The sequence below is a fragment of the Streptomyces sp. TOM-9 genome (genome assembly GCF_056858595.1).
The window spans coordinates 8,479,000-8,594,342 of the sequence record NZ_JBXEQB010000001.1 but is presented as its reverse complement, the minus strand read 5'-3'; the positions used below and the strand labels follow the sequence as shown (position 1 = coordinate 8,594,342).

General features: G+C 73.0%; 90 protein-coding genes (2 of these 90 only partly in view). 32 read left to right on the top strand and 58 right to left on the bottom strand.

The window, feature by feature from the left end; genetic code table 11:
• Positions 1-463 carry the 3' portion of a TetR/AcrR family transcriptional regulator gene (locus tag AC1VWI_RS39495; protein WP_499515854.1) on the top strand. 242 nt of this gene lie to the left of the window's left edge, so the window shows 463 of its 705 coding nt (coding positions 243-705); its start codon lies beyond the left edge, outside the window; it ends in the stop codon at positions 461-463.
• A 118-nt stretch (positions 464-581) separates the two neighbouring features.
• On the opposite strand, the gene AC1VWI_RS39490 is transcribed toward AC1VWI_RS39495, so the two are convergent.
• The 20 genes from AC1VWI_RS39490 to AC1VWI_RS39395 all read right to left on the bottom strand — a co-directional run bounded on the left by AC1VWI_RS39490 (position 582) and on the right by AC1VWI_RS39395 (position 25,145).
• Positions 582-917, bottom strand: a complete 336-nt coding sequence (locus AC1VWI_RS39490) for a nuclear transport factor 2 family protein (protein ID WP_499515853.1) — start codon at positions 915-917, stop codon at positions 582-584.
• Between the two features lie 104 nt (positions 918-1,021).
• On the bottom strand, positions 1,022-1,927 hold the full coding sequence (locus tag AC1VWI_RS39485) for an SDR family oxidoreductase (RefSeq protein WP_499515852.1): 906 nt from the start codon (positions 1,925-1,927) through the stop codon (positions 1,022-1,024).
• A 222-nt stretch (positions 1,928-2,149) separates the two neighbouring features.
• Positions 2,150-2,893 carry an SDR family oxidoreductase gene (locus tag AC1VWI_RS39480; protein ID WP_499515851.1) on the bottom strand — a complete coding sequence of 248 codons (744 nt, stop codon included), beginning with the start codon at positions 2,891-2,893 and terminating at the stop codon, positions 2,150-2,152.
• A gap of 237 nt (positions 2,894-3,130) precedes the next feature.
• Positions 3,131-3,367 (bottom strand): hypothetical protein, encoded by a 237-nt coding sequence (locus AC1VWI_RS39475; RefSeq protein ID WP_499515850.1) that lies wholly within the window; start codon positions 3,365-3,367, stop codon positions 3,131-3,133.
• A gap of 558 nt (positions 3,368-3,925) precedes the next feature.
• Positions 3,926-4,975, bottom strand: a complete 1,050-nt coding sequence (locus tag AC1VWI_RS39470) for a sugar phosphate isomerase/epimerase family protein (protein WP_499515849.1) — start codon at positions 4,973-4,975, stop codon at positions 3,926-3,928.
• A 34-nt stretch (positions 4,976-5,009) separates the two neighbouring features.
• Positions 5,010-6,398 (bottom strand): alkaline phosphatase family protein, encoded by a 1,389-nt coding sequence (locus AC1VWI_RS39465; protein ID WP_499515848.1) that lies wholly within the window; start codon positions 6,396-6,398, stop codon positions 5,010-5,012.
• Positions 6,395-7,564 (bottom strand): metabolite traffic protein EboE, encoded by a 1,170-nt coding sequence (gene eboE, locus AC1VWI_RS39460; RefSeq protein ID WP_499515847.1) that lies wholly within the window; start codon positions 7,562-7,564, stop codon positions 6,395-6,397. The genes AC1VWI_RS39465 and eboE overlap by 4 nt, the downstream gene beginning before the upstream one ends.
• Positions 7,565-7,577: 13 nt before the next feature.
• On the bottom strand, positions 7,578-8,426 hold the full coding sequence (locus tag AC1VWI_RS39455) for a TatD family hydrolase (protein ID WP_499515846.1): 849 nt from the start codon (positions 8,424-8,426) through the stop codon (positions 7,578-7,580).
• Positions 8,426-9,061, bottom strand: a complete 636-nt coding sequence (locus AC1VWI_RS39450; protein WP_499515845.1) for an EboA domain-containing protein — start codon at positions 9,059-9,061, stop codon at positions 8,426-8,428. Before AC1VWI_RS39450 ends, AC1VWI_RS39455 begins: the two co-directional genes overlap by 1 nt.
• Entirely contained in the window at positions 9,058-9,915 is an 858-nt protein-coding gene (locus AC1VWI_RS39445) for a sugar phosphate isomerase/epimerase family protein (protein WP_499515844.1), read from the bottom strand. Before AC1VWI_RS39445 ends, AC1VWI_RS39450 begins: the two co-directional genes overlap by 4 nt.
• Entirely contained in the window at positions 9,912-11,129 is a 1,218-nt protein-coding gene (locus AC1VWI_RS39440; protein ID WP_499515843.1) for an SCO3242 family prenyltransferase, read from the bottom strand. Before AC1VWI_RS39440 ends, AC1VWI_RS39445 begins: the two co-directional genes overlap by 4 nt.
• A complete protein-coding gene (locus tag AC1VWI_RS39435; RefSeq protein ID WP_499515842.1) occupies positions 11,126-12,280 on the bottom strand; it encodes an inositol-3-phosphate synthase in 1,155 nt (384 codons plus the stop codon). Before AC1VWI_RS39435 ends, AC1VWI_RS39440 begins: the two co-directional genes overlap by 4 nt.
• A gap of 94 nt (positions 12,281-12,374) precedes the next feature.
• On the bottom strand, positions 12,375-15,962 hold the full coding sequence (locus tag AC1VWI_RS39430; protein WP_499515841.1) for a ThuA domain-containing protein: 3,588 nt from the start codon (positions 15,960-15,962) through the stop codon (positions 12,375-12,377).
• A gap of 426 nt (positions 15,963-16,388) precedes the next feature.
• Complete coding sequence (locus AC1VWI_RS39425; RefSeq protein WP_499515840.1) at positions 16,389-17,393, bottom strand: sugar phosphate isomerase/epimerase family protein; 1,005 nt, start codon at positions 17,391-17,393, stop codon at positions 16,389-16,391.
• A gap of 28 nt (positions 17,394-17,421) precedes the next feature.
• The gene (locus tag AC1VWI_RS39420; protein ID WP_499515839.1) at positions 17,422-18,636 is read right to left on the bottom strand and encodes a Gfo/Idh/MocA family protein; all 1,215 of its coding nucleotides are present in this window, start codon (positions 18,634-18,636) and stop codon (positions 17,422-17,424) included.
• A gap of 49 nt (positions 18,637-18,685) precedes the next feature.
• Positions 18,686-19,723, bottom strand: a complete 1,038-nt coding sequence (locus AC1VWI_RS39415) for a substrate-binding domain-containing protein (protein ID WP_499517023.1) — start codon at positions 19,721-19,723, stop codon at positions 18,686-18,688.
• An 85-nt stretch (positions 19,724-19,808) separates the two neighbouring features.
• Positions 19,809-20,846, bottom strand: a complete 1,038-nt coding sequence (locus AC1VWI_RS39410; protein WP_499515838.1) for an ABC transporter permease — start codon at positions 20,844-20,846, stop codon at positions 19,809-19,811.
• A complete protein-coding gene (locus AC1VWI_RS39405; RefSeq protein WP_499515837.1) occupies positions 20,846-22,387 on the bottom strand; it encodes a sugar ABC transporter ATP-binding protein in 1,542 nt (513 codons plus the stop codon). The genes AC1VWI_RS39410 and AC1VWI_RS39405 overlap by 1 nt, the downstream gene beginning before the upstream one ends.
• A gap of 101 nt (positions 22,388-22,488) precedes the next feature.
• Positions 22,489-23,670, bottom strand: coding sequence for an ROK family protein (locus AC1VWI_RS39400; RefSeq protein WP_499515836.1), 1,182 nt, complete (start codon positions 23,668-23,670; stop codon positions 22,489-22,491).
• A gap of 293 nt (positions 23,671-23,963) precedes the next feature.
• Positions 23,964-25,145 carry an ROK family protein gene (locus tag AC1VWI_RS39395; RefSeq protein WP_499517022.1) on the bottom strand — a complete coding sequence of 394 codons (1,182 nt, stop codon included), beginning with the start codon at positions 25,143-25,145 and terminating at the stop codon, positions 23,964-23,966.
• A gap of 253 nt (positions 25,146-25,398) precedes the next feature.
• Between AC1VWI_RS39395 and AC1VWI_RS39390 the strand changes: the two genes are divergently transcribed.
• The 4 genes from AC1VWI_RS39390 to AC1VWI_RS39375 all read left to right on the top strand — a co-directional run bounded on the left by AC1VWI_RS39390 (position 25,399) and on the right by AC1VWI_RS39375 (position 29,034).
• On the top strand, positions 25,399-26,199 hold the full coding sequence (locus AC1VWI_RS39390) for an alpha/beta fold hydrolase (RefSeq protein ID WP_499515835.1): 801 nt from the start codon (positions 25,399-25,401) through the stop codon (positions 26,197-26,199).
• A 156-nt stretch (positions 26,200-26,355) separates the two neighbouring features.
• Positions 26,356-27,552 carry a globin domain-containing protein gene (locus tag AC1VWI_RS39385; RefSeq protein ID WP_499515834.1) on the top strand — a complete coding sequence of 399 codons (1,197 nt, stop codon included), beginning with the start codon at positions 26,356-26,358 and terminating at the stop codon, positions 27,550-27,552.
• Positions 27,553-27,692: 140 nt separating this feature from the next.
• Complete coding sequence (locus AC1VWI_RS39380; RefSeq protein ID WP_499515833.1) at positions 27,693-28,487, top strand: oxidoreductase; 795 nt, start codon at positions 27,693-27,695, stop codon at positions 28,485-28,487.
• Between the two features lie 121 nt (positions 28,488-28,608).
• Positions 28,609-29,034 (top strand): nuclear transport factor 2 family protein, encoded by a 426-nt coding sequence (locus AC1VWI_RS39375; protein ID WP_499515832.1) that lies wholly within the window; start codon positions 28,609-28,611, stop codon positions 29,032-29,034.
• A 69-nt stretch (positions 29,035-29,103) separates the two neighbouring features.
• Here AC1VWI_RS39375 and AC1VWI_RS39370 read toward each other — a convergent pair whose 3' ends face one another.
• The 8 genes from AC1VWI_RS39370 to AC1VWI_RS39335 all read right to left on the bottom strand — a co-directional run bounded on the left by AC1VWI_RS39370 (position 29,104) and on the right by AC1VWI_RS39335 (position 36,918).
• Positions 29,104-29,457 carry a WhiB family transcriptional regulator gene (locus AC1VWI_RS39370; protein ID WP_499515831.1) on the bottom strand — a complete coding sequence of 118 codons (354 nt, stop codon included), beginning with the start codon at positions 29,455-29,457 and terminating at the stop codon, positions 29,104-29,106.
• 103 nt (positions 29,458-29,560) lie between these two features.
• Entirely contained in the window at positions 29,561-30,436 is an 876-nt protein-coding gene (locus AC1VWI_RS39365; protein ID WP_499515830.1) for a LysR family transcriptional regulator, read from the bottom strand.
• A 77-nt stretch (positions 30,437-30,513) separates the two neighbouring features.
• Positions 30,514-31,380: an NAD-dependent epimerase/dehydratase family protein gene (locus tag AC1VWI_RS39360; RefSeq protein WP_499515829.1), complete on the bottom strand. Its 867-nt coding sequence runs from the start codon at positions 31,378-31,380 to the stop codon at positions 30,514-30,516.
• Positions 31,381-31,483: 103 nt separating this feature from the next.
• A complete protein-coding gene (locus AC1VWI_RS39355; RefSeq protein WP_499517021.1) occupies positions 31,484-32,296 on the bottom strand; it encodes a Gfo/Idh/MocA family protein in 813 nt (270 codons plus the stop codon).
• A gap of 75 nt (positions 32,297-32,371) precedes the next feature.
• Positions 32,372-33,568, bottom strand: coding sequence for an ROK family transcriptional regulator (locus AC1VWI_RS39350; protein ID WP_499515828.1), 1,197 nt, complete (start codon positions 33,566-33,568; stop codon positions 32,372-32,374).
• A gap of 35 nt (positions 33,569-33,603) precedes the next feature.
• Positions 33,604-34,473, bottom strand: a complete 870-nt coding sequence (locus tag AC1VWI_RS39345; RefSeq protein WP_499515827.1) for a carbohydrate ABC transporter permease — start codon at positions 34,471-34,473, stop codon at positions 33,604-33,606.
• Positions 34,473-35,483, bottom strand: a complete 1,011-nt coding sequence (locus tag AC1VWI_RS39340; protein ID WP_499515826.1) for a carbohydrate ABC transporter permease — start codon at positions 35,481-35,483, stop codon at positions 34,473-34,475. The genes AC1VWI_RS39345 and AC1VWI_RS39340 overlap by 1 nt, the downstream gene beginning before the upstream one ends.
• A 34-nt stretch (positions 35,484-35,517) precedes the next feature.
• Positions 35,518-36,918, bottom strand: a complete 1,401-nt coding sequence (locus AC1VWI_RS39335; protein WP_499515825.1) for an ABC transporter substrate-binding protein — start codon at positions 36,916-36,918, stop codon at positions 35,518-35,520.
• 152 nt (positions 36,919-37,070) lie between these two features.
• Here AC1VWI_RS39335 and AC1VWI_RS39330 point away from each other — a divergent pair, with 152 nt between their 5' ends.
• From AC1VWI_RS39330 to AC1VWI_RS39315, 4 genes are read left to right on the top strand one after another with little or no spacing between them, the layout of a single operon-like run.
• Positions 37,071-38,117, top strand: a complete 1,047-nt coding sequence (locus AC1VWI_RS39330) for a zinc-dependent alcohol dehydrogenase (RefSeq protein ID WP_499515824.1) — start codon at positions 37,071-37,073, stop codon at positions 38,115-38,117.
• 14 nt (positions 38,118-38,131) lie between these two features.
• Entirely contained in the window at positions 38,132-38,932 is an 801-nt protein-coding gene (locus AC1VWI_RS39325; RefSeq protein ID WP_499515823.1) for a sugar phosphate isomerase/epimerase family protein, read from the top strand.
• A complete protein-coding gene (locus AC1VWI_RS39320) occupies positions 38,929-40,299 on the top strand; it encodes an MGH1-like glycoside hydrolase domain-containing protein (protein ID WP_499515822.1) in 1,371 nt (456 codons plus the stop codon). The genes AC1VWI_RS39325 and AC1VWI_RS39320 overlap by 4 nt, the downstream gene beginning before the upstream one ends.
• Positions 40,296-42,251 (top strand): amylo-alpha-1,6-glucosidase, encoded by a 1,956-nt coding sequence (locus tag AC1VWI_RS39315; protein WP_499515821.1) that lies wholly within the window; start codon positions 40,296-40,298, stop codon positions 42,249-42,251. The genes AC1VWI_RS39320 and AC1VWI_RS39315 overlap by 4 nt, the downstream gene beginning before the upstream one ends.
• Before the next feature lie 28 nt (positions 42,252-42,279).
• Here AC1VWI_RS39315 and AC1VWI_RS39310 read toward each other — a convergent pair whose 3' ends face one another.
• From AC1VWI_RS39310 to AC1VWI_RS39285, 6 genes are all read right to left on the bottom strand, one after another.
• The gene (locus tag AC1VWI_RS39310) at positions 42,280-43,113 is read right to left on the bottom strand and encodes an oxidoreductase (protein WP_499515820.1); all 834 of its coding nucleotides are present in this window, start codon (positions 43,111-43,113) and stop codon (positions 42,280-42,282) included.
• Positions 43,114-43,249: 136 nt separating this feature from the next.
• Entirely contained in the window at positions 43,250-44,110 is an 861-nt protein-coding gene (locus AC1VWI_RS39305) for a helix-turn-helix transcriptional regulator (protein ID WP_499515819.1), read from the bottom strand.
• Positions 44,111-44,334: 224 nt separating this feature from the next.
• The gene (locus tag AC1VWI_RS39300; protein ID WP_499515818.1) at positions 44,335-46,596 is read right to left on the bottom strand and encodes a M4 family metallopeptidase; all 2,262 of its coding nucleotides are present in this window, start codon (positions 46,594-46,596) and stop codon (positions 44,335-44,337) included.
• A 534-nt stretch (positions 46,597-47,130) separates the two neighbouring features.
• Positions 47,131-47,508, bottom strand: coding sequence for a cupin domain-containing protein (locus tag AC1VWI_RS39295; RefSeq protein ID WP_499515817.1), 378 nt, complete (start codon positions 47,506-47,508; stop codon positions 47,131-47,133).
• Between the two features lie 57 nt (positions 47,509-47,565).
• The gene (locus AC1VWI_RS39290; protein ID WP_499515816.1) at positions 47,566-48,126 is read right to left on the bottom strand and encodes a GNAT family N-acetyltransferase; all 561 of its coding nucleotides are present in this window, start codon (positions 48,124-48,126) and stop codon (positions 47,566-47,568) included.
• Positions 48,127-48,290: 164 nt separating this feature from the next.
• Positions 48,291-48,887 carry an MBL fold metallo-hydrolase gene (locus AC1VWI_RS39285; RefSeq protein WP_499515815.1) on the bottom strand — a complete coding sequence of 199 codons (597 nt, stop codon included), beginning with the start codon at positions 48,885-48,887 and terminating at the stop codon, positions 48,291-48,293.
• Between the two features lie 80 nt (positions 48,888-48,967).
• On the opposite strand from AC1VWI_RS39285, the gene AC1VWI_RS39280 reads away from it, so the two are divergent.
• Entirely contained in the window at positions 48,968-49,459 is a 492-nt protein-coding gene (locus AC1VWI_RS39280; protein ID WP_499515814.1) for a YfbM family protein, read from the top strand.
• Here the strand turns inward: AC1VWI_RS39280 and AC1VWI_RS39275 are convergent.
• Entirely contained in the window at positions 49,443-50,711 is a 1,269-nt protein-coding gene (locus AC1VWI_RS39275) for a glycosyltransferase (RefSeq protein ID WP_499515813.1), read from the bottom strand. The two genes, AC1VWI_RS39280 and AC1VWI_RS39275, sit on opposite strands and share 17 nt — an antisense overlap.
• 490 nt (positions 50,712-51,201) lie before the next feature.
• On the opposite strand from AC1VWI_RS39275, the gene AC1VWI_RS39270 reads away from it, so the two are divergent.
• Both AC1VWI_RS39270 and AC1VWI_RS39265 read left to right on the top strand, forming a co-directional pair.
• Positions 51,202-54,222, top strand: coding sequence for a glycosyl hydrolase (locus AC1VWI_RS39270; RefSeq protein ID WP_499515812.1), 3,021 nt, complete (start codon positions 51,202-51,204; stop codon positions 54,220-54,222).
• Positions 54,223-54,319: 97 nt separating this feature from the next.
• A complete protein-coding gene (locus tag AC1VWI_RS39265) occupies positions 54,320-54,964 on the top strand; it encodes a LysE family translocator (RefSeq protein WP_499515811.1) in 645 nt (214 codons plus the stop codon).
• Between the two features lie 20 nt (positions 54,965-54,984).
• On the opposite strand, the gene AC1VWI_RS39260 is transcribed toward AC1VWI_RS39265, so the two are convergent.
• Positions 54,985-55,452: a hypothetical protein gene (locus AC1VWI_RS39260; RefSeq protein ID WP_499515810.1), complete on the bottom strand. Its 468-nt coding sequence runs from the start codon at positions 55,450-55,452 to the stop codon at positions 54,985-54,987.
• Positions 55,453-55,570: 118 nt separating this feature from the next.
• Here AC1VWI_RS39260 and AC1VWI_RS39255 point away from each other — a divergent pair, with 118 nt between their 5' ends.
• Both AC1VWI_RS39255 and fxlM read left to right on the top strand, forming a co-directional pair.
• Positions 55,571-55,948 carry a VOC family protein gene (locus AC1VWI_RS39255; protein ID WP_499515809.1) on the top strand — a complete coding sequence of 126 codons (378 nt, stop codon included), beginning with the start codon at positions 55,571-55,573 and terminating at the stop codon, positions 55,946-55,948.
• Positions 55,949-56,154: 206 nt separating this feature from the next.
• Positions 56,155-58,455, top strand: a complete 2,301-nt coding sequence (gene fxlM / locus AC1VWI_RS39250; protein ID WP_499515808.1) for a methyltransferase, FxLD system — start codon at positions 56,155-56,157, stop codon at positions 58,453-58,455.
• A gap of 10 nt (positions 58,456-58,465) precedes the next feature.
• On the opposite strand, the gene AC1VWI_RS39245 is transcribed toward fxlM, so the two are convergent.
• The 3 genes from AC1VWI_RS39245 to AC1VWI_RS39235 form a co-directional block, all read right to left on the bottom strand.
• Entirely contained in the window at positions 58,466-59,392 is a 927-nt protein-coding gene (locus tag AC1VWI_RS39245) for an aminoglycoside phosphotransferase family protein (RefSeq protein WP_499515807.1), read from the bottom strand.
• Positions 59,393-59,506: 114 nt separating this feature from the next.
• Positions 59,507-61,774, bottom strand: coding sequence for a M4 family metallopeptidase (locus AC1VWI_RS39240; protein ID WP_499515806.1), 2,268 nt, complete (start codon positions 61,772-61,774; stop codon positions 59,507-59,509).
• A 266-nt stretch (positions 61,775-62,040) separates the two neighbouring features.
• Positions 62,041-63,828 carry an FAD-binding dehydrogenase gene (locus tag AC1VWI_RS39235; protein WP_499515805.1) on the bottom strand — a complete coding sequence of 596 codons (1,788 nt, stop codon included), beginning with the start codon at positions 63,826-63,828 and terminating at the stop codon, positions 62,041-62,043.
• A gap of 183 nt (positions 63,829-64,011) precedes the next feature.
• Between AC1VWI_RS39235 and AC1VWI_RS39230 the strand changes: the two genes are divergently transcribed.
• On the top strand, positions 64,012-65,187 hold the full coding sequence (locus AC1VWI_RS39230) for a helix-turn-helix domain-containing protein (RefSeq protein ID WP_499515804.1): 1,176 nt from the start codon (positions 64,012-64,014) through the stop codon (positions 65,185-65,187).
• Here AC1VWI_RS39230 and AC1VWI_RS39225 read toward each other — a convergent pair.
• Both AC1VWI_RS39225 and AC1VWI_RS39220 read right to left on the bottom strand, forming a co-directional pair.
• Positions 65,177-65,398 carry a DUF1427 family protein gene (locus AC1VWI_RS39225; RefSeq protein ID WP_499515803.1) on the bottom strand — a complete coding sequence of 74 codons (222 nt, stop codon included), beginning with the start codon at positions 65,396-65,398 and terminating at the stop codon, positions 65,177-65,179. The genes AC1VWI_RS39230 and AC1VWI_RS39225 overlap by 11 nt on opposite strands.
• The gene (locus AC1VWI_RS39220; protein WP_499515802.1) at positions 65,395-65,544 is read right to left on the bottom strand and encodes a DUF1427 family protein; all 150 of its coding nucleotides are present in this window, start codon (positions 65,542-65,544) and stop codon (positions 65,395-65,397) included. The genes AC1VWI_RS39225 and AC1VWI_RS39220 overlap by 4 nt, the downstream gene beginning before the upstream one ends.
• Before the next feature lie 376 nt (positions 65,545-65,920).
• Between AC1VWI_RS39220 and AC1VWI_RS39215 the strand changes: the two genes are divergently transcribed.
• A complete protein-coding gene (locus tag AC1VWI_RS39215; RefSeq protein ID WP_499515801.1) occupies positions 65,921-69,652 on the top strand; it encodes a S8 family serine peptidase in 3,732 nt (1,243 codons plus the stop codon).
• Positions 69,653-69,712: 60 nt separating this feature from the next.
• Here the strand turns inward: AC1VWI_RS39215 and AC1VWI_RS39210 are convergent, their stop codons facing one another.
• Entirely contained in the window at positions 69,713-70,273 is a 561-nt protein-coding gene (locus AC1VWI_RS39210; RefSeq protein WP_499515800.1) for an NAD(P)H-dependent oxidoreductase, read from the bottom strand.
• Positions 70,274-70,378: 105 nt separating this feature from the next.
• Here AC1VWI_RS39210 and AC1VWI_RS39205 point away from each other — a divergent pair, with 105 nt between their 5' ends.
• Positions 70,379-71,029, top strand: a complete 651-nt coding sequence (locus tag AC1VWI_RS39205; protein WP_499515799.1) for a TetR/AcrR family transcriptional regulator — start codon at positions 70,379-70,381, stop codon at positions 71,027-71,029.
• A 94-nt stretch (positions 71,030-71,123) separates the two neighbouring features.
• On the opposite strand, the gene AC1VWI_RS39200 is transcribed toward AC1VWI_RS39205, so the two are convergent.
• Positions 71,124-71,453 (bottom strand): calcium-binding protein, encoded by a 330-nt coding sequence (locus AC1VWI_RS39200; RefSeq protein WP_499515798.1) that lies wholly within the window; start codon positions 71,451-71,453, stop codon positions 71,124-71,126.
• 376 nt (positions 71,454-71,829) lie between these two features.
• Here AC1VWI_RS39200 and AC1VWI_RS39195 point away from each other — a divergent pair, with 376 nt between their 5' ends.
• The 4 genes from AC1VWI_RS39195 to AC1VWI_RS39180 all read left to right on the top strand — a co-directional run bounded on the left by AC1VWI_RS39195 (position 71,830) and on the right by AC1VWI_RS39180 (position 78,104).
• Complete coding sequence (locus AC1VWI_RS39195; RefSeq protein WP_499515797.1) at positions 71,830-75,597, top strand: S8 family serine peptidase; 3,768 nt, start codon at positions 71,830-71,832, stop codon at positions 75,595-75,597.
• Positions 75,598-75,790: 193 nt separating this feature from the next.
• Positions 75,791-76,564, top strand: coding sequence for a hypothetical protein (locus tag AC1VWI_RS39190; RefSeq protein ID WP_499515796.1), 774 nt, complete (start codon positions 75,791-75,793; stop codon positions 76,562-76,564).
• Positions 76,565-76,759: 195 nt separating this feature from the next.
• A complete protein-coding gene (locus AC1VWI_RS39185) occupies positions 76,760-77,389 on the top strand; it encodes a hypothetical protein (RefSeq protein ID WP_499515795.1) in 630 nt (209 codons plus the stop codon).
• A gap of 79 nt (positions 77,390-77,468) precedes the next feature.
• Positions 77,469-78,104, top strand: coding sequence for a DUF7003 family protein (locus tag AC1VWI_RS39180; RefSeq protein ID WP_499515794.1), 636 nt, complete (start codon positions 77,469-77,471; stop codon positions 78,102-78,104).
• Between the two features lie 48 nt (positions 78,105-78,152).
• On the opposite strand, the gene AC1VWI_RS39175 is transcribed toward AC1VWI_RS39180, so the two are convergent.
• The 7 genes from AC1VWI_RS39175 to AC1VWI_RS39145 all read right to left on the bottom strand — a co-directional run bounded on the left by AC1VWI_RS39175 (position 78,153) and on the right by AC1VWI_RS39145 (position 89,374).
• Positions 78,153-80,333 carry an alpha-galactosidase gene (locus AC1VWI_RS39175; RefSeq protein WP_499515793.1) on the bottom strand — a complete coding sequence of 727 codons (2,181 nt, stop codon included), beginning with the start codon at positions 80,331-80,333 and terminating at the stop codon, positions 78,153-78,155.
• Between the two features lie 90 nt (positions 80,334-80,423).
• Complete coding sequence (locus tag AC1VWI_RS39170; RefSeq protein WP_499515792.1) at positions 80,424-81,776, bottom strand: ABC transporter substrate-binding protein; 1,353 nt, start codon at positions 81,774-81,776, stop codon at positions 80,424-80,426.
• Positions 81,773-82,786, bottom strand: coding sequence for an acetylxylan esterase (locus AC1VWI_RS39165; protein ID WP_499515791.1), 1,014 nt, complete (start codon positions 82,784-82,786; stop codon positions 81,773-81,775). The genes AC1VWI_RS39170 and AC1VWI_RS39165 overlap by 4 nt, the downstream gene beginning before the upstream one ends.
• The gene (locus tag AC1VWI_RS39160; RefSeq protein WP_499515790.1) at positions 82,780-85,203 is read right to left on the bottom strand and encodes a glycoside hydrolase family 95 protein; all 2,424 of its coding nucleotides are present in this window, start codon (positions 85,201-85,203) and stop codon (positions 82,780-82,782) included. Before AC1VWI_RS39160 ends, AC1VWI_RS39165 begins: the two co-directional genes overlap by 7 nt.
• Before the next feature lie 28 nt (positions 85,204-85,231).
• Positions 85,232-86,158 (bottom strand): carbohydrate ABC transporter permease, encoded by a 927-nt coding sequence (locus AC1VWI_RS39155; protein WP_499515789.1) that lies wholly within the window; start codon positions 86,156-86,158, stop codon positions 85,232-85,234.
• Positions 86,159-86,169: 11 nt separating this feature from the next.
• Positions 86,170-87,213 (bottom strand): carbohydrate ABC transporter permease, encoded by a 1,044-nt coding sequence (locus AC1VWI_RS39150; protein ID WP_499515788.1) that lies wholly within the window; start codon positions 87,211-87,213, stop codon positions 86,170-86,172.
• Between the two features lie 76 nt (positions 87,214-87,289).
• Positions 87,290-89,374 carry an alpha-galactosidase D gene (locus tag AC1VWI_RS39145; RefSeq protein ID WP_499517020.1) on the bottom strand — a complete coding sequence of 695 codons (2,085 nt, stop codon included), beginning with the start codon at positions 89,372-89,374 and terminating at the stop codon, positions 87,290-87,292.
• Between the two features lie 424 nt (positions 89,375-89,798).
• Here AC1VWI_RS39145 and AC1VWI_RS39140 point away from each other — a divergent pair, with 424 nt between their 5' ends.
• Positions 89,799-90,953 carry an ROK family protein gene (locus tag AC1VWI_RS39140; RefSeq protein ID WP_499515787.1) on the top strand — a complete coding sequence of 385 codons (1,155 nt, stop codon included), beginning with the start codon at positions 89,799-89,801 and terminating at the stop codon, positions 90,951-90,953.
• A gap of 46 nt (positions 90,954-90,999) precedes the next feature.
• The gene (locus AC1VWI_RS39135) at positions 91,000-92,088 is read left to right on the top strand and encodes a mandelate racemase/muconate lactonizing enzyme family protein (RefSeq protein ID WP_499515786.1); all 1,089 of its coding nucleotides are present in this window, start codon (positions 91,000-91,002) and stop codon (positions 92,086-92,088) included.
• An 840-nt stretch (positions 92,089-92,928) separates the two neighbouring features.
• On the opposite strand, the gene AC1VWI_RS39130 is transcribed toward AC1VWI_RS39135, so the two are convergent.
• Entirely contained in the window at positions 92,929-94,059 is a 1,131-nt protein-coding gene (locus AC1VWI_RS39130; RefSeq protein ID WP_499515785.1) for a DMT family transporter, read from the bottom strand.
• A 102-nt stretch (positions 94,060-94,161) separates the two neighbouring features.
• On the opposite strand from AC1VWI_RS39130, the gene AC1VWI_RS39125 reads away from it, so the two are divergent.
• Entirely contained in the window at positions 94,162-95,070 is a 909-nt protein-coding gene (locus AC1VWI_RS39125; RefSeq protein WP_499515784.1) for a LysR family transcriptional regulator, read from the top strand.
• A gap of 22 nt (positions 95,071-95,092) precedes the next feature.
• Here AC1VWI_RS39125 and AC1VWI_RS39120 read toward each other — a convergent pair whose 3' ends face one another.
• Positions 95,093-95,785 (bottom strand): hypothetical protein, encoded by a 693-nt coding sequence (locus tag AC1VWI_RS39120; RefSeq protein ID WP_499515783.1) that lies wholly within the window; start codon positions 95,783-95,785, stop codon positions 95,093-95,095.
• Between the two features lie 109 nt (positions 95,786-95,894).
• Between AC1VWI_RS39120 and AC1VWI_RS39115 the strand changes: the two genes are divergently transcribed.
• The 4 genes from AC1VWI_RS39115 (at position 95,895) to AC1VWI_RS39100 (ending at position 99,233) form a co-directional block, all read left to right on the top strand.
• The gene (locus AC1VWI_RS39115) at positions 95,895-96,788 is read left to right on the top strand and encodes an aminoglycoside phosphotransferase family protein (RefSeq protein ID WP_499515782.1); all 894 of its coding nucleotides are present in this window, start codon (positions 95,895-95,897) and stop codon (positions 96,786-96,788) included.
• 164 nt (positions 96,789-96,952) lie between these two features.
• On the top strand, positions 96,953-97,327 hold the full coding sequence (locus tag AC1VWI_RS39110) for a roadblock/LC7 domain-containing protein (RefSeq protein WP_499515781.1): 375 nt from the start codon (positions 96,953-96,955) through the stop codon (positions 97,325-97,327).
• 199 nt (positions 97,328-97,526) lie between these two features.
• Positions 97,527-97,901 carry an ArsR/SmtB family transcription factor gene (locus tag AC1VWI_RS39105; protein WP_499515780.1) on the top strand — a complete coding sequence of 125 codons (375 nt, stop codon included), beginning with the start codon at positions 97,527-97,529 and terminating at the stop codon, positions 97,899-97,901.
• Positions 97,902-97,946: 45 nt separating this feature from the next.
• Entirely contained in the window at positions 97,947-99,233 is a 1,287-nt protein-coding gene (locus tag AC1VWI_RS39100; protein WP_499515779.1) for an ATP-binding protein, read from the top strand.
• A 211-nt stretch (positions 99,234-99,444) separates the two neighbouring features.
• Here the strand turns inward: AC1VWI_RS39100 and AC1VWI_RS39095 are convergent, their stop codons facing one another.
• The 5 genes from AC1VWI_RS39095 to AC1VWI_RS39075 form a co-directional block, all read right to left on the bottom strand.
• On the bottom strand, positions 99,445-101,271 hold the full coding sequence (locus AC1VWI_RS39095; protein ID WP_499515778.1) for an alpha-galactosidase D: 1,827 nt from the start codon (positions 101,269-101,271) through the stop codon (positions 99,445-99,447).
• A gap of 65 nt (positions 101,272-101,336) precedes the next feature.
• Entirely contained in the window at positions 101,337-102,263 is a 927-nt protein-coding gene (locus AC1VWI_RS39090; protein WP_499515777.1) for a carbohydrate ABC transporter permease, read from the bottom strand.
• Complete coding sequence (locus AC1VWI_RS39085; RefSeq protein WP_499515776.1) at positions 102,260-103,228, bottom strand: carbohydrate ABC transporter permease; 969 nt, start codon at positions 103,226-103,228, stop codon at positions 102,260-102,262. Before AC1VWI_RS39085 ends, AC1VWI_RS39090 begins: the two co-directional genes overlap by 4 nt.
• A gap of 20 nt (positions 103,229-103,248) precedes the next feature.
• Positions 103,249-104,562, bottom strand: a complete 1,314-nt coding sequence (locus AC1VWI_RS39080) for an ABC transporter substrate-binding protein (RefSeq protein ID WP_499515775.1) — start codon at positions 104,560-104,562, stop codon at positions 103,249-103,251.
• A gap of 8 nt (positions 104,563-104,570) precedes the next feature.
• Positions 104,571-105,746 carry an ROK family transcriptional regulator gene (locus AC1VWI_RS39075; RefSeq protein ID WP_499515774.1) on the bottom strand — a complete coding sequence of 392 codons (1,176 nt, stop codon included), beginning with the start codon at positions 105,744-105,746 and terminating at the stop codon, positions 104,571-104,573.
• Between the two features lie 179 nt (positions 105,747-105,925).
• Here AC1VWI_RS39075 and AC1VWI_RS39070 point away from each other — a divergent pair, with 179 nt between their 5' ends.
• The 3 genes from AC1VWI_RS39070 (at position 105,926) to AC1VWI_RS39060 (ending at position 112,644) form a co-directional block, all read left to right on the top strand.
• Positions 105,926-108,064: an alpha-galactosidase gene (locus AC1VWI_RS39070; protein WP_499515773.1), complete on the top strand. Its 2,139-nt coding sequence runs from the start codon at positions 105,926-105,928 to the stop codon at positions 108,062-108,064.
• A gap of 197 nt (positions 108,065-108,261) precedes the next feature.
• Complete coding sequence (locus tag AC1VWI_RS39065; protein WP_499515772.1) at positions 108,262-112,200, top strand: S8 family serine peptidase; 3,939 nt, start codon at positions 108,262-108,264, stop codon at positions 112,198-112,200.
• 240 nt (positions 112,201-112,440) lie between these two features.
• The gene (locus AC1VWI_RS39060; protein WP_326570877.1) at positions 112,441-112,644 is read left to right on the top strand and encodes a cold-shock protein; all 204 of its coding nucleotides are present in this window, start codon (positions 112,441-112,443) and stop codon (positions 112,642-112,644) included.
• 78 nt (positions 112,645-112,722) lie between these two features.
• On the opposite strand, the gene AC1VWI_RS39055 is transcribed toward AC1VWI_RS39060, so the two are convergent.
• Positions 112,723-114,720 carry an AfsR/SARP family transcriptional regulator gene (locus tag AC1VWI_RS39055; RefSeq protein ID WP_499515771.1) on the bottom strand — a complete coding sequence of 666 codons (1,998 nt, stop codon included), beginning with the start codon at positions 114,718-114,720 and terminating at the stop codon, positions 112,723-112,725.
• 136 nt (positions 114,721-114,856) lie between these two features.
• Here AC1VWI_RS39055 and AC1VWI_RS39050 point away from each other — a divergent pair, with 136 nt between their 5' ends.
• Positions 114,857-115,343, top strand: the 5' portion of a protein-coding gene (locus AC1VWI_RS39050) for an alpha/beta fold hydrolase (RefSeq protein WP_499515770.1). The gene runs 392 nt beyond the window's last position; the window shows 487 of its 879 coding nt (coding positions 1-487); the start codon lies at positions 114,857-114,859; its stop codon lies beyond the right edge, outside the window.

Here is a 115,343-nt window from a genome sequence, read left to right as displayed (position 1 = left end):
CCTGCGTTGGGGCTGGGACCTGCACATCGAGTTCGGTGTGGCCAACCCGGAGATATATCAGCTGATGTTCGGTCAGCCCAGGCCCGGGGCCGAACCGGCCGCCGTGAAGGAGTCCTTCAACGTCCTCCGCAGCCTGGTGACCCGGGTCGCCGAGGCGGGCCGGCTGAGCGTCGACGTGGAACGCGCCATGCTGATGATCCACTCGGCCGGCTGCGGGGTCGTCCTGACGCTGATCGCCACGGTGCCCGAGGCTCGCGACCCGGAGCTGTCGCCCCGGACGCGGGAGGCCATACTCGCCGCCATCACCACCGCGGAGCCCGAGGAGGCCACCGAGGAGGAGCGCCGGTCGATCGCCCGTACCGTCGCCTTCAAGGCCGTGCTCCCCGAGATCGGGGAGATCCTCACGCCCGGTGAACGCATCCTGCTGAACGAGCTGCTGGACCGCATCACGCACTCCGCCTGAGCCGCCACGCGCGGCGGCTCAGGCCGCCGCGGCTGGTCCCGCTGTAGGGGAACGCCCGGTGGGGAACCGTCACGTGACGGTTCCCCACCGGGCGTTCGCGTGTCCCGGCGCCTGCCGGTCAGCCGGTGATCCTCATCAGGGCGACCCTGTCGCCCTCGACGGTGAAGGCGAAGTCCGACGGGCCGTTGAACCCGTCGCCGCCGACCTGGGCGGAGACGATCACCTGGTCCCCCCGCCGGGTCACCGCGGTGACCTTCAGGGAGGCCTTGACGCCGATGAACTCGCGGTCGCTCCATCCCTGGACCGCATCACGGCCCTCGAAGCGGCGGCCCCAGTCGTCCACCGCGCCGTGCTCGGTGAACTGGTCGAGGAAGGCCTCGGTGTCATGGGCGTTCGCCGCGGCGACGGCGCGCCGTACGGGCTCGGGAAGCTCGGGAAACTCGGAGGTGGTCATGACGGTTCTCCTTCTCGGTGCCTCCCGGTGCACCGGCCCCCGAAGGGTCCGGTGCACCGGGATGCCGCGGCGGGTGGCTGCGGAGTCGGTCGGCTGTGGGGCCGTCAGGCTTCGGCGCGGGGGCTGAGCAGGTCGTCCAGGCCGATCCGGTGGTAGAAGTCCTGGCGGATGCGGTCGGCGACCTCCGAGACGGCCTCCGAGCCGTCGTCGGCGGGGTCGATGTGGGTGCGGAACGGCCGCTTGCCTGCGGGGAGCCCGACGACGCGGACGATCTCGCGGGCCACCTCCGCCACGTCGGCGTCGGCCGGGGTGATGGCGGCCAGGGCGCGGCCGACCTGCTCGGTCAGGCCCTCGTAGCGGGTCTCGTAGGCCGCGACGGTGCCGCTGTCGGCGGGGTGGCCCGCGTTGGCGAAGTGGTTCGTGCCGGAGGTGAAGGCGCCGGGGACGACGATGGAGGTGTCGATGCCGAAGCGGGCGACCTCGGCTGCGTAGCTGACGGCGACGGCGTCCATGGCGGCCTTCGTGGCGAAGTACGGCGCCAGGTAGGGCGGGGTGCCCCCGCGGGTGCTGCTGGACCCGACCCAGAGCAGCAGACCGTGTCCTTGCGCCCGCAGGTGGGGCAGTGCGGCGCGGTTCACCCGCTGGGTGCCCAGCACATTGGTGTCGTAGACCGCGGCCATCTCCTCCGGGGTGAAGGCCTCGGTGGGGCCGAGCACCATGTGGCCCGCGTTGTGGACCAGGACGTCCAGCCGGCCGGCCTCGCTCAGCACGGTGGCGACGGCGTGGTCCGCGCTGTCCTGGGACAGCACGTCGAGTTCGACGACCCGCAGGTCGATGCCCTCGCGGGCGGCCCGTTCACGTACCTCCGCCGCACGCTCGGCGTTGCGGCCGGATATGTCGCGCATGCTCGCGTAGACCGTGTGGCCCGCGGAGGCCAGGGCGTGGGCGGCCAGTGCGCCGAATCCGGAGCTCGCACCGGTGACCAGGACGACGGAGGACACGGGGGACATGACGGATCTCCTTGGGCTGATGGGGACCGGTCCCGGCGGCTGTGGTGTCCGGGTCCCGGGTCGGGGTGGGGTGGAGCGAGGTGGAGGACCTGCCGGGGGCAGGAGGCGGTCGAGGCGCGGGGTGCCGGGCGGGTCGAGGACCCGGCGTCGGCGGACGGACCCGCGGTGCGGTGCCCGGAGGGGCCGCGTGCTGGGGCCGCGCGGAGGCGTACGGCCGGCGGGTCAGGCCGCTCCGCCGTTGGCGAAGATCGTCTGACCGTTGATCCAGCGACCGGGGCCGGCCAGGAAGGAGACGATCTCGGCGACGTCCTGAGGGGAGCCGAGGCGCTCAAGGGGGTTCAGCTTCGCGAACCGGTCTATGGTCGCCTCGTCCTTGCCGTTGAGGAACAGGTCGGTGGCGACCGGGCCGGGCGCGACGGCGTTCACGGTGATGTCGCGGCCGCGCAGCTCCCGGGCCAGGATCAGGCTGATGGCCTCGACCGCACCCTTCGACGCGGCGTACGCCGCGTAGGTCGGCGTGGCGATCCGGGTCTGGGACGAGGACACGTTGATCACGGCGCCGCCCTCGCGGAGCCTGCGGGCGGCCTGCTGGTTGACCACGAAGGTGCCGCGGATGTTGGTGCGGTGCATGCGGTCCAGGGCGTCGAGGTCGAAGTCCGCCACGGTGTTCAGGACCATGAGGCCGGCCGAGTTGACCACCACGTCCACACCGCCGAACTCCCGCTCCGCGGCGTCGAAGAGCTCCTGGACCGCCTTCTCGTCGGCGACGTCGGCCCGTACCGCGAGGCCGGAACCGCCGATGGCCGAGATCTGGGTGACGGTCGCGTCGGCGTCGGCCTGGTTGCCGGCGTAGGCGACGACGACCGCCTGGCCGTCGGCGGCCAGGCGCAGCGCGACCTCGCGGCCGATGCCGCGGGAGCCGCCCGTGACGATCGCGACGCGGCGAGTGGTGGTGGTCTCGGTCATGGCGGTCTCCTGATCGCGCGAGGGGGGCGACTCCTTCCGTCGCCCCGCTTCCGTTGATAACAGTGCCACGTTATCGCCGGAAACGCAAGCGGCGATAACGTCGACTTGTTATCGCTGTTCACGTAGGAGTCCGCGGCGCGCACCGCCCCCGAACACGCGCGGGCCGCCACCCCCACGCGGGGGCGGCGGCCCGGAATGTGACGGCCGTCATGCCTGGTCGTTCAGGCCGGCCGCAGATCAGCGGTAGCGACCGCCGAAGAAGAAGGGGTCGAAGAGGTAGGGCCCGAAGAGGTACGAGCCGAAGAAGCCGCGGTCGAAGCGGAAGGAGTCACGGTGGTGGCCGCGGCCGCCGTGACCACGGTCGTAGCCGCCGCGACCGTGGTCGCCCGTGACGTGGGTTCCCTTGGTGCTGGCGAGGTCCGGGGTGGCGGCGCCGGCAGCAGTGGCACCACCCAGCAGAACGACAGAGGCCACGCCGACAGCGGCCACAAAACGGGAAACGCGCATACTGACTCTCCTGTCTCGGCGGGCACCGGGGCGGTGTCCGCAGGGTTCCGACATGGATGAGCCTGCGTCGAGGACATCCGCGCCGCACGACGGAATTCCGTCACGCTCCGTCACGCGACGCCGCGTCAGGTGCGGCGAACGGTGGACTGCGGACGGCGTGCACAGCGCAGAATTCCTGATGATCACGGGTCCGACGGGGCCTCAATCACTCCACCACGCACCGTAATCACGAACCGTCACGTCCGGACCTCCCGACGGGTGAATCCTCGTCACCGACAACGTACGCCAACGCGGCCACCCAGCACCCGGGACGACCGAGCCGAGCGCGGGCCCGGAGCGGATGGGAACCGCTCCGTCCCTGGTCATGGGCTCGCGCGTCGCTGCGGCCGCGGGACTGCCCGAAGTCACGGCGACGCGCAAGCCCGGCCTCTCCCGGGAAGACGAAGGGCCCCGGCCCGCCCGAGCGGCGGGCACGGGGCCCCTACGGCACGCCGGACGGCGCGTCAGATCGTCACCGACACGACGTCAGCAGTCCTTCTCGCGCAGCGAGTGCAGGTACGCGCTCGACCTGCGGGCGAAGCTGAAGGAATCGGGCGGCGTGTCGTGCTCGGTCTGCCAGTGGTGGTCGAGACGGCCGCCGTGCGTGCGCGTCACGGCCGAGATGAACCGCTGGTAGTCGATGTCCCCGTCCCCGACGTCGACCATGCGGTAACCGTCGGGGTTGGTGTCGTCGTGCTCACCGTCCTTGACGTGGAAGAGCGGGTAGCGGTCGGGCTGCTTCAGGACGTAGCGCAGCGGGTCGAAGGGGGCGGGGGTGCCGTCCGCACGCTTGGAGAACCGGAACTGACCCGCGTAGGCCCAGTAGATGTCCATCTCCAGGTAGACCAGGTCGGGGTCGGTCTCGGCGAGGAGGACGTCGTACAGCCGCACTCCCGGGCGGTCGGTGGCGAAGGAGAACTCCTCCGCGTGGTTGTGCTGGTAGAACTTCATGCCGCGGGCCTTGGCGGCCGCGCCGTACTCGTTGAACTCCTCGGCGCAGCGCTTCCAGCCGTCGACGGTGCTGCCGTACCGCCAGGGACCGGACGCCGTTCCGATGTGCTTCAGCCCGAGGGCCTGGGCGTCGTCGAGGACCTTCGTGAGGTTCTGGGCGAAGGTGTAGGCGTTCGGGTCGCCGTCGTTGTAGTAGCCGACGTGGCTGCCGATGGCGCGCAGTCCGTGGTCGCGGGCGAGCCGGCGGAGCTGGGCGAGGGTGATGGCGCCGGCGGAGCCCTGCGTGTAGCCGGCGTACTCGATCTCGTCGTAGCCGTACTTCTGGAGTTCCGCGAAGACGGGGGCGAAGCCGAGTGTGGAGACCTTGTCGCGCAGCGAGTACAGCTGGATGCCGAGGCGGCCGGGAGGCAGGACCGGGCGGCCGTGGCCCTTGCCGTGTCCCTTGCTCTGGGCGGCGGCGGTGGGGGCGGCCAGGCCGAGCAACGCGGCGGCACCGGCTCCGGCGGCGACGCCCAGCATGCCGCGTCTGCTGAGCTTGCGGCTGAGCTCCGGGTCGGGGGTGCTGTTACGACGCGTGCTGGTCATTGTGGACAACTCCTTGGCGTCGGTGATGTGTGGTTCAGTGGAGTCCTGCCAGGCGCAGGAGCAGGGACTTCACTTCGGTGGCCGCGACGCGGCCGCCGACGGCACGGGGGATGGAGCAGAGGATGAGCGGACCTTCTTCGTCGCTCGCCGGGAGGCGGCCGTGGCTGCCGCGAATAGGCGAGGGGTCGAGCGGCACGACCGCCATGCGGTAGCGCATGCCGAGCTTCTTGCGGGCCAGTGCGGTGGCGGCCTTGACGCGGACGTAGGGGTCCGCCGGGTCCATGAACAGCTCGACGGGGTCGTAGCCGGGTTTGCGGTGGATCTCGACGAGCCGGGCGAAGTCGGGTGCCCTGTCGTCGTCGAGCCAGTAGTAGTACGTGAACCAGGCGTCCGGGTCCGCCACGGCGACGAGCTCGCCGGAGCGCGGATGGTCCAGACCGTGCCGCTTCTTGCCCTCGTCGTCGAGGAGTTCGGCGACGCCGGGCAGGGTGGCGAGGACCTTGCGGGTGGCTTCGAGGTCCTCGGGACGGCGCACGTACACGTGGGCGATCTGGTGGTCGGCGACCGCGAACGCGCGGGAGGCCATCGCGTCGAGGTACTCCATCCCGTCCTGGGTGTGGACCTCCAGCAGCCCGGCGCGCCGCAGTTCGCGGTTGATGTCGACGGGGCGGCTGACCGGCGTGATCGCGTACTCGGAGAGCGCCACCACCGTGCGGCCCTCCCTGCGTGTGTCGTCGAGGAGCGGGGCCAGGGCCTCGTCCAGCTCGGTGGCCGCGCGGCGGGAGCGGGGGTCGTCCGGGCCGAACCGCTGCAGGTCGTAGTCGAGGTGCGGGAGGTAGCAGAGGGCGAGGTCAGGTGTGCGGGTGCGCAGGATGTGCCGGGTGGCGTCGATGATCCAGCGGCTGGAGACGATGTCGGCGCCGGGGCCCCAGAAGTGGAAGAGGGGGAAGGTCCCGAGGGCGTCGGTGAGCTCGTCGTGGAGCTCGGGGGGCCGGGTGTAGCAGTCGGGCTCCTTGCGGCCGTCCGCGTAGTAGACGGGGCGCGGGGTGACCGTGACATCGGTGTCGGCGCCCATGGCGTACCACCAGCAGATGTTGGCCACGGTGTAGCCCGGGTGGGCACGGCGGGCGGCGTCCCACAGCTTGTCGCCTGCGACGAGACCGTTGTGCTGGCGCCACAGCAGGACGTCGCCGAGTTCACGGAAGTACCAGCCGTTGCCGACGATGCCGTGCCCGGCGGGCGGCGCACCCGTGAGGAAGGTGGACTGGGCGGCGCAGGTCACCGCGGGCAGGACGGTGCCGAGCGGGGCCTGTGAGCCGCTGTCCGCGAGCCGCCTCAGATGCGGCATGTGGTCCAGGAGCCGGGGGGTGAGGCCGACGACGTCGAGGACGAGGAGGGGGGCCGGCCCGGCGGTGTCGGTCATGGGAGTTCCTTCAGGCCGAGGTCGTGGAGGAGGTCCCGGGCCAGACCGAGTTCGGCGGCGATGCCGTCGGCGAGCTGGGCGCGGGTGCGCGGGCGCAGCTCGGCGGGGAGGGCCTGCCAGGTGTAGGTCTCGACCTCGAGGTGGTGGGTCAGCGGGGACGGGCCACCGACGAGGCGGGCGAGGGCGTCCTTCAGGACGGGGACGGTGGAGGTGAGCGGAGGCGCCGGCGGTGCGTGCAGCGGCACGTGGAAGTGGGCGCGCCAGGGTGCGCCGGTGGGGAGCGGCCCCTCGGTGAGCGCCTGGTGGAGGTCGTCGGTGCCGTGCAGGCCGCCGGCGGTGCGGGCGCGCGTCTGGTGCAGGAAGCGGGGTTCGGAAAAGGCGGCGAGCGCGTCGCGTACGTCCTGCAGGTGCGGGTGTTCGGCGTGCAGGGCGGCGGAGAGCTGGACCTTGGGGATGGTGATGCCCGCTGCGGTGAGCGCGTCCAGCGCGGCGGCGGGTTCTTCGAAGGAGGTGGCGAGATGGCAGGTGTCGACGCACACGCCGATGCGGGGGTGGGCGATCGCCGTGAGGGGCTCTATCGCGTCCGCGGTGGTCTCGACGATGCAGCCCGGTTCGGGTTCCAGGGCGATCCTGATGGACTTGCCGGTGAGTTCGGCCAGCGCGTCGAGCCGTCCGGCGAGGGTGGTGAGGGCGGTCCTGGCACTCCGCGCGGCATGCTCGTCCCAGAGGGTGCGCCAGGCGAGCGGGAGGGTGGAGATCGATCCCTCGGTGACGTCGGCGGGGAGCAGGGCGGCGAGGAGGTCGGCGAGGCCGCTGGTGTAGGCGAGCCGCTCCGGCTCGGTCCAGTCGGGGCGGTAGACCCGGTACTTGACCTCGGCGGCGCCGAAGCCCTGGTAGGGGAAGCCGTTGAGGGTGACGACCTCGAGGCCGCGGCGGTCGAGTGCGGTGCGCAGCCCGCGCAGGGCCGCCGGATCGGTGTGGAGGGCGCGCGCGGCGTCCTTGGCGAGCCACAGCCCGATGCCGAGGCGGTCCCGGCCCAGCCGTTTGCGGACGGGTTCGCAGTGGTCGCGGAGCTGCGAGAGGACTCCGTCGAGCGTCTCCGCGGGATGGACGTTGGTGCAGTAGGCCAGGTGGACGACGGAGCCGTCGGGGTGCCGGAAGCGCATGGGTACCGCCTCCTCATTCCCCGCCGCGGAGGATGGAGTTGCCCTCGTGCAGGTCCGCGGGGGCCGGGACGTCGAGCTGCAGCTTGCCGCTGCGTCCGTAGAAGGCGACGGGGTTGCGCCACAGGACCTGGTCGACGTCGTCGTCGGTGAAGCCGGCGGCGAGCATGGCGTCCGCGGTCCTGCGGGTCTTGAGGGGGTCGCTCTTCCCCCAGTCCGCCGCGGAGTTGACCAGCGTCTTCTCGGTGCCGTAGGCCTTCAGCACGGCGACCATGCGGTCCTCGTCCATCTTGGTGTCGGGGTAGATGGAGAAGCCCAGCCAGCAGCCGCTGTCGGCGGCCTCCTTCACCGTGGTCTCGTTCAGGTGGTCGAGCAGGACGTGCTCGGGGTCGAGCGCGGACTCGCGGACGACGTCGATGGTGCGGCGCATCCCGGTGAGCTTGTCGCGGTGCGGGGTGTGGACGAGGGCGGGCAGTCCGTGGTCGGCGGCGAGCTGGAGCTGGGTGGCGAGGGCGGTGTCCTCGGCGGGGGTCATCGAGTCGTAGCCGATCTCGCCGACGGCGACGACGTTGTCCTTGACGAGGAACCGGGGCAGCGCGTCGAGGACGGGGAGGCAGCGCGGGTCGTTCGCCTCCTTGGGGTTCAGGGCGACGGTGCAGTGGTGGGCGATGCCGTACTGCGCCGCGCGGAAGGGTTCCCAGCCCAGGAGGGAGTCGAAGTAGTCGAAGAAGGACTCGGGGCAGGTGCGGGGCTGACCGAGCCAGAAGGAGGGTTCGACCAGGGCGCGGACACCCGCGGCGTACATGGCCTCGTAGTCGTCCGTGGTGCGGGAGGTCATGTGGATGTGGGGGTCGAAGATGCGCATCAGGACTCCTCCGTCCGGGACGTCAGGGAGAGGACGCGGTGGAGGTCCGCGGGGACGGGCCGGCCCGCGGCGGTGCGTTCCGCCGCGTAGTCGCCGAGCATGCGGGCCAGTTCCGCGTCGCCGCGTGCCCGGTGCTCGAGCCGGGCGGCCGCGTCCACCGGCACTCCGGTGAACAGGCACTTCAGGAGCGCGTGCCGCCAGGTGTGCGGGTCGAGGTGCTCCGCGGCGTAGGGGCCGACGGCGGCGGCGACGAGCCGCGTGTCGTTGGTGCGCAGGGCGTCCTCGACGAGGGGCACCCCGTCGGCGGGGGCCGGCGCGCGGTGCGGCAGCGCGAGGAGGACGGCGCGGCGCTCCGCGGCGGTGCCCTGCCGGTACAGGCGGGTCAGCGTGGCGGCGTCGGCGCGGGCCTCCCGTAGGAGCAGCACGCGGGCGGCGTCGGCGTGCTCCTGGCCGCAGTGGCGGCCCGCGGAGGCGAAGCGCTGTTCCCAGGCGGGCACGGAGGAGGTTGCGGTGGGGGTGTCGTCGTCCGTGGTGCCGTCGCGGGCGGCTCCGGCTTCGGCGAGGGCCGCGTCGAGCCAGGCGCCGGCGGCGTCGCCGAGCCGGGCGTGGAGGCCCTCGCGGGTGGGTGTCGTCATGCCGTGGCTCCGTTCGCGGGGGTGTGGGAGCGCAGGAAGTCGAGGGAGGTGCGGGCGAGTTCGGGTCCGGCGTGGGAGTGGCGGGGAAGTTCGACGACGGTCAGGCCCTCGTAGCCGGTGTCCGCCAGGGCCTGGAGGACGGGCGGGAAGTCGATCTCCCCGTCGCCGAAGGGGAGGTGTTCGTGGACGCCGCGGCGCATGTCCTCGATCTGGACGTGGCGGAGCCAGGGGGCGGCCTGTTTGACGCAGTCGGCGGGGGGCGCCGGTTCCAGGCACTGGCAGTGGCCGATGTCGAGGGTGAGTCCGAGGGGTTCGGGGTCGCCGAGCAGGCCGCGCAGGTGGTGGAAGTCGTCGAGGCATGCGAGGAGGTGACCGGGCTCGGGCTCGACCGCGAGCGGGATCCCGGCGGTGGACGCCGCGTCCAGGACGGGTGCGAGGGCGCCTTCGAGCCGCTGCCAGGCGGTGGCGGACGACGTGCCGGCGGGCGTGATCCCGCTGAAGCAGTGCACGGCGTGGGCCCCGAGGTCGGCGGCGACCCGGACGGCGCGGACGAGCAGCCGGGTGCGGGCGGCGCGGGCGTCGGGGTCCGGGTCGAGGAGGGAGGGACCGTGCTTGCGGCGCGGGTCGAGGACGTAGCGGGCGCCGGTCTCGACGGTGACCTCGAGGCCGAGGGCGGACAGCCGTCCCGCGAGGCGGCGGGTGCGGGCGGCGAGGCCGGGTGCCAGCGGGTCGAGGTGCATGTGGTCGAGGGTGAGTCCGACCCCGTCGTAGCCCAGTTCGGCGAGGAGGGAGAGGGCGTCGTCGAGGCGGAGGTCGGTGAGGCCGTTGGTTCCGTAGCCGAGGCGCAGGCTCATGTGGGGCTCACCTTCCTGGCGACCCGGCGGGCGACGGGGCCGAGGGCGAGGACGGCCGCCGCGGATGCTCCCGAGCCGGAGCGGGCCGCCAGGGCGGCCTGCAACGGGATCATGGCGCGGATCCCACCGCCGACCGCGCGCTGGGTGAGTTGTGGTGACGGGTTGAGAGCCGCGTGCAGGAAGGGGGTGAACGCGGTGCCGGCGTAGGCGGCGGAGGCCAGTGCCGTCATGACGTGGGGCAGGGCCGGTGGTTGCTCCGTCCTGGGGGCCGGTCGCCCGCGTCGGCCACCGCCCGCCCCGTGCCGGGCGGTGGCCGACGGCGGGCGTGTGGACGCACGCAGGTGGTGCAGCGTCCGGGCGGCGTCGGCCGTGACGGCGGCGATCGCCGTGGTCGTGACCAGTGCGGCGATCGGTGCCCTGCTGGAGCCGCCCCGCGTCTCGTTGCGGGAGACGGTGGTGACCGCGTAGGTGTGCGCGCCGAGCAGGGCGGCGTGGGGCAGCGCGGCGGCGAGCGCCCGGGGGCGGGTGGCCGTCGCGCCGAGCACGAGGTCGAGGGCGCGTGCGGTGGCCATGGCGGCCGGTCCCGCCGCCGTGTGCTTCAGGCGCAGGTCGTACGCCCAGACCGTCACCGCGAGGGTGGTGGCGAGGGCGAGCGGGGCGCGTCCCGCGCGGGCCGCGAGCGCCAGGCCGGCCGCGGTGAGCGCCCCGGCGGCCGTCAGGGCGGCGGCCGGGCTGATCCGGCCGGAGGGGAGGGGGCGGTGGGGGCGGTCGACGGCGTCCTCGTCGCGGTCGGCCCAGTCGTTGAGCGCCATGCCCGCGTGGTAGAGGCACAGCGAGCTGCCGATGGCGAGGAAGGTGCCGCGACGGGGACCGCGTCCGGTCGCGGCGGCGCCCGCGAGGGCGTCGCCCGGGACGGTGAACAGGGCCGAGACGCGCAGGAGTTCGGCCCAGTCCCACAGCCGTGGGGCCGGTGCGGGCCGCTCCGCCTCGGCGTCGTCGGCGCTCCCGGGCCCGGCGGGCCGGGCGTCGCCGCACCCGCCCGGGGCGGCCCCCTCCTCCGCCCCGGGCCGGTGGGTGCCGCGTGCCGCCCCGTCCCGCGGGACGGTGTCGTGCACCGTGCCGCGCGGTGGGCGGCGCGCGGCGAACGCCGTCACGACGCCGAGGGCCGCCACGACGGCCAGGGCCCGCAGCCGTCCGGCTCCAGGTGCCCTCACCGGGACTCCCCCAGCCTCACGGCGAGGGCCAGCAGCTCCCCGTACTGCTCGGAGAGCGCCGCGGGGGCGCCCGGGTCGGGGTCCTTGAAGTAGAAGCCCAGCTCGGGGAGGGGTCCGCTCAGACCGGCCTCCTGGGCGCGGGCCGCGAAGCGTGCGAGGTCGAGGACGAGCGGGGCGGCGAGGGCGGAGTCGCATCCCTGCCAGGTGGTCTGGAGGACCATGCGGGTGCCGAGGAAGCCGTCGAAGGCGATGTGGTCCCAGGCCGTCTTCCAGTCGCCGAGGGCGGGGACGTCGTCGATGTGCACCTCGCCCTCGGGGGCGGCGCCGAGGGCGTCTGCGAGGACGCGCTCCTTGCCGGCGTTCTTCGCCGCGGCCGCCGCGGGGTCGGCGAGGACCGCCCCGTCGCCGCCGCCGAGCAGGTTGGTGCCGGACCAGGCCCGTACCGACAGGGCGCGTTGCACGAACATCGGGGCGAGGACGGAGCGGAGCAGGGTCTGCCCCGTCTTGCCGTCCCGTCCCGCGTGGGGCAGGCCGCGGGCGGAGGCCGCCTCGGCGAGGTCCCGGGTCCGTATCCCGGTGGAGGGGGTGAAGTTCACGTAGGCGCATCCGGCCTCGATCGCCGCCGCCGCGTAGAGGGAGCTCGCCGGAAGACGGTCGCTCCCGGGCTCGGGAACGGGCTCGGTGGAGGCGACGTTGACGACGACGGTCCGCGCCAGGTCGTGGCGGTGGGTGAAGGCGGTGATGTCCGCCGCGAACGCCGCGATCAGCTCCTGGTCACCGCGGGTGTCGCCGGGGAGCGGGCCGCCGGTGCGGATCTCGGCGTCGGCGGCGGCGAGTTCGGCGCGGAGCGCGGCCGGCAGGCCGTACGGCAGCACGCCGCCCTCCGCGAGCTGTTCGGCCCGCTTGCCCAGCGGGCAGGCGGCCGTGTCGTGGCCGCCGAAGACCAGGGAAGGAAGGGGTGGGAGGCCGGCCGCGGCGAAGGGAGCGGTCTCGCTCACCATGCCCGTCGCGGGGTGGAGCCCGGCGGTGATCGCCGCGCATCCCGCGACGGCGGTGGTGGCGACGGAGCCGCGGGCTCCGATGAGCCACACTCCGGTGCGCGTGGGCGACTGGTGGTCCGATGCCGGTGCCGGGGCGGGCGGGTTCGTCACGGCTGCCTCCCTGGTGCGAGTGGTGGGGGGCGGCGGGCGGGGGCACGGCGTCTCCCCGCCCGCCGCCGGCTCGTGGGTGCCGGCAGGGACTGCCCTACGAGGAGGGAAGTTCCTTGATCTGTACGTTCCGGAAGGACACCTGGTCGTCGGCCCCGTGGTTCTGCAGGCCGATGTAGCCGTCCTTCAGACTGCGGGCGGGGTCGGTGTTGGTGAAGTCGTTGATCTTGACTCCGTTGAGGAAGACCTGGAGCCGTTCACCCTGGACCTTGATCTCGTAGCTGTTCCACTGGCCCGGGGGACGCAGCACCTGGTCGCGGGCCTTGAGGTTGGCCGACTTGAAGCTGTAGACGGAGCCGGTGGTGCGGTCGGGGGCGTCCGAGGCGTCGATCTGGATCTCGTAGCCCTTGTCCACCGCGGACCAGGGGTCGTCGGAGGCCGGGAAGCCCACGAAGACACCGGAGTTGTCGTCGCCGTCCATCTTCCAGTCGAGCTTCAGGGAGTACGCGCCGTACTGCTTGGCCTGGTACCACAGCAGGCCCATGCCGCCCTCGGTGCGCAGTTCACCGTCGACGACGTTGAACTTGCCGGGGCCCGCCTGCTTCCAGCCCTCCGAGGTGTACCCGTTGAACAGGTCGCGGTAGCCCGTCTGCGGCTTGCAGTCGGCCTTGACCTGTCCGACGGCGTAGCGCAGTCCGCCCAGGAGGTGCTGGCGGAAGGCCGGCTCGGCGTAGGACTCCTTGGTGTGCCCGAGACCGGTGTAGAAGGAGCGGCCGGACTGGTAGGTCTGGCACCACGCGATCGGGTGGTCGCCCTTCATCGTGCCGCCCTGGTAGGTGGTCTCGTCCAGGGTGGCGAGGACGCGGGCCTGGCCGCGCGGGTTGGTGCGGTAGTTGTACCACTCGTCGGTGCGCTCCCAGCCGGCCTCGTCGAGGTGCGCGGTGGCCGGGTGGTCGTGGTCCTCGGCGCGGACGGTGGCCTTCTGGATCTGCGGGTGCCCCTGGAAGTAGGCGCCGACGAGGCCGCCGTAGAAGGGCCAGTCGTACTCGGTGTCGGCGGCGGCGTGGACGCCCATGTAGGCGCCCCCGCCCTTGACGTAGTTCTCGAACGCCTGCTGCTGATCGGCGTTGAGGACGTCACCGGTGGTCGACAGGAACACCACGGCGTCGTAGCGGGCCAGGTTGTTCGTGGTGAACTGCTTCGGCTCCTCGGTCGAGTCGACGGTGATGTTGGCGGAGGCTCCGAGCTCCTTCAGCGCGGCGATGCCGGTCGGGATGGCGTCGTGGCGGAAGCCGGCGGTCCTGGAGAAGACCAGGACGCGCTTTGCGGCGCGGTCGGCCGGAACGTCGGAGAGCTCGAAGTCGTCCAGGTCGTACAGCGCCCCGGAGCCGCCCTTGAAGACCAGGAAGAGCTCGGTGGTCTTCTTCGGCACGGCGCGCAGCGGTACGTCGATCTCCTGGAAGGTCTCCCAGCTGCCGGTGACCGGGACGGGGGCGGAGCCCAGGATCGGGCCGGTCGCCGAGCCGGTGCGCACCTCGAGGAAGCCGCCGGAGCCTCCGGAGGAAACGCGGGCGGTCAGCCGGACGGAGCCGGTGAGGTTGTAGGGCTTGAAGGAGATCCAGTCGCTGTCGTCGATGTTGCCGACGGTGCGGCCGCCGTGGGCCTCGGCCTTGTCGAACAGGTCGACGCCGGACGAGCCTGTGAAGTGCTCGGCCTGCCGGTGGCGCGGCTGCAGCTGCGCCTGGTCGTGGCCGGCGAGCGCCTCCTGGCCGCCGCCCCCGCCGTCGGTGTACTCGGCGTCGATGACGCCGAAGATGTTGGCGTTGGGGTCGTGGCCGCCGTCGGCGGAGGTCTTGATGGTGCCGGAGCAGCCGTTGACCGAGGTCACGGGGTGGCCGTGGCTGTCGTGGCCGAGGATGTAGGTGACCTTGACCTTGGAGCAGTCGATGGTCCCGTCCTCGGGGTCGGTGACGGTCACCTTGAACGGGATGTCGTCGCCGAAGCTGAACAGGGCTCCCTCGGCGGGCAGGTCCAGGGTCACCTTGGGCGCGGTGTTGCCGACGACGACCTGGACGCTCGCGGACGCGGTGCGGCCGGTCGGGTCCTTCACGTCAAGGGTCGCGGTGTAGGTGCCGTTCGTGCGGTAGGTGTGCGCGGGGTTGGCCGCGGTGGAGGTGCCGCCGTCGCCGAAGTCCCAGCTGTAGGCGAGCGTGTCGCCGTCGGGGTCGGTGGTACCGGCCGAGGAGAAGGTGACCTTCAGCGGTGCGGTGCCCGAGGTCTTGTTCGCGGACGCCTCGGCGCTCGGGGAGCGGCCGTCGGTGGCGTTCTCGATCCGGTAGAGGGCGGAGTGCTCGTCACCGCCGAACCAGGCGGTGCCGTAGTCGAGGACGTACAGCGCGCCGTCCGGGCCGAAGGCCATGTCCATGATCTGCGTGCCGGTCCAGGGCACGTCGTTGATGGACTGGACCGTGCCGTCCTCGCCCTGGTCGATGCGCTTGATCCAGCGGCGCCCGAACTCGCCGGCGAAGAAGTCGCCGTCGTAGGCCTCGGGGAACTTCACCGGGGAGTCCAGCTCGGGGTCGTACCGGTAGACCGGGCCGCCCATCGGGGACTCCGAGCCGCTGCCGAACTCCGGCACGGAACCGCCGTCGTAGGGGATCCACGCCGCCTGCGCGGGCGGCAGGTCGGTCAGGCCGGTGTTGTACGGCGAGTCGTTCTTCGGCGCGGCGCAGTCGAAGGTCGCTCCGGACTGCCCGGTCGCGAAGTCGTAGTCGACGTACGGGTCGTTCTTCCCGGTGCAGAAGGGCCAGCCGAAGTTGCCGGCCTTCGTCACCCGGGCGAACTCGACCTGGCCGCCGGGACCGCGCTTGGGGTCGGCCGCGCCGGCGTCGGGCCCGTAGTCGCCGACGTAGGCGATGCCGGTCTTCCTGTCGACGCTGAAACGGAACGGGTTGCGGAAGCCCATGGCGTAGATCTCGGGCCGGGTCTTGTCCGTGCCCGGGGCGAAGAGGTTCCCCTCGGGGATCGTGTACGACCCGTCCTCGGCGACCTTGATCCGCAGCAGCTTGCCGCGCAGGTCGTTGGTGTTGCCGGAGGTGCGGCGGGCGTCGTATGCGGGGTTGCGGCCCGGGCGGTCGTCGATGGGCGCGTAGCCGTCGGAGGCGAAGGGGTTGGAGTCGTCGCCGGTCGACAGGTACAGGTTGCCCTGGGCGTCGAAGTCGATGTCACCGCCGACGTGACAGCAGATGCCGCGGGTCGTGGCGACGTCGAGGACCTTCTTCTCGCTGGCGTTGTCGAGGGTCCAGTCAGCGTTCAGCGTGAAGCGCGAGAGCCGGTTGACGCCGTCGAACTTGGCGAAGTCCTCGGCCGTCCCCTGGTCGGGGGCGTCGCCTGCGGGGGTGTCGAGCGGGGGCGCGTAGTAGAGGAAGATCGCCCGGTTCTCACTGAAGTCCGGGTCGATGCCGACGCCCTGGAGGCCCTCCTCGTCGTGCGTGTAGACGGGGACCGTTCCGATCACGGTGGTGGTGCCGGCGGCGTCGGTCCTGCGCAGCTCGCCGTCGCGCGAGGTGTGCAGCACGCTGCGGTCGGGCAGGACCGCGAGGGACATGGGCTCGCCCGTCTCGGGCTCCCCCTTGGCGAGGGTGACCTGCTGGAACTCCTCCGCCGCCGCGGCCGCGGGCTCCATATCGAGGGGCTGGGCCGAGGCACCTGAGGGGGCGGAGATGACGAGGGACGTGGCGGCGAGGAGGCCGCCGGTGAGGAGCGCGAGTCCCTGCCGGAATCGGCTTCTGGATGCTCCGGGCCGTTTTCTGTGCACGTGTGTCCTCCGGGAAGGTCGTACGGGCGGATGCAGCTGCCGTGCGGAAGATCCGGGGACCGGCGTGCGCCGTCACGCTGGTCGGGTGCCGCTCAGGACCGGCCTCGTGTTTCCGGCCTGTGTCCTGTACACCTCAGGGACGGTAGCCGGGTTCGTCCGGGACCGAAAGGCCTTGCGCGGTGAATAAGTTGAACTTTCTCCAGCGTCAGGACAAAGCTGGGCCCGGGCAGCCCGACAGGCCCGGCGGCGGTGGCCGCCGGGCTGCGGGATGTGCGCTGTGACCTGCGGTGACGCCTAGTCGTTGCCTCCGAACGCGGCGTCGAACGACGCCGCAGGCGGGTCGAAGTCGTACCGCTTCAGGAGGGAAAGCGCTTCCGGGGCGCCCGCGAGGCGGTCCATCCCGGCGTCCTCCCACTCGACGGAGATCGGGCCGTCGTATCCGATCGACCGGAGCATCCGGAACACGTCCTCCCACGGCACGTCGCCGTGCCCGGCCGAGACGAAGTCCCAGCCGCGCCGCGGGTCGCCCCACGGCAGGTGGGAGCCCATGCGCCCGTTGCGGCCGTCGAGGCGCTTGCGGGCCTCCTTGCAGTCGACGTGGTAGATGCGGTCCTTGAAGTCCCACAGGAACCCGACGGGGTCGAGGTCCTGCCACACGAAGTGGCTCGGGTCGAAGTTCAGCCCGAAGGCCGGCCGGTGGCCGACGGCCTCCAGCGCGCGGTGCGTGGTCCAGTAGTCGTAGGCGATCTCGGCCGGGTGGACCTCGTGGGCGAAGCGGACCCCTTCGGCGTCGTAGACGTCCAGGATCGGGTTCCACCGCTCGGCGAAGTCCTCGAAGCCGCGCTCGATCATCCGCTCCGGGACCGGCGGGAACATGGCGACCAGGTGCCAGATCGACGAGCCGGTGAAGCCGATGACGGTGCGCACCCCGAAGGCGGCCGCGGCGCGCGCGGTGTCGGCCAGCTCGCGCGCGGCCCGCTGCCGGACGCCCTCCGGCTCACCGTCGCCCCAGATCCGGGCGGGCAGGATCCCCTTGTGGCGCTCGTCGATCGGGTTGTCGCAGACGGCCTGTCCGACCAGGTGGTTGGAGACCGCCCAGCACTTCAGGCCGTACTTGTCGAGCAGCGCCCGCCGCCCGTCCAGGTAGGCGGGGTCGGCCAGGGCCTTGTCGACCTCGAAGTGGTCGCCCCAGCAGGCGAGTTCGAGCCCGTCGTAACCGAAGTCGCGGGCGAGCCGGCAGACCTCCTCCAGGGGCAGGTCGGCCCACTGGCCGGTGAAGAGGGTGAAGGGTCGTGGCACGGCGAGGGCCTCCTCGATACGGGCGTGGTCAGGCGGGGACGGGGGTGTAGACGGCGTTCTTCTCGGCGCTCTCCTCCACCGCCGCCAGGACCCGCTGCACCTGCAGGCCGTCGGCGAACGACGGCGCCGGGGTGACCCCTTCGGCGATCCCGAGCACGAGGTCGCGCGCCTGGTGGGTGAAGGTGTGCTCGTAACCGAGCGCGTGGCCGGGCGGCCACCACGCCTCCAGGTACGGATGGCCCGGCTCGGTCACCAGGATCCGCCGGAAGCCGGCCGAGTCGGCGGGCTCGGTGTGGTCGTGGAACGACAGCTCGTTCAGCCGCTCCAGGTCGAAGGCGAGCGAGCCGCGCTCGCCGTTGATCTCCAGCCGCAGGGCGTTCTTGCGCCCCGAGGCCATCCGGGTGGCCTCGAAGGAGGCGAGCGCCCCCGAGGCCAGCCGCCCGGTGAACAGCGCCGCGTCGTCGACGGTGACCGGCCCCCGCCGCGTGCTCCCGGAGCCCGACAGCCCCGACGACGTGCCGGCCAGCTCGGGCCGCTCCCTTACGAACGTCTCGGTGAGCGCCGAGACGCCCACCAGGGGCTCCCCCGCCAGGTACTGCGCGAGGTCGACGGCGTGCGCGCCGAGGTCGCCGAGCGCCCCGGAGCCCGCGTACTCGCGCTTCAGCCGCCAGGTCAGCGGGAAGTCCGGGTCGACGAGCCAGTCCTGGAGGTAGGTCACCCGCACGTGGCGGATGGTGCCCACCCTCCCGTCCGCGATGAGCCGGCGGGCGTAGGCGACCGCCGGCACCCGCCGGTAGTTGAAGCCGACCATGGCCACCTGGCCGCGGGCGGCCGCCAACTCGGCCGCCGCGGCCATGGCCTCCGCCTCGGCGACCGAGTTGGCCAGCGGCTTCTCGCACAGGACGTGCTTGCCCGCCTCGAGCGCCGCGATGGCGATCTCGGCGTGGCTGTCCCCGGGGGTGCACACGTCCACCAGCTGGACGTCGTCCCGGTCCACCAGTGCCCGCCAGTCCGTCTCCGCGGCGGCCCAGCCGTGCCGGGCGGCCGCGGCCCGCACCGCCCCCTCGTCCCGGCCGCCGATCGCGGCCAGGACGGGCCTCATCGGCAGGTCGAACACGCGGCCCACGGTGCGCCACGCGTGGGAGTGGGTGGCGCCCATGAAGGCGTAGCCGACCATGCCGATGCCGAGCGCCGGCGAAGCGGCCCCTGCCTCACTGTCTTCCTTGCCGGCCATATCAGCCATGCCGTTGCTCCTCGTCGGTTGCTCGGTTCGGACGGGCGGGGCGGATCTGTTAGATGAAGCCCGTCGGCAGGTACTCGTCGACGTTCTCCTTGGTGACGACGGCCGAGTACAGGGTGATCGACGCGGGGATCTCCAGCTCCGACAACCCGCCGACGCCCTTCTTCTGTCCGAGCGCTCGGGCCAGGTCGATGGCGGAGGCGGCCATGGTGGGCGGGTACAGGACGGTCGCCTTCAGCACGCCGTTGTCGGCCTTGATGGCGTCCATAGCCGACTTGGACCCGGCGCCGCCGACCATGAAGAACTCGTCACGGCCCGCCTGCGCGATCGCGCGCAGGGCACCGACGCCCTGGTCGTCGTCGTGGTTCCACAGCGCGTCGAACTGCTTCTGCGCCTGCAGCAGCTGGGCCATCTTGGCCTGGCCGGTCTCGACGGTGAACTCGGCGGCCTGCCGGGCCACCTTCCTGATGTTGGGGTAGTTCTTCAGGGCGTCGTCGAAGCCCTGGGTGCGCTGCCGGGTCAGCTCCAGGTTGTCGATGCCGGCGAGCTCGACGACCTTGGCGTCCGGCTTGTCCTTGAGCTGCTCGCCGATGTAGCGGCCGGCGTTGAGCCCCATGCCGTAGTTGTCGCCGCCGATCCAGCAGCGGTACGCCTGCGGGGAGGCGAAGATCCGGTCCAGGTTGATCACCGGGATGCCGGCCTTCATGGCCTGCAGGCCCACCTGGGTGAGGGCCTTGCCGTCGGCCGGCAGGATGACCAGGACGTCGACCTTCTTGTTGATCAGCGTCTGGATCTGCCCGATCTGGGCGGCGGTGTCGTTGGAGCCCTCGGTGATCTCCAGCGTCACCTCGGAGTACTTCGCGGCGCGGTCCTTGGCGTTCTGGTTGATGGCGTTGAGCCAGCCGTGGTCGGCCTGCGGGCCGGCGAAGCCGATGGTGACCGGCGTGCCGGGCTTGTCGTCGGCGGCGGCAGCCGTGGTGGCGGCCGTGCCGGCCTTCTTCGGCTCGTTGCTGGTGCAGGCGGTGAGGGCCGCTCCGGCGGATACGGCGGCGGCGCCGAAGAGCAGTCCTCTGCGGCTGGTGACCGGGATTCGTGGCATGGCGGTGAAACCCTCCGGGATAGGGCGGTGCGGGGCGCGTGCGGGTTGTCGGGTGGAGCGGGGGCGACGGGCTGTGTCAGCCGTCGCCGTTGCGCACGGTGCTGCGCTGGACCAGGACGGCGGCCACGATGATCGCTCCCTTGGCGATCTGCTGGACGGCGCTCTCCAGGTTGTTGAGGGCGAAGATGTTCTGGATGGTGATGAACACCAGGACGCCCAGGACGGAGCCGACGATCGTGCCGCGGCCGCCGCTGAGCAGCGTGCCGCCGATGATCGCCGCGGCGATGGCGTCGAGTTCGTAGAGGTTGCCGTTGGTGTTCTGGCCCGAGCCGGACAGGATGATCAGCATGAAGGCCGCGATGCCGCAGCACAGCCCGGACAGCAGGTAGAGGTAGAGCCGCTGCCGGCGGACGTCGATGCCGGCGAGGCGGGCCGCCTCCGCGTTGCCGCCGACGGCAACCGTCCGGCGCCCGAACGTCGTCCGGTTCAGCACCAGCCAGCCGATGACGGTGACCCCGGCGAAGACCAGCACCAGCGGCGGGATGCCGAGGACGTAGCTGGCGGGAAGGCCGAGGTCGAGCACCGAGTTCACGGTGACGATCTGCGTCTTGCCGTCGGTGAGGTACAGGGCGAGCCCGCGTGCCGAGGCGAGCATGGCGAGGGTAGCGATGAACGGCACCATGCCGCCGTAGGCGATGAGCACCCCGTTGACCAGCCCGCAGCCGACGCCGACGACGACCGCGGTGAACAGGATGCCCGCGAAGCCGTACTCCTGGGTGGCGAGGGTCGTCGCCCACACGGAGGAGAGCGCGACGATCGCGCCGACGGACAGGTCGATGCCCCCGCTGGTGATCACGAAGGTCATGCCGACGGTGACGACACCGATGACGGACGCCTGGGTGAGCACCAGTTGGAGGTTGGAGACGTCCAGGAAGGCGTCGGGCTGCGTGATGCCCCCGACGAGGACGAGGGCGGCGAGGACGCCGAGCAGGGACAGATTGCGGACGTCGGCGTGGAGCCCCAGCGCCGGACGCCGGCCGCCGCCCTTCGTGACGGGGGACGCGTCCGCGGGCGGCGTCGGTGCCTGCGGGGCCTGGGAAGCGGGCTGTGTCATCAGCTCGGGCTCCCTTCCATGACGAGGTCGAGTACGCGGTGTTCGTCCAGCTCCGTCGCGGGCGCCGTGTGCACGACGTGTCCCTCACGGAGCACCAGCACCCGGTCCGCGAGCCCCAGGACTTCGGGGACCTCGCTGGAGACGAGGAGTACGGCGAGCCCGTCGTCGGCGAGCCGGCGGATCACCGCGTACAGCTCGGCGCGGGCGCCGACGTCGACGCCCCGGGTCGGCTCGTCGAGCAGCAGGACGCGGCAGCCGCGCAGCAGCCAGCGGGCCAGGACGGCCTTCTGCTGGTTGCCCCCGGACAGGGTGCGCACCCGGGCGTCGGGGTTGTCGGGCCGCAGCGACAGCGACCGGGTGGACTCCCGTGCGGCGCGTCGTTCCTCCCTGCGGTCGAGCCAGCCGGCCCGGGAGAAGCGGGCGAGCGTGGACACCGACACGTTGCGCGTGACGGACTCCAGCATCAGCAGCGCCTGCGCCTTGCGCTCCTCGGGCGCCAGTCCCAGACCGGCGCGGACGGCCGAGCGGACGCTGCCGGGTTTGAGGGGCCGGCCGTCGACGGTCACCCGGCCGGCGGTGGGCTTCCTGGCGCCGTAGAGCGTCTCGAGGATCTCCGACCGTCCGGAGCCCACGAGTCCGGCGAGCCCGACGATCTCCCCCGGGCGCACCTCCAGGTCCACGGCGGCGAACTCGCCGTCGCGGGCCAGCCCTTCGACCCGCAGGACGGGGTCGCCGGAGCGCGGTCCCGCGGGACGCGGCGGGAAGACGTACTCGACGTCACGGCCCGTCATGAGGGCGACGATGTCGCGCGTGGGCATCGACTTGGCGGGGAGTCCGCCGGCGACGGCGCGGCCGTCCTTCAGGACGGTGACCCGGTCGCCGACGCGGCGGATCTCCTCCAGCCGGTGGGAGATGTAGACGACCGCGACGCCGTCGGCGGTCAGCTGCCCGACGATGCGCAGCAGGTTGTCGGTCTCCTCGGGGTCCAGCGCGGCGGACGGCTCGTCCATGACGATGAGGCGCACGTCGTGGGAGAGCGCCCGGGCCATCGAGACGATCTGCTGCTGGGCGGCCGAGAGGTCGCCGACGCGGCGGGCGGGGTCGATCTCGGGGTGGCCGAGCCGGCGCAGCAGGACGGCCGCCTCACGGCGCGCGTCGCGTCCGCGCACGACGAAGCCGGCGGTGGTCGGTTCGTGGCCGAGGAAGACGTTCTCGGCGACGGACAGCCCCTCGACCAGGTCGAGTTCCTGGTAGATGGTCGCGATGCCGAGCCGCATGGCGGCGATCGGCGATTTCAGCGACACCGGTTCCCCGCGCCAGGTGATCTCCCCGCCGTCGGGCTGGTGGGCCCCGGCGAGCACCTTGATGAGGGTGGACTTCCCCGCGCCGTTCTGGCCGAGGAGGCAGTGCACCTCGCCGGCCTGGACGTCCAGGTCGACGCCGTCCAGGGCGCGGACGCCGGGGAAGGACTTGGTGATGCCGGACATGGTGAGCAGCGGTGCTGCTGTCGCGGGCGGCGGTGCCGGTGGTTGTGGTGCCATGACGATCCCCTCGGCGGGTGCGGGTGACACGTGCGCGTGCGGAGCGTGCAGTGGAGCCGGTGGTGCCGTGGTGCCGGTGGAACGCTTGGCCGGTGGGGGGATCAGGCCGGGGAGAACACGTGGTCGCTGATGAGCCGGGCCGCGCCGATCACGCCGGCGGTGGGGCCCAGTTCACCCAGGACGATGGGGAGGTTGCCGGTCGCCAGGGGCAGCGACTGGCGGTAGACCTGGCTGCGGATGCTGGCGAGCAGCGTGTGGCCGAGGCCGGTGACGCCGCCGCCGATCACGACCAGTGCGGGGTTGAAGAAGCTGACGAGCCCGGCGATGACCTGCCCGACGCGGTTGCCCCCCTCGCGGATGAGTTCGAGTGCCGCCGCGTCACCGACCGCGGCCGCCGCGGCGACGTCGACGGCGGACAGCCGACCGGCCGCCTGGAGCCGGGCCGCGAGGGCGGCGGACCGCCCTGACCTGGCCGCCTCCAGGGCGTCCTGGACGAGCGCGGCGCCGCTGAAGTGGGCTTCCAGGCAGCCCTTGTTGCCGCAGGCGCAGGCGCGTCCGTCGGCCTCGACCCGGATGTGGCCGATGTCTCCGGCGCTGCCGGTCACACCGCGGTGCACCTCTCCGCCGACGACGATGCCGCAGCCGATGCCGGTGCCGATCTTGACGCAGAGGAAGTCGCCCACGGAGCGGGCGACCCCGGCGTGCTGCTCCCCCATGGCCATCAGGTTCACGTCGTTGTCGACCATGACGGGGCAGCCCAGTTCCTGGCTGAGTGCCTCGCGGACCGGGAAGCCGTCCCAGCCGGGCATGATCGGCGGGGCGACGGGGACGCCCTCGGGGAACCGCACCGGCCCCGGTACCCCGATGCCCGCGCCGTCGAAGCCTTCGGCGAGGCCGGCGGCCTTGAGTTTGGCGGCCATTTCGAGGATCCGCTCGAAGACGGCGACCGGTCCCTCACGGACGTCCATCGGGTGGTTGAGGTGGCCGAGCACCTCCAGCTCGGCGTTGGTGACGGCGACGTCGACCGAGGTGGCGCCGATGTCGACGCCGAGGAAGCGCAGGCCCGGGGCGAGCCTGATGTTGTGCGAACGCCGCCCGCCGCGCGAGGCGGCCAGGCCGTCCGCGACGACCAGACCCGTCTCCAGCAGCCGGTCGACCTCGACGGCGAGCTTGGAACGGGACAGGTCGATCTGGTCCCCCATCTGGGCACGGGAGTTGGGACCGCCGTCGCGGAGCAGCCGCAGGAGCCGCGCCTGATGCGCGTTGGCGGGTCGAGCTGTCATGCGTCTCACGTGTCCCTCACCTCCCCCGGCCGTCGGCATGGGGATACCGGACCGGCGTCGGCCGGTCCCGCTCCGTCAGGCTTTCGATGGGAAAGTAGCAGCGCCCGTCCAGTGGGGGAAGAAGTTGCGCAGGAATCAGCAAGGTCTTTTTCCGGTTCCAGGACAAAGTCCGGAAGAGGCCAACTCACCTGCGAGGCAGGGGCGTGGGCGCGCCCGGTACGGCACGCACGGAGACGGCATGGCGAACCGGGGGGTGGGACGGGCCCGCCACGGCGGACGGTGCCCGCCGTGGGTCACGCGGGCGAGAAGACGTGGTCGCTGATCAGGCGGGTGGCCCCGACCACGCCCGCGGTCGGGCCGAGTTCACTGAGGACGATCGGCAGGTTCCCGGTGGCCAGCGGCAGCGACTGGCCGTACACCTGGCTGCGGATGCTCGCCAGGAGGGTGTGCCCCAGACCGGTGAGACCGCCGCCGATCACGACGAGTCCGGGGTTGAAGAAGCTCACCAGGCCGGCGATGACCTGGCCCGTGCGGTTGCCGCCCTGCCGGATGAGGTCGAGCGCGGCACCGTCCCCGCCCGCCGCGGCGGCCGCCACGTCGGCGGAGGTGAGCGACCCGGCAGCGGCCAGCCGGTCGGCGAGCGCCGCCGATTCCCCGGCGGCCGCCGTGGCGGCCGCGTCGCGGGCCAGGGCACTCCCGCCGAAGTAGGCCTCGAGACAGCCGTGGTTGCCGCAGGCGCAGGAGATGCCGCCCGGCACCACCTGGATGTGACCGATGTCCCCGGCGCTCCCGGTGACCCCGCGGTGGACCTGCCCGCCCACGACGATGCCGCAGCCGATGCCGGTCCCGATCTTGACGAAGAGGAAGTCCCGCACGGAGCGGGCGACCCCGGCGTGCTGCTCCCCCAGCGCCATGAGGTTCACGTCGTTGTCGACCAGGACGGGACAGCCGAGTTCCTGGCTCATGGCCTCCCGGACGGGGAACCCGTCCCAGCCGGGCATGATCGGCGGGGCGACCGGCACGCCGTCGGGGAACCGCACGGGCCCGGGCACCCCGATCCCCGCCCCGTCGAAGCTCTCCGCGGCGCCGGTGGCGCGCAGTTCGGCCGCCATCGCCAGCACCTGCTCGAACACCGCGACCGGCCCCTCCCGCACGTCGAACCGCGCGGCACGGTGGCCGAGCACCTCCAGCTCGGCGTTGGTGACGGCGACGTCGACCGAGGTGGCGCCGATGTCCACGCCCAGGAAGCGCAGCGAGGGCGCGAGGCGCACGTTGTGGGAGGGCCGTCCGCCGCGGGAGGCGGCGAGGCCGTCGGGGACCACGAGGCCCGTCTCCAGGAGGCGGTCGACCTCGACCGCCAGCTTGGACCGGGAGAGTTCCACCTGGTCGCCGAGCACGGCCCGCGACTGCGGGCCCGCGTCGCGCAACAGGCGCAGCACTCGCGCCTGGTGCCCGTTCGCCGGACGGGCCGTCATCCGTCTCACGTCGCGCCTCTCCCTCGCCGGTGATCCTCGGGTGCGTCTCGTCACCCTCCGGACGGGGCCACGACTGGACCGGACCGTACCACCGGGGTGGGTGGCCGGGAAGAAACCGCCGAAAGGCTCCCCGGAGGCCGTTTCTGCGGGCGCACCGGGGGGCGCTGTTTGCGGGCGCCCGCCGCGTCCGGCAGGGTGCGGGGCGACAGCACGCGGCGCGGCTGCCCGCGCCGGGAAGGGGAAGGGGTTCGTGATGACGTGGTCCCGGATGACCGTGGTCCGTGACGGCGTACGGCTGGAGTGCCGGGACCTGCCCGGTCCGGGGCCGTCGGCGGTCCTGCTGCACGGCCTGGCCGGCCATGCGGGCGAATGGGACGGCACGGCGCAGTGGCTGAGCCGCCGTCATCGCGTGGTCGCCGTGGACCAGCGGGGGCACGGCGCCTCCGAGCGGCGTCCCGGGGACGTCTCCCGCGCGGCCTACGTCGCCGACACCGCCGCCGTCATCGCGGAGTCGGGGACCGGGCCGGCGATCCTGGTGGGCCAGTCGCTCGGCGGCCACACCGCGATGCTGACCGCCGCGGCCCGTCCGGACCTGGTCCGGGCCCTGGTGCTGGTCGAGGCGGGTCCCGGCGGACCGAACCCGGACGTTCCCGGGGACATCGGGGCGTGGCTGGACTCCTGGCCGGTGCCCTTCCCCTCGGTGGAGTCCGCCGCGGCCTTCCTCGGCGGTGGCCCGGTCGGCAGGGGCTGGGCGGAGGGCCTGGAGCGGCGCGAGGACGGCTGGTGGCCGCGCTTCGACCGGGACGTGATGGTCGCGTCCCTGCGGGAGAACGCGGAGCGGGACTTCTGGGCGGAGTGGGAGGCGCTGCGGTGCCCGACGCTGGTCGTCCTGGCCGAGAAGGGGATCATCGGGGCCGAGGAGGCCGAGGAGATGTGCCGTCGGCAGCCGCGGGCGGTGGCCGTCGGCGTTCCCGGGACGGGCCACGACCTCCATCTGGAGCGCCCGGACGCGCTGCGCCAGGCGATGACCGCCTTCCTCGACGGGCTCGGATGACACGGCCCGCCTGACGGGAGCGGGCGGCCCCGTGCGTCACCCCTGCACGCGATAAGTATCAAGTTAAGCCGCTTGCGTCATGCCGCCCTGCGCGCAGCGCGACGCGACGCCGGTTCGCCGCGGCATGCCCGCACCACGTCCGAGTTGGGGAACCCCATGCTGTCCGAGCGGTCCCGCGACCTGATCGCCGAGAGCCTGCCGTCGGTGGGCCCGGTCATCACCGACATCACCCGGCACTTCTACCGGTCGCTCTTCGACGAGCACCCCGACCTCCTGCACCGCATGTTCAACCGCGGCAACCAGGCGAACGGGGAGCAGCAGAACGCCATCGCCTCCGCCCTCGTCGGCTTCGCGTCGCTGCTGGCGCACCGGCCCTGCATCCGGCCCGAGGACGTCGTACGGAGGATCGCGCACAAGCACGCCTCGGTGGGGGTCACACCGGAGCAGTACGCGCTGGTGCACCACCACCTGATGCGGGCCTTCTCCGACGTGCTCGGCGGCGCGCTCTCCCCCGAGGCCGCGACGGCCTGGGAGGAGGCGTACCGGCTGATGGCGAACGGCCTCGCGGGCGAGGAGCGGGAGCTCTACGCGTCGGTGGGCGCCGAACCGGGCGAGGCGTGGCGGTACTGGCAGGTCGTCAAGCGGGCCGAGGAGGCCTTGGACGTCGTCTCCCTGCACCTGCAGCCGGTGGACGGCGCCCCCGCCGAGCCGTTCCTGGCCGGGCAGTACGTCACCGTGGCCGCGGCACTGCCGGACGGGGCCTTCCAGGTGCGCCAGTTCAGCCTGTCGTCGGCGCCGCAGGACCCTCTGTGGCGGATCACGGTGCGCAGGCACCGCGGCGACGGGGCGCGCCCGGCCGGAGAGGTGTCGACCTTCCTGCACGAGCACCTGGGGCCCGGCGCCACCGTCCAGGTGTCGCCGCCGTACGGCGAGGTGGTCCTGGACGCGTCCGACGCACCGCTCCTCCTCGCCTCCTCCGGCATCGGCGTCACGCCGCTGGTCAGCATGCTGCGGCAGCTGAGCGCCACCGGAGCGCGCAGGCCGGTCACCGTGCTCCACCACGACCGCACACCGTGGACGCACCCACTGCGCTTCGAGGTGGAGGAGTGCGTGCGGCGGCTCGGCGGCCGTCTGCACGTCTGGTACGAGGACCCGGCGGGGGCACCGCCCCACGCCCGCCAGGGGGCGCCCGACCTGTCGCAGGTGGAGGTGGCGCCCGGAACGCGCGCCTACCTGTGCGGACCGACGTCCTTCACCAGGGCACTGCGGCCCAGGCTGGTGCACGCCGGGGTGGCCCCCGCGGCGATCCGCTACGAGGTGTTCGGTCCGGACCTGTGGCACGCCCCGAGCTGACGCCCCCGTGGGGCGCGTCACGCCGGGCCGGAATTACTTGATCGGACGATCCAGATTGGTTTAGCCTTCAACCATCAGCCCGGAACGCACCACCACGACCGGGCCCGAGATCTGTATCAATCAATCAAGAAAGGCCCGTCATGGACCTGCACCTCAAGGACAAGACCGTCGTCGTCACCGGAGCCAGCCGGGGCATCGGGCTCGCCACCGTCCGCGCCTTCGCGGAGGAGGGCGCGCGCGTGGTCGCCGGCTCCCGCACCCCGGGGGCGGGCCTGGCGGAACTCGCCGGGTCGTACGACGTCGTGCCGGTGGCCGGGGACCTCGCGACCCAGGAAGGCGTCCAGCGACTGGTCGCGACCGCGGTGGAGCGGTTCGGCGGGATCGACGTCCTGGTGAACAACGTCGGCGCCGTCCAGCCCCGGCTCGGCGGCTTCCTGTCGGTCACCGACGAGGACTGGCTGGCGACCCTGAACCTCAACCTCATGAGCGCGGTGCGGGCCTGCCGCGCCGCACTGCCCGCACTGCTGGAATCCCGCGGGGCCGTCGTCACGGTCAGCTCGGTGAACGCCTTCCTGCCCGACCCCGGCGTGATCGACTACACCGCGTCCAAGGCGGCCCTGACCAACTTCTCCAAGGCGCTGTCCAAGGAGGTCGGCCCGCTCGGGGTCCGGGTCAACTCGATCGCCCCTGGGCCGGTGTCCACCGACATCTGGACCGGCGAGAACGGCATGGCCGACCAGGTGGCCCAGGCCATGGGCAAGGACCTCGACAGCGCGGTCGCGGAGCTCCTCGCGGGCCTCGGCGGTCTCGCCACGGGGCGCCTCACCACGCCGGAGGAGGTGGCGGACCTCGTCCTCATGCTCGCCAGCGACCGCACCGGGAACGTCACCGGAGCGGACTTCACCATCGACGGCGGCCTGATCAAGACCCTTTGAGACCCGCGCCGTTGGACAGTACGCGGACAGCCCGGCGAGCGGGTCCACGACTCCCCTATGCTCGCCTACGATCCGACAACCTTCCCAACAGTTGATCCTTGAATCACCTCAGGAGATCGCCATGCCCGAGACACCCGGATCCGGGACCTCGGCCCCACGCGAGGTCGCCGAGGCGATGTACGACGCGATGCTGCGCTCCGACCGCGACACGCTGACGGCCATCGCCTCCCCCGAGATCCGGATCCGGGTGACCGAGGCCCTTCCCTACGGCGGCACGTATTCCGGACCGGCCGGTTTCGCCGCGTTCTTCAGGAAGACCTTCGACCTGATCGAGAGCCGCATCGAGATCGAGCGGCTCTTCGAGGCCGGCGGCCAGGTCGTCGCCGTGGGGCGGACCCAGGGCACCGGACGCGACACCGGCCCGGCCTTCGACTCCGCGGTCGTGCACGTCTTCACCGTCGAGGAGGGCAGGATCGTCGGGTTCGACGCCTACATCGAGGACCGGCCCGTCACCGCGGCGATCAAGGGCGACGGGGCTCCGGCCTGAAGGGCGGCCCAGCGGTCGCCGCAAGGCCGACGGGCCGGGCCCGACGGGCCCGGCCCCCTGCTCCGGTGTTCAGGCCGAGGCCTGCCGCGGACCCCGCTCGTAGGCCTGGCGAGCCGTCCGCAGCAGGGTGCGCCAGGAGGTCACGGTGGGGCGGCGGCGCAGCAGGGCGCGGCGCTCACGCTCCGTCATACCGCCCCAGATCCCGAACTCGGTACGGTTGTCGAGGGCGTCTGCCAGGCATTCGGTGCGCACGGGGCATCCGCCGCACACGGCCTTGACGCGCTTTTGGGCGGCGCCCTGGACGAACAGCACGTCCGGGTCCTCCATCCGGCACATGGCCTGCGCTCCCCAGTTCTCCACCCAGACGTCGGACTCGCCCGCGATGCCCGTCGGCCCCGGCGCCCCCACCACGTCAAGCTTCATCGCGTCTCTCTCCCGCTCCGCCGCCCCGTCGCGCCTTCGCGCGGGGCTTCTCCTCTCGTCCCCGTGCCCTCAGTACGGAGCGGGTGCGGAAACCGTTCAGCGGTCAGGCGGACGAGTCGGCGCGGGCGACGGCGATGTCGGCGAACTCCTCGATGAGCGGGTCGTGCCGGGTGCCGTCCCAGGCCAGGAACACGCGGTTGGGACCGATGTCCTCGATCGCGACGTGGGCGATGTCGGCGCGGGTGTAGTACGTCGCGGTGGAGAGCGGCAGCACGACGACGCCGCGGCCCGCCGCCACGCTCTCCAGTTTCTCCTCCACGGAACGGAAGCCCGGGACGGCCGGCCGCGGCTGCGGGTCGGCGAGCTCGCGCGCGATGTCCCGCCATTCGGGGACGGCGGCAGGGTCCTGGAGGAGGTGCTCGCCGGCGAGGTCCGCGATGCGCAGGGCGGGTTTGCCCGCGTAGGGGTGGTCCGCGGGCAGGACGGCGACGCGGGGTTCGGCGAGGAGGCTGCGGGTCGCCAGGCCGCGGGTGTCGACGGGCATCCTGACGTAGCCGATGTCGACGCGGCCGTCGAGGATCGCCTCCGTCTGGTCGTCCCAGCTCGTCCTGACGACGTCGACCGACAGGTCCGGGTGCCGGCGGGAGAGTTCCCGCACGGCACTCGTGACGATCAGTCCGGGCATGAAGCCCACGGTGAAGGAGGCGAGGCCGCGGTCCGCCCGGACGGCGCGCCGGCGGGTGGCGTCGGCGGCCGCCAGGAGCGGTCCGGCGTCGGCGAGGAGTTGCGTGCCGGCCGGGGTGAGCTCGGTGCTGCGGCGGTCGCGGGAGAACAACCGCACCTTGAGTTCGTCCTCCAGCGCCCTGATCTGCCGCGACAGCACGGGCTGCGCGATGTGCAGGCGCTGCGCCGCCCTCCCGAAGTGCAACTCCTCGGCCACCGCGACGAAGTAGCGCAGCTTGCGCAGATCCAGATCCACGGGCCCCTCCTCGCCTGCTCACCGGGACGGACACATCCGAGCGTATCCGCCCGGCCCGCACTCCTCAGCGGGGAGGCTCAGGGGCGGGCGAGGTCGGCCGCGAGGTCGAGCCGGGAGGGACGCCAGCCCAGCTCCCGGCGGGCCCGGGCGCCGGTGAGCCGCTGGTCGAGGGCGAAGGCCTCCGCGATGGGGCCCATCCGCTCCTCGGCCTCCGCCTCGGTCAGGTGCCGGACCGACCCGGGGTGGCCGATCGCCCGGCTCACCGCGTGGGCGATCTCCGCCTGGGTCGGGTGGAGGTCGCTGACCCCGGCGTACACCGAGCCGGGCGCGGCGTTCAGCGCCAGCGCGTAGAGCTCGGCGACGTCGTCGACGTGCACGGTCGACCAGTGGTTGGTGCCGTCGCCCACGCAGGGCACGGAGCCGGTATCCCGGCCCGGGGCCGCGTAGAAGGCCTCGACCAGTCCGCCGTTGCGGCCGTGGACCAGGCCGGGCATGACCACGACCGGCCGTTCGCCGGTCGCGGCCCGGGCCAGGACGCGCTTCTCGTTCTCCAGCCGCCAGGCGGTCAGGCGCGGCGGGGACAGCGGGGCGTCCTCGTCGGCCACGCCGTCGGTGTCGCCGTAGACCCACGCCCCGCCGGTGTGCACGTACGGCCGCGGCCCGGCGCCGGCCTGCAGTGCCTCGGCTGCCGCCCGGTCGACCTCGGCGGTGCCGGGACCGTAGTGCTGGCCCAGGTGGATGACCCCGTCGGCGGCCCGCGCGGCGGCGCGCAGCACGTCCGTATCGGTCAGCTCCCCCCGCACGGGGGCGGCCCCGAGGTCGCCGACGACCCGGGCCGAGTCCTCGCTGCGCGCCAGGGCGACGACCTGGATCCCCCGGCGCACCAGGGCCTCGATGGTGGCCCGTCCGATGTAGCCGGAGCCTCCGGTGAGGAACACCTTCATGACGCTCGCCTCTCTCGTGGTGTCCTGTGACACCTCCGAGTCTTCTGGCGGGGCGGGCACCGCGTCCAAGACCTGTTCCCCGCCCTGTGATACCCGCCGGGTATCAGCGCAAGGCGGCGTCGATGAGCTCCTGCAGCCGCAGTCCCCGTCGCGCGTCCAGCTCACCCGCGCGGCCGGAGCGCACCGCGGCCGCGAACTCGGCACGCAGCACGGGCCAGCCCTCCTCGTGGTCGATCACGGAGGTGTCGTAGACGAGCTCACCGCCGGGACCGAGGAGTTCGATCCGGGTCCGCGGCTTCGGCAGCCGGACGCTGCCGGAGAGGGAGGCCTGGCTGACCGCACCGTTCTCGTGCTCGCAGGTGACCTCGACCCATCGGCGGGGGTCGCCGGTGGCACGGATCGAGGTGATGGGGCCGACGGCCGCGTCGAGGAGGTCGATCAGGTGCGGACCGAGGTCGAGCAGGGCGCCCTGTTCCAGGCGCCAGCCGGTGGCGAACTCCCCGCCGAGGAAGGCCCCGTGCAGGTAGCAGGACCGGGCGCCGGTGACCTCGGCCTCCCGTGCGCGGCGCAGGAAGGCGCGGGTCTCGGCCTGGTAGCGCTTGGTCAGCACCATCTGGGAGACGACACCGGCCTCGGCGACGGCTTCGGCGACCGCGCGTGCCGAGGCCAGGTCGGGGCCGAGCGGCTTCTCCAGCAGCAGGGCCTTGCCGGCCTTGGCGGCCCGTACGGCCAGTTCGGCCTGGACGGCGGGCGGCACGGCGAAGGCCACGGCCTCGCAGCGGTCGAAGAGTTCCTCGGGGCTGCCGGCGGTCGCCGCCCCGTAGGTGGCGGCGATCTCGCGGGCGGCCTCGGTCCGGCGGGCCCAGACGGCGGTGAGCCGGGTCTCGGGTCCGGCGGCCAGGATCCGCGCGTGCATGGCGCGGGCCCAGGGGCCGGCGCCGATCAGCCCGACCTCGACGGGGACAGGGGTGTTCACGGTGGTGCTCCAGGGTCAGTTGGGGGCCGCGGCGGTCAGGCGTTCGTTGGCCTGGTCCGGGGCGTAGAGGTGCTCGACCACCATGGCGGTGGCGCCGGCGAGGGCGGCGCGGTCACCGAGCCGGGAGGTCACGACCTGCAGGTTGCGGGTGGCCCGGGGCAGCGCGCGCTGGTAGAGCAGTTCGCGCACCCCGGTGACGAAGTGGGTCTCGGCGAGGTCTCCGGCGATCATCAGGACCCCGGGGTTGAGCAGGGTGACGACCGTGACCAGCACCTCGCCGCAGCGCCGGCCGGCCTCGCGGGCGAGGCGCACCGCGTCGGGGTGGCCGGCGTCGAGGTGCTCGCGTACCTGCGCGGCGGAGCCGGCCGGCACGCCGAGGGCGCTGAGCTGCCCGGCCAGCGCGCGGCCGCTGGCGACGGCGGCGAGGCAGCCGTGGGAACCGCACATGCACAGGGCGTCGGACGCGTCGTGCAGGCGGATGTGCCCGAGGTCGCCCGCGCCGCCGTCGATCCCGCGGAAGGCGCTGCCGTCGATGACGACGCCCGCGCCGATGCCGGTGGACACCTTGACCAGGACGAAGGCCGAGCACTCGCGCCAGGAGTCGCGCTGCTCGCCCAGGGCCATCAGGTTGGCGTCGTTGTCGACGAGGACCGGTACCGAGGCGGGCAGGCCGGCGTGGCGGGCGAGCGCCTCCTGCATCCGGGCCGGGACGGGGTAGCCGTCCCAGCCGGGCATGATCGGCGGCCGGACCACCACGCCGGTGGTCCAGTCGACGGGGCCGGGCACCGACAGGCCGACGCCGCACACCGTGGCCGCCGGGACGCCGGCGGCCACGAGGAGCTTGGCGAACCAGCGGCCGAGTTCGTCCAGCACCCGCTCCGGGCCCTGGTCGAGCAGCAACTCCCCCGTGTGCTCGGCAAGTACCCGCCCGGACAGGTCCAGCACCGCGGCGCGGGCACTGGTGGTGTCCAGGTCGGCGGCGAGCACGGCGGCGTGCCCGGAGTCGAACTGCAGGTGGGTGGAGGGCCGTCCGCCGGTGGACTGCCCGCCGGGTACGGTGCGCAGCCAGCCCGCGGCGAAGAGCTGGTCCAGCCGCTGGCCGACGGTGGAGCGGGACAGGCCCGTCACGCGCTGGAGTTCCCCACGGGTGGTCGCCTGTCCGGTCCTGATCAGTTCCAGCAGGTGTCCGGCGGTGCTCCAGGGCGTAGCCATCCGTCCTCGCTCCCCCTCGTGTCGGGCCATGGTGCTCAGCTCTTGTCCGCGCCGCTGGTCAGGCCCTCGGTGAGGAGCCGTTCGGCCGCGTAGAAAAGGAGTACCACGGGAATCGTCAGCACGACGGAGCCTGCCATGAGGACGGTCTTCGGCACCTCGATGCCGTTGGCGAGTTGCTGCAGTCCCAGGGAGACGGTCCACTTGCCGGGTTCGGCGGCGAGGAACAGCAGCGCGAAGAGGAACTCGTTCCAGGCGATCATGAAGACGTACAGCCCGGTGGCCATCAACGACGGGGCGGCCAGCGGCAGGACGACCTTGCGCACGGTCTGCAGCCGCGAGGCGCCGTCGAGGGCGGCGGCCTCCTCGATGCTCTCCGGGATGGTGATGAAGTAGTTCTTCAGCATGTAGATGGAGACCGGCACGGTCTGCGCGATGTAGACGATCGCGAGGCCGAACAGGCTGCCCTGCAGGCCTATCCGGGCGAAGATCACGAACAGCGGTACCGCGAGCAGCGTCGCCGGGAAGAGGTAGACGGCCAGGAACAGCGCGCTCACCTGCCGGCCGCCGAAGAACTTCAGCCGGGTGATGGCGTAGGCGCCCGGGACCGACACCAGCAGGGTCAGCAGCATGGTGCCTAGCGCCACCAGGGCGGAGTTGCCGAGCATCCGCAGGAAGCCCTGGCCGCCGTCGTCGACCGACTTGAGGACGGTGCGGTAGGTGTCGAGCGTGACCTCGGAGGTGCCGACCCAGAGCTTGCCGGGGTCGAGCAGCAGCTGGTCGATCGGCTTCACCGAGAGCAGCAGCATGTAGTAGAAGGGGAAGATCGTGATGACCGCGAGTCCGGCGATCACCACCCAGCGCAGGACGGCGAAGGTGCGGTCCTCGATCTGTGCGCGACTGGCCATCACGCCTCCTCCTGAACCTTCTTGGCGAAGAACTTGAAGTAGATGCCGAGCAGCACGGCGAGGATCGCGGCGAGGACGAGGGCCTGGGCCGCGGCGGCGCCCACGTCGTAGCGGGCGGTGAGGAAGTCGTAGACGCGCACGGCGACCACGTCGGTGCCCGAGCCGCCGCCCGTGAGCAGGTAGATGTCGTCGAACTTGTTGAAGGTGAGGATGAAGCGCAGCACCGACAGCAGGGCGATGACCGGCATCAGCTGGGGCAGGAGGATGTGGCGGAACCGCTGCGTGATGGTGGCTCCGTCGACGACGGCGGCCTCCTCCAGCCCCTCCGGGACCGCCTGCAGACGGGCCATCAGGAACAGGAACGCGAAGGGGAAGTAGCGCCAGGTCTCGAAGGCGATCACGGTGAGCAGGGCCAGCGGCACGTGGACGTGCCACCCGAGGAGCGAGATCTCCTGGGACCTGGTGGACAGGAAGGCGACCGGCTCGTCCCAGCCGAACAGCTTGGTGCCGACCTCGTTCACGATGCCGAACTGCGGGCTGAGGGCAATCTCCCAGACGAAGGTCACGGCGACCACGGGCGCCACGTACGGCAGCAGCATGGTGCCGCGGAGCAGGGCCCGGCCGCGGAAGGGGCGGCGCAGCGCGAGCGCCGCGACCAGGCCGAGGACGATGGAGCCGGCGGTGGCGCCGACCGTGTAGACCAGGGTGGTCCACAGGGAGGTCCAGAAGCCGGGCGAGGTGAAGACCTCGCTGAAGTTGCCCCAGGTCCAGTTGGACAGGAAGCCCATGCTCTGGATGTCGACCAGCCGGGCGTGCTGGAAGGCCAGCAGGACGGTCCAGGCGATCGGCAGGACCACGACGACCAGGACGACCAGGAGGGTGGGCGAGACGAAGGCGAGTCCCGCCCGGTTCTCCCGCTGGGCCAGGGTCAGGGGCCGCCGCCGGGGCCCGGCCTGCGCGTTGTCCGCGGCCGGCTTTCCCCGCTGCTGTGTGCTCTGTGCGGTGCTCATCACTGCTTCCTTGAAGGACGAGGCCGGGTGCGGCTCACTGGAGGGACTTCTGCAGGGCCGCGACTTCCGCGTCGGCCTCCTCGGCGGCCTCCTGCGGGGAGGTCTGGCCCGTGGTCATGTCGCCCACCGCCTTGGGGATGGGCAGTTCGCCGATGGTGGCGCCGACCAGCGCCCCCTGGCCCTGGGTGATGCCCCAGCGCTTCATGTTGCCGACGCCGGCGGCGAGTTCGTCGAGCAGCTGCGGCGAGAAGACCTCTTCCATGGACTTCTTGGTGTCCACGCCGATGTCGCTGGCGCGCCAGGCCTTGAGGTACTTCTGCGGGTCATCGGCGGTGCCCGCCCGGACCGGGATCTTGCCCTCGGGGGCCATGCCGAACCAGCCCTGGTAGCCGTCGCCCATCATGAACTCGATGAACTTCTCCGAGGCGGCGGTCTCGGCGGTCTTGGTCACGACCCACGAGGAGACCTCGCCGAACTGGGCGGGCCTGGTGGAGTCGGGTCCGCTCAGCGCGGTGACGATCCCGCTGTTGTCGGAGAGGTACTGCGGGTCCTTCTTGCACTGGGCGCAGCTGGGCAGGGCGTCGCCCCGCAGCCCGGCCAGCTCGTCGAGGAGGAAGGTGGACCAGACGATCATGGAGGAGCGGCCGGCGAAGTAGGTGGCCCGGGTGGTGTCCACGGTCTGGGTGCCCGGGGCGCCGTAGTCGCCGGCGAGCTTGTTGTAGGCGTCGAAGGCGCGGTCGCACTGGGGGCTGTCGAGGGTGACGTCGCCCTTGGTGTCGGCGAGTTCGCAGCCGTTGGCGAGGGCGAGGTCCTCGAAGCTCTGCTGGGTGAAGACGTCACCGGGGTCGGTGGACAGGGAGATGCCGCTCGTGCCGCCGCTGTGGAGCTCGCGCGCGGCCTTGAGCATCGCGTCGTAGCTGTCGGGGGCGGCGAGCCCGGCCTTGGCGAAGAGGTCCTTGCGGTAGACGAGGATCTGCATCCAGGCGTCGCTGGGCACGCCGAGGCGGGTGGCCCCGTCACCGGTCAGCTTCAGGGCGTTGCTGTTGAACGTGCCCGGCCCCAGGTCGTCGACGATCTTCTTCGTGGCGCCGGTGTTCAGCAGGCCGTTGCTGTACATCTGCCAGACCGGCGCGAGGGGTATGCCGCCGATGACGTCGGGGAGGGTGCCCGCGGCGGCCGCCGACATGATCAGCTGCGGCAGCTGGCCCTCGTCGACCCCGACCAGGTTCACCTTCACACCGCTGCTCCTCTCGAAGGCGGCGACGGTCTTCTTCGTCGCCTCCACGCGGTCGGTGAGGTTCTCCAGGCTCCAGACGGTGATCTTGCCGTCGGGTTTACCGGGGTCCTGTGCCGCGCACCCGGACATCAGCCCGACCCCCAGTGCGGCGGCCAAGCCGCTCGCCAGCGCCCTCGACCGTCGGGACCACATGCGCATCAACCGTCCTCACGTCAGCCTCGCGTTACGTACGCGTTGCATCAGAGCACCACTTTTGCTTGTTGACAAGACTTAAGTCTCGGATATCTTCGACGTAAGTCAGCCTCCGATGGCTGAACGGACCGCATAACCGATCTTTCCGGAGTCCCCCTGTGGAACGCGTCGTCCAGTTCACCGGCCCCCGTCAGGTGGAGGTCGCCCCGAGCGAGTCAGCTCCCCTGCCCCCTGGCCATCTGCGCGTACGAACCCGCTACTCCGGCATCTCGGCGGGCACCGAGCTCACCGCGTACCGCGGCACCAACCCGTACCTGACCCGCACCTGGGACCCGGAGGCGCGCCTGTTCCGCGAGGGCGCGGCGGGCATCGAGTACCCCGTCGCGGGCTGGGGGTACTCCGAGGTCGGCGAGGTGACGGAAGTCTCACCCGAGCTCACGGACGTCCCCGGCATGCCCGCCGTGGGCGACCTCGTCTGGGGCATCTGGGGCCACCGCAGCGAGGGCGTCGTGCCCGCCGAGCGCATGGCCGGGCACGTGCTCCCGGCCGGCCTGGAGCCGCTGGCCGGTGCCTTCGCCCGCGTCGGGGCGATCGCCTACAACGCCGTCCTCGGCGCCGACGTCCACCTCGGTGAGGACGTCGCCGTCTTCGGCCAGGGCGTCATCGGGCTGCTCACCACCCGGCTCGCCCAGCTGAACGGCGCCCGCGTCACCGCGGTCGACGCGCTCGACGTCCGCCTCGCCAAGGCCGCGGAGTACGGCGCGACGACCACCCTCAACGCCCGCACGGACGCGGTCGCCGAGCGGATCCGCGCCGCCACCGACGGCCGCGGCGCCGACGTCGCCATCGAGATCAGCGGCGCCTACCCGGCGCTGCACGACGCCCTGCGCTCGGTCGCGGTCGGCGGGCGCGTCGTCGCCTCCGGCTTCTACCAGGGCGACGGCGTGGGCCTGCGGCTCGGCGACGAGTTCCACCACAACCGCGTGCAGCTGATCTGCTCCCAGATCGGCGGGGTCCCGCCGCAGCTCAGCGGGCGCTGGAGCGTCGAACGCCTCCAGCAGACCTTCCTGCGGCTGGTCGCCGAGGGGCGCGTCGACGTGGAGTCCCTCGTCAGCCATGTCGTCCCGGTCGCCGACGCGGCCGAAGCCTACGTCCTGCTGGATGAGCGTCCCGCCGACGCGCTCCAGGTCGTCCTGGAGTTCTGAGAGGCCCCTCGATCATGTTCAAGACCGCTTGCCAGGAACAGCTGCTGCCCGGTGACACCCTCCAGCAGAAGTGGGAGTTCGCCCAGGAAGCCGGCTACGACGCCATCGAACTGCGCGGCAAGGGCGACCTCCACTTCCGCGACCGGCTCCCCGAACTGCGCAGGGCCCAGGCCGACGGGGTCGTCATGCCGACCGTCTGCGTCGACATGCTGCACTTCTTCGGCGCCTTCGACCCCGACCTGCGCCGTGACGCCGTCGCCCAGATGAAGTCGCAGCTCAGCGTCATCGCCGAACTCGGCGGCCGCGGGGCCCAGACCCCTGCCTCGTACGGCATGTTCTCCCGCAGGCTGCCGCCCTTCGAGCCGCCGCGCAGCGAGGAGGAGGACCGCGAGGTGCTCCTTGAGGGACTGACGGAACTGGGTGAGCACGCCCGCGCCGAGGGTGTCACGCTCTTCCTGGAGCCCCTCAACCGCTACGAGGACCACATGGTCAACCGGCTGGAGCAGGCCGCCGACCTGATCCGCACCGTGGGTCTGGACTCGGTGCGCATCGGGATCGACAGCTACCACATGAACATCGAGGAGACCGATCCTGCTGCGGCCATCCTGGCCGTGGCACCGCTGATCGGCCACGCCCAGGTCAGCGACTCCAATCGCTTCCAGCCCGGCGCCGGCCACCTGGACTGGCCGGCCTGGCTCGGGGCGCTGGACGCCGCCGGGTACGACGGCTACCTGGCCGCGGAGTGCCGTCTGACCGGTGACCCCGTCGACGCCGTGCGCTCCGTCCCCGCGTTCCTGCACCGGGCCGCCGGATGACGGCCGTCCTGGAACCGGCCCTGCGCTCCCCTGACCGCGAAGGGGACCGGGACTCCGCGCTGCGCCGGGCCGCCGCCCGCGTCCTGCTGTCCAACTGGACGGGCGCGGCGACCGTCCCCTCGCGCACCCTCTACCCGCACCAGTGGAGCTGGGACTCCGCCTTCATCGCCATCGGGCTGGCCCGGCTCGCCCCGCGCAGGGCCCAGCGCGAACTGGAGACCCTGCTGGGGGCGCAATGGCGCGACGGCCGTGTCCCGCACATCGTCTTCAACCCCTCGGTGCCCCTGGACGCGTACTTCCCGAGCCCCGACTTCTGGCGCAGCTCGCGCGCGGGAGCGGCTTCAGGCGCGCCGGCGGACATCGAGACCTCCGGCATCGTCCAGCCGCCGGTGCACGCCCTCGCCGCCTGGCAGGTCCACCTCGCGGACCCGGCCGAGTCCCGGCGCCGCGGTTTCCTGCGCCGGATGTACCCCCGGCTCGCCGCCTGGCACCGCTACCTCGCCGCCTCGCGCGACCTGGGCGGCGGCGGGCTGGCGGCCGTGGTGCACCCCTGGGAGCCCGGCCTGGACAACAGCCCGGTCTGGGACGCGGCGCTCGCCCGGGTCGAACCGGCCCCGCCGGAGTCCTTTCGCAGGGCGGACCTCGACCACAGCGCGCCCGCCGACCGCCCCACCGACCTCGACTACGGCCGCTACGTCCGGCTCGCCGCCGACTACCGCGACCACGGCTACGACGACGCGCGCACCCCGCACGCCTTCGCCCTCGAGGACCCCTGCTTCAACGCCCTGTTCATCGCCTCCGAGCACGCCCTCGCCGAGATCGCCGCGGCCGCCGGCGCGGACCCCGCACCGCACCGCCGGAAGGCGGCCGAGGCCACGGCCGCGCTGGTCGAGCGGCTGTGGGACCCCACCGCGGGCATCTTCCTCGCCCGTGACCTGACGACCGGCGGGGCCGTCGGCGGCCACAGCGTCGCGGGACTCGTACCGCTGGTCGTGCCGGGCCTCCCGGACAGCGTCGTACGGTCGCTGATCGCGACGGCCCACGGCGAGCGCTTCCGGCTCGGCGGGGTGCACCTGGTGCCGAGCTACGACCTCACCGCCCCCGAGTACGACGGCAACCGCTACTGGCGGGGCCCCAGTTGGTTCAACACCGCCTGGCTGGTCCACCGAGGCCTGCGGCAGCACGGCGCGACCGAGGCGGCCGGCGCCCTGCGCGACCAGGCGCTCGACGACGCCTACCGCACCGGCTTCGCCGAGTACGTCGAACCGCACGGCGGCCAGGGCCGCGGCATCCGCCGCTTCAGCTGGACCGCGGCGCTGGCCCTGGACCTGCTGCACCGGACACCCCAAGGAGAGCCCGCCCGATGACCGTCGAACGTCTGCTGGTCCACCGCGGCACCTTCGCCTCCACCAGCCGCTCCGGAGACATCACCGGACGCCGTGGCGACACCCCGGACGGCCTCTTCCTCCGCGACGCCCGGCACCTGAGCCGCTGGCGACTCACCGCGGACGGCGTCACGCCGTCCCTGCTGACCTCCTCCGACGACGGCTTCGTGCTCACCCCTGAGGGCGGCCGGGACGAACCGCCCGCGTACGCGCTCTTCCGCCGCCAGGCCGTCGTGGCGGGTGCGCTCACCGAGCGCGTCCGCGTGGTCAGCAACCGCGCGGAGCCGGCGACGGTGGAGATCGCGCTGGAGGTGGACGCCGACTTCGCGGACCAGTTCGAGCTGCGGGGCGACCACCGGCACTACGACAAGGCCGACGGGCGGCGCACCGCCGAGGACCGGCCGGACGGCGTCACCTTCCGTTACCGGCGCGGCGAGGACTGGGACGCGCGTACCACCGTCACTGCCTCCCCCGCCCCCGCGGAAGTCCGCCCGCTGGCGCCGGAGGGCACCGCGCGCCTGCTCACCTGGCGGCTGTCCCTGCCCGGACACGGTGCGGCCGAGCTCGCCCTGAGCGTCCGGGCGGTGCCCCACGGCGCCGCGGAACCGGACGCTCCCCCGGACCCGATGGCGGTCCGCAACCGGCATGCCGCCGAGGAGGACGGCTTCGTCCAGGCGCGGCCGCGGCCGCGTTCGCTCACCAACTGGGACGAGCTCGCCCGGGCCTGCGCGGCGGGCCTGGCCGACCTGGCCCGGCTCCGCGTACCGGCGACGGGCCCGGCCGGCGAGCCGCTGCTGGTGCCCGCGGCCGGCATCCCCTGGTTCCTCACCCTCTTCGGCCGCGATTCGCTGCTGACCTCGCTGTTCGCGCTGCCGTACCGGCCGGAGCTGGCCGCCGACACCCTGCTCGCGCTGGCGGCCACTCAGGGCACCCGGTACGACGCGGCCCGCCTCGAGCAGCCGGGCAGGATCGTGCACGAGGTCCGGCACGGTGAACTCGCCCACTTCCGGCAGGTGCCGTACGGCCGCTACTACGGCAGTGCCGACGCCACCCCGCTCTTCCTGGTGCTGCTGGAGGCCCACAGCGCGGCGACCGGCGATCCACGGCTCGCGCGGCGCCTGGAGCCGCACGCCCGTGCCGCGGTGGAGTGGATGTTCCGCGACGGCGGGCTGGGCGGGAGCGGCTACCTCCGCTACACCTCCGACGCCGCGCGCGGCGGGCTGGCGCACCAGAACTGGAAGGACTCCGAAGGGGCCATCTGCTTCGCCGACGGCCGCCGGCCCGAGGGCGCGCTCGCCGTCGCCGAGGTCCAGGGCTACGCCTACGACGCCCTGGTCCGCACCGCGCGCTTGGCCCGGACCGTGTGGGGCGACGCCGAGGAGGCGGCCCGGCTCGAGAAGGCCGCGGCGGACCTGCGGGAACGGTTCCGCCGGGACTTCTGGATGAGCGGCCCGGACTTCCCCGCCCTCGCCCTGGACGGCGAGGACCGGCAGGTCGACGCCCTCGCCTCGGACGCCGGGCACCTGCTGTGGTCCGGCATCCTCGACCCGGCCGACGCGCGGACGGTGGGACGGCGCCTGCTGCAGCCCGACTTCTTCTCCGGCTGGGGGGTGCGCACCCTGGCGTCGGGCCAGGCCCCCTACCACCCGCTGTCGTACCACCGCGGCAGCATCTGGCCGCACGACAACGCGGTCGTCGTGCTGGGTCTGGCGCGCAGCGGTCTGGCGGAGGAGGCCTCGCAGATCGCCCACGGGCTGGTCCAGGCGGCCGCCGCGCACGACTGGCGGCTGCCGGAGGTGATGGCCGGGTACGGGCGGGACGAGCACCCGGTCCCCGTGCCGTATCCGCACTCCTGCTCGCCGCAGGCCTGGGCCGCGGCCACGCCCCTGGCCCTGCTCACCGCGCTCAACGGCGGCCCCGAGGCGCTGCGCTGAGACCGGCCGGCACAGCCCGGGCCCCGGGTCACGAGGTGAAGTCGGTGGACAGGGCGAGGTCCCGCCACGTCCCGATCTCACGGGCCACTCCGGCGAGCTTGTCCTCCACGTCGGCGAGGCTGGCCTTGCCCAGCGGGATCCGGGCCGGCATCTCCTCCGCCCGGGCGACGGTGAGGATGGCGGCCGCCGCCTTCACCGGGTCGCCGTCCTGGGCGTGGTTGCTGTCGTCGGCCCAGGCGCGCATGCCTCCCGCGCTCGCCTGGTAGTCCTCGATGACCCGCTCGGTGCGGTGCAGCGAGGAGGAGTCCAGGAAGTCCGTGCGGAACGGGCCGGGCTCGATGGCGGTCGCCTGGATGCCGAGCGGCGCGAGCTCCAGCCGCAGGGCCTCGGTCACGGCCTCGACGGAGAACTTGGTCGCGCAGTACAGGCCCCAGCCCGCCCACCCGACGAAGCCGCCGACGGAGCTCAGGTTGACGATCCGTCCGGAACGCCGGGCCCGCATGACGGGCAGGACGGCACGGGTCACGGTCAGCAGTCCGAAGACGTTGGTGTCGAACACCGCGCGCGCCTCGGCGTCGCTGGTCTCCTCCACCGCGCCGAGCAGGCCCCTGCCCGCGTTGTTGACGAGGACGTCGATGGTGCCGAAGCGCTCGACCGCCGCCTGGACGGCGGCCCGGGCCTGCTCCTCGTCGTTCACGTCGAGCGGTACGGCCAGCAGCCGGTCCGCGTGGGCCGCGAGGGCCTCCTCCACGGCACGGGGGGTACGGGCGGTGGCCACGACGTTGTCGCCCCGCTCGAGGGCCTGCCGGGCGATTTCCAGGCCGAACCCGCGGGATGCGCCGGTGATGAACCACGTCGTCATGGTGATGTGCTCCTCATGATCACTGGGGGTCGTTCTGTCGACGTGTCCCAGCGTGTGCCCGCGGCGAAGGGCGGGCCAGAGAAGGATCAACCGTAGGCGACGGCTTCCTGGGACCGGCAGTACCAGCCAGTTCCGGTCACGGGCGCACGGCGGCGGGGCTCGCCGACCAGGTGGCCAGGAAGCGCAGGGCCTCGTGGGCGGGGGTGCCGGGCTGCGCGGTGTAGACGAAGACGGTCTGGTCCGGGTCGTCGCCCACGACGAGGCTCTGGAAGTCCAGCGTCATGGTGCCGGCCACCGGGTGCCGGAAGGTCTTCTGCCCCGCGGCCCGGGTCCGCACCCGGTGGTCCGACCACCAGCGGCGGAAGTCGGCGTCGGCCTCGGAGAGTTCCTGCACCAGCGCCTTCAGCCGCGGGTCCTGCGGGTCGCGCGCCGCGCCCATGCGGAGGTAGGCGACGCACTCGCGGGCGACGGTCCGCCAGTCCACGTAGAGCTCGCGGAAGGCCGGGTCCAGAAACGCCATGCGCACCAGGTTGCGTTGCGGCTCCGGAACGGCGGCGAAGTCGGCGATCAGCGCCGCGCCCAGCGGGTTCCAGCCCAGGACGTCCAGCCGGTGGCTCAGCAGCAGGGCCGGGTACTCCTGCAGCCCGTCGAGCAGGGTCTGCGTCTGCGGCCGGATGCGCGGCGGCGCGGAGGCGGACGGTTCGGCGCCGGCCGCGGCGACCCGCAGCAGGTAGTCGCGCTCGTCGGGCCGCAGGCGCAGCGCCCGCGCGAGCGACTCCAGCACCGCCGTCGAGACGTGCACCGTACGCCCCTGCTCCAGGCGCACCACGTAGTCCACGCTCACGTTGGCCAGCTGCGCCAGCTCCTCCCGGCGGAGTCCCGGCACCCGGCGGTGCCGCCCGTCGTCCGGCAGGCCCACGTCTCCGGGGTTCACCCGGGAACGGCACGCCCGCAGGAAGTCACCCAGCGTGGTGTTCGAAGCGTTCCGCTGACTCATACGTCGATTATCGACGCTGCGCGTCCATACCGGGATGTCCGCCGGCCGCAGGCCTGCGTGCGGAGTCCCGGGCGGGTCCAGTCTCAGGCCGTGTCCGCGCGGCCCCGGCGAACAGCACCGCGACGTCCTCCCGCCCGGAGCGCCCGGCGACGGCTCGGACCCGGTCCGGCGCCCGACCGTGACGGCGCAGCCGGTGCCGGAGCGGCACCGGCTGCGCACGGTGGTCAGAAGGTCAGGCTCCAGCGGTCGAGGTAGCCGGGGTCGACGGTGAAGATGCCGGGGGTGTTGTCCGTGACCCGCAGCTTCCAGGTGCCGTTGGCGGGGACCGCCGAGGCGTCCACGGTGTACGTGGCGTGCACCTCGCCCTCGCCGGTGTCCCAGTACCAGGGCTTCACCGGGATCTCCGTACCGTTCTCGGCGACCAGGGTGACGATCTGGCCGCCGACCCACGGGTGGACGAGGTCGATCGTCACCTTGAGGTCGCTGGACGCCTTGCCCTTGCGGCCGGTCACGATCAGCGGCGACTCGATCGTCTTCCAGTTGGGGATGTCGTAGCGGGCGGGGTTGACGAAGAAGCGCCCGCCGGAGGCCAGGACGGGCCAGTCGATTCGCACCGTGCGCTTGGCCTTGTGCTGCGCGGTGTTCTCGACGGTGATGGCCGTCTTGTAGGTGCCGGCCTTCTTCGGCGTGCCGCTGATCAGGCCGGTGCGCGCGTTGATGGACAGGCCCTTGGGCAGCTTGTGCGCGGAGTAGACCAGCCGCCCGGGGCTGGAGCCCACCGCCTCGATCTGACGGGTCATCGGCTGACCGACGGCCACGGGGCGGGTGGAGGGGGTCACGATGGCGATGTGGTTGACGTAGCGGGCGCCGACGTTGACCGCCGCCCAGGCGTTGCCGACGGCCTCGTAGGTGTCGCTGCCCTGCCCGAACAGGTCGGCGGCCGCCTGGAGGGTGGCGCTGCGGGCGCCGGCGTAGTCGGTGCTGCTGGTCATGTAGGTCGTCAGCGCCCGGTACCAGATGTCGGTCGCGTTGTCCCGGCCGATGCCGGCGACCGGCAGGCCGTCGAAGGTGGGGCTGTCGTAGGCGACGCCGTTGATGCTCTTCTTCCCGCTGCCCTCGGAGAGGAGGTAGAAGAAGTGGTTCGCCGGGCCGGAGCTGTGGTGGACGTCCTCCTTCTTGAGCTGCGGCGTCCAGTAGTCCAGCGACGTGCCCTTGACGGGGTCGGCGTCCTTGGACGGCTGGTCCATGTAGCGCAGCGGCTTGCCGGTGCCGCGGACGTCGGCGAGTTCGCCCATCATGTAGTCGGGGACGTCGGCGGGGTTGTCGGCGGCGAACTCCACGGCCGTGGCCATGATGTCGCTGGTCGCCTCGTTGAGGCCGCCGGACTCCCCGATGTAGGTGAGGTTGGCGGTGGCGAAGGTGACGCCGTGCGTCATCTCATGGGCGGCGATGTCGAGTTCGGTGAGCGGGTGCTCGTTGCCGCGGCCGTCGCCGTACGTCATGCAGAAGCAGCCGTCGTCCCAGAAGGCGTTGGCGTACGAGTCGCCGTAGTGGACGCGGGAGAACGCCCCGACACCGTTGTCGGCGATGCCGTTGCGGCCGAAGCGCCCCTTGTAGAAGTCCCAGGTCTCGCGCTGGCCGTAGGCGGCGTCCACGGCGGCGGTCTGGCGGTCGGCGACCGTCCCGTCGCCCCAGACGTCGTCGTCGTCGGTGAGCAGGTTGCCGATCCCGCCGACGCCGGTCAGGTCGTACGTCTTGTGCCCGCCTCGCTCGGTGTCGGTCAGCTCGTAGACGCCGCCATTGTTCACGGTGCCGATCTGCACCTGCCCGCTGTACTGGCTGTTGCCGGTGCCCGAGCGGATCTCCTCGACGCTCTGGAGCTCCTTGCCGGTCGCGGCGTCGGTGACGACGTTCAGCCGGCTCGGGGTCCCGTCCTGCTGGGTGCCGGTGACGGAGGACTGCCAGGCGAGCGTGGGCTTGCCGTCGCCGAGGAAGACGACCAGACGAGGGGCGCCGTCCGCCGCCGGGTCCTGGGTCCGCTCGCTCTTGGCGGCGGAGAGGGCGGACTTCTTCGCCTTCGCGGCGCTGACGGCGGCCTTCGTCGTCGGCACCGTGACCCGGGCCGGCGACGCCTTGCTGACGGTGCGTGCGCCCGCCCGCTCGTGGACCACCAGGTCGCCGCCGACGACCGGGAGCCCGGCGTAGGTGCGCTCGTAACGGGTGTGCACCGTGCCGTCGGCGTCCTTGATGACGTCCTTGGGTATCAGCGCTTCCTTGTCGCCCAGTTGGAGGGCGCGGGCGGTGGTGCTGCGCCCGTCGGACGCGGCCTTGAGCAGCTGCTTGCGCTGCGCGGCGGAAAGGGCGACGGAGCGCGCCCCGGGCCGGGACTCCGCGACGATCTTGCGCGGTGCCGTCCCGTCGCCCTCGGGCGCGGCGGCGGCGCCGGTGGCCGGGAGGAGGGGGGTCAGCAGAGCGGCCAGGGTCACGGCGGCGGTCGCCGCGACGCGGCCGCGTGCTCCGCGCGCACGGCGGGTGGGAGAGGGATTCGGCGGTGAACTGGCGCCCGTGACAGCGGGATGGTTCGTCACTCGTGGAGCTCCTTGTGCCCGGCCGCGTGAACGGCCGTTGGGGACGGGAACATTGGAGGCCCTTGATGCCTCCGCGAGGTGACGTGCGAGTGATGCCCGCACGACCTGGGGGATCGTTTCAGCATGTTCGTCCACTGTCATCACTGCGGAGATCATTGTCCGAAAGTCGGTCAGCCACTCATCGTGGGAGCGGTCCCACGGCGAGCCGACCACGTGCGGATTTACGGTGCGGCAACAGTGAAGTGACGAAGCCGAGCGATCAGTTTCAGCCACGGTGGCGGACACGCCACACCGCCCGGATGATGCGGATCTGCGGACCTTTTCCCTGATCAATGCGGGGCCGGTGGGGCCGTCGGCGGCGTCGGGCGGCTCAACTCGGCGGTGCCGCCGAAAATTTCGAGCCAGCTCCCCGCGGGCCGCGGGGCGGGGCCGCTACTCCTCCTCGGCGGCCGGGACGGCGTATCCGGGCACGGACGGCCAGCGGACGGTCAGCACCGTCGAGTCCTCCTCCGCCACCCACGAGTGGTCCACGCCCTTGCCCCAGACGACGTAGTCCCCCTGACGCGCCAGCACCACGGACCGCCCGGGGAAGTCGACCCGGAACCGCCCGCTGACGAGGACCTGCAGCGCCGTCCGCTCCTCGCCGCGCACCCACTCCCCGCGCTCGTCCCCCGCCGGATGGACGCCCCACTTGATCTCCACGGCGTCACTGTGCCGGGGGTCGCCCGCCTCCTTGAAGTGCCCCAGCAGCCACCCCTTGTCGAGCGGCGCGTCCTCACCGGCATTGCCCACGTAAACGCTGTCGTCCATGGCCGGGACGCTAACACCGCGGCGCGACCGTCCCCGGCGCCCGGCGGTGTGCGTGCCTCAGTCCGCCTCGCGGGGTTCGCCCATCGCCATCTCGGCCGTCACGGCCCACCGTTCGTGGCCCCGCCAGGCGCCGTCCAGGTACTGGAAGCGCGGGGAGTACCCCTCGCGCTCGAAGCCCAGCCGCTCCACCAGCCTGATCGACGCCACGTTCGCGGGCTGGATGTTGGCCTCCAGCCGGTGCAGGCCGAGGTCGCCGAAGGCGTACGCCATCACCAACCGCAGCCCCTCCGTCATGTAGCCGCGACCCGCGGTCGACGCGTACGCGACGTAGCCGAGGGCACCACTCTGAATGGTGCCCCTGACGATGTCGTTGATGTTGACCCCGCCGACGATGGCGCCGGTCCCGGGGAGGCAGATCACGAATCCCTCGTGCGTCGGGTGGTCGAAGCGCCCGACCCAGGCACCGAAGGACTCGGGCGTGTGCTCCCACGCGGGCACCCAGGGCGCGTGCAGTGCGGCGCTCTCCCGGGAGAGCGCGCCGATCTCTTCGTGGTCCCGTGCGGTGATCCGCCGGATGGCAACCCGGGGGCCGTGCGTGAGGAAGGTGTCGTCAGCCATCGCGCGATCGTAGTGCCGCCGGCCCCCGTGGTACCGCTTCCCGACGAACGGCGTTCACCCGCGGGCCATCTGTGCGTGGACGCCCGCGGTGCGCGCCGGAGGGCCGGCCGGCCGCCGGTCTGCCGCTGTCGTCGTCGCCGTTTCCGGGGGAAACACCCTCACGTTCAGAGCGATTCGCCGGGCCGCAGGTACCGGTAGCCGTGGTCGGTCCGTTCCGCGAGCCAGCCGTTGACGCTACTGAGGCCGCGCTCGTTGATCTGGCCGTCGTGGATCCCGAACGCCCGGCGCGGTGCGACCGCGTTGACGAAGCCGATCGCCTCGGTCGTCTTCAGCCAGGAGGCCTGGAGCGGAACCATGAGCGTCTCGATCGGCTGCCCGGGCACGTGCAGGGCGTCACCGGGGTGGTAGACGGCGTCGTCGATGACGTAACCGAGGTTGGCGCAGGCGGGCCGGCCCGCGTGGACGGGCGCGTGACGGCCGCCGACCGCGCGCACGCGGAAACCCGCGGCGGTGAACTCCGCACCGGGGGTGACCCGGATCGCCTCCAGCCGGGGGACGTCCGCGTCGGCGGGGGCGTGGACCGGTACGCCGAGCCCGGCCAGGCGCAGGACGTCGACGTGGTCGATGTGCTCGTGCGTCACGAGTACGGCGTCCGCCCCGGTCAGCGCGGCCGGCTCGCTCCACGTCCCGGGGTCGACGACGAGTACGCGCCCCTCGTGCTCGATGCGCACGCAAGCGTGGGTGTACTTGGTGATCCGCATGGCCCGAACGTAGCGGAGCCCGGACGGCCGTGTGGTTGGATCGCACCGCACCGCATCCGAGCACCCGCCGGGAGGGCACGATGGGGACCCGCGCCGTTCTCTTCGCCTTGGACGAAACCGACTCCGCACGCATTCTGGCCTGCGAGGACGACGACGCGCTGGCCGCGGTCGTCGAGGAGATCGAGGAGCGCTGGGACAGCGACCACCTGTGCGAACTCGACTCGTCATGGGACGCGTTGCACCGGTGCTTCACGGACGGTGACCTGAGCTTCGACAACGGCGAATTCCCCCTGTCGCACGTCATCCTCGGCGGGGTACCGCTCCACGAAGAGGACGACTACATCGTCTGCCACGTCACCGCGGACCAGGTTCGAGGGGTCGCGGCGGCCCTGGAGCCGCTGGACGCCGCGTGGCTGCGCGAGCGCTTCGCCACGCTCACCTTCGAGGCCTACCAGGGCACCGGCGACGCGGAGGACCTGGCCTACACCGAGGCGTTCCTGCCCGGGCTGAAGGACTTCTACCGGGCGGCGGCACGGGAGGGCCGTGCCGTGATCTTCACCGTCGACCAGTAGGCGTCGAGGAGCGGGCGGGGCGGGCTGGGCGACCGGTGCGCCGGGCCCCCTCGGCCAGGCGCCGCGCGGCGGTCCGCGCGCCGTCCGTGCGGACGGTGCCGGCGACGGACCGGGCCCGCTCGGCCACCTCCGGGGCGAGGGCGGCGCGAAGCGCCGTGCGCAGCGGCTCCGCTGCGGGGGCGCCGGCGGGAGGGGCGCTGCCGATGCCGAGCCGGGCGACGCGGCCCGCAAAGTAGAACTGGTCGAACATCTGCGGGAGGACGACCTGCGGTGTCCCCGCGGCCGTTGCCGCGGTGGTCGTGCCGGCGCCGCCGTGGTGCATCACCGCGGCGACGCGCGGGAAGAGCGCCCGCTGGTTCACCTCGCCGATCGTCAAGCAGTCGGGACCGTCGTCCACGGGCGCCAGATCGGCCCAGCCCCGGGACACGATGACGCGTCGTCCGAGCGCGCGGGCGGTGCCGATCACCGTGCCGGCGACGCCGTCCGGTGCGCGCACGCTGCCGAAGCCGCAGTAGACGGGTGGCTCCCCGGAGTCCAGGAACGCCTCCACCTCGGGGGACAGCGGCCGGTCGTCCGGGAGCAGCCAGGCGCCCGTCTGGAGCACGTCGAGTGCTGCGGACGGCTGGGGCCAGGGGGCCAGCACCGGATCCGCGGCGAGCCACGGGGAGGCGGTGAAGATGTGGGCGCGCACGTCCTCGGCCGGCGGCAGTCCGGCGGCGGCGCGGCGGGCGTTGAGGGGGCCGGCCCACAGGGCGTTCCAGCGTGCGGCGTCCTCGGCCCAGAGCGCGCGGTGGTCGGCGTTCCCGGCCGCGGGTTGCTGCCCGAGCATGCCGAAGACGGGCGGTGCGTGCCGCTCGGAGGGCAGGGTGACGGGGGCGAACGCCGCGTACACGTAGCAGATGCCCCGCTGTTCGGCCACCGAGCGGGCGGCGACGGCCAGGGCCCCGCCCGCCACGACGGCGTCGCAGCCCTCGGCGGCCGCGCCCACGGCCTCGAACTGCGTGGCGACCGTGCCCTCGATCATCAGGCGCCGTTGCTCCGGCGTCGGAACGGCTCCGGCACTCTGCTTCGCGGTCCCGCGCAGTTCGGGTCCGACGGGCACGTACGTGATTCCCAGGGATCCTGCCCACTCACGGAAATCGGGAGGCGCGCACACCACCACCTCATGCCCCATGGCCTTCAATTCCACCGCCAGCGCGACCAGTGGCTGGACTTCGCCGCGCGTCCCGATCGTGGACAACAGAAAACGCATCTCGCTCCCGTCCTGCGCCATTCCCCGGCGCGTGAGGAGCGATTTTCGCCCCCTGTGGGGGCCTTGCGGCAAGACCTCCCGTGCGCTATACGGTGGAAACGCCGGAAGGGGACGCCATGCGTGCCGGATTTCATCGAGTCCCTCCCGCACGGCGGATTGCGCCGCACCTTCCCGGCGACCTCGGAACCCATCGCGACCGCGTGCTCGCCATCCCTGCCTGAAACGTTCTCATCTCACGGTCCGCACCCGCCGCGGAGGTCCGGCACAAGCCGTGGCACGCCTGCTCCTGACGGCGGCGCAGGCCTCCCCCACCACACCCGTCGAGGTTCGCGGCCGCCGGGACCTTGCCCCCACCCGGGACCTCGCTGTAGCCTCCGCGGAGATTGAAACGGTTCAATGCACGGTTCGATCAGCAGCGCGTTGCATCTCGGCACTGATCACTCCGGGATGAAAGGCACCTCCACCTCTCACTCCGGGGAGCTACGGAACCATGCACGACGACAGCAACCGCCCCGAGGCCGGCGGGGTTTCCCGTCGCAGCCTCCTCATCGCCACCGCCGTCGCGGGAACCGCGGCGGCCCTGGCCCCCGCACTGCCCGCTGCCGCCGCCGAGGCGCGGACCGGGACGGCGGGCGCGGGCGGCGCGGCGGGCGCGTTCGCCGCGCCGGGGAGCGCGGTGCGGCCGAAGTTCCGCTGGTGGTGGCCGGACGGGCTGGTTGACCCCGACGAGATCAGACGCGAGGTCGACCAGATCGCCGACGCCGGGTTCGGCGGCGCCGAGATCGCCGCCGTCCACCACAGCGTGAAGGACACCTCCGTCCTGGACACCGAGCACCACGGCTGGGGCAGCCCCGCCTGGGTCGCCGGCGTCCACGCGGCCCTGGACCAGGCCCGCCGCAGGGGCGTCACCATCGACCTCACCATCGGCCCCAGCTGGCCCGCGGCCGTCCCCGGGATCACCCCCGACAGCGATGCCGCGGTGCAGGAACTCGCCCTCGGCGCCGTCACCGTGGCCGCCGGAACGGCCTACTCGGGCCCCGTGCCGGCCCCCGCCGCGGCCCCCGCGTCCGGGGTCACCCGGCAGCGGCTGCTGGGCCTGCTGGCCACCCGGATCGCCCCCGAGAACGCCACCCGCAAGGAGACCGGCCTGGACCGCGCGAGCGTCCAGGACCTCACCGAGCACGTCGCCGACGGCGCCGTGGACTGGACCGCGCCCGGCGGGGGCGACTGGGTGCTCACCGCCTTCTGGCAGCGCGGCACCGGGCAGACCCCCGAGGGCGGTCCGCACACCTCGCCCACCGCGTACGTCGTGGACCACTTCAGCGCGGCCGGCACCGCCGCCGTCACCGGTTTCTGGGAGCGCAACCTGCTCACGAAGGAGATCAGGGGCCTCCTCAAGAGCGCCGGCGGCGTCCTGTTCGAGGACTCCCTGGAGATCGAGACCAAGGCGCTGCCCTGGACCCCCGGGCTGCCCGCCGCCTTCGAGGAGCGCAACGGCTACCCGCTGCTGCCCGTCCTGCCGGTCATCGCGATGAGCGGCGGCAACCAGGTCTACGCCTACGACGCCGTCGCGACCCGCCAGATACGGCACGACTTCTGGGACACCGTCAGCGACCTGTACAACACCCACCACCTCACGGCGCTGCGCGGCTGGGCGCACTCGCTGGGCCTGGGGATGCGCGCGCAGCCGTACGGCCTGCAGACCGACGCCATCCGGTCCGCCGCGCTGCTGGACATCCCCGAGGGCGAGTCGCTGGGCTTCAAGAACCTCGACGACTACCGCTGCCTGGCCGGCGGCCGGGACATGGCGGGCCACACGGTGCTGTCCTGCGAGGCAGGCGCCTACACCGGCTCCGCGTACAGCACCACGTGGGATAAGTTCCTGCGCACCATGGGCGGCGCGTACGCGGCCGGCGTCAACCAGACCGTCGTGCACGGCTTCTCGTACGCCACGCTGCCCGGGGTGAAGTGGCCCGGCTACGCGGCCTTCACCCCGTACAACGGCACCGTCGGCTACGGCGAGTCCTGGGGCCCGCGGCACCCGACGTGGCGGCACGTCACCGACGTGTCCGGGTACCTGTCCCGGGTGCACCACGCCATGCAGCGCGGCACCTCCCGGATCGACGTCGCCGTCTTCCGGCAGACCGGCTACACCGCGACGGGCATCGGCGCGTCCTGGTTCACCTCGACGGGCGTGCCGCTCGGCTGGACCCACCAGTTCCTCAGCGGGCCCCTGCTGGACCTTCCGTCGGCGAAGGTCCGCGACGGCCGGCTGGCCCCCGACGGCCCCGCCTACCGGGCGCTGTTCGTCGAGGGCGACTTCTTCTCCGGCTCGGCGGTCACCCTCACCCTCCCGGACGCGCGCCACCTGCTGCGCCTGACACGGGCCGGGCTGCCGGTCGTCCTGCTCGGCGACTGGACGACGGTCACGACGCCCGGCGTGGAGGACGACTCCACCCTGCAGCAACTCCGCGCGCTCGTCACCGAGTTGCTGGCTCAGCCGCGGGTCCGGCAGGTCACCGACAAGACGGCGGTGGGTCAGGCCCTCACGGACCTCGGTCTGGTGCCCGACGTGAGCTACGCCGTGCCCTCGACGCTGCTCACGATGCACCGCTTCGACGAGGGCGTCGACTGGTTCTACCTCGTCAACGGCAAGCACGCCGAGACCGTGAAGCCCCCCGTCGCCGCGATCGACCACGCCGTCACGGTACGCCGCACCCGCTCGGGCGCGGTGCCGTACCTGCTGGACCCGTGGACGGGCGAGGCCCGGCCGCTGGCCCTGTACGCGCAGGACGGCGACCTGTTCACCTTCCGGGTGGCGCTGCAGCCGGCCGAGTCGATGGTCGTGGCCTTCGCGCCGCCGGGACGGTTCCACGGCAAGCCCGGCCGTACCCACGCCGTCACCACGGACGCGGACGACGTGCGCTTCGACGACGGCCGGCTCGTCCTGCGCGCCCGCGCCGCCGGCACCTACACCACGACGCTGTCGCGCGGGGGGTCGGTCGGCACCGTCGTCGGGGAGGTGCCCGCGCCCCGGGAGCTCACCTCCTGGACCCTGGACGCGGAGGACTGGCGTCCCGGCGCGGACCCGGACCGCACCACCGTCGTCCGGCACCGGATCGCCCTCGCCGCCCTGGCGCCGTGGAACGCCATCCCGGAACTCACGGACGCCGCCGGCATCGGCCGCTACCGCGCCACCGTCGAACTCGACCGGTCCTGGAGCGGCGACCTCGGCGCCCTGCTCGACCTCGGCGAGGTCACCGACACCTTCCGGGTCAGCGTCAACGGGCGGCCGGCACCGGTCACCAGCCACATCAACCCCGTGGTGGACCTCGGCGGGCTGCTCCGCCGCGGCAGCAACACGATCGAGGTCGAGGTGGCCACGCCGCTGCTCAACCGGCTGCGCGTCAGCGACCCGTCCGTGTACGGCGGTGCCGCCTCGCAGCGCACCGGGCTCGTCGGGCCGGTGCGGCTGGTCCCCTACGCCCAGGCCGTGGTGGGCCGGGACTGACGGGTCCCGGTCCCGTCCCCGGGGTTCCCTGCCGGCCGCCGCACGACCGGCAGGGCACCCCGGGCACCTGGTTCAATGGCCGCGGAGGTGAGGGACCATGGTGTCCACCGACCGGCTGCTCGCGTTCGCGGCGATGTCCCTGCTCGTCATCGTCATCCCCGGGCCCAGCGTGCTCTTCGTCATCGGCCGCGCCCTGGCGCACGGCCGCCGCACCGCCCTCGCGTCGGTGCTGGGCAACTTCATCGGCTCGTACCTGCTGGTGGTGGCCGTGGCGTTCGGCCTGGGCTCGCTGATCGAGCGGTCCCTGACGCTCTTCCTGGTGGTGAAACTGGCCGGCGCCGCCTACCTCGTCTTCCTCGGCGTGAAGGCGTTCCGGCACCGCCGGGAGCTGACGGTCGGCGCGATGGACGCCCCCGACCGGGCGGCCCGCGGCAACCTGCGGACCGTCGCGGACGGCCTCGCGGTCGGGGTCACCAACCCCAAGGGCATCGTCTTCTTCGCCGCCGTGCTCCCCCAGTTCGTGGACCACTCCGCCGGGTCGTTGCCCGCGCAGATGCTGCTCCTCGGCCTCGTCCCCATCGGCATCGGCCTCGTCAGCGACACCCTGTGGGGCCTGACCGCCTCCGCCGCCCGCGTCTGGCTGGGCCGCTCCGACCGCCGCCTGTCCGCGATCGGCGGCGCCGGCGGGCTGGCGATGATCGGCCTCGGCGTGACCGTGGCCGCGACCGGGCGCGCGGACTGACGGGCCGGTACCCGGCCCGTTCAGACGTGAGCCCTGATCTGCCGGACGGGGTGGCCGAGCGCTTCACCGACGGCGGCCAGTTCGTCGTCGCCGAACCAGTCACGGCGGGGGTTCCACACGGCGATCTCGAAGCGCGCGAACCCGCACGGCCAGTCGTAGTGCAGTTCGTCCAGCAACGTGGCACCCCCGCAGCACGGGACGTCGACCGACAGCGTCACGAAGCCTTCGTCCCGGTGCGCGTCCAACACCTCCGACCACCAGGCGGTGTCGACGAGGCCACCGCACAACGGGCACCCGATGGCGACCAGATTGCCGCCGCACTCGACCGGCGTGATGGTGTCGTACCGGCTGACCTCGATCTCGATGTCCGCACCGTCGGGGTCCTCGGGTTCCAACGAGGCGACGAGGGCGACGGCACGCTCTGCCGCATCAGGGTCGGGCTGCCACCGGGGGTCGGTCGGTATGACCGACAGGAGGTCATCGCTCACGGCTGTCGCTTCCTGCTTCCGGGCTCACGGGATCCCGCGGGGGACACGTGAACGCTATCGGCCGCCCCTGACACAACCGCGTTGCCCCGGTCCGGCGCCGTGGACCACAATCCGCCCCATGACCTCCGCAATGCGCCACATCACGATCGACTGCGCCGACGCCCACCGTCTGGCGAGCTTCTGGTCCCTCGTCCTGGACCGTCCGCTCCACGAGGACGACAAACCCGGTGACGAGGAAGCCCTGATCGAGGTCGCCGGCGGCCCCGGCATCCTCTTCGTGACCGTTCCGGACCCCAAGACCGTCAAGAACCGCGTGCACCTGGACGTCCAGCCGCAGGACCGCACGCGGGACGAAGAGGTCGAGCGCCTCCTCCTGCTCGGCGCGACGCAGGTCGACGACCGGCGCCGCCCGGACGGCACGGGCTGGGTGGTGCTCGCCGACCCGGAGGGCAACGAGTTCTGCGTGGAGCGCAGCGCGGCGGAACGCGCGGGCTGAGCCGGCCGGCGTTTCGGCCATCATCGCCTAGCGAGGAGTGCCGGTGCGCCAAGGGTCGGTGTACGGCACAAGCGCCGTGCCCCCGACGCGACAACGCCCCCACGACGGCCGAAAGCGGCCCGGTCGTCGGGCCCCTCCTGCTCGTTGGACCCGGTGGAACGGCCCTTGCCCGGCCCGCCCGTCACCCACGCGACAGGAGTGTTCCGTTGGCCTACACGAGCCGGACAGCATGGGACGAGCACTACACCGCGGGGCGGGATTTCCGTGGGCTCACCGCAACGGAACGCGACCTGCTCGCCGAGCACGTTCCGGCCGTGAGCGGGTCGCGCGCGCTGGACGTGGGCTGCGGCACCGGGGAGCTGGCCCTGCACCTTGCGGGGCTCGGGTACGCGGTGGACGGCGTCGACTTCACCGAGAGCGCCCTGCAGAGGGCCGCACAGCGTGCGCACGCCTCGGGGGGCGTGCGGTGGTTGTGCGGCGACGTCGAGCGCGAGGCCCCCGCCGAGCTGGACGAAGCCGGATACGACCTCATCACGCTGCGCCTGGTGCTCGCGTTCCTCCGTGATCGCTCCCGCGTACTGCTTCGTCTCGCGGCCCGCCTCCGCCCCGGGGGTGCCCTGGTGGTGATCACGCCCCTGGCCGCGAACACCCCGCAGGAGCGGAGGAGCATCGCCCTGGACGAGGACGAGATCGGCGTCCTCGTCGAGGGATGGGCCTCGGTGGACCGCTTCGACGCCGAGGGGCTCGCCGTGCTCGTCCTGCGCGATCCGTGCCCGGTGTTCACGGCCGTGGAGAAGGAGGGCGAACCGGACGCGGCGGCGGTCGCCGGTGCGTGCGTGGTCGTCACGGACGGCTGCGGCCGCGTGCTCCTGGGGCGTTCCGCCGAGGGCATGTGGGAACTGCCCGGCGGCCGCGTCGAACCGGGCGAGACCTTCCCGGAGACCGCGGTACGGGAACTGGCCGAGGAGACCGGCCTGTCCTGCGGGACGCAGGACGTCCATCTGGTGGCGATCCTCCACGACGACCGCGGCCGTGTCCGCCGCCTCTCCGCCGTCGTCCGGGCCGTCTCCTGGTCCGGCGAACCCACCGTGCGCGAGCCGGACCGCTTCCTGCGGTGGGAGTGGCACGAGCTGCACGCCCTCGCCGCGCTCGGGCCTGTCTTCGCGCCGTCCGCACAGGCCCTCGCCACCGTATGGCCCGGTGTCGTGCCGGACCAGCCGTCCATGACGACCTATGGGACGGCCGGCCGGCAACCCCCGGTCGAGGGCGAACCGGCACCGGCGGCGCGGTTGCGCGGGCGCATGGCCGACGACGTGGTCCGTGGCGGCTGGGCCCCCTCGCCCCCGGTCCAGGAGGCCCTCCGGTCCGTGCCGCGGCACAGGTACGTCCCCGAGAGCCCGCCGGCCACCGCGTACGACCACGATCTCGCCGTCGTCACCCGGCGCACGGCGAGCGGGGAGTCCGTCAGCTCCGTCTCCGCGCCGTGGCTGCAGGCCGACATGCTCGAGAAGATGCGTCTGGAGCCGGGCATGACGGTGTTCGAGGCCGGATCCGGGGGGTACAACGCGGAACTCATCGCCCACGTCGTCGGTCCGGCAGGACGGGTCGTCACGGTCGACGTCGACCCGTACGTGGTCCGTCGCACCAGGCGCCTCACCGCGGAGGCAGGGAGCGGCCGCGTCACCGTCGTGCTCGGCGACGGCGGGCACGGGGCGCCGGGTCACGTCCCGCGGGGCGGTTTCGACGCGAGTGTGATCACCTACCGGACCTGGGACGTCTCCCCCGAGTGGGGCCGCCAGCTCGCCGACGGGCGGTATCTCGTCCTGCCCCTGGAGATCCACGGCTACACCCGCGCCATCGCCCTCCGGAAGGAGGGTGAGGTGCTGCGCTCCCGCGGATGGACGTACTGCGGATTCGTCCGCGACCGCGGGGCCGCGGCACGGACCCTTCCGGTGGTCGACCTTGCCGGCGCCGGGCTGCAACTGTGCTTCGGGGACGGCACCGTGCCGGACACGGCCGGCGTCGGGGACACGCTGCGCGGCGGGCGTCACGAGTCGAGGACCGGCGTCACCGTCGCGGCCGAGGAGTCCCTGGAGACGCTTGAGCTGTTCGCGGCCACCACGTTGCCCGGCTTCTGCCGCCTGGTGCGGGGCGGTTCACGGCGTCCAGGGCGCGTGGCCCTTCCCAAGAGCGGGAACGCCGCCGCCGTGGTGGCGGACGGCTCCCTCGCCCACCTCACCTACGTTGAGGTCCCGGGCGGGCCGGAGGTCCGGGGGCGGCGCCTGGAACTCGTCGTCCACGCCTACGGCGCGGCCGGGCCCCTGTCGGCCGAGCGCCTGGTCGCGTGCGTCCGCGCCTGGGACCGGCACGTCCGCGGCACCGGGTATCCGGCCCTGTCCGTCCATCCCGCGGGCACCCCGGACCACGAACTCCCGGCGGGACACGTGATCGACAAGGTCTTCACCCGCCTGGTCCTCCGATGGCCCGGCACCGCCGCGGACGCCTGATCCGGCGTCCTCACCCCGCCACGGCCGCCCGCGCGAAGTGGTCGTGGTCGTCGAGGACTTCGGTGATGACGTGCCGGTTGACCTCGGCGCGGGCCGGGTCGGTGGTGAGGGTGTCGGCGAGCACGAGCAGTGACTTCCACAGGGCCCAGCCGCGGGCGCGGGCCCAGGTGGCGGGGTCCTGGCGGACCGTGCGGCGGAACGTCTCGCGGCCGGCGCCGGAGAACATGGTCCAGGCGATGACCAGGTCGCAGGCGGGGTCGCCGACGCCGGAGGTGCCGAAGTCGATGACGGCGGCGAGTTCGCCGTCGCGGACGAGGAGGTTGCCGGAGGCGATGTCGCCGTGGAACCAGAGGGGTCGGCCGTGCCACTCGGCGGCGAGGGCGGCGTCCCAGACGGCGCGGGCGCGGGCGGTGTCGACGTGGCCGTCGAGGAGGGCCAGGCAGCGGCGGGTCTCATCGTCGTAGTGGGCGGGTGAGGTGCCCCGGTACCAGCTGTGGCGGCCGGCGGCCGGGCCGCCGGTGGGGTCGCAGCCTTGGAGCGCAAGGAGGAACTCGCCGAGGTCCACGGCGAACCGGCTGAGGTCGGCGATGCGTTCGGGGGCGGCGGTCCCGCCGGGCAGCCAGCCGCGTACGGACCAGGGGAAGGGGTAGCCCTCGCCCGGGTCGCCCATGCCGAGCACGGACGGGACGGCGACGGGGAGCGAGGGCGCGAGCCGGGGCAGCCACTCGTTCTCCTTGGCCACCGCGGGGACGTAGCCTTCGGCGGTGGGCAGACGGACCGTCATGGCGTGCCCGAGGCGGTAGGTGCGGTTGTCCCAGCCGTCGGCCTCCACCGGGGTGACGGGCAGGTGGCCCCACTGCGGGAACTGTGCCGCGAGCAGGCGCTTGACCAGTGACGCGTCGATTCCGGCGCGGCCGTCGGGCGGGGTCGTGATCATCCCGCGATGATCACCCGCCGTGTCGGCCCGCGGCAACGGGTTATCGGGGACGTGGGGCGCCGGCGGGCCGGGAGGGGGGTGGCCCGGCCCGCCGGCGGAGCGGAGTGTGGTCCGCTACGGGGTGATGGTCCAGTTCTCGATGTAGCCGGTGTCGAGCGCGACGGCGTCGCGGACGCGGAGCTTCCAGGTGCCGTCGATCGTCTCGGCGGAGGCGTCGACCGTGAAGGTCTGGTCGACGTTGTCGGCGGACCCGCCGGTCTGGTTGAGCAGCGGGTAGGTGCTGCCGCTGGGCCCGAGCAGGTCGACGACGAGGTCGCCGCGCCAGGTGTGGACGATCTTCACGTGGACCTGGGTGACGGCGGAGGCGTGGCCGCCGCGGCCCGTCACGGTGATCGGCGACTCGACGGCGGCGCCGGCGTCGGGGATGTCGACGCGGGTGCCGTTGCCGTAGACGTAGGCGACCGTCCAGGTGAACCCGGTGGAGGCGGTGTCGCCGGTGCTGTCGGTGACGGTGACCGTGACCTCGTGGGTGCCGGTGGAGTCCGGTGTGCCGGAGATCAGGCCGGTGTCCCGGTCGATGCCCACGCCGTCGGGCAGCCCGGTGGCCTCGTACTCCAGGGTGGCGCCGGCGTTGCTGGTGGTCGCCTCGACCTGCAGGGAGACCGTCTGGCCGACGCCGCTGATCTGGTCGCCGGGCGGGATCAGGTCGATGCCGTCGACGATGCGGCGGCCGACGTTGATGGCCGCCCAGGTGTTGGCGACGGTGACGTACGTCGGGCTGTAGGCGCCGAAGAGGTCGGCCGCGGCCTGGAGGGTCGCGGTGCGGGCTCCGGCGTAGTCGGTGGTCGAGGTCATGTACGTGGTCAGTGCCCGGTACCAGATCGCGGCGGCGTTGGCGGCGCCGATGCCGGGGACCGGGACGCCGTCGTAGGTGGGGCTGTCGTAGGCCACGCCGTTGACGGTCTTCGGGCCGCTGCCCTCGGCGAGCAGGTAGAAGAAGTGGTTGGCCGGGCCCGACGAGTAGTGGACGTCGACGCCGCCGAGCGAGGACGACCAGTAGTCGCGCGAGTCGCCGTCCTTGGAGGGCTTGTCCATGTAGCGCAGCGGGGTGCCGTCGCCGTTGATGTCGATCTCTTCGCCGATGAGGTAGTCGGGGGTGTCGGCGGCGAGGTCCGCGTGGAACTCGACCATGGTGCCGAAGATGTCGGAGGTGGCCTCGTTCAGGCCGCCGGACTCACCGCTGTAGTTGAGGTCGGCGGTGGCGCTGGTGACGCCGTGGCTCATCTCGTGCCCGGCCACGTCGATGGCGGTGAGGGGGTGGGTGTTGCCCGAGCCGTCGCCGTAGGTCATGCAGCGGCAGGTGTCGCTCCAGTAGGCGTTGACGTAGTTGCTGCCGTAGTGGGTGCGGCTGTAGCGCCCGTCGCCGTCGTTGTAGATGCCGTTGCGGCCGAAGGTGTCCTGGTAGTAGTCCCAGGTCGCGCCGGCACCGAAGTGCGCGTCCACGCCCGCGGACTGGCGGTTGGCGACGGTGCCGTCGCCCCAGACGTCGTCGGCGTCGGTGAAGAGGGTGCCGGTGCCGGAGGAAGTCGTGTTGTTCAGGTCGGTGGTGTAGTGGCCGCCCCGGGTGCCGTCGCGGAGTTCGTAGGCACCGCCGGCCTCCGTGGTGCCGAGGGGGACGGTGCCGACGAAGGCGCCGGTTCCGGTGCCGGTCTTGACGCCTTCGGAGCGAGAGAGCTCCTTGCCCGTGCGGGCGTCGGTGACGACGTGCAGTTCGCTGGGCGTGCCGTCGGCCTGGGTGGCGGTGACGACGGTCTCCCAGGCCAGTGCCGGCCTGCCGGTCGCGGCCCAGACGACGAGCCGCGGTTCCCCGGCCGTACGGGGGTTTCCGGTACGGGGCGCGGCGGCGAGGGCCTTCTTCCCGGCGGTGGCCGCCGCGACCGCGGGCCGCGTACCGGGCACGGACAGCGTCGCGTCGGTGGCGCGGTCCTGGGTCAGCCGGTTGCCGTCGCGGTGGACGACGAGGTCGCCGCCGAGCACGGGGAGTCCGGCGTAGGTGCGTTCGTACCGTGTGTGCACGGTGCCGTCGGCGTCCTTGACGACGTCCTTGACGACGAGTCTTTCCTGCTGCCCGAGGCGCAGCACCTTGGCGGTCGCGGGCGCCGCGGAGCCGGCCTCGCGGATCAGCGAGGCGCGGGCGGACGGGGACAGGCGCACGGGGAACGCGCCGGTGTGGGGGGATGCGACGATCGTCGTGCTGCCCCGTCCCTGGCTGGTGGCGAGCGCCGCGCCTGAGGGAAGGGCCGCGCCGAGCAGTGCGGCGGCGGCGGTCAGGGCGACGGCGGTCGCCCTGGCGTGACGGGGCAGGGTGCGTAAGTGGGACAAGGAGTTCTCCTCCTGCGGCGGTCGGCTGACGGTGGCCGTGCGGACCCGCCGGCGGAGTGGGCCGGGCGGGGCGGAGCTCGCAGTGCGGGATGACGCCGTCCGTGTGCGGGTGCGGACACAGCGTGACATCGGGATGACATCATTGTCATGGCGGCAACAAATCTTGTCCGAAATCGATCAGCGTTCCGCCCGCTCCCCGGACAGCGGCGGGCGCGCGCCCCGGTGGCGGGCCGGTGGCCACCGGCCCGCCACGGACGGGACGCCCCTCAGGTCGCCGTGGCGGCCGCCGCCGCACGCCCGGCCTGACGGCCGGAGAAGAGGCAGCCGCCGAGGAACGTGCCCTCCAGGGAGCGGTAACCGTGGACGCCGCCACCGCCAAAGCCGGCGACCTCACCGGCGGCGTACAGACCCGGCACCGGCTCCCCGGCCGCGTCCAGGACCCGGCCGGACAGGTCGGTCTGCAGACCCCCGAGCGTCTTGCGGGTGAGGATGTTCAGCCGTACCGCGATCAGCGGTCCCGCGGCCGGGTCCATGATCTTGTGGGCCGTGGCGGTGCGGCTGAGGAAGTCGCCGGGGTAGGCCAGGGCGTTGCGGATCCCCATCACCTGGGCGTCCTTGGTGTACGGGTTGTCGATCTCGCGGTCGCGGGCGTCGATCTGCCGCTTGAGGTCGGCCAGGTCGATGAGGTCCTCCCCGGTCAGCCTGTTCATCCCGGCGACGAGCCCGGACAGCGAGGAGGAGACCACGAAGTCGACGCCGTTCTTCTTGAACCGCTCGATGGGCTCCGGGGTCTGCCACAGACGGGAGAGGGTGAGGGGGATGTCCTTGTTGGTGAGGTCCGGGTTCTGCTCCGAGCCGGAGAGGGCGAACTCCTTCGCCAGGATCTTCTGGGTGGTCACGAACCAGGAGTAGTCGTACCCGGTACCCGTGATCGTCTTGAGCGTGCCGAGGGTGTCGTACCCGGGCAGGTCCGGGGCGGAGAAGCGCCTGCCGGTGGCGTCCAGCCACAGCGAGGAGGGGCCGGGGAGGATGCGGATGCCGTGCTTGGCCCAGATCGGGGCGTAGTTCTGCAGACCTTCGGTGTAGTGCCACATGCGGTCCGGGTTGACGATCCGCCCGCCGGCCCGCTCGGTGATGGCGAGCATCCGCCCGTCCACGTGCTCCGGCACCCCGGAGATCATGTTCTTCGGCGGTGCGCCGAGCCGGGCCGGCCAGTTCTGGCGCACCAGGTCGTGGTTGGCGCCGATGCCGCCCGAGGTCACGATCACGACCGGGGCGCGAAGCTCGAAGTCTCCGACGGCGGTGCGCGAACTGCGGGTGCCCCGGGGGGCGTTGCTCGGCTCCAGGAGGGCTCCGCGGACCCCGGTGACGACGCCGCCGGTGCGTACGAGCTCGTCGACGCGGTGCCGGAACCTGAAGCTCACCAGCCCCCTGGCGACCGCGGCGCGTACGCGCTTCTCGAAGGGCTCGACGACGGCCGGGCCGGTCCCCCAGGTGACGTGGAAGCGGGGCACCGAGTTGCCGTGGCCGTCCGCGAGGCCGCCGCCGCGCTCGGCCCAGCCGACGATCGGGAACCAGCGCACGCCCTGCTGGTGGAGCCAGGACCGCTTCTCCCCCGCGGCGAAGTCCACGTAGGCCTCGGCCCACTTGTAGGCCCAGTGGTCCTGGCCGTGTGGGTCGGTGACGTCACGGTCGAAACCGGCCGCGCCCTGCCAGTCCTGCCACGCCAGGTCGCGGGAGTCCTTGATGCCCATCAGCCGCTGCTCGGCGGAGTCGACGAGGAACAGCCCGCCGAAGGACCAGAACGCCTGGCCGCCCAGATTGGTCTCCGGTTCCTGGTCGAGCAGGAGCACCTTGCGTCCCTTGTCGGCCAGTTCCGCGGTCGCGACCAGGCCCGCCAGACCGTGGCCGATGACGATCACGTCCGCGTCCTGGGAGGCGGCCGCGTGGGCCGGGGCCGCCTGCGCCAGGGCGGTCGCCCCGGCGAGCACACCTCCCGCCGCCGTCAGGACGCGGCGCCGGCTGGGCATGGCGGGGTCTGTCTCTGTCTCCATGGCGTGCCTTCCGGAGGGTGCGGGGGGATGCGCGAAGGGTGTTGCCCGGATGACCTTGCTGTTACCTTCGGTAGCCGACAGGTAATCAGGTGGTCATGACAATGCGGTAGTGGCCGGCCGCCAATGCGCCCGCACCCGGTTGTCGCCCGGCCACAGCGTTCGCTCGCGGAAGGGGCGAGGCTCTTGACGGTCACCCACCAGCCCGAGCCCGTCGCCGGGATCCTGCGGGACATGGCCGGCGACCCGGACGTACGGGGCCAGCTCGTGCACGCCGCGCGCACCCACTCCCCCGACGTCGCCCGGCTCGGCGAGGCGGAGACCCGGCGGCACGTCACCGCCATCGTCGCCGCGGCCGGACCGTGGCTCGGCACCTTCGGGCGCGTGGACGGCCAGGACTTCGCCGCCGCCCTGCTGCTCGGCACCGACCGGGCCGAACAGGGCGTCCCCATCACCTCGGTGCTCCACGGCGTCCAGGCGGCCCTCACCCGCACGGTGGAGATCACCGTCGACCGCAGCAGGTCGGCCGGAGTGCCCGACGGCATGCTGCTCTCGGCGGTCCTGCGGCTCAAGGAGTACGGCGACGCCGTCGAACGCCACGTGATCAACGGCTACCGCACGGCCGAGCAGGAACTGCCGCCCGCCTCCGACGGCCTGCGGGCGCGGGTGCTGCGCCGGCTCCTGACGGGCGGCACCCCGCCGCCGGCAGCGGACCTGGCGCGGGCCGGGCTCCGGCCCGGCGGCACGTACCACTGCCTCGTCGCGGACGGCCTCGACGCCGCCGGCGCCCGCCGCCTCACGGACCGGATCACCGCGCTGCGCGGGATCGCCGGACGGGTCGAGGGCCGGCCGGCGGGCCTGCTCCCCCGGATGCCCGCGCGCGGGGAACTGGGGCCGGAGGCGGCCGGCGTGCTCGTCGTCCTCTCCCCCGCCGTTCCGCCGGACGAGCTGCCGCCCGTCCACCGGCTGTGCGTCCGCGCGCTGACCGCCGGCGGCCGGCGCGGACGGCGCGGGGTGCGGGAGCTGACGGACCTCGCCGGTGAGATCGCCACCGGGGAGCACCCGCTGCTGGGCTCGTTCCTGGCCGGCAGGCTCCTGGGCGCCCTGGATCCTTCGGACGCCTTCCACCGCCAACTGGCCCTCACCGCGCTGGCGTTCCTGGACCACGGACGACGTCTGGACCAGACGGCGGCCGCACTGTTCACCCACCCCAACACCGTGCGCTACCGGCTCGGCCGGCTCCGGCAGATCACCGGCGAGCCGCCCGCGGACGCCACGTCCGGGCCGCTGGACGCCCTCCACTGGTGGTGGGCCCTGACGACGTGGCTGGGGCCGGACCGGGAAGCCCCCTTCACGGACTAGCCGGGGGCGGCCCCTCCGCAGGGTCGGCAGGCCGCTTCCGGCGGCGCGTCAGCAGGTGCCGCGTCGCCGCCTCGCCGGCGAGGATGCCGAGCAGCCCGGCGAGCGAGATCCACGGCGGGGCCGGCGACATGACGCCCATGAGCCAGTACAGGACACCGGCCAGGGCCCCCACGGAGAAGGAAATGAGGCACCGCGAGAGCAGGGACCTCACGCGAGCCACTCCGGCACGGAGGAGCCGATCAGGATGCCGGCCAGGCCGACGAGACAGATGAACGGCGGCGCGGGGGACGGGACCCTGAGGAGGCCGTACATGATGCCGACGACCAGGCCCGCTCCGAAGGACGCGGCGTAGCCCACGCCGACCCCCCTTTCCTTCTTTACCGATATGAGAATTTACGTCCCTTTCTAGCAGCACGGATGGCGCCCGGTCGTGCAGCGCGGCGTCAGGTGACCCCGTCAGGACGGCGCGGCCACCGGCGCGTGCCGCCGACGCCTCGGCGCCCGCCGGGCTCGCAACGGTGCGCCGCGCCCTGGGTCCGGCCGGCAACTTCCGCACGTGGGGGCGGGATTGACGACCCCAAACCCGTACGGTCGCGATGCGGACGTGGGAAAGATCACCTCGCACGCCCTGCCCCCGTCCCCGGGTTTGGGGCCAGGATGCGACCGCCCCCACCGGGGCAGTCCGAACCGTCGGCGGGCCGACCCCGGCCCCACGGAACAGCCAGGGAATCCCTTGAGACCATCACCCAGACGCTGGGGCGTGCTCGCCGCCGCCGGCGCCGCCCTCCTGTCGATGGCGCAACCCGCCGCCATGTCCGCCGCCCAGGCCGCCTCGCCCGGGAGCGCCGGCGCCGACGCCCCGGCGGCGCGGGGCAACGTGCCCGCGGGCGTCCACACGGTCACCCTGATCACGGGTGACATCGTTATCACCCGGCAGTCCGGTACCGCCGGAGGCACCGTCGAGGTGCGCGGCGCCAATGGGTCCGAGACCCGCGCGCACATCATGGAGTCCCGCGGGGACCTCTACGTCTATCCGGAATCCGCCCTCCCCTACGTGGCGGCGGGCACCCTGGACCGGCGCCTGTTCAACATCAGCAAGCTCGTCGCGGACGGCTACGACGACGCGCACCTCGACCACCTGCCGCTGATCGTCTCCTACGGCACCGCCGCGGGCCTGCGCTCCACGACGCCGCGCGGTGCCACCCGGGTCAGGGACCTCAGCAGCGTCCAGGGCGCCGCCCTCACCGAGGACAGGGACCGGTCCGCAGACTTCTGGCAGGCCGTCACCTCCGCGCCCGGGGCCGGATCGCGGGCCGCCAAGACCACCCCGGGCGACACCCCCGCCTTCGGCTCCGGCATCGCCCGCATCTGGCTCGACGGCAAGGTCGAGGCCGATCTCGCCGACACCACCGCCCAGATCGGCGCCCCGCAGGCGTGGTCGGCCGGCGACACCGGCAAGGGTGTCGACGTCGCCGTCCTCGACACCGGTGTCGACACCGGGCACCCCGACCTGTCCGGCCGGATCACCGCCACCCGGACCTTCGTCCCGGACGAGGACGTGACGGACCGCAACGGACACGGCACCCATGTCGCGTCCACCATCGCCGGCACCGGGGCCGCCTCGGACGGCAAGGAGAAGGGCGTCGCCCCCGGCGCGGACCTCCACGTGGGCAAGGTGCTGGCCGACTCGGGCTCCGGCCAGGACTCCTGGGTGCTGGCCGGCATGGAATGGGCCGCGGTGGACCAGGACGCGGACGTCGTGAGCATGAGCCTGGGCTCCGACACCCCGTCCGACGGCACGGACCCCCTCAGCGCGGCGGTCGACCGCCTGAGCGCGCAGACCGGCGCGCTGTTCGTCATCGCCGCGGGCAACATGGGTACGCCCGGCAGCATCGGCGGGCCGGGAGCGGCGGACGCCGCCCTGACGGTGGGAGCCGTCGACTCCTCCGACGACGTCGCCTGGTTCTCCAGCCAGGGTCCGCGCGTCGGCGACGGCGGTCTCAAGCCGGAGATCACCGCGCCCGGCGTCGACGTCCTGGCGGCCCGCTCGCAGTACGCGCCGGAGGGCGAGGGCAGCTACCAGACGCTCAGCGGCACCTCGATGGCCACACCGCACGTCGCGGGCGCGGCGGCCCTGCTCGCGGCCGCGCGCCCGGGGCTCACCGGCTCCCAGCTGAAGGACCTGCTGGTGAGCAGCTCGAAGCAGACCCCGCAGTACGACGCGTTCCAGGCCGGCAGCGGCCGGGTGGACGTGCCCTCGGCGCTCGGCGCCGAGGTGTTCGCCTCGGCGACCGCGTTCACCGGTCAGGCCGAGGCCGGCGGCGGTGCCGCCGCGGTCGAGCGTCTGGTCACGTACACCAACACCGGGGGCTCCCCGGTGACGCTGGCCCTGTCCGTCCAGGCCCCGAACGCCCCCGCCGGGCTGTTCGCGCTGTCCGCGTCCCGGGTCGTCGTGCCGGCGCACGGCACCGCCGAGGTCACCGTCACCATCGACGGCTCGAAGGCGACCGGGAACGGCCGCTGGTCAGGTCAGGTCGTCGCGGCCGACACGGCGGGGAGGACGGTCACCCACACGGCGGTGTCGCTGGGCGACGCCGCCCACAGGCTGACGATGGTCCTCAAGGACGGCGAGGGCAAGCCCATGTCCGGGGTCGTCGAGGTGCTGCGCTCCGGCGACTTCGACCCGGCGTTCTACCTCGTCGACCAGACCGGGCGGCTGGAGACCTGGCTCCCGGACGACGTCTACTCCGTACTGTCCTTCAAGGACGTGCGCGGCGTGCACGGCCCCCACTCGATGGGCATGGCACTGCTCGGCGACCCCGAGGTCGTCATGGACGGCGACCGCACGGTGATGCTGGACGCGACGAAGCTCGAGCGGGTCGACATGACGACACCGCAGCCGACCGAGGTGACCTACCAGCGCCTGGAGTACAACCGCGCGATGGGCGGCGGCAGCTGGCGCGACTACATGGAGACCCAGACCAGCTACGACAGCCTCTGGGCCCAGCCCACCACGCACGAGGTCACCCACGGCGACTTCCACCTCGGCGCCCGCTGGCGCAAGGAGCAGCCGGCGCTGTCCGTCAGCGCGGGGAACGACGCGTTCACCGACGTCCTGCGGCAGGCGGACGTCACCGCGCTCGCCCAGGGCCACTACGCGTTCCCCCTGGTGGCCGCCGGTGACGGCGCGAGCGCGGACTACGCCGGGCTCGACGCGCGCGGCAAGGCGGTGGTCGTGCGCCGGGGCGGCGCCGTGGGCGACGCCGAACAGGCCGCCGCGGCGGTCGCGGCGGGCGCCAGGCTCCTGCTCGTCGTGAACGACCAGCCGGGACGCCAGCTGCGGAGCTACACCGACGACCCCTTCACGCCCGCCCGGATCGACGTGGCGCTGCTGAGCACCGACGAGGGCGAACGGCTCCTGCGCCGCGCGTCGGCACGGGGCGCCGTGCTGAAGGTGGGCTCGCAGCCGGTCAGCCCGTACGTCTACGACCTCATGTGGACGTGGCACAACGAGATCCCCGGCCACCTCGTCGTCAAGGGCGGCACGAAGAACCTGGCCCGGGTCGACGTCACTTTCGACAGCCCCGACCCGGCCCAGGGCGGCGGCGAGTTCCGCTTCGACTGGCCCGTGTACTCCAACTGGGGCATCGGCCTGACGATGCGCGAGCCGGTGAACTCGCGGCGGGTCGACTGGGTCTCCACCGGACCGGGCTACTCCTGGGGCCAGGAGGCGTACGTCGACGGTCTGCTGTACGAGGTCGAACCGCGCACCACGTACCGGGCGGGCAGCCGGCACAGCCAGGAGTGGTTCAAGCCCGTCGAGCGGCCGTACCTGAACAACAATTACAAGCTGCCCACCCGCAGCGGCAGCTGGCTGGCCTTCGACATCCCCGCATGGGGTGGCGCGGACCACGTCGGCATGTCGATGGACTACCAGCGCACACGGCAGACGCTCACCCTCTACCAGGGCGGCACGCGCCTGGGCCAGAGCACGACCAACACCAGCATGGGGGGCACCGCCCCCGGTACGGGCCGGCTGCCCTACCGCCTGGTGCTGGACGCGAGCCGTGACGCCTCGGTGAGCCCCTACTCCGCCACCACGCACACCGAGTGGGAGTTCACGTCCAAGGCCTCGGCGGGCGACGACGCGGCAGTGCTGCCGCTGCCGCAGATCGACTACGGCATCGCCACGGACGCGGACGGCAGGGCCGCCCGGAACGACGCGCTGTCCGTCACGGCCGCCCACCTCCCGGGCGCCGTCGGCGCGGGCTCCCTCTCGGCCGTCTCCCTCGAGGTGTCCTACGACGACGGGCGCACCTGGCGGAAGACCGCCTGCGGGCACGACGGCCGCTTCAAGCTGTCCGCCCCGAAGCAGGCCCGGTTCGTCTCGCTGCGTGCGGGTGCGCACGACTCCGCGGGCAACGCGGTCACCCAGACCGTGATCCGGGCCTTCGGCCTCCGCTGACGCGGGACGCCGGGACCCCGCGGGCGACGGCCCTCGGGGTCCCGGCGTGGAAGGTGGGGCTCAGGCGGCGACGCCGGCACCGGCCTGGGACAGCTGCTCGATGACCTGGGTCAGCCCCTCGACGACCTCGGAGTCGTCCGCCGGGTGCGTCTGCGCGAAGCGGGTCACGGAGCCGGGGATGGAGAGCTTGGCGTCCGTGAGGACGGAGGCACCGGCGATGCCCGCGGCCTTGCGGGCCTCGTCCTGGGCCCACACGCCGCCGTACTGGCCGTAGGCGGTGCCGACCACGGCGACCGGCTTGCCGGACAGGGCGCCGGCACCGTGCGGGCGGGACAGCCAGTCGATGGCGTTCTTGAGGACGGCCGGGATGGTGCCGTTGTACTCGGGCGAGAACAGCAGGAACGCGTCGACGGCGCCGGCGGTGGCGCGCAGACGGGCGGCGGCCTCGGGCACCGCGCCCTCGACGTCGATGTCCTCGTTGTAGAAGGGGACCTCCGCCAGACCCTCGTAGAGCGTGATCTCGACGCCCTCGGGAGCGTGCTTGACGGCGGCCTCGGCGAGCTGGCGGTTGTGCGAACCGGCGCGGAGGCTGCCGACGAGGGCGAGGATGCGGACGGACATGGGCGATCTCCCTGCTAGGAACCGAAACGGACCGTGGTCCGGTTACATGTTGTACCAGGCAAACGGACCGCGGTCCACTTCTATTCCCACCGCTACGCTGTGGCCATGACCGAGCCGCACCGCGCCGTCCTCCCCGTGCGCGACGCCTCCGCCGGACCCGCGGGCCTCACCCTCACACCGGCGGGCGAGCCACCACGGCTGCGTGCCGACGCCGCACGGAACCGCAGGCGTCTGCTGGAGGTCGCGGCCGAACTCGCCGCCGAGCACGGAGCGGCGAACGTGACCATGGAGGCCGTCGCCGCCGCGGCCGAGGTCGGCAAAGGGACGGTCTTCCGGCGTTTCGGCGACCGCACGGGGCTGATGCTCGCGCTGATCGACCACATCGAGCAGCAGATCCAGGCGGCCTTCCTCACCGGTCCGCCGCCCCTGGGACCGGACGCCCCGCCGCTGGAGCGGCTGCGCGCCTTCGGTCCCGCCGTGATGCGCCACGAGCACGCCCACCGCGACCTGTACCTCGCCGCGCGCCGGGAGCAGAGCCGCCGCTTCAACCCGTCGTACCAGCTCAGGCTCACGCACCTGACCCTGCTGCTCCGGCAGGCGGGCGCCCCCGGCGACGTCGAACTGACCGGGCACACGCTGCAGGCCTACCTCGACACCGTGCTCGTGGAGTACCTGCTCACGGCCCGGGGCATGCCCATCGAGCGGCTGGACGCCGGCTGGCACGACCTCGTCGACCGCCTCGGCACACCGCGGTAGCGCCGTCGCCGGACGTCACCCGGGCCGCGGTGCGGCGCCCGGGCGCTCCGCGCGTACGTCCGGCCCGCCGCCGTGACGGCGGGCCGGTGAGCGGTCAGGGATTGCAGCCGGGACCGGTGGCCGGGTTGACGCAGGCATCGGTGCCGGGTCCGCCGTCGTTGGTGTTGATGCCGGGACCGCCGGAGAGGGCGTCGTTGCCGGCGTCACCGAAGAGGGCGTCGTCGCCGTCACCGCCGGTCAGGGCGTCGTTTCCGTCACCGCCTTCGATGCGGTCGTTGCCGGCCCCGCCGGTCAGCGTGTCGTTGCCGGCTCCGCCGCAGATCAGGTCGTCGCCGCCGCGGCCGTCGGGAGAATCGTAACTACGCGCGAGGTCGGCGACCTTCGGCCGATCCGCGCGTTGGGCCGTCCGTGGCCCCGCGGACACGCCGCCACCCCTGGCACGAGGGCCTCCCGCACGCACCCGGCCGCGGAGCCGGTGGCGGCCACCGCACAGCCCGGGCGGCAGCCCGGCGCAGGCGGTGGAGCGGCACCGCGAGACCGCGGAACGGGGCGTCCACGGATCACGGTCTCGAGATCGGCCGCCATGAACCGTGCTACGTCGAGAAGGAGTTATCGGCACGCGCGGACGGCGTTCGCCACCGCGCCCTTCACGGCGCCGGCGGCCGGGGGTCCCACCCTGTCGTGATCCCGACAGCGGGCGGAAAGACGCCGCTGTGCTCCTCTCGTTTCCCGGCCCGTTGAATCGTTTAACTCGCTAGCATGCGGCGGACATTGGATGGATCTAACGTGAAGGATCCCCTGTGAGACCGCTCTTCCCGGGCCGAACCGGCCTGCCGATCGTCGCGGGTGTCGCGGCAATGCTGATGGCGATCCCACCGGCGTCTGCCAGTGACCACGCCACCCCCTCCTCCTCGACGGACGACGTGGTCGTGACCGGCCGGGCCCACTCGGGCTCCAGCCCGCGCACCGTCACCCTCATCACCGGCGACCGGGTCACCGTCACGCCGGGTGGCGACGGCCGTGCCTCCGTCACCGTGCAGGGCCCCGGCGGCCACCGCGCGGACGCCCGCGTCACCACGCAGAACGGCGACACCTACGTCTACCCGTTCGCCGCCGAGCGGTACGTGGCGACCGGACTCCTCGACACCGACCTCTTCAACGTCACGCGGCTCATCGCCGACGGTTACGACGACGACCGCTCCAAGGGCCTTCCCGTCATCCTGACCTACTCCTCCGACGCCCGGCGGAAGCTGGCGGCGCCGTCCCTCCCCGAAGGGGCCACCGGCGCACGTGCGCTGACCAGCATCGACAGCACCGCCACCACCCAGGACCACGACCAGGCGGCGGAGTTCTGGGCCGACCTGACCGGCCGGGCCACCCCGCAGGCGGCCGCGAAGGCCACGGCGAGCGGCCCCGCCCTGTCCGGCGGCGTACGCAAGGTGTGGCTCGACGGCAAGGTCAAGGCCGACCTCGCCGACAGCGTCGCCCAGATCGGCGCCCCCGAGGTGTGGGCCGGGGGCGACACCGGCCAGGGCGTGGACGTCGCCGTCCTCGACACCGGTTACGACACCGGCCACCCCGACCTCGACGGCGTCGTCGCCGACTCCCGCAGCTTCGTGCCCGGCGAGGACGTCGACGACCACCACGGCCACGGCACCCACGTGGCGTCCACCATCGCGGGCAACGGCGCCGCGTCCGGCGGCAAGGAGAAGGGCGTCGCCCCCGGCGTGCGGCTGCACGTGGGCAAGGTCCTCAGCAACGCGGGCAGCGGTTCCGACTCCTGGATCATCAGCGGCATGGAGTGGGCCGCGCGTGAGGCCAAGGCCCGCGTGGTCAGCATGAGCCTCGGCAGCGACCAGCCCACCGACGGCACCGACCCGATGAGCCAGGCGGTCAACGAACTCAGCGCCGAGACGGGCGCGTTGTTCACCATAGCCGCCGGCAACGCCGGCCCGTACGAGGGCACCGTGGCCGCGCCCGGCGCCGCCGACGCCGCGCTCACCGTCGGCGCCGTCGACTCCTCCGACGCCATCGCCGACTTCTCCAGTCGCGGCCCCCGCTTCCGGGACGACGCGATGAAGCCGGAGATCACCGCCCCCGGTGTCGACATCCTGGCGGCCCGCTCCCAGTGGGCACCCTTCGGGACGGGCTCGTACGCCACCCTCAGCGGCACCTCGATGGCCACCCCGCACGTCGCGGGCGTCGCCGCCCTGGTGGCGGCCAAGCACCCGGACTGGAACGGGGCCCGGATCAAGGACGCCCTGGTCTCCACGTCCGTCGCGACCCCGGACATCCCCGCGGACTCCGGCGGCAACGGACGCGTGGACGCGGTGGCCGCCACCGGCGCCACCCTCGTGGCCACCGCCACCGCCGACGCCGGCATCCACCCCCCGGGCGGCGCTTCCGGCGGGACCGTCACCCGTACCGTGGAGTGGGCCAACTCCGGTGACACCGCGGTCACCGTGACCCCGCGGGTGGACGCGCCGGGGGCACCCGAGGGCCTGTTCACCGTGACGGACCGTCAACTCACCGTGCCCGCCCATGGCACCGCGTCCACCACCGTGACCACCACGCTCGACCGGGCCCCCGCGGGATCCCGCTTCACCGGGCACGTCGAGGGCGTCGTCGGCGGCAAGGCCGTCACGCGCACCCTCCTCGCGGTCAGCACCCGGGACGAGTACCACCACCTGCGCGTCCACGTCACCGACCGCGCCGGCGACCCGCTGGTCGGCCTGGTGATGTACCAGCGCAAGGGTGACGAGTTCGCCCAGGCCCTCTACACCGACCTCGACGGCGTGCTGGACACCGTCGTCCCGCCGGGCACGTACACCGTCTGGACCTGGGGCGCCGTCCGCGGCGTCCACGGCGAGTCCTCCTTCGGCCGGGCGCTGCTGGCCCGTACCGGCGTCGTGGTCGCGGACGCCGACACCGACGCGACGCTGGACGGGACGAAGCTGCGCAGGACCCAGGTCGTCACGCCGAAGACGTCCACGGACAGCGACATCCGCATGGACTTCAGCCAGTCCTTCAAGGACGGCTCCCCGGCGATCACCGACACCGCGACCGTCGGCGACGGCTTCGACAGCGTGTGGGCGCTGCCCATGCCGAAGGCCTCCGGGGGCGACCTGGCGTACACGGTGCGCTGGCGCATGCAGCAGCCGCTGCTGGCCCTGTCCTCCGGCGAGCAGGCCTTCGACGACCTGTGGCTCCAGCCCGGTTCCGGGCGCCCGGCCGAGGGCGCCAGGACCCTGCCCGCCGTGTTCGCGGGCAACGGCACCGCGGCGGAGTACGCGGCCGCCGGCGCCAAGGGCAAGGTGGCGGTGGTCCGTTTCGTGGCGGACGACGACGACCGGGTCGCCGCCGCGGCGGCCGACGACCAGTTCACCGCCGCCCAGAAGGCCGGCGTCGCGCTGCTGGTCGTGGTGAACGACCAGAACGGCCGGCTGCGGGAGCCCGTCCGCCGCACCGACCTGGTCATCGCGGGCATCTCCCGGACCGAGGGCGAGACCCTGATCGGCCGTATCCAGGACAGCCGTACCGGCTCGGTGCCGATGCGCGTCGTCGGCCACGCAGAGACGGACTACCTGTACGACCTGGTGCACACCTGGCACGGCACGATCCCGCAGACGCAGACCTACGCGCCCGCCGAGCACCGCCTGGCCAGGGTCGACGTCGGCTTCCGCAACGAACCCGGCACGGAGGTCGACGAGTTCCGCTACGACATCCAGCCCTACCTCGGCGTCAAGGTCGGCGGCACCCGGCTGTCGACGGCGGGCGCCGAGCGCACCGACTGGGTCACCCCGGCCGGTGAGGCGACCTGGATGGAGGAGGCCGCCAACGGCATCCGCTCCATCCAGTTCTCCGGGCTGGTCGACTACCCGGCGGGACGCACCACCGACGTCCAGTGGTTCGGCCCCGTCGAGCACCCGCGCCTCAACGAGAGCCAGTGGCTGCCCCGGCGCAGCGGTGACGCGCTCGACGTGACCATCCCGGCCTGGGGCGACGGCGGCCGCGACCACGCGGGTGTGGTCGGGCCGGGCACCACCTCCCAGGTGAACGAGCTCTACCGGGGCGGCGATCTGGTCACCCGCACCGAGGGCGGCTGGCTGGGCGGGGACGTCCCCGCGGCCTCGGGCCGGTACCGGCTGGTGACGTCCACCGAGCGGACGGAGGGGTACCCGTACTCGACCGCGACCCGCACCGAGTGGGGCTTCACCTCCGCGACGCCGCGCACGGAGGACCCGCAGGTGCTCCCGCTGCTGCAGCTCGACTACGGGATCCGCACCGACGCGGGCGGCGCCGCGCGACGCGACGCCGAACTCACGGTCAGCGCTTCCCCGTTGCCGGGTGCGTCGGCCGGGCGGGTCAGCACCGACGCGGTGGAGGTCTCGTACGACGACGGCCGGACGTGGCACAAGCTCGCGCTGCGCGGCGCGGACGACGGCGCCGCCCGGGTCCGTCTGGACGCGCCGCGGCGGGCCGAGTTCCTGTCGCTGCGCGTGCGTGCCTCGGACAAGCGGGGCGACACGGTGACGCAGACGGTGATCCGGGCGACCGGTCTGGCCTGATCCGCGTCCGCACGAAGCGCGGCCGGGCCCTCCGCACGGAGGGGCCGGCCGCGTCGCCTCCGCCCCGGAGTTCCCTCGTTGCCCTGACCCGGCAATCCTGCGCGTCCCACGCTGCCGGTCGCGGGCCTGAGCGGCCTACGGCACGGCGTGGTCGGATGGGCACGCGGGGGTCGCACGGGGGTAGGGAGACGCAGTGGGATCGGCGGAACGGAAGTCACCGGCCGGGATATGGCTGCTGATCGCCCTGGCGGCGCTGGCCATAGGGGTGGCGATGGTCTTCCTGACGCGCGGTGCGCTGCAGCGGGAACGGGAGTTCCGTGCGGCGCCGCCGTGCGTCTCCGTGCCCGTCGAGGTGTCGGACTGCCGGTGGGAGCAGTCGTTCACGGTGCGGTCGGTGGACACGCACAGCGGTAAGCGGGAGTCGCCCGAGGCGGAGTTGTCGCTGCCGTCCGGCAAACCGTGGCATCTGAGCTTCCGTTGGCCCGGTCCCGTGCTGTCTCAGTTGGAGCCGGGCGACAAGGTCGTCGGCCTGATCTGGCGGGGGCAGGTCGTCGAGGTGCGGAACGCCGCGGGGACGCGGCAGGAGACGAGCGACGGGCCTCTGGAGTGGCCCGAGGACCGCCTCGGCGGCGCGCTCGCCGGCCTCTCGTTCGGCCTGGTGGGGCTCGTCGGGGCGCTGTGGTCGCTCTTCGCGCCGGGGCCGCGCCACGCGAACGCGGCGAAGGCCGTGCGGTGGCACGGCGTCGCCATGGGCGGCACGGCGATCGTGACGCTCTGGGTGCAGTCGGCCAGCGACTGGCCGATGTGGTCGATCCCGGCGGTCTGGGGGCCGCTGGCACTGGCGCTGCTGGCCTCGGCGGTGGCCTTCGCCGTGTCCGCCCTGCGCGGGACGACGGAGGACGGCACCCCACCGGCGCCGAAGGGTCTGCCGGGCGGGGTCCCGGGGCCGGGAACCGTGCGTCCCTGATCCGGCTGCCCGCCGGCACCGTCGTGTGCGGTCGCGTCGTCACCGGTGGCGCCGCGGCCGGACGGGACGCCGTGGTGGGGCGCTGCGGCCGGCACCCCTGGCTGGATCTGATCCATCCTGGCGACACATCGCACCGAACCGATCACAAGTGGCCAAGTGCACGCGGAGCGGGCCGAGTCGGGTCACCATCGGTCCATGAACGCATCTGCGACCGCCGCCCTCACCCCGCTCCCCGACGGAGTCTGGTCCACCCTGTCCGCCGCCCGCGCGGCGTACCGCGCCGCGGTCCCGGCCGCGTACGACGAGGTGCTGACGGAGGTCGCGGAGCGCGCCCGGGACACCGGCAGCCTGGGCAAGACCGACATCGCCGCGCTGGTGGTGTGGAAGCGGCTCCAGGCGAGCACCGCGTGGGTGGTCGAGCTCATGAACCTGCGCGACGCGGAGGTCCGGACCGTCACCGCCGAGGCCGTGCACGCGGTCCGCGACCAGGACGCCCCGCGCGGCGCGGCCGCCCGCCAGGGCCGCAAGGCCCTGCTCGGCCTGCCCGGCTGCCGCCACGGCGACGCACTGGCCTCGGCGCTGCTCACGGCCGCCGCGCCGGACCGGATGGCCGTCTACGACCGCCGCGCGCAGTTCGGCCTGGAGCGGCTGGGCTACCAGCTGACGCCGGCGCCCGGCCGTTACGGCCGCTACATGGACCTCCTCGACGACCTCCTCGTCCGCTCCGGCCCCGACGCGGCCGGCTGGACCGCCCGCGACGTGGACACGGCCCTGTACTGGCTCGGCCGTCAGGCCACGGCCCCCGGGGACCCCGAGGAGGAGTAGGGGGACCGGCGGCGCGTCGCCCGCCTCGGTCGGCCCCCTCGCGCCACCGTCGGTGCCCGGCCCTACGGTGTACCGGGTGATGACCACCTCGTCCATCCTCGGGCAGTTCGACCTGTGCTCGGATCAGTCCACGTTCCCCGACCTGTTGAACGGCTACTACCACCCGGTCGACGCCCGGATCCACCTGTTCGGCGACTCGACTCGGTGGGCGATGGTGGCCGAACTGCTGGGGTACTGCCCGCGTGCCGGCAACCTCACCGACGTCGTGCACCGGTTCGGCAACTGCCTGACCCGTGGCGAGCCGGGGTTCGGCGAGTTCCTCGACCGGGTGGACAACATGGAGGAAATCACCCTCGGCGACGACGAGGTGTACGCCGGAGGGGTTCCGGTGATGGTGCGCGGGCAGGCACTTCCGGTCGCCGCCCCCGCCGGAACACCACTGGAGGAGGTGTTCCGGCTGCTGGCGCCCGCGCACCGCGCGCTCTTGCTGGCCGACGACGCCGAACTGCACACCGGTGTTCCCGACGACCTGCCGGTGCTGCTGCGGCTGGACGAATGGCACCAGCCGGAGGACTTGGGGGACGTCATGCCCGCAGGGTGCGAGGCGTTCCGGATGATGGCCGAGGTCCTGGACTCCGGCGACCCGTCCCGCTACCGGCCGACGCTTCCCCCCAACACCCACTGGTCCCACTGGCCCGACGCCGGAACGCTGTAGGGCGCCGACGGCACCGGGCCGGCACGGCGGGCCGGGGCGCAGGCCCGGTCAGTCGGCCTGCCGTACCTCGATCAGGAGGGCCTGCTCGGGGTTGAGTTGCGGCATCGGCAGTCCGGCGGCGGTGAGCAGCGTGCCGGGGAGGGCGAGGCGGTCGTCGATCGCCTCGGTGAGCCAGGCCGGGCCGCTCGTCTGGTGGAAGGACGGCAGGCCGAGGTCGGTGCGGACGCGCACGCGGTAGCGGAGGGCGGGGGCGAGGCCGGGCAGCGGTACCCGGCCGGACTGGCCCTCGGGGGAGGTCGCCACGCGGGCCCAGCAGTAGAGCGCGGCCGTGGCGTCGTGGGCGACGACGCCGTGCAGCAGCGTCGCGTCCCCCGGGAGGTCGGCGCGGACGGTGCGCCCTCCGTGCAGCAGCGGGCGCAGTTCCCGGTACAGGGCCGTCCACGCGGTGAGCCGGGCCAGTTCCTCCGGGGTGCAGCGGGTGATGTCCTGTTCGATGCCGGGGTGGCCGAAGAGCGCGGTGGCCAGGCGGAAGGTGTCGGAGCCGACGCGTGCGGTGGTGTGGCTGGGGGTGGGGCCCACGTGGGCGCCGACCAGTTCGGGGGGCAGCAGCTGGCCCGTCCAGCGCTGGATGGACTGCCGTTCCACGGGGTCGTTGCAGTCGGAGGCCCACACCCGGTCGGTCCTGGCGAGGACGCCGAGGTCGACGCGGCCGCCGCCGCTGGCGCAGCTCTCGATCTCCAGGGCCGGGTGGCGCCGCCTGAGGGTGTCCAGCAGCAGGTAGAGCGCCTCGACCTGGGCGTGCGCCACCGGGCGGTCGGCCGGGCCGCCCACGGCCTCGTGCACCTCGCGGTTGTGGTCCCACTTGAGGTAGGCGATGCCGTACTCCTCGATCAGGGCGTCCAGCGCCCCCAGCAGGTAGGTGACGACGCCGGGGTGGGAGAGGTCGAGGACGTGCTGGTGGCGGGCCGACGGGCCGGCGCCGCGGGCGGGGGCGAGGACCCAGTCGGGGTGCTCGCGGGCCAGGTCCGAGTCGAGGTTGACCATCTCGGGTTCGACCCACAGGCCGAACTCCATGCCCAGGGAACGCACGTGGTCGGCGAGCGGCGCCAGCCCGGCGGGCCACACCTCCCGGTCGACCCTCCAGTCGCCGAGCCCCGCGCGGTCGGAGCGGCGGCCGCGGAACCAGCCGTCGTCCAGGACGAAGCGTTCCACGCCGACCTCGGCCGCGCGGTCGGCGAGCCGCAGGAGGCGTTCCGGGTCGTGGTCGAAGTAGACCGCCTCCCAGCTGTTCAGGATGACCGGGCGCGCGCGGCGCGGGTGACCCGGGCGGTCCCGGAGCAGGGTGTGGAAGCGGTCGGCGAGGCCGTCGAGCCCGGTGCCGGACCAGGCGTAGTGGCAGACGGGGGTGCGGTGGGTGTCGCCGGGCGCGAGCCGGACCTCGCCGGCGCGCAGCAGTTCGCCGCCGCCGAGCACGGCGGCGTGGACGCCGGCGCCCTCGGGCAGTTGCTCGACGAGGTAGCGCTGGTCGCCGCTCCAGGCGACGTGCAGGCCCCACACCTCGCCCTCGCGGAAGCCGAACCCGGGCACGCCGACGGCCACGAGGTAGGGCGAGTCCAGGCCGGGCTTGCCGCGCCGGACCTCGCGGGCGTACGTGCCGTGGGCGAGGGGGCGGCGTTGCGGGGAGCGTTCCCGGCTCCACTTGCCGGTGAAGTCGAGGATCTCGCCCGCCCGCCGGGGCAGCGGGAGCAGCGCGGTGACCTGCGCGAGGTCGTACGGGGCCGGGTCCGCCGTCCGCTGCCGGGTGATCTCGCTGTGGACGGCGAGCACTCCGGAGGGCTGCAGCCGGTAGGTGATCGTGATGTCGAGCCCCGCCGCGGCGTCGGTGAGGGAGACGGCCAGTTCGCCGCCCTCGGCGTCCTGGCGGACGGCGGTGCCCGTCGTGACCAGGCGGGGGGCGGCGGCACCGCCGTCGAGGTGCCCGTGGTGCGCGGGGGTGCCGGCCCAGCCGTCCGCCTCGGTGGGCCACACGGTGAAGCGGCGCGGGGTGTCGGGGGAGTTGTTGAGGACGGCGGGCTCGGCGGTCAGGCTGAGGGCGGCGAGGTCGTCGGCGGACAGCGGGCCGAGGTCGGCCCCCCAGTGGAGGACCCTGGGCACCGGCTCGGTGAGTTCGACGACGAACGCGGTGCCGGCCGCGCGCAGCGGGACGATCCGCGCGGTGGTGTCTGCCATGAGGGGGGAGTCCTTTCGGTGTGCCCCGCCGCCGGACGGCCCCGGGGTCGGGGCCGTCCGGCGGCGGGGGCTCGGTTCGCTGCCGGTGGCTCAGTTCTTCGCGAGGAGGGTCTTGCTCTGGTCCTGCATGTCCGCGAAGACGGAGTCGTCCTTCTGTCCGGCGAAGTAGGCCTCGAACAGCGGGTTCAGGGCGTCCTGCACCGCGGCGCCGTTGCCGTAGACCGGGGACGGGTAGAGGACCTTGTCCTTCAGCATGCTGGTGAAGACCGACAGGTCGACGCCGTCACCGGCCAGGGCCTTCGTCGCGGCGTCCATGGAGGCGGGGATCGACGGGAAGAACGTGCCGGTGCGGGCGGCCTTGGACTGGCAGTCCTCGGAGCCCATGTAGGACACCCACTTCCAGGCCAGCTCGGGGTTCTTGGTGCCCGCCCAGATGTTGTTGCCGTTGGAGTTGCTCATCACCGCGCGGGTCTTGCCGTCGGGGCCGTACGGGGGCGCCGCGACGCCGGTCTTGACGCCGGGGATCTTGGCGAAGGTGGAGGCGGACCAGGAGCCGCCCATCTCCATCGCCACCTTGTGGGAGGAGAGCAGGTCGACGTCGCTGACGCTGGAGGTGAACTCGCCGATCTTCGGCGCGTACCCCTTCTCCGTCAGGGAGCGGGCCCAGTTGAGCGTCTTCACCAGGCGCGGGTCGCCGTAGTTGAAGACCGTCGGCCAGCTCTCCTTGTCGCCGAGCCGCCACCCGGTGCTGGAGGCGAACGGGCTCCAGGAGGTCTGGCCGATGAAGTCCTTGGCCGCGATCTGGCCGAAGCCGAAGGTCTTGACGTGGGCCTTGTCGAAACCGGGCTGGTCGCCGCGGCGCCCCTTCTCGTCGACGGTGAGGTGGGCGATCATCTTGCCGAACTCGCCGCCGTCGTCGGGGTTCCACGTCACGGAGTCGACGTCGCTCTTGCTGTAGCCCGCCTTGGCCAGGGCGTCCTGGTCGTAGTAGAGGCCGGCCGCGGCCCAGTCCAGCGGCAGCGCGTACTGCTTGCCGTCGGTGAACTTCCAGGCGTTCACCCCGACGGAGAAGCGGGACAGGTCGAACTTGTCCTTGGCGATGAAGTCGTCCATCGCCAGCAGCTGGTGCTGGCCGGCGTAGGCCTGGAAGAACTGGACGCTGTTCTGGAAGGCGTCGGGGGCGTTGCCCGCGACGAAGCCGGCGGTCAGCTTGGTGAAGTAGTCGTCGACGTTGTACTGCGAGATCTTGACGGTCGTGCCGGGGTTGGCCTTCTCGAAGTCCGTGGCGCAGGTCTTGTACGCGGCGGCCTGCTTGTCGTCCCAGGTCCACCAGTTGACGGTCTGCGAACCGCCGCCCGCGGAGTCCGAGCCGGAGGAGCAGGCGGACAGCACCGCGGCGAGGGTGAGCGTGGCCCCCAGCGCGACGACTCTGCGAATTCTCATGATGCCTTCTTTCGGGACGGTTCCTGGTGAGGGTGGTGGGACGACGTCTTGAGGAGCGCGCGGAACGCGCTCAGGGCGAGGACCAGGTCCTCGGGGCCGCCGGCGTCGTGGCCGTTGAACTCCCACAGCCGCATCTGCTTGGGCCCGCCGTAGAGGTGGTAGGCGGCGAGGGTGGTGGCCGGCGGGCAGACCTCGTCGCGCAGTCCGGCGGAGAACCAGGCGGGCGCGGTGGCACGGCGGGCGAAGGCGAGGCCGTCGAAGTAGCCGAGGGTCCGGAAGGTCTGTTCGACCCGGTCCCGGCGGGCGCCGAGGTAGCCGATCAGCTCCGCGTACGGCTGCTCGCCGGTGAGCCGGGTGGCCTGCCGGACGTCGCACAGGAACGGCGCCTGGAAGTGCGCGGCGCGCAGTCCCGGCAGGAGTCCCGCGACCGCCAGGGCGATGCCGCCGCCCTGGCTGGGTCCGGTCACCGCCACGCGGTCGGGGTCGGCGTGCGGCGAGGTGCGCAGGGCCTCGACGGCGCGGACGGCGTCGGTGAAGACGCGGCGGTAGACGTAGGTGTCCTTGTCCTCGATGCCGCGGGTGAGGAACCCGGGGTGCGAGGGGCCGCTGCCGACCGGGTCGCCGGTGGCGCCGCCGCCCGCCCAGGCGCCGCCTTGGCCGCGGGTGTCCACCAGCAGGTGGGCGTACCCCGCGGAGGCCCACAGCAGGTCCTCGACGGGGGCCCCGCGTCCGCTGCCGTAGCCGTGGAACTGCACGACCGCGGGCAGGGGGCCGCTGCGGTGGCGCGGCAGCCGCAGCCAGCCGTGCACCGGATGGCCCCCGAAGCCGGGGAACACCGCGTCGTAGACGTCCACGGTCTCCAGGTCGGTGTCGACCGGGGTGAGCTCCAGCCGGGGCTCGTGGACGCGGGCGGCGTCCAGGGTGTCCTTCCAGAAGGCGTCGAAGTCGGCGGGCTCGCGGTAGCTGCTGCGGTAGGCCCACAGTTCGGGGACGTCGTTCTCGGTCAGCACGGCCGGGCCTCCCCGCACGGGGTGAGGTCGGCGTCGAGGGTGACGGCGGTGCCGGTGGCGACGCGTACCCGGACGGCGCGGTCGCGGTGGCGGACCGTCACGGGCTCGGCGTCGTCCCCGGCGTGCCGGTGCAGCGTCACGGAGGTGAGGGCGCCGTCGCGCCAGGCGAAGTCGGCGGCCAGGCCGCCGCGGCAGCGCAGGTCGGCGGCCTCGCCGTCGGGCCACTGCGCCGGGAGCGCGGGAAGCAGGTGGACGGTGCCGTCGTGACTCTGCAGCACCATCTCGGTGAGCGCAGCCATGAAGCCGTAGTTCCCGTCGATCTGGAACGGGGGGTGGGTGGAGAACAGGTTCGGGAGCAGTCCGCCCCACTCCGAGCCGTCGACGGGCGCGTCGGTGTCCGGGTCGCCGTCGAACGGGCGGGTCGCCTCCAGGAGGAGCGAGCGGGCCGTGGCGGCGTCGCGCAGCCGGGCGCGCAGGGCGATCTTCCACGCCCAGGACCAGCCCATCGCGCCGGGTCCGCGGCGGTCCAGCAGGGCCGTCGCGGCGGCGGCGAGTTCCGGGGTGCGGTCCGGGTCGACCTGGCCGAGCGGGTGGACGGTGACCATCTGGGACAGGTGGCGGTGCCGGGGGTCCTGTTCGGGGAGGTCGTCGGCCCACTCCTGCAGCCAGCCGCCCGCGGCGGTCCGCGGCGGGTGCAGCTTCGGCAGCGCGTCGGCGATGCGGCCGCTCAGCGGGGTGTCGATGCCGAGGAGCGCGGCGGTGCGCGCGGTGCGTTCGAGGACGGCCCGGGTGAGTGCCATGTCCATCGCGGAGGAGCGGGTGAGCGAGGCCATGGAGCCGTCGGGGGTGAGGTAGTGGTTCTCGGGCGAGGTGGAGGGGAGGGTGTCCAGCCGGCCGGTGCCGTCGTCCACCAGCCAGTCGAGCAGGAACTCGGCGCAGCCGCTGAGCAGCGGCCAGGCGCGTTCGCGCAGGAAGGCGGTGTCCTGGGTGAACTCCCAGTGGTCCCACAGGTGCTGGGCCAGCCAGGCACCGCCCATCTGCCAGATCGCCCAGGACGCGGCGCCGTGGCCCATGCCGACGGGCAGGGCCCAGCCCCACATGTCGGTGTTGTGGTGGGCGACCCAGCCGCGGGCGCCGTACAGCTGCTCGGCGACGTCCCTGCCGTGTCCGGCCACGCGGTCCAGGAGGTCGAACAACGGCTCGTGGCAGGGGCCGAGGCCGGCGGCCTCCGCGCCCCAGTAGTTCATCTGGGTGTTGATGTTGATGGTGTAGTTGGACGACCAGGCCGGGCGCAGGTCGGCGTTCCAGATGCCCTGGAGGTTGGCGGGCGGGCCGGCGTGCGGGCGGGATGCGGAGGCCAGGAGGTAGCGGCCGAGCTGGAACAGCACGGTCGCGGTGAGGAGTTCGTCGTCGCCGGAGAGGATGTCGCGGGCGACGTCGTGGGTGCCCGAGCGGCGCGGTCCGATGCGCAGCGAGGTGCCGCCGAGGAGTGCGCGCAGGTCGCTCTCGTGGGCCTTGAGCAGGTTCTCGGTGCCGCGTTCCGCGGCCCGGGCGGCGCTGTCCGCTGCGGAGCCGAGGTGGGCGGCGCGGTCGGCGGGGGCGTCCAGGCCCCGCCAGTGGCGCAGCGCCTCGGTGGAGCTCGCCACGACCGCGAGGAGCCGGGTGGCGCCGGTGACGCGGAGGGCTCCGCCGTCGGCGGTGACCTCCCCGTCGGTGGCCACGCGCAGGGCGACCGCGCCGAAGGGGTCGTAGCCGTCGACGGGGCCGTCCGCGTACCGCAGCGGCTCCGGTACGTCCGGTTCGTGGGCGGGTGCCCCGTCGACGGGGATCTCCACGCCGAGGACGACCCCTTCGGGGCCGGCGGTGCGGTGCACCTCCCGCAGGGGGGTGGTCAGTTCCAGGCGCAGGTCCACCGTGCCGCCCCGCGCGGCCAGGTCGGTGCACAGGGTCCCGTCGGCGGCGCCGGCCCAGGTCCGGCGGCGGACCGAGGTCCCGGAGGGCAGGTCGAAGGCGTCCTCGGCGATCCCGCTGTCCAGGTTGAGGGTGCGGCCCCGGTACGTCGCGTCCTGCGCCCCGGACACCGTCAGCCACAGGTCGGCGTAGGGCAGGTACTCCTGGCTGTACGGGCCTTCGAAGGCCATCAGGAGTTCCTCGGCGCGGTGCGGGTCGCCGGCGCGGAGCGCCTCGCGGACCTCCGCGAGCCGCCGCGGGCCGGCGCCGGCGGCGACGACGTCGGCGAGCGCCTTCACCGGTCCGCCGGGGGTGCCGGACCACACGGTGGAGTCGTTGATCTGGATCCGGGCACGGTGGGTGCCGCCGAAGACCATCGCGCCGAGCCGGCCGTTGCCGACCGGAGCGGCCTCGTTCCAGTCGGCCGCGGGCGCGGGCCAGCCGAGCAGCAGGTCAGTGGAGTTCATGGGGTGCCGTCCTGGTGCGCGTGCGCGGTCACTTGAGCCCGGAGAAGCCGATGGAGTTGACGATCCGCTTGCCGAAGGCGAGGAAGAGCAGCAGCATCGGCAGCGCCGCGATCAGGGAGGCGGCCATCAGCCCGGCCCAGTCGGGGGCGGCCTGCGGCGAGGACTGCTTGAAGACGCCGAGGGCGAGTGTCAGCGGCTGCACACTGGCGTCGTTGGTGACCAGCAGCGGCCACATGTAGTCGTTCCATGCGTTGACGAACATCAGCAGCGACACGGTGGCGATCGGCGCCGCCGACATCGGCAGGATGATGCGGTAGAGGATCCGCAGCGGTCCCGCGCCGTCGATGATCGCGGCCTCCTCGATCTCGCTGCTCAGGCCGAGCATGAACTGCCGCAGGAAGAACACCGTGAACGCCTGGAAGAGCCCGCCGGGGAGGATGAGACCGGCGAAGGTGTTGGTGAGGCCGACGTCCTTGATGAACACGAAGTTCGGCAGCAGCGTGAAGACGCTCGGCACCATCAGCGCGCTGATGAGGATGCCGAACACCAGGTTGCGGCCGCGCCAGTGCAGCCGGGAGAAGGCGTAGGCCGCACAGGAGGAGAACAGCACGATGAGCACGGTCTGCACCGACGCGTAGATCAGCGAGTTGCGCAGGTACAGGGCGATGTCGAGGGACGCGCCCGAGCCGCCCTGGGCCTGCGCCTCCGCGATGGATGCCAGGCCCAGTGCCCGTTTGAAGGCGCCGAAGGTGAAGCCGACGGGCAGCGGCGAGGAGGGGTCGGTGGCCAGCCGGTAGTTGTTGGACAGCGCGGTGCGCACGATCCAGTAGAAGGGGAAGAGGGTGATCAGCGACACGAGGCCGAGGTAGGCCCAGGCCACGATCCGGCCGGGGGTCGCCTTGCGGGTGCGGGGGCGCCGCACGGTCTTCGTACGGGGTGCCAGGGTGACCGTCATCGGGGCCTCCTTCAGTTCAGGTCGGATTCGTCGGCCCGCGCGAGCCGGAGCTGGGTGAAGGTGACCGTGATGAGCAGGGCGAACAGGGCCAGCGACATGGTCGCGGCGTAGCCGAAGTCGAACTGGCGGAAGGCCTTGTCGTAGATGTACATCTGCAGCACGTTCGAGGCGTTGGCGGGGCCGCCCCTGGTCGTGACGGCGACGATGTCGAAGACCTGGAAGGCGTTGATCACCGTCAGGACGACCACCATCACGAGGATCGGCCGCAGCAGCGGCACGGTCAGCCGGCGGAACATCTGGAACTCGCTCGCGCCGTCCACCCGGCCGGCCTCGTAGATGGTGGACGGGATGGTCTGCAGCCCCGCGAAGATCAGCAGGGAGTAGTAGCCCATCCACTTCCAGACGCTGATGGCGGCGAGCGAGGGGATGGCCCACGGACCGCTGCCGAAGAAGAGGACCGGGTGGCCGATGACGTGGTCGAGCACGATGTTGATGACGCCGAGGTGCGGGTCGAGCATCCACTGCCACACCAGGGCGGCGATGACGTTGGAGATGAGGAAGGGCAGCAGCATCACGCCGCGCAGCACCGAGGAGTCGGTGACACGGTGCAGCACGACCGCGGTCACCAGGGAGATCAGGGTGCCGAAGACGACGGACAGGACCACGAACCACAGGGTGACGAGGAGGGAGTGCCAGAAGACCCCGTCGCCGGACATCTCGTGGAAGTTGGCCAGTCCCACCCAGCGCGGCGGTGTGAGGACGTGGAACTCGGTGAAGCCGAGGTAGATGCCGCGCAGGGTCGGGTAGGCGTAGAAGATCGCGAACCCCACCACCGCGGGCAGGATCAGCAGCAGCGCGACCGGCAGGTCCCGCCGCCTGGCCGCCGCGGACCGGGTCGCGGTCACGCGCCCGGGCCTGCGGCCGCCGGTGTGCTTGCGGGCCTTCAGCGGCCCGCGGGTCCCCGGGGTGGAAGAGGCCGTGGTGGCCCCCGCGCCGGCTGCGCCGGACGGTGGTGCCACCGGCGTCGTGTGGTTGTCCTGCGATGTGACCACCACGGCACTCTCCTTTGCGTGCGTCGGGTCGGACGGGTGGATGGGTGGGACGGTGTCCCGATGCCGGACCGGCCGTCGGTCAGACGGTGATCCGGTCGACGTCGGAGACGTAGTCGGACGGGTTGCCGAAGGCGATCGTGTTGGCCCCGGCCTTCAGGTGGACGGGCACGGTGACCGACCGCGGGCGGCCCCAGTCGTTGTCGTTGCCGCCGTGCAGCGGGAGCTGGAAGGCGGTGCCGTTGACGGTGACCACGGCCGTGCGCCCCGAGGAGCCGTCGGTGAAGTCCACCTCCATCAGGTAGGTGCCGTCCTTCGGCGCCGTCACGTCCTTGATCGTCACGGAGGCGTCGCCGCCCAGGTTGCCGACCTTCTTGCCGCCGGAGCAGCGGGAGCAGTCGCTGACGCTCGCGTTGCCGGTGCGGGGGTTGCCGGACGCCTCGGCCTCGTAGGAGGTGGGCCCGTCGGCCGCGGGGGTGGTGAGGGGGACGGCGTTGCTCGGCGCGGACGTACGGCCCCGGGCGTCGCGGGCGACCACGGTGAAGGCGTAGCCGGTGGCGGCCTGCAGCCCGGTGACGGTGGCGGAGGTGCCGTCCACCGTGGCGACCTTGGCGGTGCCCGCGTACACGTCGTAACCGGTGGTGGCGGTACCGGTGTTCACCGCGTCCCAGGTGAGCGAGACGCTGCCGGCCGTGGAGGCGGTGGCGTGCACGCCGAGCGGGACACCGGGCTTTCCGGTGACGTTCGCCGGGGTGACGCGCAGCAGCCGGGAGCCGTGCGGCGGCAGGTTGTCGGTGAAGCCGTCGGCGACCTTGCCGAGGTTCTTGCGGCTCCACAGGTCACGGACGGCGGGCTTGCCGCTGATGCCCAGCTCGCTCCAGTCGGCGGTCACGTCGGAGTAGCCCTTGCCGAGGTTGAACAGGGCCACCGTGTAGCTGCCGTCGGCGTTGCGGGCGTACCAGACCTGCTGCGGGCTGTCCTGGCTGAGCGGCTTGGCCGGGTTGCCGGCCTGGTCGACGGCGATGACCTCGTCGTTGGTGAGCAACGACAGGCCGTACGGGTCGAGCTTGGTGAGGTCGTCGCCGATGTAGAGCGGGGCGCTCTCGATGGCCCAGAGCGTCATGTGGCTCTGCCGCTCGACCTCGTTGAGGCCGTCGAGCGGGCCGGCGCCGACGTCGAGGGAGTCGAGGTTGTTCCAGTGCCCCGGCCCGGCGTCGTCGATCCAGGGGACGACGTCGTTCCACCGCTGCTTGACCGAGTTGTTCCAGGTCACCAGGGTGTCGCAGTAGCACTCGACGTCGGTGTCCACCCGCCAGCCGTTGGAGTTCTCCTTCCAGACGTCGGCCTTGTCGTGGCTGAGCGACCAGGAGAGGATGAACTGGATGGGGCGGCCGGTCCGCTGCAGCGCGGCGTGCCAGGTCGTGACGTCGGGCACGTTGTCGTGCGCCGCGTCGCCCTGGTTGGAGCCGGGGCCGACACCGTCCATCTTCAGGAAGTCCACGCCCCAGCCCGCCAGTTGGTCGGCGACGGACTGGATGTACTTCTCGGTGCACGGGCTGGCGAAGTTCAGCTGGTAGGAGACGTTGTCCCAGCCGCTGGTCTTGCGCAGGTCGGGGTAGACGATGTCCTTGGTCGTGCACCCCGGCGCGCCGTGGATCGGCGTCCTGCCGTCGTTGTACGTGTCGATGTACAGGCCGACCGCCAGGTAGAGCCCGAACTTCAGGCCCTTGGCGTGCAGTTGGTCGCCGAGCCACTTCATGCCGTGCGGGAACTTCACGGGGTCCGCGACGGGGCGGCCGTACTCGTCGGAGAGGCTCTTGTTCGTCTCGCTGCCGACGTTCCAGCCGGCGTCGACGTTGACGTACTCGTAGCCGTGCCGCTTCAGCTTGGAGGCCAGGATGTCGGCCTGCTGCAGCACATGGGGCTCGGTGAGCCAGGACCCGCCGTAGCCGGGGAAGTTGGTCGACTCCAGGCTCCAGCTGCTCCACCCCATGTAGGGCTTGGCGGCCACCACGGGGGCGGCCTGGGAGCCGGCGGCCTCCGCCGGGGACGCGGCGGAGGCGGAGGACACGGGCGCGGCGGGCGCGGCGGGCGACGCGGCAGCGGGTACGGCGAGGGCCGTGGCGAGCGCGGTGGCGGCGAGCGCGGGCAGGGCGGCCCTGCGCATGCCGCCGGGCCGACGCGGCACGGGCCATCTGAGACGTGCGAGTACAGCTGAACGAGCCATGGGGGCACTCCATCCCGGCGCGACGGCGTCCGCTTCGAGTGGGCAGGGGGTACGGGAGGCAGGGGGCGTCCTCGGTGGCGGTCGTCCCGGAACACCACCGAGGGCGGGCGTGCTGCGACCGGGGGGAGGCTCCGGTCGCGCTCCTCGGCGGGGGGGGCGCTTCGTCCGCTCCGGGCGAGGAGTGCGGCGAATGTAGCCAGGGTTTCCTTCCAGCGTCAACATATCCAGCGGCAAAAATCCGATGTCTGCTGCACCAAGCTGCGGTCTTCGCCGGAAAATCTTCACCGGAGCCCGAACCTCCGCACCCAAAGATGGGATGAGTGGGCCCCTTCCTTACTTTCCCTTGGAAAGGTATGGTCCGGCCATGAGCCTTGCCGACCAGCCCCCCGCCGCCGTCCTGGTCTTCCAGACCCTGCTCGTCCACGGCCCCCTCACCCGGGCCGAGATCGGGCGGCGCACAGGCCTGTCGGCGGGCGCGGTGACCAAGGCCGCCACTCCCCTGCTGGCGGACGGCTGGATCACCGAACTCGGCAGGCCGCAAGGGGAGCGGGCCAGCGGCCGTCCCGCGACGCCGATGGCCGTCCGCGCCGACCGCGCGCGGTTCGTCGGCGTGAAGGTGACCGGCGACGAACTCATCGGCGTGCTCACCGACCTGACCGCCCGGCCGCTGGCCTCCCGGCGCGCCGCGCTGGACTCCCGCGACGTGGGGACCGTGGTGCTGGCGATCTCCCGGCTCATCGGGCAGTTGCGCGCCGCCGCGGGTGCGGAGGGGGACGACGCCGTCCACAGCGTCGGCGTCACGATCTCCGGCGACGTGGACGGGCAGACCGGCACCGTGCAGTACTCGCCGTTCCTCGACTGGCGCCGCGTCCCGCTCGCGCAGCTGGTCGAGTCGGCGTCCGGCATCCCGACGGTGATCGAGAACGACGTGCGCGCGTTGACCGTCGCCGAGCAGTGGTTCGGCGCCGGGGTGGGGCTGTCCTCGTTCGCCCTGGTCACGGTGGGCGCGGGCATCGGCTGCGGGCTGTCCATCGGCGGCCGGGTGGTGTCGGGGGCCCACGGGGTGTCCGGCGAGGTGGGGCACCTGCCCGTCGGCGGCACCGACCGCACCTGCACCTGCGGCAACACCGGGTGCGTGGAGACCGTGGCCTCCACGCACGCCATCACCGAGCAGGCCCGGCAGGCCACCGGCGACCCCGCGCTGACGATGGAGGAGGCCGTACGGCTGGCGCACAACGACAACGCCGCCGTCCGCGCGGTCTTCTCCCGCGCCGGGCACGTGATGGGTCTGGCGATGGCGTCGGTGGCCAACCTCATCGGCCCGGAACGCATCATCATCTCCGGCGAGGGCGTGGCCTCGTACGACCTGTTCGCCGACCAGATCCGGCAGACCTTCGCCGACCACGCCTTCGGGGCCGCGGCCGACTGCGACCTCGTCGTGCGTCCGCTGCCCTTCGAGGAGTGGGCGCGCGGCGGCGCGGCCGTCGCCGCGCAGCGGGTCTTCGCCCCCGCGAAGTGACCTCCCCCTGTGTGAACCCCCCTCCTCCGGAAGGCTGGTGGCCGTCATGAGCCGGATCACGAAGGCCGAGTGCCGCATGGTCTTCCTCGAACCCGAGGTGCTGCGCACCGACGCCCTGCAGACCTTCGTCCGCCAGGAGACGGTCCTGGTCTCCCTCACCACGGACGACGGCCTCACGGGCACGGGGTACGCGTACACCATCGGCACGGGCGGCAGTTCGGTGCTCGCCCTGCTCCGCGACCACCTGGTGCCGCTGCTCACGGGCGCCGACGCCCGCTCCGTCGAGGCGCTGTGGCAGCGGCTGCTGTCGGTCACCCGGGCCACCTCGGTCGGGGCCATCACCTCCCTCGCGCTGGCCGCGGTCGACACGGCCCTGTGGGACCTGCGGTGCCTGCGCGCCGGCGAACCCCTCTGGCGGCTCGCGGGCGGCGCGCACGAGCGGCTGCCGCTCTACGACACCGAGGGCGGCTGGCTGCACCTGACGCCCGACGAACTCGCCGCCGGGGCGCTGCGGGCGAAGGAGCGCGGGCTGCGCGGCGCGAAGGTCAAGGTCGGCAAACCCACGGTGGGCGAGGACGTGGAACGGCTGGCGGCGGTCCGCGCCGCGGTCGGAGCGGACTGGGTGCTCATGGTGGACGCGAACCAGTCGATGACGGGCGCCGAGGCGATCCGCCGGGCGCGCGCGTACGAGCCGTACGACCTCGCCTGGTTCGAGGAACCGCTGCCCGCGGACGACCTGGCCGGGCACGTCCGGCTGGCCGCGTCGACCTCGATCCCGGTCGCGGTCGGCGAGTCGCTCTACGGGGTGGGCCGGTTCGCCGAGTACCTGGCCGCGGGCGCGGCGGGCATCGTCCAGGTCGACGTGGCGCGCGTCGGCGGGATCACCCCGTGGCTGAAGGCGGCGCACACCGCGGAGGCCTTCAACGTCCAGGTGGCCCCGCACTTCCTGATGGAACTCCACACGAGCCTGGCCTGCGCGGTGCCCCCGGGCATGTACGTCGAGCACATCCCGCAGCTCGACGCCATCACCCGCACCCCCCTGACGGTCGTCGACGGCCACGTGGTGCCGCCCGAGACCCCGGGGCTCGGCATCGACTGGGACGAGGACGCCATCGAGGACCTGCGGGTGGCGTGACCGGGCCGGGCTGCCGAAAGCACCGGCCGAAGCCGCGTTCGGCCCGGCCCACCTTCGGCCTCACCCATCGCCGCAGCCCGCCCGCACGGCCCCGCACCGGCAGTGCCGTCCCGGCACCGGTCACGGCGTCAGGCGAGCGCGACCGTTCGGCCGGCCGTACCTCCGGCACCCGGCCTCACCCATCGCCGCAGCCCGCCCGCACGGCCTCCCCCGCAGCGCCCGAACCCGCCGCCGTGGCCCCGCATCGCGCGGTACCCCCCAGGGTCGGCGGTCGCGACGGCAGCAGTCAGGCGGGACGCGCTGGACCAGGCTGCCGCACCACCACCGCGGCGTCCCGGCCGCCGCCCGGAATCGGCCACGCCGTGGGGCGAGCGCCCACGGGCCGTCCCGACGCGTGCCGGACCGGAAAACGGGAGGCGGCCCGGCCGGGGGCCGGGGCAGACTCGGGCGGTGATCGTCGTGCAGCCCGTGCTGGAACTGGGGACCGCGGACGGCTTCGCCCTCTGGCCGGTGGCCGAGCGGCAGCCGTTCACCCTCATGCCGCTCCACGGCGCGTTGGCACCCGCCGAGGTCGGCGCGGCCGTGATGACCATCGTCGCCTACAACGATGCCCAAAGGGACGACGAGGCCCCACCCGCCCGGCCCGGCGACCCGGTCGAGGACTTCCTGCGGGGGCTGCTGTCCGGGGAGGACGTCCAGGCACCGGGCGGACTGCAGGTCATCGGCACAGCCGGCGACCTGGTGGTGGTACGCCCGGGTTGCTGCAGCGGCCTGGAGGACTGGCGCGAATGGCTCGGCGTCCTCGACGGCACCGGCGACGCGTGGCTCGGCCACGACCCCTCACCGCTCGCCGAACGGCACGGCGACGTCGTCCGGTTGACCGTCGACGCGAGGCGGGACGACAGCCCGGCGTTCGAGGTCGACGTCGACGTGCTGCGGCGCGGGATAGCGGACGCCGAGCGGGACCTTGCGGACTTCCTCCGTGCCGCCGCCGACTGGGCGGCCGTGCGCCTGCCCGGGCAGACCTGCGCGGTCGTCGCCGCCCTCGCCCGTGGCGTCGGCATGCCGCCGCCACGGGCGTAGGCGCAGCCCCCGCGACCGCGTGAGCCCGACGCCGACGAGGACGACCAGCATGCCGGCCACCACCCGGGCGCCCACCGACTCGTCGAGGACGAGCGCGCCGAGCCCCACCGACACGACGGGCAGGAGGTAGCCGACGGTTGCCGCGTCCGTAGCGCCCTCGTCGGCGATGATGCACACCGTCAGGTAGAAGGTGACACCCGTGCACAGGACGCCGAGGACGAGCACCGCGACGGACGAGCGCACGGTCACCGCGATCCCGGTGGTGCCGGTGACGAGCAGGGCCGGCACGCTCAGCGCGGTCGCGGCGGTCAACTGGGCCGCGGCGAGCGGGAGTGCGCCCGCGCCCGTGGGGATGAGCCTGCGCCCCATGTAGGCGAAGGCGAGCGCGTAGCTCGCGGCCGCACCCAGCAGGGCGAGGGCGCCCCAGCTCGCGAGGCCCGACCGGTGCCAGGGCGCGAAGATCAGGAGGACGCCCGCGAACCCGGCGAGGAGGCCGCCGAGCCGGGGTCCGCGGACGGCGCGTCGCCCCGTGCCCAGGGCGAGACCGATGAGCAGGGACCACAACGGCGTCGTGGCGTTGAGGACGCCCGCCACCCCGGAGTCGACGCTCTGCTCGCCGACGCTGAAGAGGAGGAACGGCAGGGCGTTGCAGAGGAGGGCCGCCACCGTGAGACGGCTCCAGAGGAGCCTCCCCCGCGGCAGGCGCAGGCCCGCGCGGCGGCAGAGCACGAGCAGCAGGGCCGCGCCGCAGGCACAGCGCAGGAAGGTGACCCAGGCGGGCGGCAGTCCCTCCAGCGCGATCTTGATCCACAGGAAGGTCGACCCCCACAACAGGGCCAGCACCGCCATCCGCAGCAGCGCCCTCGCGCCGCCTCCGCCACCGGACACGCCGGCCTCCCGTCGTCTCGCGTCACCGTCCCCCACGACGCTCCCCCACCCGTCCTGGTGGCACAAGCGAAGGTTCACGCACCTACCGTTAAGCTGAGCTACATGCTCGACGTGCGCCGCATGCAGGTCCTCCGGGCGGTGGTGACCAGCGGATCGGTCACCGCGGCCGCCACCCACCTCGGTTACACACCCTCGGCCGTCAGCCAGCAGATCGCCGTCCTGGAGAGGCAGGCCGGGATCCCGCTGCTCGAACGCGTGGGGCGCGGGGTGCAGCCGACGCCCGCCGGGCTGCTGCTCACCGAGTACGCCGCCCGCATCGGCAGGGAGGTGGCCGAGGCCGAGACGGCGCTGGCCGATCTGCGCGAGGGCCGCACCGGCACTCTGACGGTGCGTTACTTCCCGACGGCGGGTGCCGACCTGGTGGCCCCCGCCGTCGCGCGGCTGCGCCGCGAGCACCCGGGCGTGCGGATCGACCTCGGCCTGGTCGACCCCGGCGATCCGCTGCCGGAGGTGGAGAAGGGCCGCGCGGACCTGGCGATCGTGGTGCGGCCGCGCGGGCAGGGCCGTGAGGGCCTGCGCCTGGTGCACCTGCGGGACGACCCCTACCGTGCGATCCTCCCCAAGGGTCACCGCCTCGCCGCGAAGCGGGTGCTCGACCTCACCGACCTCGCGGGGGAGCCGTGGGTGGGCAGCGAGTCCCCGGACGGCTCGTGCCTGGAGCTGATCCTCCAGGCGTGCGCCGCGGCCGGCTTCAGCCCCGCCGTCGTGGTGCAGAGCGAGGACTACGCCACCGCGCAGGGGTTCGTGGCCGCCGGGCTGGGGGTGAGCCTGCTGCCGCTGGCCGCCCTGGCACATCACCACCCCGGGGTCGTCGTACGGAAGGTGCGCGGCCCGGAGCCCGTCCGGGCGGTCCACGCCGCGGTCCGGGAGACGTCGCTGCGGCAGCCGGCACTGCGGGGGCTGCTCGACGCGCTGCGCGACGTCGCCCGGGGCACGGCGGGCACGGCTTGACCCGCGCGCCCTTGACCTGCCGTCAGGCGGTGCCCCGCGGATAGCCGATGCCCGCGATGTCCTCGGCCAGACCGTCGAGCGTCACCTCTGCGTTCAGCCTCGCGACGACCTCCGGGGTGAGCGGGCGCAGCGCGTGGACATGGCGTACGGCGTCCAGGTCGACCGGCACCTCGTAGTAGTCCTCGGCGAAGGCGCGGAACGCCTCGGGGGACCGGTCGGTCAGCAGACGGAACAGGTACGACGCGCCGTCGGCGTCCTCGCCGTCCTCCGGCAGGTCGACGGAGCCGTGCCGCCACGCGTCGTCCCCGGCTCCGCGCCACAGGCAGACGGTCGCGACCGGCACGCCGTCCTCGTCGCAGAACGCCGGCTCCTCGACGTACGGACGGAAGGCCTCGGGGACCTCGTCGACGACCCCCGGCCAGGGCTCGTGGTCCTCCGAGCCGTAGGGGCTGAGGGGCGACTCGTGGTCGAAGCCGCGGATGAAGGCCCCGGCGGCGCAGAACACGATCGCGTACTCGTCTCCCGATCCGTTGCGCAGCGAGGCCATCTCCTCCCCCGTGTCCCACACGGCGTCGAAGGAGTGGTAGCGCATCTCCCACTCGGGGCTGAGGATCGCGTCGAGCATCGCCAGCGCGCGGCAGTGGTCGCGCAGTTCGGCGATGGAGGGCAGTCGGGGGGCAACGTCGTGAACGGTCACGCGCACATCCAAGCCCATGGCTCCGGCATCCCCCACCCGGGGCTCCCCGCGTCCGCGGAAATCCGGTGCCGCGCAGGCCCCCGGTGCTGCTACTCATGGTCGCGCGAGACCACTTCGGAAGGCGGACATGCCCCCACGCACCCTGAGCGACGGCCAGGCCGGGATCGACGCGGCGCTGGTACGCCGCCTGCTGCACGCGCGGTTCCCCCACTGGGCGGACCTCCCGCTCACCCCCACCGGGTCGGCCGGCACCTCCAACGTCATGTACCGCCTGGGCAGCGACATGGTCGTACGGCTGCCCAGGACCGCGGGGGCCGCGAGCGACGTGGACAAGGAGCACGAGTGGCTGCCGCGGCTCGCGCCGCGGCTCCCGGCGTCCGTCCCCGCGCCCCTCGGCAAGGGCGCTCCCGCCGACGGCTACCCCTGGCCCTGGTCGGTGTACGGCTGGCTTGAGGGCGAGAACCCCTCCGCGGGACGCCTCGCCGAATCCGGCGCGCTCGCCCGTGACCTGGCGGCTTTCGTCGCCGCCCTGCAGCGCGTCGACCCCGCCGGCGCACCGCCCGCGTACCGCAGCGAGCCCCTCGCGGCGCGCGACCACGCGACGCGGTCCGCGATCGACGCGCTGCGCGCGGAGGTCGACGCGGCGGCGGCCGACGAGGTGTGGGAGACGGCGCTGGCGGCACCGGGACCGCAGGGGCCGCCGGTGTGGGTGCACGCGGATCTGCAGCCGGGCAACCTCCTGGTGGCGGACGGACGGCTCTCCGCGGTCATCGACTTCGGGTGCGCGGGCCTCGGCGATCCCGCCGTCGACACGATCGCCGCCTGGTACGTGCTGCCCGCCGCGGCCCGTGACACCTTCCGTGCGGCACTGGGCACCGACGACGCGACCTGGGCGCGCGGTCGCGGCTGGACGCTGTCGGTCGCGCTGATGGAACTGCGGCACCACCGGGACACCCACGAGCGGATGGCGTCGATCGCGCGGCACGTCCTCGGCGAGCTGCTCGCCGACGGGGGACCCTGACCCACAGGGGGCGGCGCATCCTACCCGGGGGCTCCGGCCCGCTCCCCGGCATCGCCGATTCCCCCACGGGGCCCGTCACTTTCAGTAGCTTCTCGGTCACCAACCGGGGCGGCGGCGCGCGGACGCGCGGACGCCGGGAGAGCGACGGCAAGGAGCGGACGCCGATGGCGAATGTGGAGACCTCCCTCAAGGAGACGATGACGTCGATCGAGGGCAGCGTGGGCGCTGCCCTGGTCGACTACACGAGTGGCATGGCGCTGGGCACGATCGGTGGCGGCAAGGACCTCGACCTGACCGTCGCGGCCGCCGGCAACACCGACGTGATCCGCGCCAAGGCCCGGACGATGAAGGAACTGGGCATCAAGGAGGAGATCGAGGACGTCCTGATCACCATGAACACGCAGTACCACCTGATCCGGCTGCTCAAGAGCCGCGACGGCAACGGCCTGTTCCTCTACCTCGTGCTCGACCGTCGCAACGCCAACCTCGCGATGGCCCGCCATCGCCTGCGGCGCATCGAGGCCGACCTCGAGCTGTAGCCGCCGTTCCTCCCTCGGGGCTCCGTGCGCCCGGGAATTGAAGAATCCTTCAATTCGGCACATCCTGATCCGCACAAGCACGGCGGTGCACGGGCCCCGGAAGGGGAAGGATTGGACGCAGAGTCGCGCCGGCGGCAGCGGGAGCGGCCGCCGGCGCGTACGGGAAGGGCCGTCGGAGACCGGGCAGGAGCGACACACGATGCAGGTACCCCTGTACCAGGCCAAGGCCGAGTTCTTCCGCATGCTCGGGCACCCCGTGCGGATCAGGGTCCTCGAGCTGCTCCAGAACGGCCCTGTGCCGGTACGGGACCTGCTGAACGAGATCGAGATCGAGCCCTCCAACCTGTCCCAGCAGCTCGCGGTGCTGCGCCGGTCCGGCATCGTGGTGTCGATCCGCGAGGGCTCCACCGTCAGCTACGCCCTCGCCGGCGGGGACGTCGCCGAACTCCTGCGCGCGGCTCGCCGCATCCTCACCGAACTCCTCGCGGGGCAGACCGAACTGCTCGCCGAACTCCGCCAGGCCGACGCCCCGCCCGGGCGCGCGGAGGAGCAGGTCGGCCACCCCGCCGGCTGAGCGCTCCGGCGCCACCTGGGCCAGAATGGTCGGGAGGTGAGCGCGATGACGCCTTGGCGGGTACGTGATCTGGAGGAAGGCGACCTGGACCAGGTCGTGCGCATCTGGGAGGAGTCGCGCGACACGACCGAGGACCCCGCGGTGACGCTGGCGGAGGTGGTCGGCGCGCTGCGCGCGGGAGCGCCCGCCGTGGTGGCGATGGTCGGTGACCGCGTCGTGGGGGCGGCGGTGTCCTCGACGGCCCAGGAGCGCGCCTGGGTGCTGCGGCTGGCCATCGCCCGGCAGTGGCGCCACCACGGGATGGGCTCGGCGCTGCTGGCGGCCCTGGAGGACAGCCTGGGCCAGGCGGGGATGCGCCGGATCGGGGCGCTGCTGCCCGAGGGCGAGGTCGGTGAACAGGCGTTCCGGAACTCCGGGTACTCCTTCCGGCCCGGGCTCGGTTACTTCGAGAAGCTGCTGTCGGCCGACTCCGCGCAGGACACCCTGCTCGACCAGCTCGGCGGGGCGGTCCCGGAGCAAGGCCTGTGGGACCGCATCGCGGGCATGACCGCGGAGAAGGCGCTCATCGAGCGGCGGCTGGTGCTGCCGCTGGAGAACCCCGGGGTCGCGGAGCGCTACCACCTGGTGCCGCCGCGTGCGGTGGTCCTCTTCGGTCCGCCGGGCACCGGCAAGACGACGTTCGCCAAGGCCGTGGCCTCCCGGCTGTCGTGGCCGTTCATCGAGGTGCTCCCGTACCAGCTGGCCGAGGACGCGCACGGCGTGGCCGACGGGCTGCGGCGGCTCTTCGCCCGGGTCGAGCACCTGGAGCAGGTGGTGCTCTTCTTCGACGAGGCGGAGGAGATCGCCTCGGAGCGGCAGGACCCGTCCACCTTGGCCCACCGGGTGACCAACGAGCTCCTCAAGCTCATCCCGCAGTTCCGGCGCGGCGAGCGCCGGCTGCTGATCTGCGCGACCAACGCGGTGCGCTCGCTGGACCCGGCCTTCCTGCGGCCCGGGCGCTTCGACTTCCTGATCCCGGTCGGCCCGCCCGACCCCTCGGCCCGCCGGGCGATCTGGGTTCGCTACATCGGCCCGGACCGGGTGGCGGGCATCGACCTGGACGCGCTGGTCGAGGCGAGCGACCGCTTCACACCGGCGGACATCGAGTACGCGGCGCAGGCCGCCGCGCAGACCGCCTTCGAGCGGCACCTGGCGACGGACCCGCGCAGCACGGCGGACCTGACGCACCGCACCGAGGACTACCTGCAGGCGGTCGCCCGCACCCGCACCACCCTCACGACCGAGGACATCCGCGCCTTCGACCACGACCTGCGCTCCGCCGCCCGCGTGTGAGGCACGTGGGGCGCGGCGGAAGGGGGGTGGACGCTCCGCGCCGGGTTCGTGGCCGGAACCGGCGGACATCGGCGATGCCCGGGCGACGACCCCCCTCGGAGCCCTATGGTGATCGTGGGTCGGCAGATACGCGCTCCCCCGTCCGTGTCTGCCGGCCCACCTTGCCTTCCGCCCGTCGTGGGGCCCGGCGGGTGCCGGGCCCCACGGGGTGTCAGGACAGCTTGGGCACGTCGATCCGGTCGATGTCCGGGGCGTACCCGTCGGCGCTGTCGAAGGTGACGGTGTTGGCGCCCGCCTTCAGCGTGACGGGGAGGCTGACCGTCTCGACGGTGCCCCAGTCGCCCGTGGACGGGAACGTGTGGGCGGTGGCGCCGCCCCCGTTGGCGGAGACCCGGACCGTGCGGGCGTCACCGCTCACGTAGGCGACCTTGACCATGTAGGTGCCGGCCTTCTTCACCACGACGTCGTTGAAGCGGAGCGAGCCACCGAGGTAGAGGTTGCCGGCCTTCCTACCGCCGGAGCAGGCACCGCAGTCGGCCAGGGAGGCGTTGCCGGCCAGGGTGTTGCCCGCGGCCTCCGCCTCGTAGCCGGTCATGGGCTGGACCGGGCCGTGCGGGGTGACGGTGAACAGGCGCGAGCCGTGCGCGGGAAGGGACTTGGTGACCTTGCCCTGGTGGGAGCCGAGGTCCTCGTGGTTCCACAGGTCGCGGACCGAGGCGCGGCCGGAGAACCCGAGCGAGGTCCAGTCGGCGGTCACGGCGGCGGGGGCTTCGCCGAGGTTGAACAGGGCGACGGTGTAGCTGCCGTCGGCGTTCTCCGCGGCCCAGACCTGCTGGTCGCCCATGGGCGTGACCGGGCGGGCCGGCGCGGTGCTCGACTGGTCGAGGGCGATGACCTCGCGGTTGGTCAGCAGGGACAGCCCGTAGTCGTCGAGGCGGGTGAGGTCGTCACCGGTGTAGAGCGGGGACTTGGCGATGGCCCACAGCGTCATGTAGGTCTGCCGCTCGGCCTTGGTGAGGCCGTCCATCCGGCCGTTGCCGACGTCGAGGGAGTCGAGGTCGTTCCAGCCGCCGGGGCCGCCGTGCCGGCTCCAGGCGGCCGCGTCGGCGAAGCGGTCGTCGACGGAGTTCTCCCAGGAGACGAGGGTGTCGCAGTAGCACTCGACGTCGGTGTCGATCCGCCAGCCGTTGGAGTACTTCTTCCAGTCGGCGACGTGGCCGATGTCCAGCGACCAGGACAGCTCGAGGTGGATGGGGCGGCCGGTGGCGGCGATGGCCTTCTGCCAGGCGGCGATGTCGGCGCGGTTGTCGTAGTTGTCACCGCTCTTGAAGGAGCCTGGACCGACGCCGTCGATCTTCAGGAAGTCGTAGCCCCAGTCGGCGATCATCCGCGCCTGGGAGTCGACGTACTTCTGCGCGCAGGGATCCGAGAAGTCGATCTTGTAGGAGCTGTCCCAGCCGTTGGTGGTGCGCAGGTCGTCGTAGACGATGTCGGCGGTGGTGCAGTCGGTGGTGTTCCAGATCGGCACCTTGCCGTCGCCGTACCCCTCCTTCTCCAGGCCGACCGGCAGGTAGATGCCGGCCTTGAGGCCCTTGGCGTGGACGTGGTCGGCGACCGCCTTCATGCCGCGCGGGAAGCGCTCGGGGTCGGGTGTCTGCCGGCCGTACGCGTCGAACTCGGGCTTCCAGGACTGGTCGCGCCACCAGCCGGCGTCGAGGTTGACGTAGCTGTAGCCGTACTTCTTGAGCTTGGCGGCCATGGCGTCGGCCTGCTTGAGGACGTTCGCCTCGGTCAGGTAGCTGTAGTCGCCCGTGGGGTTGAGCCCGGGGTACTTCGAGGACTGCATGCTCCAGCTCGACCAGCCCATGTAGGGCTTGGCGGCGACCTGGTGCGCGGTGGCCGCGTTGGCGGTGGGCGCGGTGTCCGGGCCGGTCGCCCCGGCCGCGGGGACGGCCGCCGACACTCCGGCGGTGAGGGCCAGGACGAGCAGGGTCCTGGCGGCGGTCGAGGGCAGGGTGGAGCGCGAGGGTGACCGCATGGGTCGGGCCTCCTGGGGGTGGGGGGTACGGCGGGTGCGGTGCGGGTGTGCCGGGCCTGGCGGGGTCAGCCCTTGCCCGAACCGATGGTCAGGCCGCTGATGAACTGCCGCTGGAGCGCGAAGTACACCAGCAGGGTGGGGACGGCGGTCATCAGGGCACCGGCGGCGATGAGGTTGGGGTTGGTGAAGTACTGGCCCTGCAGGTTGGCCAGGGCGGAGGTGATGGGGCGCTTGTCGCCCGTCTCGATGAGGGCGAGCGGCCAGAAGAAGTCGTTGTAGATCCAGATCGACTCCAGGGTGGCGAGCGCGGCGAAGGCCGGCCGGCACAGCGGCAGGATGATCTGGAAGAACTGCCGCCACACCTGGGCGCCGTCGACGAGGGCGGCCTCGGAGATCTCCCCGGGGATCGTCTTCATGTAGTTGCTCAGCACGAAGGTGCAGAAGCCGCACTGGTAGGCGATGTGGATGGCGATGATGCCCCAGGTCGAGTTGTACAGCAGCAGCGAGTCGCTCATCCACGCCGGGAGCGGTACCAGCAGGTAGAGCCGGTAGAGCGGGGTGATGAGCACCTGCGCGGGCAGCAGGTTGCCCGCGGTGAAGAGCATCAGCAGCGCGATGTTCCAGCGGAAGTCGAAGCGGGAGACGAAGAAGGCGACCGCCGCGGAGAAGAGCAGGGTGCCCAGGACGGACGGGACGGTGATGAGGACCGAGTTCCAGAAGAAGTGCGGCATGCCGGACTGGTTCCAGGCGTCGGTGTAGTTCTGCAGGCTGATCCCGCGGGGCCAGGACAGGTAGCCGTGCTTGCTGGTGTCCGCGTAGGGGCGCAGTGAGGTGTAGACGGCCCACAGCAGCGGCAGCAGCCACAGCAGCGCGATCGTGGCGAGCATCAGGTGCCGGCCGGTCTGCCGCGGGGGCTTGGAGGCCCCGCCGCCGCGCGCGGCCTCGCGGCGGGAGCGGGCCGGGGTGACGGGCGCGGTGGCGGTCGTGGTCACCGGTCCTCCTTGCGGAAGTTCTGGACGAGGAAGGTCCCGATGGCGGCGAGGGAGACCAGGAGCAGGACGACCGCGAGGGCGGAGCCGTAACCGATGTGGCTGGACTCGCCGATGATGTTGTCGGTGATCAGCAGCGACAGCAGTTCCATGCCGGGCTTGCTGCCGACGCCGCCGCCGAGCACGTAGACGACGTCGAAGGCCCGCAGGGACTCCATGACGGTGACGACCAGGATGATGACGTTGACCGGCTTGAGGGCGGGGAAGACCACCTTCAGGAAGGTCTGGCGGCCGTTGGCGCCGTCGAGCGCGGCGGCCTCCTTCAGGGCCGGGTCGAAGCCCTTCAGCCCGGCCAGGTAGAGGATCATGATGTAGCCGGTGTGCCGCCAGGCCGAGGCGACCAGGACGGCCCACAGGTTGAGGTCGGGGTCGCCCAGCCAGTCGACGTGGTGGCCGGGGGCCACCGCGCCCAGGATGCCGTCCAGCAGGCCCGTGTCGGGGTTGTAGATGATCTCCCAGATGAGGCCGACCACGGCCAGGGAGAGCACCATCGGCAGGAAGATCGCCGTCTGGTAGACCCGGGTGAAGCGGAGCTTCCGGTCGAGCTGGTAGGCGAGGAAGATCCCGAACGGGGTGGGCAGCAGCGCGGTGAAGAGCAGCCAGATGACGTTGTGCCGCACCGCCGGCCAGAACGGCGGGTAGTTGGTGAGGATCTGGTGGTAATTGTCGAGCCCGACCCAGTGGATGTCGGACAGGTAGATGCCGTCCCAGCTGGTGAAGGACAGGCCCATGGAGGCCAGTGCCGGGAGCCAGACGAAGACCAGGAGGGCCAGGAGCGGGACGCCGACGACGGCCGCCAGGAAGAGCCGGTCACCGGCGCCGAGCCGGCGGGGGCGGCGCCGGGGCGCCCCGGTGGCGGGGGCCTGCGGCGTGGGGGCGGGGGGTGCGGTGGGGGACGCGGAGGGCACGGTGAACCTTCCCGGTCCGGTCAGGAGGTGAAGAAGCGCGAGCGCTGCGACTCGATGCGCTTCAGCAGGGCCGATCCGTCGTCGGGGTGGCCGAGCCACTGGGTGAGTCCGGGCAGGACGACCGTGGAGATGAACCCGGGGTCGCTGTCGCGGTCGGCGAACTGGGTGATGTGCTTGGCGGAGGCGATGAGTTCGGCGGACTTCTTCTGCAGCGGGTTGTAGGAGCCGGTGTCGGCCTGCGCGTGGACGGCAACGTTGCTGGGGTCGACACCCATGTAGAGGCCCTCGGCCTTGGCGCTGCCGAGGAACTCCAGGAGCTTCTTGGCGCCCTTCTCGTTCTTGGGACGGCGGCTGAGCATGAAGCCGTCCGTGGGCGCCTCGACGGCGTCCTGCCCGTTGGCCGGGTCGATCTCGGGGAAGGGGAAGAAGTCGATGTCGGCGCGGAGCGCCTCGTCGGTGACCTGCTGGCCGAGGAAGAGGCCGATGACCGCCATGCCGGACTTCTTGTCCAGCAGCGACTGGGCAGCGTCCTGCCACGAACGTCCGCCGGCGCCCTGCTGGTAGTACGGGCTGATCTCGCGCCACAGGTCGAGGGTGGCGACGGCGCGCTTGTCGGTCCAGGAGACCTCGCCGCGCATCAGGGACATGTGGAAGTCGTAGCCGTTGGCCCGCAGGTTGAGGTAGTCGAAGGCGCCGAGGATGCTCCAGGCGTCGCCGCCTCCGTAGCCGGAGGCGATCGGGGAGAGGCCGTCCTTCTTCATCCGCTTGGCGAGCGCGGTGAACTCGGACCAGGTGCGCGGGACGGTGTAGCCGCGCTCCTGGAAGAGGCTCTTCCGGTAGAAGACGCCCCAGGGGTAGTTGTAGAGCGGGACGAAGTAGAACTTGCCGTCCTCGCCCCGGGAGAGCTGCTTGGTGGCCTCGCTGAAGCCGCCGCCTATCTTCTCCCACACGTCGTCGAGGGGGGTGGCGAGGCCCTTCTTGGCGAAGTACTGCATGCGGTAGCCGGCGAACCAGGTGAAGACGTCGTCCGGAGTGCCCTGCAGGTAGCTGGAGATGCCCTTCTGGAAGCTGTCGTGGTCGACGGTGTTGGTCTTGACCGTCAGACCGCTGTCCTTGGTGAAGGCCTTGGTCACCGCCGCGTAGGCGGACTTGGGCGTGGCGTCGGCCCCGTTGGACCCGAAGGTCACCGTCTTGGGGTCGGCCGCCGCTCCCCCGCCGCAGGCGGTGAGGAGGGGGGCGGCGAGCGCCGCGGCTCCGAGCCCGAACAGCCCGCCGACCATGGTGCGGCGGCTGGGCTGAGGCGCGGTCAGGACGGTGCGGCTCTGCAGCGTCATCGCTACTCCTAGTACGTGTCTGATCTGATGAAGGACTGGATCGCGGTGGCCGCGGCCCCGCGCGCCCACTCCTCGAAGGGCAGCGGACGGGTCCGCAGGTCGCACTGCCCGGCGGTGCCGAAGGCGGAGGCGGCGAAGGCCTCGAGGATCTGGTCGGCGAACAGGTCGTGGGCCACCAGGCCCTCGCCCGAGATGATCACGCGCTCCGGGCCGAAGAGGTTGGCCACCGAGCCGATGGCCCGGCCGATCGCCTCGCCGGCCCGCGCGTACACCTCCCTGGCCCCCGGGTCGCCGCCGTGGGCCAGTCGCAGTGCCTCGGCGGCGTCGGCCACGGGGGTGCCCGTCGCCTCGCGGACCGCGCGCACGATCGCCGGGTCCGCCGCGATCGCCTCCACGCACCCGCGGTTGCCGCAGTGGCACGGCGGTCCCGCCGGGTCGATGGACAGGTGCCCGATCTCCCCGGCCACCCCGTACGCGCCCGAGACCACCCGCCCGTGCACGACGAGACCGCAGCCGATGCCCGCGCCGACCGTCACCACGGCGAAGTCGGACAGGCCCACCCCGGCGCCGAACCACTGCTCGGCGACGGTGAGCGCCCTGACGTCGTTGTCGACGGTGACGGGCAGGCCGGTGGTCATCCCCGCCAGCTCGGCCAGCGGGACGTCGCGCCAGTCGAGGAAGGGCGAGTAGCGCACCAGGCCGCCGGCCCGGTCCACGTCACCGGAGACCGCGATGCCCAGGCCGCTGACGGGGACGCCGAAACCGTCGGCCTCCGCCAGCAGTTCGTGCACCAGTGCCGCCGCCGACGCCAGGACGGCCCTGGGGTCGGGGGCGGCCAGCGGCACGTGGCGGGAGGTGCGGATCCGGCAGCAGAGGTCGGTGAGCACACCGATGATCTCGTCGCCGGTGATCTTGAGGCCGATGAACAGCGCCCGGCCGCCGTCCACCCGTACGGGGTTGGCCGGCCGTCCCAGGGAGGGACGCGCCTCCTCGTCCACGTCCTCGACCAGGTACCCGGCCTCGATCAGCGGCCGGACCGCCTTGGTGACCGCGGCCGCTGACAGCCCGGCACGCTTGGCGATCTCGGTGCGGGTGAGCGGACCGTGGCACAGGACGGTGGTGAAGATCTGGGAGGCGGCCGGCGTGTGGGCCGGGAACGCCTCCCCCGGAGGGATCGAGGGCATGGCCGGGAACCTAGGTGGGTTCTTTTCTGCTGTCAATAAAAGAAGCAAGACTCCTCGGAAGTAACCCATGTGAGGGCCCCTCATCTGGAAAAGGCCGGATCCGAGTGGATGTTGACATGTGATCCAAGGTAAGGATTGGCTGCCGCCTGTCTCCTGGCGCGACCCGAACGTGAGGACCCATGCCCGTGATCTCCCATGCCCCGGACACCGGGATCTGGCTGCTGAGCACCCCGCGCACGTCGTACGCACTGCGCATCGACGCGACCGGTGCGCCCTGCCACGTCGCCTGGGGCCCGCGGCTGACCCTGCAGGAGGCGGCCGGACTCGCCGTCCCGCCGGGACCGGACGCGAGCAGCTTCGAGGGCCGTTCACCGGTGGGCGAGGAACTCCCCGTCGACGGCGGGGCCCGCTTCGGGGTACCGTCCCTCCAGGTCCGCCTCCCCGACGGGACCCGGGGCTTCGAGTGGCAGCCGGCAGGGCATGACGTGCGGGAACCCGCACCCGGCGTGCACGAGTTGGCGCTGCGGTTCCGCGACCGCGTCCACCCGCTGGAGGTCACCCTCCACTACCGTCTCCACGACGACAGCGACGTCATCGAGCGGCGCACCGTCCTGCGCAACGCGGGCGAGCACGACCTCACGGTGCTCCGCGCCGACTCCGCCGCCTGGAGCCTGCCGCCGCTGCCCGACTACCGGCTCAGCCACGTCACCGGCCAGTGGTCCGCGGAGAGCCAACTGCGCCGGGACCGGCTGCCGTACGGCGAGACCGTGCTGACCAGCCGCCGCGGCATCACCAGCCACCACGCCAACCCGTGGGTGATGGTCGACGCGGGTGACGCCGGCGAGACCCACGGCCGGGTGTGGAGCGCCGCCCTGGCCTGGAGCGGCAGTTGGCGCGTCACCGCGCAGCGCACCCCCGACGGGCGCGCCGGCTTCACGGGGGGTGCGGGACACGACGGTACGAGCGTGCCGCTGGCCCCGGGCGAGGAGTACACCACCCCCACCTTCGCGGGCCTGTACACCGGCGGGGGCTTCGGCGCGGCCAGCCGGGCCTGGCACGCGTACACCCTGGCCCACGTCCTGCCGCACCCGCAGGAGACGGCTCCGGTGCTCTACAACTCCTGGGAGGCCACCGGCTTCGACGTCGACGAGCCCGGCCAGGCGGCGCTCGCCGCCCGGGCCGCGGCGCTCGGCGTGGAGCTGTACGTCGTCGACGACGGGTGGTTCGGGGCACGGCGCGACGACCGCGCGGGCCTCGGCGACTGGACCCCGGCCGCCGACCGCTTCCCCTCCGGGCTGGCCCCCCTCGCCGACCAGGTGCACCGGCTCGGGATGCGCTTCGGCCTGTGGGTGGAGCCGGAGATGGTCAACCCGGACAGCGACCTGTACCGCGAGCACCCCGACTGGGTGCTGCACGTCCCGCACCGGAACCGGACCGAGCTGCGCAACCAGCTGGTCCTCAACTTCGCACGGCAGGACGTCGCCGACTGGGCGTACGGCTGGCTCACCCGGCTCGTCGCGGAGAACGGCGTCGACTTCCTCAAGTGGGACATGAACCGCGCCTTCAGCGAGGCCGGCTGGCCCGGCCGGGACGACGGCGCGGACCGGCTGTGGACGCGGTACGTGCACCACCTCTACGCGGTGATCGACCGGCTGCGCGCCGACCACCCGCAGTTGCGGATCGAGTCCTGCAGCGGCGGCGGGGGCCGGGTGGACCTCGGCATCCTCTCCCGCACCGACCAGGCGTGGCCCTCCGACAACACCGACGCCGCCGACCGCGTGGCGATCCAGCACGGCTACGGCCAGGTCTACCCCGCGCGCACCATGGCCGCCTGGGTGACCGACGTCCCGAACCAGCTCACGCACCGCACGGTGCCGCTGCGCTTCCGCTTCCACGTCGCGATGGCCGGGCTGCTCGGCATCGGCGGTGACCTCACCCGCTGGTCCGAGGAGGAACTGGCCGCCGGGGCGGAGCTGGTGGCCGAGTACAAGAGGGTCCGTCACCTCGTCCAGCACGGAGCGCTGCACCGGCTGCGCGGTCCCGGGGACGACGGCCCCACCGTCGTGGAGTACGCCGCGCACGACGGGAGCGAGGCGCTGGTGCTCGCCTGGCAGCGCGTCCGGCGGCACGGCGGCCCGCGGGGACCGGTGCGGCTGGGCGGCCTCACCGCCGGGGCCCGCTACCGCGACACGCGGACGGGGACCGTGCACCACGCGGCCGTGCTCGGCGGGTACGGGCTCGTGCTCGACCTGCCGCCGGGCGACTGGGCCAGCGCGGCGGTGCACCTGGTCCGCGTCGCGGAGCGGGACGGCGCATGACCCTCCCGCCGGGCCGTGCCGCACCCCGCGCATGTGGGCAACTGCACAAACCCGCAGCTGCGGGAGCTTGTCCGGTGTGACGTGGCAGCGTCAAGGTGAGCTCCGTCCGCCCGTCCCGAAGACCCGCCGGCCCTCTGCACGTTCCTCACCCGATCACCGAAGGGCGTTGCATGTCCCACCGCTTCAGACGAGCGCGTTTGACGGCGCTCGCCGCCCTGTTGTCCACGATCGCCGCGCCTTCCGTCGCCCACGCCGCGGATCCGGACGCCCCGGCGTCCCGGGCCGCGGCCCACGCGGCCCCCGCGGCACACACCCTCACCCTCGACGACGGCTCGGTGCTGCACTGGTCCGACGACGGGTCAGGCACCCTGACCCGCAAGGACGGCACCACCCGGGCCTTCCCCGTGGCGGGAACGAAGGGCCGCAGCGCGTTCGGCGGCTCCCTGACGCCGTCCGCCGAGATCCTCCAGCGCCGGGCCGACGCCGCCGCGCTCACGCCGTACAGCGTGGGCGGCGCCACCGGCGCCGGCTCCGCGGTGCGCCCCCGGACCATGAACTCCGGCGCCGTCCCGCTCCCGAAGGCGGTCCGCGAGGCCGTGGACGGCATCGGCGACCGGAGCGCGGCCCGCACCGCCGCCCCCTCCGCCGCCGAGGACCTGCCCACCAACGAGGGCCTGACCACGTCCTTCCAGTCCTACCTCAACGCGGGCGGCGTCAACGCGGTCGGTGCCTTCCGGGACACCGCGACGTACCTCCGGGCGCTGCCCGGTCAGGGCCAGGTCATCACCAACGTGTCGCTGGGCGACCTCACCGACCAGGGCATGGCCGACGCGGGCGACGAGTACGTGCGCCTCAACGGTCCCACCACGGTGCTCCGCGACGGCAAGCGCTACCTCGACTTCCCCTCCCTGCCGCTCATACCGACCTACACCAGCGACAACAAGGGCCGCCTCGACCCGGCCGGCGCCATCGAGGGCCAGGACCCCAACCTCGCCGAAGTGCTGCTCGACTTCTCGATGATGGCCCCGCTGCCGCACGACCGGCAGCGCCCGGAGGCCACCGGCAGCGGCGCCACCGACCTGCTGGGCATCGCACCGGGCGCGCAGTACCGGCTCGTGATCCCCGAGGAGCCCTCGGCCACCGGCATCGCGGCCGCGCTGCGGGCGGCGGCCGCCCAGAAGCCCCGGCCGGACGTCATCACCGCGAGCCTCGGCTTCGGCACGGACGGCTCGATCGGCTTCCCCTCGCGGTGGCTGGAGGACGACCCGGAGATCAGGGACACCCTGCGCGCCATCGTGGACTCGGGGATCGTCGTGGTCGTGTCGTCCAACGACGGCACCCGCCTGGGCCTGCCGGTGTCGGTCGGCCCCGACGGCGGCAGCACCCCGACCGACGTGACGTCGAGCAGCCGCGCGCAGACGTCGATCGACGACGTCGCCCCCACCACCACCCCCACCCTGGTCCGTGACACCGGGGTGATCGCCGCCGGCGGCACCACCGTCGACGACACCCTGAGCTCGGACGACGTCCGCACCGCCGTCTACCCGACCACCCGCTACAACGGCTCCGCCGGCTACTCCTCGGGGTTCGGCACCCGGATCGACCTGGCGGCGCCCGGTGACAACCTGCCCTCGCTGATCCACACGCCGGACGGTCCTGGCGTGGTGCTCAACGGCGGCACCTCGGCCTCGGCCCCGATGATCGCCGCCGCGGCGGCCAACGTGCTGGCGGCCGCCGAGGCGACCGGGCAGAAGCTCAGCCCGCGAGAGGTCCGGAAGCTGCTGGTGGACACCGGCCGCCCGATCGCCCAGCCCCCGCAGGCCGACCGGGAACTGCGCATGGGCCCGCAACTGGACGTGACCGCGGCGGTGGAGAAGGTGCTCGCCAAGCGCCATTCCCTCACCCCGGCCGCGGTACGGCTGTCCGTCGCCGAGCGCCAGCTGCTGTCGGTGAGCCCGACCACCGCCTTCGTCGAGGCCACCGATCCCTCCGCGATCGACCTGGCGGGCCCCGCCGACGCCTGGGGCAACCCGTCCGGGCAGAACGCGGTCTCGCCCATCACCTTCGGTCTCGACCTCACCGGCGGGCACCGGAAGCTGACGTACCGTCTGCGCGTCGGCGAGCACGGCACGATCCCGTCCGCCGGCCCGAGCCTGCGCGTCCTGCCGCGCGAACTGCTGGCCGCCGCCGGCCTGCCCCTCGCCTCCGGCGAGGCGCGCACCGTGCAGGTCACGTTCGAGGCCCTCGACGGCCGCAAGGTGGTGGCCTCGACCGGTCAGCGGCTCACCTTCGGCGCGGCCGACGGCACCTATGTGCAGCCGAAGGCCCCGACCGCGCCCGGCTCGTCCCCGCTGGGCAAGTCCGTCACCGTGCACTACGACCTCACCGGCCTGCGGGACGCGACCGCCCCCGAGCTGGTGCTCTCCTCGGTCGGCCACTGGACGCCCTTCACCACCAGCGACAAGTGGCGTGCCCAGTGGCGCACCCCGCTCACCGGCACCAAGGGCACGGTGACCATCCCCGCCTCCGCCTTCGCGCCGGGTGGCGCCGGGCTCTACGGCATCGGCGTCACGCTCTACGACGGCCAGGTCTTCGGGGACTTCCGCGCGCTGCGCGTCGGACCCGGCGCCGACCAGCGGCCGCAGGCACCGCTGCTGGGGCAGGGGAAGTCCGCCACGGCGCACGCCGTCGAACTGACCCGGGCGGAGCCGCGGTTGACGGTCTCCTGGGACGCCTCCTCGGCTCCGCACGCCGACGGCGCGGCCATCGAGTTCCTCACCCCGGCACCGACCCTGTACGGGGCGCTCAACACCGCCACCAACCAGAACGGCAGCGGCCGCGACGACAACGGCGTCGACCACGCCTCCACCCTCTTCCGGGCCCTGCCGTCGGTGAAGGGCCGGACCGTGCTCGACCTCAAGGCCCTCGGCCTGCCGACCGGACTGCAGTACCCGGTCCGGGTCCTGCCCACGCGGGCGGGCAAGCCCGTCGGGCAGGCCTCGCCCACGTCGTTCGTGCAGTACCTCGACGGCGACACGGTCTCCGGCACCCTGGAGAACATCGAGGTCAGCGGGGGCACGGCGCTGCTCGCCACCGATGACTTCGCCGAGGGCGACGACGGCTGGATCCACCTGGAGGGCTCGGCCACCACCGCGTACTCGCTCTCCGAGGGAACCCTCGGCACCACGGTGTCCCGCGAGACCGGCACCTCGATGATGCAGGAGGTCCTGGGGGCCGACCCCGGCACGGGACACACCCTGATCGGCCACCGGCCGTTCGACGGCGGTGTGCTCCCCGAGGTCGACCTGCGCGACACGAAGACCGGTGCGCGCGTGAAGCTCAGCGCCCTCGACCCGGGCACCGGCTCGACGTCGGTGTACTTCCAGGGCGGAGCCGTCGACCCGGCCCGGCACCGGGCGGGGGTGACGACCTTCGACGGGGTCTCGGGCGTGGCCTCGCTGTGGACCGTCGACATGGCCACCGGCAAGGTCTCCGCGCCGGTCCCGCTCAACGCGGACAACCCGGGGCGGGCCTTCGGCAACGTCTCCGTCGACGCGTCGACCGGCACGTTCTTCGTGGCCACCACCGGCACCATGGGGCCCTGCCTGTCCGGGCGCGTCCCCTACTGGGCCGTGTCGGTCGACCCCGGCACCCGCAAGGTGTCGCCGCTGACCACCATGCCGGCCTGCACCGCCGGGCTCCTGCCCGACGGCAAGGGCGACCGGGTGTACGTCGCCGCGGGACCCGCGACCCCCAGCTACACCACGGGCGAGTTCCCGACCGGCACCTGGCGTTCGGCCGACCAGAAGTCCCTGGCCACCTCCGCGCCGGCCGACCTGGGCACCCGGGGCGTCATGTGGCCGGTGCTCGACACCCGGCACCACGTCGCCCTCGTCGCCCACCTGTACGAGGAGGCCACCACCGGCGACAACAACGCCCTCAGCGAGATCACCGTCCTCGACCCCGACACCGGGAAGGTGCTCGCCCGGCACCCCGTCGCCAACCTCGTCAACTCCACGCTGAGCACGTCCAACTTCGACTTCACCAGCCGGCGCGGCCTGTTCCTCGACCCCGCCACGCGTACCGTCTTCCTGGTGAACCCCTGGGCCAACGGCCTCCAGCGGTTCACCTACTGACCGGACACCCACGGGGCCGGGTCCGCCACGACCGGTGGCGGACCCGGCCCCGTGGTCGTCCGACGGCGCCTGTGCTAGGTTGATCGCGTTGCAGTTTTGGTACCCATGAACTTTACGTGCACCTGCCGGGATGTGACCGACAGGTGCATTTTTTGTTTTCCGGTTGTCCCGGAGGGGTCATTGCGGCGACGGAAGTCCGCAAAGTGCGGGCTTCATGTACTGCTCCCGAAGGAGATTCCCATGGCGACCGGCACCGTGAAGTGGTTCAACTCGGAAAAGGGCTTCGGCTTCATCGAGCAGGACGGCGGCGGCGCCGACGTCTTCGCTCACTACTCCAACATCGCCACCCAGGGCTTCCGTGAGCTCCAGGAGGGCCAGAAGGTGAGCTTCGACGTCACGCAGGGCCAGAAGGGCCCGCAGGCCGAGAACATCCTCCCCATCTGACCCACAGGGGATGTAAGGGGCCGGCACCTCACGGGGTGCCGGCCCTTCCTCTTTCGGGGCGGTGCGGGCACGTCGGGTCTACGGGGCGAGCGCCGCGGTGACGGCGGCCAGGTACCGGTCCACCGGGCCCGCGGTGAGCAGACCGCTGCCCGCGCCCGCGAGTTCCCCGGCGGCGGGGAGCAGGCGGGCGTGGAGCACCTCCAGGGCGTCGCGGTCGCCGAGCTCGACGGCGAGCACGGACTGCACGCAGCACAGGACCTCGTACATCAGGTCGGGGGGTGGCTCGGGCAGGGCCCGCAGGGCCGTCAGGGCCTCGGAGCGGCGGCCGGCGCGCAGCAGGACGAAGGGCTCGGCCCACGGCCGGTACGGCCCCCACTGCGCCGCGGGGTCGACACGCTCGGCGATCCGCGCCGCCGGGACGCCGCCGTCGGCCAGGTCGAGGCAGAGCAGCGCGAGCGGCAGCAGACCCCGTTCGACACCCGGCATCCCGGCGCCCTCCAGTCGTACGGCGGCGGCCCGGTAGGCGGCCCCGGCCCGCGGCCCGCCCTCGGAGGCGGCCGTGCGCAGGGCCCGGTACCACTGCGTGAACACGCCCGCCAGGGGCAGTTCGTGGCGTTCGGCCAGGACGTCGACCGCGGCGGCGTGCACGTCGGCCGCGGGGAGGTCGGCGAGCGCGCTGCGGGCCTGTACGCGGATCAGGTGACCAAGCACCTCGTACGTCGTCAGCCCGTGCCGCCGGGCCAGCGCCACCAGTTCGGCGCCGATCGCGTCCCGCCTCGGCGCGAGGCCCGCCCGGGCACAGGTCTGCATGAACACCCCGTTGAGCGCGAAGGCGAGGAGCGCCGGGTCGTCGAGCCGGCGGGCCGTCTCCTCGGCCTGCCGGGCCGCCAGGGGTCCGCGGGCGGAGCGGATGCCGCGCGTCTCCACCGCGATCGTGGCCAGCAGGCGGCAGCGTGCGGTCTCGTGCGCGGCGTCGGCGGGCAGGGCGGCCAGGGTGCGCTCGGCGGCGGCGACGATACGGCGGGCCTGCTCCGGATCGTCACTGCGGGTCCAGATCGCGGGGACGTCGTAGGCACCGATCACCCGGGCGGTCAGCTCCGGGTCGCCGGACTCCTCCGCCGCGGCGACGGCCGCCAGGCGGTGCTCCCGGGTGGCCTCCAGGCCGCCGCCCCCGGTCAGCGCGAGATTGCGGAGGAGGCCGACCGTCGACTCCAGCCGTGCGCGGGCCCCGGCGGCGACCGTGCGGTCGTACGCCTCGGCCGCCCGGGCCCACACCCGGGCGGCCGCGTCGCCGGGGTCGGCGGCCGCGGGCGCCGGCGGGTCCAGGCGCGGGTCCTGGGCGAGCATGTCCGCCTCCAAGCGGCGCAGCGCCGCTCCCGGGTCGAGCCCCAGTCCCCGGGCCAGCATCGCGCGGGCCCGGCGCAGCACGGCGAGCGCGTCCCCCTGACGGCCCGACCGGTACAGCGCGAGCGCCAGCAGCCGCCAGGCGTCCTCCCGCCACGGATGCGCGATCAGGTGCGCGTCCAGGTCGGGCACCGCCTCGGCGGCAAGGCCCAGCTCCAGCCGGGCCTCCGCCCGCCGTTCCACCGCCCGCAGCCGCAGTTCGGCGAGGCGGGAACGCTCGCCGCGGGCCCACTCCCGGTCGGTGTACTCGCCGTACGAGGGACCGCGCCACAGCTCCAGCGCCTCCTCGAGCCGCGTCAGCGCCGCTGCGGGCGGTAGTGCCGCCGCGGCGTCGACGGCGGCCTCGAACCGCCAGGCGTCCACGGCGTCCGGGTCCGCCCGCAGCGCGTACCCGGTGCCCGCGGTGACCAGCAGCCGGGCGGGGGCGCGGGGCGGCCGCTCCGGTTCCAGCTCGCGGCGCAGCGCCCCGACGAAGGTCTGCACGGCCCCGACGGCGCCGGCCGGGGGTTCGTCCCACAGGTCCGCCACCAGGCGGGTCACCGGTACGACACGACGGCGCGCCACCACCAGCCGCGCCAGCACCTCCCGGTGCCGGGGGCCCTTGAGCGCCAGTGCGCGACCGTCGCCGTCCCAGGCGACGACCGGCCCGAGCACACCGAAAGCGACCCGCACCCTGCCCACCTCTCCGGCCGTCCTCCCCGCTGCCACCGTACGCGCTGACCGGATGCTGATTCGCGGGCGGGAGCCTTGGGGCGTCCGCCGCCGGCGGGCACGTCACTCCCCCACCACCGAACGAGAGCAGCGCACCATGACACCGGTCGTCCCCGGCTTCGCCTACCACCGCGTCCCCGTCGCCGACGGCGTCGCCCTCAACGTCGCCGTCGGCGGCTCGGGCAGCCCTGTCGTCCTCCTGCACGGCTTCCCGCAGACCCACCTCATGTGGCGCCACGTCGCCGCCGACCTGGCCGCCGACCACACCGTGATCTGCCCCGACCTGCGTGGTTACGGTGCCAGCGACAAACCGGCCCCCGCGGGACCCGCCACGTACGCCAAGCGCACCATGGCCGCGGACGTCGTCGCGCTGGCCTGCGCGCTCGGTCACGACCGTTTCGCGCTCGCCGGCCACGACCGCGGCGCCCTGGTCGCCTTCCGCGCCGGGCTCGACCATCCCGACGCGGTCAGCCGGCTGGCCGTACTCGACGTGCTGCCCACCCTGGACATGTGGGACGTCCTGCGCGGCGCCGACGCCGCCGTGGGCTTCCACCTGTACCTGATGGCCCAGCCCCCGGGCCTGC

What these genes read in the sequence shown, in the direction of transcription:
- AC1VWI_RS39490 (WP_499515853.1), bottom strand. Translation starts at nt 917, where the DNA reads ATGACCACCTCCGAGTTTCCCGAGCTTCCCGAGCCCGTACGGCGCGCC.
- AC1VWI_RS39485 (WP_499515852.1), bottom strand. Translation starts at nt 1,927, where the DNA reads ATGTCCCCCGTGTCCTCCGTCGTCCTGGTCACCGGTGCGAGCTCCGGA.
- AC1VWI_RS39480 (WP_499515851.1), bottom strand. Translation starts at nt 2,893, where the DNA reads ATGACCGAGACCACCACCACTCGCCGCGTCGCGATCGTCACGGGCGGC.
- AC1VWI_RS39470 (WP_499515849.1), bottom strand. Translation starts at nt 4,975, where the DNA reads ATGACCAGCACGCGTCGTAACAGCACCCCCGACCCGGAGCTCAGCCGC.
- AC1VWI_RS39465 (WP_499515848.1), bottom strand. Translation starts at nt 6,398, where the DNA reads ATGACCGACACCGCCGGGCCGGCCCCCCTCCTCGTCCTCGACGTCGTC.
- eboE (WP_499515847.1), bottom strand. Translation starts at nt 7,564, where the DNA reads ATGCGCTTCCGGCACCCCGACGGCTCCGTCGTCCACCTGGCCTACTGC.
- AC1VWI_RS39455 (WP_499515846.1), bottom strand. Translation starts at nt 8,426, where the DNA reads ATGCGCATCTTCGACCCCCACATCCACATGACCTCCCGCACCACGGAC.
- AC1VWI_RS39450 (WP_499515845.1), bottom strand. Translation starts at nt 9,061, where the DNA reads ATGACGACACCCACCCGCGAGGGCCTCCACGCCCGGCTCGGCGACGCC.
- AC1VWI_RS39445 (WP_499515844.1), bottom strand. Translation starts at nt 9,915, where the DNA reads ATGAGCCTGCGCCTCGGCTACGGAACCAACGGCCTCACCGACCTCCGC.
- AC1VWI_RS39430 (WP_499515841.1), bottom strand. Translation starts at nt 15,962, where the DNA reads ATGGAGCCCGCGGCCGCGGCGGCGGAGGAGTTCCAGCAGGTCACCCTC.
- AC1VWI_RS39420 (WP_499515839.1), bottom strand. Translation starts at nt 18,636, where the DNA reads ATGGCTGATATGGCCGGCAAGGAAGACAGTGAGGCAGGGGCCGCTTCG.
- AC1VWI_RS39410 (WP_499515838.1), bottom strand. Translation starts at nt 20,846, where the DNA reads ATGACACAGCCCGCTTCCCAGGCCCCGCAGGCACCGACGCCGCCCGCG.
- AC1VWI_RS39405 (WP_499515837.1), bottom strand. Translation starts at nt 22,387, where the DNA reads ATGGCACCACAACCACCGGCACCGCCGCCCGCGACAGCAGCACCGCTG.
- AC1VWI_RS39400 (WP_499515836.1), bottom strand. Translation starts at nt 23,670, where the DNA reads ATGACAGCTCGACCCGCCAACGCGCATCAGGCGCGGCTCCTGCGGCTG.
- AC1VWI_RS39395 (WP_499517022.1), bottom strand. Translation starts at nt 25,145, where the DNA reads ATGACGGCCCGTCCGGCGAACGGGCACCAGGCGCGAGTGCTGCGCCTG.
- AC1VWI_RS39390 (WP_499515835.1), top strand. Translation starts at nt 25,399, where the DNA reads ATGACGTGGTCCCGGATGACCGTGGTCCGTGACGGCGTACGGCTGGAG.
- AC1VWI_RS39385 (WP_499515834.1), top strand. Translation starts at nt 26,356, where the DNA reads ATGCTGTCCGAGCGGTCCCGCGACCTGATCGCCGAGAGCCTGCCGTCG.
- AC1VWI_RS39380 (WP_499515833.1), top strand. Translation starts at nt 27,693, where the DNA reads ATGGACCTGCACCTCAAGGACAAGACCGTCGTCGTCACCGGAGCCAGC.
- AC1VWI_RS39375 (WP_499515832.1), top strand. Translation starts at nt 28,609, where the DNA reads ATGCCCGAGACACCCGGATCCGGGACCTCGGCCCCACGCGAGGTCGCC.
- AC1VWI_RS39370 (WP_499515831.1), bottom strand. Translation starts at nt 29,457, where the DNA reads ATGAAGCTTGACGTGGTGGGGGCGCCGGGGCCGACGGGCATCGCGGGC.
- AC1VWI_RS39360 (WP_499515829.1), bottom strand. Translation starts at nt 31,380, where the DNA reads ATGAAGGTGTTCCTCACCGGAGGCTCCGGCTACATCGGACGGGCCACC.
- AC1VWI_RS39355 (WP_499517021.1), bottom strand. Translation starts at nt 32,296, where the DNA reads ATGCACGCGCGGATCCTGGCCGCCGGACCCGAGACCCGGCTCACCGCC.
- AC1VWI_RS39350 (WP_499515828.1), bottom strand. Translation starts at nt 33,568, where the DNA reads ATGGCTACGCCCTGGAGCACCGCCGGACACCTGCTGGAACTGATCAGG.
- AC1VWI_RS39345 (WP_499515827.1), bottom strand. Translation starts at nt 34,473, where the DNA reads ATGGCCAGTCGCGCACAGATCGAGGACCGCACCTTCGCCGTCCTGCGC.
- AC1VWI_RS39340 (WP_499515826.1), bottom strand. Translation starts at nt 35,483, where the DNA reads ATGAGCACCGCACAGAGCACACAGCAGCGGGGAAAGCCGGCCGCGGAC.
- AC1VWI_RS39335 (WP_499515825.1), bottom strand. Translation starts at nt 36,918, where the DNA reads ATGCGCATGTGGTCCCGACGGTCGAGGGCGCTGGCGAGCGGCTTGGCC.
- AC1VWI_RS39325 (WP_499515823.1), top strand. Translation starts at nt 38,132, where the DNA reads ATGTTCAAGACCGCTTGCCAGGAACAGCTGCTGCCCGGTGACACCCTC.
- AC1VWI_RS39320 (WP_499515822.1), top strand. Translation starts at nt 38,929, where the DNA reads ATGACGGCCGTCCTGGAACCGGCCCTGCGCTCCCCTGACCGCGAAGGG.
- AC1VWI_RS39315 (WP_499515821.1), top strand. Translation starts at nt 40,296, where the DNA reads ATGACCGTCGAACGTCTGCTGGTCCACCGCGGCACCTTCGCCTCCACC.
- AC1VWI_RS39310 (WP_499515820.1), bottom strand. Translation starts at nt 43,113, where the DNA reads ATGACGACGTGGTTCATCACCGGCGCATCCCGCGGGTTCGGCCTGGAA.
- AC1VWI_RS39305 (WP_499515819.1), bottom strand. Translation starts at nt 44,110, where the DNA reads ATGAGTCAGCGGAACGCTTCGAACACCACGCTGGGTGACTTCCTGCGG.
- AC1VWI_RS39295 (WP_499515817.1), bottom strand. Translation starts at nt 47,508, where the DNA reads ATGGACGACAGCGTTTACGTGGGCAATGCCGGTGAGGACGCGCCGCTC.
- AC1VWI_RS39290 (WP_499515816.1), bottom strand. Translation starts at nt 48,126, where the DNA reads ATGGCTGACGACACCTTCCTCACGCACGGCCCCCGGGTTGCCATCCGG.
- AC1VWI_RS39285 (WP_499515815.1), bottom strand. Translation starts at nt 48,887, where the DNA reads ATGCGGATCACCAAGTACACCCACGCTTGCGTGCGCATCGAGCACGAG.
- AC1VWI_RS39280 (WP_499515814.1), top strand. Translation starts at nt 48,968, where the DNA reads ATGGGGACCCGCGCCGTTCTCTTCGCCTTGGACGAAACCGACTCCGCA.
- AC1VWI_RS39275 (WP_499515813.1), bottom strand. Translation starts at nt 50,711, where the DNA reads ATGCGTTTTCTGTTGTCCACGATCGGGACGCGCGGCGAAGTCCAGCCA.
- AC1VWI_RS39270 (WP_499515812.1), top strand. Translation starts at nt 51,202, where the DNA reads ATGCACGACGACAGCAACCGCCCCGAGGCCGGCGGGGTTTCCCGTCGC.
- AC1VWI_RS39265 (WP_499515811.1), top strand. Translation starts at nt 54,320, where the DNA reads ATGGTGTCCACCGACCGGCTGCTCGCGTTCGCGGCGATGTCCCTGCTC.
- AC1VWI_RS39255 (WP_499515809.1), top strand. Translation starts at nt 55,571, where the DNA reads ATGACCTCCGCAATGCGCCACATCACGATCGACTGCGCCGACGCCCAC.
- AC1VWI_RS39245 (WP_499515807.1), bottom strand. Translation starts at nt 59,392, where the DNA reads ATGATCACGACCCCGCCCGACGGCCGCGCCGGAATCGACGCGTCACTG.
- AC1VWI_RS39235 (WP_499515805.1), bottom strand. Translation starts at nt 63,828, where the DNA reads ATGGAGACAGAGACAGACCCCGCCATGCCCAGCCGGCGCCGCGTCCTG.
- AC1VWI_RS39210 (WP_499515800.1), bottom strand. Translation starts at nt 70,273, where the DNA reads ATGTCCGTCCGCATCCTCGCCCTCGTCGGCAGCCTCCGCGCCGGTTCG.
- AC1VWI_RS39205 (WP_499515799.1), top strand. Translation starts at nt 70,379, where the DNA reads ATGACCGAGCCGCACCGCGCCGTCCTCCCCGTGCGCGACGCCTCCGCC.
- AC1VWI_RS39185 (WP_499515795.1), top strand. Translation starts at nt 76,760, where the DNA reads ATGAACGCATCTGCGACCGCCGCCCTCACCCCGCTCCCCGACGGAGTC.
- AC1VWI_RS39180 (WP_499515794.1), top strand. Translation starts at nt 77,469, where the DNA reads ATGACCACCTCGTCCATCCTCGGGCAGTTCGACCTGTGCTCGGATCAG.
- AC1VWI_RS39175 (WP_499515793.1), bottom strand. Translation starts at nt 80,333, where the DNA reads ATGGCAGACACCACCGCGCGGATCGTCCCGCTGCGCGCGGCCGGCACC.
- AC1VWI_RS39170 (WP_499515792.1), bottom strand. Translation starts at nt 81,776, where the DNA reads ATGAGAATTCGCAGAGTCGTCGCGCTGGGGGCCACGCTCACCCTCGCC.
- AC1VWI_RS39160 (WP_499515790.1), bottom strand. Translation starts at nt 85,203, where the DNA reads ATGAACTCCACTGACCTGCTGCTCGGCTGGCCCGCGCCCGCGGCCGAC.
- AC1VWI_RS39155 (WP_499515789.1), bottom strand. Translation starts at nt 86,158, where the DNA reads ATGACGGTCACCCTGGCACCCCGTACGAAGACCGTGCGGCGCCCCCGC.
- AC1VWI_RS39145 (WP_499517020.1), bottom strand. Translation starts at nt 89,374, where the DNA reads ATGCGCAGGGCCGCCCTGCCCGCGCTCGCCGCCACCGCGCTCGCCACG.
- AC1VWI_RS39140 (WP_499515787.1), top strand. Translation starts at nt 89,799, where the DNA reads ATGAGCCTTGCCGACCAGCCCCCCGCCGCCGTCCTGGTCTTCCAGACC.
- AC1VWI_RS39135 (WP_499515786.1), top strand. Translation starts at nt 91,000, where the DNA reads ATGAGCCGGATCACGAAGGCCGAGTGCCGCATGGTCTTCCTCGAACCC.
- AC1VWI_RS39125 (WP_499515784.1), top strand. Translation starts at nt 94,162, where the DNA reads ATGCTCGACGTGCGCCGCATGCAGGTCCTCCGGGCGGTGGTGACCAGC.
- AC1VWI_RS39120 (WP_499515783.1), bottom strand. Translation starts at nt 95,785, where the DNA reads ATGGGCTTGGATGTGCGCGTGACCGTTCACGACGTTGCCCCCCGACTG.
- AC1VWI_RS39115 (WP_499515782.1), top strand. Translation starts at nt 95,895, where the DNA reads ATGCCCCCACGCACCCTGAGCGACGGCCAGGCCGGGATCGACGCGGCG.
- AC1VWI_RS39110 (WP_499515781.1), top strand. Translation starts at nt 96,953, where the DNA reads ATGGCGAATGTGGAGACCTCCCTCAAGGAGACGATGACGTCGATCGAG.
- AC1VWI_RS39105 (WP_499515780.1), top strand. Translation starts at nt 97,527, where the DNA reads ATGCAGGTACCCCTGTACCAGGCCAAGGCCGAGTTCTTCCGCATGCTC.
- AC1VWI_RS39100 (WP_499515779.1), top strand. Translation starts at nt 97,947, where the DNA reads ATGACGCCTTGGCGGGTACGTGATCTGGAGGAAGGCGACCTGGACCAG.
- AC1VWI_RS39095 (WP_499515778.1), bottom strand. Translation starts at nt 101,271, where the DNA reads ATGCGGTCACCCTCGCGCTCCACCCTGCCCTCGACCGCCGCCAGGACC.
- AC1VWI_RS39080 (WP_499515775.1), bottom strand. Translation starts at nt 104,562, where the DNA reads ATGACGCTGCAGAGCCGCACCGTCCTGACCGCGCCTCAGCCCAGCCGC.
- AC1VWI_RS39075 (WP_499515774.1), bottom strand. Translation starts at nt 105,746, where the DNA reads ATGCCCTCGATCCCTCCGGGGGAGGCGTTCCCGGCCCACACGCCGGCC.
- AC1VWI_RS39070 (WP_499515773.1), top strand. Translation starts at nt 105,926, where the DNA reads ATGCCCGTGATCTCCCATGCCCCGGACACCGGGATCTGGCTGCTGAGC.
- AC1VWI_RS39060 (WP_326570877.1), top strand. Translation starts at nt 112,441, where the DNA reads ATGGCGACCGGCACCGTGAAGTGGTTCAACTCGGAAAAGGGCTTCGGC.